Here is a 115,343-nt window from a genome sequence, read left to right on the forward strand (position 1 = left end):
GAAACAGACGAGTCGATCGACGAGACGTGAAAGCGTCCGGGCCGACCTCGTCCGCGGTAGCGGAGAGGATTTACCCAATGACCAGCATCACCTTCAAGCGCGCCCTCGGCGCAGTTGCAACCGCAGGCGCAGTCGTCGCGATCCCGCTCGCCATGAGCACCGGCACCGCTTCGGCAGCCGGCCACGACTGGTCCGGAGTCGCAAACTGCGAGTCCTCCGGTAACTGGGCCGCCAACACCGGAAACGGCTTCTACGGTGGTCTGCAGTTCACGCAGAGCACCTGGAACGCATTCGGTGGATCGGGCAACGCTGCCAACGCCAGCCAGGCCGAGCAGATCCGTGTCGCCGAGAACGTTCTCGCAGGCCAGGGCGTCGGCGCATGGCCCGTCTGCGGTCAGTACCTGACCACCGGCACCACCGCAGGCAACTACGAGGCCGCAGCCGCCCCCGTCACCGCTGAGGCTTCCGTCGAGTCGGCTCCGGCAGCAAGCACCGGAAGCGGCAACTACGTGGTCAAGGCAGGCGACACCCTGTCGAAGATCGCTGCTGCACACGGCATCTCGCTCGAGAACCTTGCCAGCCAGGTTCCGAACATCAACCTGATCTTCCCGGGACAGTCCCTCTCGGTCTAGTCTCGTGGCCGTTTAGGTCCTCAATGCGTCGAAATTGTCCGGAGCTGATGCAGCCCCGGACAATTTCGGCGTTTCTGCGTTCGCAATGAGCGTTGCCGCTTCCGTATGGATGGGGTCAAGATCCTGGCGCCACCCAAGAATGTGCAGCGCCGACCCGGCGATGACAGCGGCGTCGGGAATCGGGGTGCCTTCGAGCGCGTCGGCTCGCGCGCTGATCACGCTTTCTACCAGGCGAAACGGAAGCTCGGCCAGGTGCGTTGATGATGGATCGTCAATCGCGTCGAGCACATCCTGGGCGAGTGCCCGGTATTGCTCGCGAAGCCGATCGCGATCGGCTCGGAACGACATGAACCTGTCACTTCTCAGTTCCGGTAAGAGATAAAGGACGCCGAGGTTCCACCGTCCGGTGATCAGTTGGGCCGCGTCGATGTACGAAAGTGCGTACAGCTTGACCTCGGGTGCGGTGTCGAGTGGCCTGAGATTCTCCGCGAAGTCGAGCGCCGGCGTCACGGTGTCGGCGAGCAGTGCAACCAGGATGTCGTCCTTGGTGGCGAAATGGTTGTACAGCGACGCCTGACGCATTCCGACTGCTTCGGCAATGTGGCGTGTGGACGTCGCGGCGAAGCCTCGGGTGGTGAACAGTTCAGCGGCTGCATCCAAGATCTCCGCCCGGGCAGTGCCACCCGGGCGTCGGCGAGCGGTCAGGCGGGGTCGTCCGGGGCCGGCGTTGGTCACGCCTTCCATAGTGGCAGGCTGCGGCCTTACGTGCGGGATGGCCGCCGCTGTGAGCATTCGGTCACGTGCTCGAAACGTACTCAACGAGCCTGTTACAGAATCAGGCGAATCGTATACGCGGGCGTCACCTGCGGCGAGTGGATTTCGCGAAAACTATCAATCGACAGTTATTCGCCTCTGAATCGCTTCGCCGAAGGAGTACGCCGTTGAGTGCAACCACCCCGGCTGCGCAGCCCACCACCGCATCCGCACTCGCCTCTTCGCCTCACGACGACGGTGACCTCGCGGAGTTCGGCTACGAGCAGCAGCTGCATCGATCGCTGGGAAAGTTCGCGTCTTTCGCCGCGGGCTTCTCCTTCGTCTCCATCCTCACCACGATCTTCCAATTGTTCGGCCTCGGTTTCGGTTTCGCGGGTCCGGCATTCTTCTGGACGTGGCCGGTCGTCTTCATCGGTCAGTTCATGGTCGCTCTCAACTTCGCGGAACTTGCTGCCAGATATCCGATTTCGGGTGCCATCTACCAGTGGTCGCGGCGGATGGGTGGTGAAATCGTCGGCTGGTTCGCCGGTTGGTTCATGATTCTCGCTCAGATCGTCACTGCATCGGCCGCCGCGATCGCCTTGCAGGTCGTGCTCCCCAATGTGTGGAGCGGGTTCCAGATCATCGGCGAGGACAGCGCACTCACCTCATCGAGTGGTGCCGCCAACGCCGTGCTGCTCGGATCGGTACTTCTGGTTCTGACCACCTTTATCAACTGCATCGGCGTCAACTGGATGTCGCGTATCAACAACATTGGCGTGACCTGCGAAATCGTCGGTGTCATCGCAGTGATCGGGATGTTCTTCACCCACGCTCAGCGCGGACCGGACGTCGTCTTCGACACCGGCAGTGCCGGCGGTCAGCCCGGATACGCCTGGGCGTGGATCATGTCCGGACTGATGGCTGCTTACGTCATGGTCGGCTTCGGTTCGGCAGGCGAACTGGCCGAGGAGACCCGCAACCCCCGACGCGTCGCACCTCGTACGATCCGCCTTGCACTCTCCGCTTCCGCGCTCGGCGGCGGCTTGATGATTCTCGGCGCGTTGATGGCAGCGCCCTCACTGACCGACGGACGCCTGGCCACGGAAGGTTTGCCGTACGTACTGACCTCCATTCTGAGTTCGCCGTGGGGCACGGTCTTGTTGATCGACGTCTCGATCGCAGTGTTCGTGTGCACCTTGGCCATTCAGACTGCTGCTTCACGGCTGATGTTCTCCATGGCCCGCGACGGGCGCCTGCCTGCCTCGCAGATACTGGCAAAGGTCAACCCCCGAACCGGAACACCTATCGCGCCGTCCGTCCTCATCGGTCTGGTCTGCATTGCCGTCCTGGCCGTCAACGTAGGCAACTCGGCAATTTTTGCAACCCTGTCCAGCGTATGCATCATCTTGATCTACTTGGCCTACCTCATGGTGACTGTGCCGCTGCTGGTTCAGCGTCTCAAGGGATGGCCTCGCACGGCAGTCGGCCCCAAGTTTGACGCCGAAGGCAAAAAGCTTTTCTCCCTGGGCATCTGGGGAGTTCCGGTCAACATCGCCGCGGTTGTGTACGGCGCGCTGATGGTGATCAACCTGTCCTGGCCACGAGCCGAGATCTTCAACCCCACCGGGGAGTACCCCATTCTGCAGTGGGCCGCGCCCATCACGGTAGCGCTGGTCGTGGGGCTGGGAGTCGCTTGCTTCCCACGTGGCCGCGCCACCCCGAATCCCGTCACGATCGGAGCCTGACCACGAGTACTCAGACCACCGCCGGAGCGCGCGAGCATGCCCGGTCTCAAGCTGGAACGATCACCGATTCCATGCCCGTATTGCCGGCAACGCGTTGGCCGAACCCACCCGAAGACGTCGCTCCCGAACGTCTGACCTGGGCTGAGACAGTGCCGGGTGGGCGGTACACGACCAAGGTTCTCGCACGTGGAACCCGATTGCGACTTCGCGACATCGCTGGCAGCGCCTGCGCAAACATCTTGCTCTATCGCGCCGACGCCCCCTGGGAGCGTCTCAACGTCGCCGATACCGTCAAGGTGCCATGGCAGGCCTATCTCGGCGTCGGGCACCCGTTGCTCTCCGATCAGGGGCGAGTACTTGCGACCGTGGTCGCAGACACGTCGGGTCACCACGACGCGTTCTGCGGAACGACGTCACGCGCCACCAACGAGGCGAAGTACGGGCAGGGCTCGCTGCACAGTGCCTCACCCGCCGGGCGTGAACTGTTCACCGTCGCTGCCGCGAAGAACGGACTCGGGCCGCAGGACATTGCGCCTCCGTTGTCCTTCTTCCACGGTGTCCGCGTCGAGGCGGACGGCGCTCTCACCAGTACGGGGTCCGCCGGCTCAGGCGCAACGGTCGACCTTCTGATCCACCTGCCCGTCATCGTGATGATCGCCAACACCGCGCACCCACTCGATCCGGCGCCGCAGTTTGCCACCACGTCCCTCGAAGTGCTCGCGTGGAAGGCCGCCGACGAACTCGGCAGCCTTGACGATCTCGGTCCGGAATACCAACGCGCAGTGCTCAATACCGAAGATGCCTGGATGGCTTCGAACCTGGAGGCGACCGAATGACCACCACCTTGAATGTCCCCGCCCTCGTTCCCGGAACGGTGATCCTCGACGAGATTGCTGACGCGTTCGGGCCGTGGTCCGCTGTTGTCCGCGACGGCGACGTCCTGACCATCGTCGATCTACACGGAAATCAAGCCGTCGACACCCTCGTCTACGCCGGTGACGATCACAGCGTTCGGTACTCGGCAGCAGCGACGGTCACAGCCCAGAAGAACCTGTTTCTGTCCACAGGCTCCGTGCTCCGCAGTGACGACGGAACTCCACTCATGACCCTGGTCGCAGACGAGGTCGGAAACCACGACACCGTCGGCGGCGCGTGCTCACAGGAATCGAACACCCTGCGATACGGCCACCACACCAAGCATCAGCACGCGTGCGTCGAGAACTTCCTCGTCGAGGGCGCAAAATGGGGGCTCGGTAAGCGGGACCTGGTGTCCAACATCAACTTCTTCATGAACGTCCCGGTCGACCCCGACGGCACACTCGGAATCGTCGACGGACTGTCGGCACCAGGCAAGCGGCTCGCGTTGCGTGCCGAACGTGACGTGCTCGTCCTCGTGTCCAACTGCCCGCAGATCAACAACCCGTGCAACGGCTTCGATCCCACGGCCGTCCGCATGATCGTCACACGGCCGGGAGCAGACGAATGAACGCAAAACTGACCATCGTGCGTCCCGGAATGCTGACGACGGTTCAGGACTATCCAGGACGCGTCGGATACTGGCAGATCGGAGTCCCACCATCGGGCCCGATGGACGACCTGTCGTTTCGGTTGGGAAACACCGCACTCGGAAACCCCGAAGGCGCCCCCGGCATCGAATGCGCGATGGCCGGACCTGCCATGACGTTCGACGAAGACACCACGGTCTGCATCACAGGTGCCCCGGTGTCGGTGACCGTCGACGGCGTCGTACACGGTCAGTGGCGACCAGTTTTCGTCCCCGCTGGATCGGTGCTCGACGTCGGAACGGTCAGCGGCCCGGGACTGCGCATCTACGTACTCGTACAGGGCGGAATCGAGACCGACGACTATCTCGGCAGTGCGTCGACCTTCACCCTGGGCAGGTTCGGGGGACACGAAGGTAGGACTCTGCGGGCAGGAGACGTTCTCAAACTCGGACAGGCGACCGGGGTCGCGGGAGCTGTTCCCGCCGAGCATGTTCCGGCGATACACACGTGCTGGGAACTTGCGGTGACCGAGGGCCCGCACGGGGCGCCGGAGTTCTTCACCCGCTCCGACATCGACACGCTGTACGCGACCGAGTACGAGGTCCACTTCAACTCCGACCGCACCGGTGTCCGGTTGATAGGTCCGAAACCAGACTGGGCCAGAACCACCGGCGGCGAAGCCGGACTTCACCCTTCGAACATCCACGACAACGCGTATTCGATCGGTGCACTCGACTTCACCGGCGACACGCCCATCCTCCTCGGACCAGACGGACCGAGCCTCGGCGGCTTCGTCTGCCCGATCACAGTGGTGTCCGCTGATCGCTGGAAGCTCGGACAGTTGGCTCCCGGGAACAAGATTCGCTTCGTGCCGGTCCGCGCCGAACGGGCAGCCTCCCGGCGTGACCTCGGAGTATCGCGTCGAGCGTCCAATTCGGTTGTTCATTCCTCCGGTGGTGACGGCGACGACGGCGTCATAGCCCGCCGTGACGGCGACACCGCGGTCACGTACCGGCGCTCAGGCGACGACAACGTGTTGGTCGAATACGGCGACATGAATCTCGACCTGGCGTTACGTGCGCGTGCTCATGCACTGCATCAGCGACTCGACGCCGAGAAGCCGGCCGGACTACTCGATCTCACCCCGGGAATCCGCAGCCTGCAGGTCCGCGTCGACCCGGACGTGCTGCCCGTCCGCAAGCTGATGGGAATGCTCGCCGAGGCGGAGGACACCTTGCCGGCGGCCAACGAACTCGTTGTGCCCAGTCGCACTGTGCGGATGCCACTGTCGTGGGACGACCCGGCAACGCGCGAAGCGATCCAGCGGTACATGCACGGGGTTCGCGCCGACGCGCCGTGGTGCCCGTGGAACATCGAGTTCATCCGCCGGATGAACGGTCTCGAATCCGTGAACGACGTGTTCGACACCGTCTTCGGCGCCGACTACATGGTGCTCGGACTCGGTGACGTCTACCTCGGAGCGCCGGTCGCGACGCCGCTCGATCCGCGTCATCGTCTGGTCACGACCAAGTACAACCCTGCCCGCACCTGGACCCCGGAAAATGCCGTCGGGATCGGTGGGGCGTACCTCTGCATCTACGGCATGGAAGGCCCGGGCGGGTACCAGTTCGTCGGACGTACGACGCAGGTGTGGAATCACCGCCACCCCGCGAAGTCCGGGCCGTTCGAGGAGGGCACTCCGTGGTTGCTGCGATTCTTCGACCGGATCTCCTGGTACCCCGTCGAGCCGGAAGAGTTGATGGATCTGCGCGCGGACACCGCCGCCGGCCGCGGCGGGGGCGTCGAGATCGAGGACGGCAGCTTCTCGCTGGCCGAGCATCAGGAGTTCCTCGCGTCGAACTCGCGCTCGATCGAGGAGTTCCGCGCGATGCAGTCCGTCGCGTTCGGAGCCGAGCGTCAGCGCTGGTCCGACGCAGGGGAGTTCGCGCTGCCCGGTTGATGGTCGAGTGAGCACCCTTTTCCTCAAGTGAGCACCGCTTCCAGAGTGTCGGAAGCGGTGCTCACTCAGCAGTAACGGTGTTCAGTCCGCCTGGAACGGGCAGCAGATGTTTGCGTCAGCGAGTCAGCGCGCGATTGAACAGATCGATGAACGGGCGAGGCGACGGGGTTCCGGTGGGCCGGAAAGGCGCAGAATCCCTCGACGCGGATACCCACTCGGTTCTGCTCACCCGCGACAAGTCGAGCTGATACCGGGTGTCCGCGGCGAGTCGGTGCAGGAAGAGGGTTCCGGTTCGCCCGTTTCCTTCCCGAAACGGGTGGGCATGATTGAGCGTCGAGTACACCGATGCGAGCGCGAACGACGCAGCGCCGTGATCGAGTGCTACCCAATCGACGGCGGCGATGATCTCTTCGACCTCGGACAGGTAGTTCCGAATCGCCGAGACCGGAGCAAACGTTGCCGCACCTTTCCTGATGTCGACGGTTCTGATGTGTCCGGCCCACTGGTACAGATCTTGGAAAACGTGCTGGTGAAGTAGGAGAAGTTCGGCTGTGTCTCGCGTGTGCGGTACGAGGTCGCTGCCGAGATGCGCCTCACCCAGACGAAGCGCGGTCGCCGCGAACTCGAGTGATTGCAGTGCGGCGGGATCTCGTACGTCGAAATTGTTCGCGAGCACCGATGTACCGCGATAGACGTACGGCGCTGATCTTCGCCAGCGGATCCGCGGGGGAATCGCAGACGAGAGGCCGACGGCTCGCGCCAATTCCTGCTCGAAATACTCACGCCGAGAAAGCATCCCGATCATCACGGCCTCGAGTTCCGCGATCTGTTCATCGCTCGGATCCCAGCCTTCGAGGCGCTCCGCCGCCAGAACCTGTTCGAGCGCAGTGCGATTCACGGATCGATGTCGGGTAGCGCCGACGCGGACGCGGCATATTCGAGTCGTCGTTGCACACCTGCGACCTCGCGCACTGCATTGCTCAGCAAGCTCCGCGAGAGCGGAGTGAGTTCGGAGATCACGACTTCGTCGGTCGGTGGCCGACCTGCCGCGAACTGATCGGTCTGGTGGCGGACACGAATCTGCTGCAACACCTCGAAAGATTCGATCAGTACCTGGGCGTCGTCGTCGAGTAGGAAACCGCTTCCCGCTGCAGCCTTGAGGCGTTCGAGTGTCGAACTCGTGCGGGCGCCCACGGAAATCCCCGCCCAACGAGCGATGTTCACGATCGGTTGGACGGCGCTGGCTTTGAGGTCGACGGTTCCGGTCCGACGCGTCATCACGTCCTTGAACGAATGGAGCTTTGCCTTGTCTCCGACGGCTTCGCGAAGGAGCAGTCGCATGACGGCCGGGTGCAGTCGCAGTTGATCCAACGCCGCAGGGCGAGGATCCAACGCCGGATCGCCCGCGACGACACGGGCATCCGCCAGCATCGACAACATGACCAGGGCCTGGTCCTGGTACGGATTGGATACCCATTTCCGCAGCGCAGTGCGCCATTGTGGGAGCGTCCGAGCGAACCTGGCCTGGGTCGCGACGGCGTTCTTGGTGTCGCGAGGGAACCCGCAGAGATCGAGGATGTCGTGGATCGTCTTCGCGGCGTCGGCTCCCTCGTGATGAGATTCGCCGCCCCACACCAGCGCACTGTCGATATCCGAAGAGGGGAGCGCTTCACGTCTGGCGACGCTGCCGAGCGACAGCCACGCGAAATCCGGTCGCTCGTCTCCGTCCACCACCAATTCGATGGCGCGCCTGACCGTCACGTCGATCAGCACCGCCAGCGTCGCACCGATGTCGAGCGGTGAGACCCGTGACGCCACCAATTCCGTCACCAGAACAGGGACCGCGCGGGCTGTTTCGACGAGGTGGGCGTCATCCTGTGCTGTGGCGAGCGCTGCGCGCAGTTCGAAACCCTGATTGGTGGCCGAAGTCAGGAGGTCGCTGAGTTCGAGCACACCCATCAGTGCGCCTGCCTCGGTCACGACCGGGAGATGGCGCAATCCGTACTCGAGCATGTCGGTCACGGCGTCGGCGCCCAATCGATCCGGATCGACTGTCACTGCTGACGGCGTCATCACCGTTGATACCGGCTGATTGCTGTCGATACCACCGACTACCACACGAGCACGTAGGTCACCTTCGGTGAAGATTCCGAAACCGGTTGTCTCCGTCGGGATCACAACAGCGCGGCGGCCCGCGTCGGTCATCAACTTCGCGGCCTCGCGGATGGTTGCTCGGCCATCGCAGACAATTGCGGGCCCGCGCAACAGGTCTCGCACCCGGCGCATGGCGGGACTCTGCATGCCTTGCCCCGTCGAGTGCCCCGTCATGGGGTCATTGTCGCAGGTGTGTCCGGTTCAGGCAGCGGAGGGTGAGTTGTCACAGACCACCGAGTCGCGAGAGTACGTCGAGAGCGGAATCTGTAGTACGCCAGAGTGCGTCGATCTCCTGTTCTGCGCCCGGACGTGTCTGCGGATTCTGGAGGGCGAATCCGTTGGCCAGCGTGATGGTGTTGTATCCGCTGTCGGCGGCGCGGAGCAACAATTCCGAGGGCTGCGAGTTTCCGGCCAATCGGTCGAGTCCTTCGCCGACGAAGTAGAACCGCCAGAGCGGCCCCAGATCGGCGTCGTACTCGGCCTTGGTGAGGGTCACGATCGAACCACCCTTGACGGCAATGGAATCGACGATCTTGTAAAAATCGGGGACATCCTCCGCAGTGGTTCCGGACGTGGCGACGGCGTGAGCGAGGTCGACGGTGAGATGCGCGTTGTAGCCGGCCATGGCGACCCGTGCTGGACTGGCGTCGCACTGACGTGTCAGGGCGAAGTAGTTGCTCCACGCCGGATCGGTGGGAGTACCGGTGAACTCCGCATGGACGTTCACCAGGTACCTGCGCAGCAATTCGAAGCTGACGGAATGGGCCCACTCGTCATCGGCGAAGGCCGCAGGGTCTCGCTGCAGCGGCATCACCGCCTCGTGCTCGACAGCGTCGAGGCCGATGGAGAACAAGCCTCGCCAATCGTGGTGTGAGACGAGGATCGACGTGATCTCACGATGACGTTCGACAGCGGTCTCGAGCCGAGGCAGTCCGGCACCGTTCAGGGTCGTGACGTCGCTGAGTTCGGCAATCCGGCCCACCTCGGCATTGCTCAACTGGCTGCCGCAAGCCGTCGAAAGACTCTCGCCCGGATCTGCGAGTGCAGAACCGGGCGAGAGGAAAGCGGCGGTGATGCCGAGCGCGAGCGTCAACGGATACAGCCGCATCGGTTTCATCGGCTCAGACTAGGCGCCCATTTCACAAATGTCCGGATTGGCGATCAGCTGAGGACCGCGTCGGCCTCGATCTCGATGAGCAGAGCGGTGTCGATCAGCGAGCTGACCTCGAGGATCGTCGTGGCGGGACGAATCTCGCCGAACACTTCACCGTGCGCGAGAGCGGCCTGCTCCCACTGCGTCATGTCGCGCAGGTACATGCGAGTGCGGATGACGTCGTCGAGCGAGGCGCCGGCCTCGGCAAGTGCTGCCTTGATAGTTTCGAGCGCTGCGCGGGTCTGATCTGTGAGGGTCTCACCAGGAGCGGTGGTGCCGGAGACTGCGATCTGGTTACCGATGCGCACGGCACGGGAGTAACCGATCTTGGGTTCCCATTCGGAACCGGACGAAATATTGATTCTGTTCGACATGCACCGAATTCTGCCAACAACTTCCCGGCCGTGGTGAGGCACGGTCAGGTATTCGCTCCATCTTGACATACCTTAGAACAAGTGTTCGACTTGGGGCCATGAGGTGGTCGGGTCAGGCATTGGATGCAGATGACGGAGCGCTACCCGGACTCGAACGAGCCGGGTTGGTTCGCTCCGTGCAGACTCCCGAGTTCGAGGGAATCACGTTTCACGAGGTGCTCTGCAAGAGCGCGCTCAACAAGATGCCCGAAGAGTCGACGTTGCCGTTCAGCTTCACCGTCAACGCTTTTCGTGGTTGCTCGCACGCATGCCGATATTGTTTCGCGAGACCGAGTCACGAGTATCTCGACCTCGACGCCGGCGCGGATTTCGATTCCCAAGTGGTCGTGAAGACGAACATTGCCGCGGTGCTCCGCAAAGAGTTGGCGCGAAAGTCCTGGAAACGGGAGGCGGTGGCACTGGGTACCAACACCGATCCCTATCAGCGAGCCGAGGGCCGATACCGCTTGATGCCCGGCATTATTCGCGCGTTGACCGAATCCGGAACTCCCTTCTCGATCCTGACGAAGGGAACTCTGCTCCGACGGGACCTGCCGCTGTTGAAAATGGCGGCAGCGCAGGTCGACGTCGGAATCGGAGTGTCGTTGGCGATCAACGACGCTGCACTTCAGAAGCAGATCGAGCCTGGTACCCCGTCGCCGCGGGCGCGTCTCGAGATGATCCGCGCCATCACCGACGCGGGATTCTCGTGCAATGTCATGGTGGCGCCGGTCATTCCGTTCCTCACCGATTCCACCAGTCATCTCGACGGGCTGTTCGAGGCACTGTCCGAAGCCGGTGCGACGAGTGTGACGGTCTTCCCGATGCACCTGCGGGGGAGTACTCGGGGTTGGTTCATGAATTGGCTTGCTCAGGAACATCCGGCGCTCATCCGTCGCTACCGCGAGCTGTACGGGCGGGGCGCGTATGTCACTCCCGAATACAAGCGTTGGCTCGCAAGCCGTGTCGAGCCATTGGTCGAGCGCCATGGGTTGGGTGGTCGTTCGGAGCATCGAGACGTCAGTGCAGCTGGCAGCGAGCCGCGTGAGGCGCCCCGAGAACTGGTGGGTGCGGGAGCAGCTCTCACTTTGTTCTGACGGCCGCGGGCGCGTAAATCGGAGGCGCCCCGGACGTTTGCCGGGCTACATTCGCCTGGTGCTACTCACACTGACGTCCACCCCGACCCCGCAGACTCCTGATGCGACCGCGTTGAGCTACCTGCTGCACAAACATCCCGACCGCGTGCAAAGCTTCGACTTGGCGATCGGCACCGCCACGGTTCTGTACCCGGAGGCCTCAGCCGAAAAGACCACGGTGGCAGTGATTGTGGACGTCGACCCCATCGAACTTGTGCAGAGTAGGTATCGACGCGGCAAGAGTGGCGACAACTTTTCGCTGGGTGAGTATGTCAATGATCGGCCGTATGCGGCGTCGTCCATACTCTCGGTTGCTCTGTCGAAGCTGTTTCGCACCGCGTTGACGGGAACGTGCAAGTCGCACCCGGAACTCGTTGGAACCGAACTCGCGTTGACCGTCTCGATTCCGGTGGTTCCGTGTGGCGGCGATGCGGAATTGCCTCGTCGGTTGTTCGAGCCGCTGGGCTGGGATGTGACCGCGATACCGGTGCAGCTTGATCCGCACCTGCCGACGTGGGGAAACTCCGACTTCGTGTCGTTGACGCTCACCGGGGAACACACGGTGCAGAGTGCCCTTCGGCACCTCTACGTGCTGTTGCCGGTCCTCGACGACGTGAAGCACTACTGGGTGGGACCCGACGAGGCAGACAAGTTGATCCGCGTCGCTGGAGAGTGGTTGGCGTCGCATCCGGATTCCGCGCTGATCATGTCCCGCTACCTGGCGCGTCGACGCGACCTGGTCGAATCGGTGGTCGATCGACTGATTCCCGACCAAGCAGAGGCGCAGATCGAACTACCGCGACCGGATCCGCCGCTGGCACGGCTTCGCGTCGACGCAGTTTTGGCGACGCTTCAGCGACTGCACGTCAGAACGATTGTCGACATCGGTTGCGGCGAAGGCAAACTGATCGAGGCGCTGATGCCGCACGCTCAATTCGACAAACTTGTCGGCGTCGATGTGAGCGCGCGCGAACTGACACGGGCGCAACGCAGATTGAAGTTCACCGAAATGTCCGACGCCCAACGTGATCGTGTGTCTTTGATGCAGTCGTCCGCGACGTACCGCGACGCACGCTTGAAAGGCTTCGACGCAGCCGTGCTGATGGAGGTGGTCGAGCACGTCGACACGGCGCGCCTGCCGGCTCTGGTCAGATCGGTCTTCGTGGACGCAGCACCGCAGTATGTGCTGCTGACTACTCCGAATGCCGACTACAACGTGCTGTATCCGGCGTTGGCAGAGGGAGAGTTCAGGCACCCGGATCACCGGTTCGAGTTCTCACGGACCCAATTCCGCGACTGGGCAACCGAAACGGCCCGAGTCCACGGCTATTGCGTGGAGTTCGAATTTGTCGGAGCAATTGATCCGGTCCTTGGCGGACCGACACAGATGGCAATCTTCACGAAGGAGGCACGAACGTCATGACGGTGTACGAGATTCCAGATCTCGCCCTGGTAGTACTCATCGGCGTCAGTGGCTCGGGAAAGTCGACCTTCGCGGCGCGCCACTTCGGTGAGTTCGAAACTCTCTCGAGTGACACATTCAGAGGGTGGGTCAGTGATGATCCGAACTCACAGGAGTCGACGTCCGATGCTTTCGAAGTGCTGGAGTTCGTCGCGGCCAAGCGTTTGCGACGCGGACGCCTCACGGTGGTCGACGCGACCAACGTCCAGCCCGCCGCGCGCAAGCGACTCGTTGCGTTGGCTCGCGAGCACGACATACTGCCGGTGGCAGTCGTGCTCGATATTCCGGAATCGGTCTGTTCTGCGCGCAACGACGCACGCTCTGATCGGACGTTCGGACGCGACGTCATTCGCCGCCAGCACCAACAGCTGACTCGCTCGCTTCGCGGGTTGGGCAAGGAAGGTTTCCGTTCGGTTCACATACTCAGAGGTGAGGACGCGGTTTCCGAAGCCACATTCTTGCGCCACCCGCTCCGCAGCGATCTGCGTGTCGAGCGTGGTCCGTTCGACGTCATCGGTGACATCCACGGATGTCGAAGCGAGCTCGAGACGCTCCTCGTGAAACTCGGCTACACCATCGACTTCGGGACCGATGGCAGAGCTGTCGATGCGGTGCCGCCGGAAGGGCGAACTGCCGTCTTCCTCGGTGACTACGTGGATCGAGGACCGGATTCGGTCGGTGTGCTGCGTCTGGTCATGGGGATGGTCGCGGCGGGACACGCGATAGCGGTTCCGGGTAACCACGAGAACAAACTCGTCAAGGCGCTGCGCGGCAAGAAGGTCACGCCGAGTCACGGACTCGCCGAGACCCTCGAGCAGATGGCCACCGAGTCGGCGGAGTTCCGCGAAAGCGTCGTCGACTTCTGTGACGGCCTCGTCGCGCACCTCGTCCTGGACGACGGCAAACTCGTGGTTGCGCACGCGGGTCTCAAGGAGGACTACCACAACAGGGCATCCGGTCGAGTCCGGAGCTTTGCGCTCTACGGTGAAACTACCGGTGAGACGGACGAATTCGGCTTACCCGTTCGATACCCGTGGGCGCAGGACTACCGAGGATCAGCGATGGTCCTCTACGGTCACACGCCGGTGCACGAGGTGGAATGGATCAACAACACCGCGTGCCTCGACACCGGGTGCGTCTTCGGTGGATCCCTCACCGCCCTTCGATACCCGGAACGAGAGATCGTGTCGGTTCCGGCGGAGCAGGTTTGGTACGAGCCGGTGGTACCGCTGGCACCGCCGACTCGTGATCCGGATGTGCTCGATCTCGCCGACGTCCTCGAAACGACCGGCGTCGACACCGAACTGCGCGGTCGAGTGTCCGTTCGCACCGACAACGCTGCCGGCGCCTTGGAAGTGATGAGCCGATTCGCGGTCGCGCCGCAATGGCTGCGGTACCTACCGCCGACCATGGCGCCCTGCGCGAGCGCCCAATCCGATGACTATCTGGAACACCCGTCGACCGCGTTCGACGCATACCGGGCCGGCGGAATCGGAACAGTGATCTGCGAAGAGAAGCACATGGGTTCGCGGGCAGTGGTGCTCGTGTGCCGTGATCGATCGGTTGCTCAGTCCCGCTTCGACGCACCGGATGCGCTCACCGGGATGGTGCACACCCGCACCGGCCGCCAGTTCTTCGACGACGACCTGACTCAGCAGTTGATCGACGACATCGCCGCCGCAGTCACCTCCGCTGGGTTGTGGGAAGAGCTGGGCACCGACTGGCTGCTCCTCGACTGCGAACTGTTGCCGTGGAACGTCAAAGCGGAAGGTCTGCTGCGCTCGCAGTACGCGTCGGTCGCGGCGGCCGGGCGATCAGACCTCACAGCTCGCGAGGCCGTGCTGGCGCGGGCCGGGTCGCGGGGCCTGGACGTGGCGGAGATGTTCGAACAGACAACTGTTCGGGCCGCCAGTATCGAGCGCTTCGGCGAGGCGTACCGACGGTACGTGTGGCCGACGAACGGACTGGACGGCGTCACCATCGCGCCGTTCCAGATTCTGGCGGCCGAGGGCCAGTCGTACGGGGAACGGGATCACGAATGGCACCTCGGTATTTCGGACCGCCTGGCCGCGGCCGACCCGAGTCGATTTACCACTACACGTCGCCTGGTGGTCGATCTCGGTTCCGAGGACTCGGTGTTCGAAGCGACGAAGTGGTGGGAGTCGCTCACCGGCGACGGTGGTGAGGGGATGGTCGTCAAACCGCTGGCGAATCAGATTCACGGACCGCGGGGGTACAACGCGAAGGTTCAGCCGGGGATCAAGGTCCGCGGCCGGGAGTACCTGCGATTGATCTACGGTGCCGACTACCTCGAACCGTCGACGCTTGCGAGATTGCGTAACCGCAACCTCGGACACAAGCAGTCGATGGCGCTGCGCGAGTACGCGCTCGGCATGGAGGCGGTATCCAGGCTCGTCGACCGTGAACCTTTGTGGCGAGCGCACCAGGCCGTGTTCGCGGTGCTGGCTCTCGAATCGGAGCCGGTCGACCCGCGGTTGTGACGGCCGGTGCGCGGGCTCGGATTGATACCGTCGGGTATGGGTGTGATTGCTCGCTTGGACGGTTTCAATCGACGCCATCCGTGGAGTCACAACGATCACTACGGCCGGTGGGTTCTACGTAATCTGCGCGGGGTCAGGTCCGGTCGCGCTCTCGACGTGGGGAGCGGGACCGGCAATCTGATCGACCTCTTGCGTCGGCGGTTCGACGTGGTGGTCGGTGTGGAACCCGACCTGACAACCTCGGCCGCCGTGCGCGCAAGGTTTGTCGACGACGAGAACGTGATCATCGACGCGCAGCGGATCGAGGACTTTGCATCCGAGGCGAAGTACGACGCGATCACAGTCGTCGCAGCGTTGCATCATCTGCCACTCGAAGAATCGATGAAGCAGCTGAGTAGCCTGCTCGAACCGGGCGGGCGGCTCGTCGTGGTCGGGTGTTATCGATCGACCACAGCCACCGACGCACTCCTGTCGGTGTTGGCGACCGTGTGCAATCCCGTCGTCGGCGTCGTCAAGCATCGACGGGTTGCCTCCGAGCCACTGAAGGCGATGACAGCTCCCACCGCGGAACCGGGGGAGTCGATGGCTGACGTCCGGCGCGCGGCCGCGTTGTGTCTGCCAGGTAGCCGGATCAGGAGACGACTGTTCTGGCGATACACCCTGATCTACGACGAGAGTCCGGCCGGCGCGTCGGTGGGGGAGTGAGTAGACCGTTCCGGTTCCTGGGGAAACGCGCGTCGGCCGAACCCGACTATCGCCAACGAAGCGATCATCAGAGCGACCCCGATGCCCGCCAGATGTGAGAGCCCGTCACTGTCGACGACGGCCGCACCGAGCAGAGCGCCCGTTGCAATCGCGATCTGGAACACGACGACGTAGATGGCCGAGGCACGGTCGGTCCCGATCGGAACGGCGCGCAGAACCGAGGACTGGAGGCAGATCGGAACGGTGGTGAACGCCGCACCCCACAAGATCGTGGCGACAACTGCGAACGCTCCCATCGACGGCGCCAAGAGCCAGAACATGGCCAGCGCGCCTGCCACTGTCGCGATCGAGATGAGCGTGAAGAGACGCGGTCGGCGGTCGTAGTACTTGCCGGCGACCCACACTCCGACGGCGCCGGCGGCGCCGTAGACCAGAAGCATCGCGGTACGGATGCCACCGGACGAGCCGAGGCTTTCCTCCACCAGAAGTGTGAAGAACGTGTACGAAGCGAATTGCCCCAGGGCGGCAAACAGCGTTGCCGCGCAGATGACGGCGAGTGCCCGTTTCATCGCCGGTGTCGGCTTCGGTTTGTCTGGCTTACTCCGATGGTGTTGATCGACCGGCATTTCTGGCAACGCACGATGCAGTGAGAAAGCAATGCCCACTGCCACCACACCGATTGCCGCCGACGCGGTCCGCCAACCCCAGGACTGGCCGATCGCCGAAGACAGGGGACCTCCGAGAACAAATGCGAGAGACGTACCGGCATACACCATCGCGATTGCCTTGCCCTGTTGTCCGCGCGGAACCAGAGTGGCTGCGACCGGTGCAACGACAGCCCAGAACACTCCGTGCGTCGCAGCGCAGAGCAATCGTCCGATCACCAGCATCGGATAGTTGACGGCCAATGCTGCGACCAGTTGCGACACCGCGAGGGTGGCCACCGTCAGAACGACGACGCGTCGTCGCGGCCAGGTTTTGACCGCTCCGATCAGCGGAAGCGTCAAGACCGCGACACCGTATGCGTAGAAGGTCAGCAGTAGGCCGACACGCCCTTCGGTGACGTCGAGGTCCGTTGAGACTTCGCTGAGCAGTCCGACGGGGAGCATTTCGGCCGTCACGTAGGCGAAGGCTGCTCCGGCCAGTGTCATCAGCCGTAGCGTGGTTGCCTTCGGCAGTCGAGCACTCATGTTGTGTAACGATACATGTATCGATACACGCCTGCGCAATGGATATTTTTCACTCGCTATGCTGATGCTCATGGCCATACGTGCGCAGCGTTCGAGTCGTCCGACGATGGCCGACGTCGCCAAGGCCGCAGGCGTGTCGGTGATGTCGGTGTCGTACTCCTTCGCGCAGCCCGAGCGCGTGTCTGAATCAACGCGGGCCAAGGTGTTCGCCGCCGCCGAAGAGCTCGAGTACGCGGGCCCGAACCGGGCGGCGCAGTCCTTGCGGAGCGGGAAATTCAACAACATCGCGGTCGTCTTCAGCGAGAAGCTGACGTACGCCTTCGAAGACGCAGTAGCTCGGCGATTCCTCTCAGGAGTCGCCGAAGCGTGCCTTGATGCGAACGCCGGGCTGATGATGCTGCCGAACTCGGGGAAACCGGGAGACGTCGACAGAGTTCGCGAGGCGGCAGTAGACGGTTTTGTCGTCTGGACCACCGTCTTCGACGATCCCATCCTCGACGCGATTGTCGGCACCGGAAAACCCGCATGCATCCAGGGTGGTCCGTTGCACGAGGGTGTGGATCTCGTCGGGATGGACGATGTTGCCGGCGCCGTCGCGATCGCGGCAGTCGGGTTGTCGGGGGCGCAGCGGCCCGCGGTGATCAGCCTTCCGTGGGATCGTGAGCGTCGGTCCGAGATTCGGATGGACGTGGATCCAGGTGAAGCGTTCTTTCCGGTGTCCCGCCATCGGCTCGAGGGCTACGAGCGCGCCGTCCGCGACGCGGGCCTCGATTGGCCCTCGGTGCGGGTAGGGGTCGTCACTGTCAACGAGCGGAGCGAGGGTGCGCGGATGGCTCGGTCCCTGCTCGACGTTCCCGAGAGCCGAAGGCCCGATGTCATCTTGGCGATGAGTGACGAACTGGCTCTGGGGGTTCTGGACGCGATCCGTGAACTCGGCCTCGCGCTGCCCGACGATGTCGCAGTCGTCGGATGGGACGACACAACAGCCGCATCGGACGCCGGCCTGACGACGGTTCGCCAGTCCCTGTTCGATCAAGGGCGCAATGCAGCTCGCGTGGTTCTCGGGCTGGACGATGCGGTGGAGCCGGTCGAGTGGTCGGTGCGTCGGCGAACTTCGACGCGATGATCACGCCGGTAGTCATCGACGGTCTGCGTTTTCGGTGGTTTGTTCCTCCAGAGTTGGGGGAGACCGTCCGGTGGGGACTCTCCTGGAATGTCGACAACCCGCGCCGGTGGGCGGTTGCCGAAGTCGCGGGTGCATTGCACCTACTTGCCGGAACTCCTCGTGACGACCCAAACGCGCGTCAGGCGTGGATAGACTTCGGCGCAGATGCCGCCACGACCGGGGTAGTTCGGCGCCTGCGGCTCATGTCGATGGAGTCCGACATGCTGCCCGACCCGAAGTTTCCGCACGGCCCGAACTGGGGTTGGGCTACGAGGCAATTCGTGCCTGGCTCCGAGCGCTTCTACGAGTTGGCCCGTGCACCTCGCGCGTTGCGCTCATATCAGCTGACCGATCGTGAATACGGGCCGCGGCGCGAGGACTTCCTCCTGGTCGACCTCGAGACGGCTGCTTGATCGTTGGGACCTGACACCGTTTTCATTCAGTGGACACAGACTCCAGCTGACCGGAACCAGTGTCTGCTCGACGAAACCGGTGCCAGGTGCTTCGACTAGCGCGCTCTGCCGACCACGTGCAGTGCGTATTTACCGGGCGGCGCCCCGACATGCTTGACGAAGTGCCGCGACAGGTGGGATTGATCGTGGAATCCGACGTCGACGGCCACGTCCGCCAATTCGCGCCCGGCGAGGATTGCGCGTCGCGCCAGATCGATTCGACGTCCCGTTACGTACTTGTGAGGCGGAAGCCCGAAATGCTTCGCGAAGTTCTTGATCAGATACGTGGGGTTCCGCTGCAGGATGTTCGACGCTTCCCGCATCGTGATTCCCGTTGTGAGTCGCGCATCGAGCAGGTCCCGAAGTTGATCGGCAACGCGTTCGTCAACGGTCGGCGTGTGACGGGATCGACCTGTGGCCGGTGTGAGGATCTCGTTCAATCTTTCAGCGAGGAACCCCAGGCGACTTTCGGCTTCGAGTGATTCGCCGTGTGGGCCGAGTGCAGAGTGCAGTTGATCAATGCGGTGGCGCAGCAGAGGGTCTCGAATCTCGGGGCTGTCCACCGCCGGGCCTATGAGGACCTCACCGAGAACTGACGTGTCGAGGTAGAGGATTCGTTGACGAAATCCGGCCTCGGTGACCGGAACTCCGTCGTGTGCGATGCCTGGCGGCAACAGAGTCACGATCTCTGGTGCTGCGCCATGAGCGCGATGATCGAGGTCGTATGCAATCGTGCCGCGGTCGACGAGCATCAGGGACCACTGATCGTGCGTGTGTTTGGGATAGGCGTGTCCGACAAAATCGGCATGGAAGACCTCGGTGATTCCCGCGAGGCCCGGTGCCCACGCGGTGATCTGTGCGCCGCGGGGGTCCATGTCAGAAACGTACAAGACGCAGCTGCCTCGGGTGACGAAGAGTGGCGGGGTCGTCATCGCAGTGGTGGCGCGCCCGAGGGAGGAACAACATGAACAGTTCGGCAACAGCGGTATCGCTCCGCGAGAAGTTCGGTCAGTTCACCGAGCACTGGTCGCCCAAGAAGATTGCGGGCCTCAATGACTACGAGATCAAGATCGTCAAGATCAAAGGTGAATTCGTCTGGCACTCCCACACCGACACCGACGAAATGTTTCTGGTGACAAAGGGGCAGATCCGAATCCAACTGCGCGACGGAGATGTTTCGCTGGGGCCCGGTGAATTGTTCGTTGTGCCTCGCGGAGTCGAGCATTGTCCCATCGCCGAAGAGGAAGCGGAGGTGATGTTGATCGAACCCGTGGGCGTGGTGAATACCGGGAACGTCGGAGGATCACGAACCGCGGTGCTCGAGGACTGGACGTAGCTAGCGGCTCTTCCAATCCAGGGAATTGGTTCGGAGCGGCAGTGCCATGCCCGATCTCCAGAGCGTCGCCGCGCGAGAGTGCGGACGGAACTGGACCTCGCGCCTCATCGACTGCGTGAACTCGTCGGTGAACCCTGTTCGCGGGTACTCCGCGGTTGCTGCATCAACAGTTGCTCGCGGAATTTCGGGCGCACGCCGACCGGCAACGTCGAAATGCGCTGCGGCATGCAGTAGATAGGCGTCAGCGCCCTCGCCGCGGTCGACGGTCAGATCCATGTGCAGACGGATCGCTTCGCCGATTCGCTGTACCGACCTCTCCGAAGTTCCCACTCGGGTCGCGAGTTCTTCTGCGTCTGCGGCACTGATGTAGGTGAAACACCCGTGCTCGGCCGATCCTTCTGCGCCCAGTCCGACATCGTGAAGGGCGCACGCAGTGAAGAGATCTTCGGGGTCGTACTCGATCGCATCGATCTGCGCGAAGGCGTCGGCCCAGATCCAGCAGCGCAGGCTGTGGTTCAAGACCGCGGGGGAGAGGGTTCCTCTGGCGTGATCGAGCGCTTCGCTGCACAGCTTGGTGTCGGGGAGTGGGCGTTTGCGCAGCTCGGGTGTGCGAGTGGGGTAGCGGCCGAGCCGGAGTCGGAGCATCGACGGAGCACTCATGGCCTGCGCAGCAGCCGCGCGGGCCATGAGTTGTATCTGCTCGAGAGTGGTGAGCTCACCAGGGCGCATCGAATTCCTGTTCTGGGTGGGGACAGCTGGATACGAATCTAGTTGGCAGGGAAACTTCTTCACAGATGTCCAATATCTGTCAATGACGGAAACACGGAATTATCCGAATATTGGTTGAAAGCAAGTGCCATCCAACGGCAACCCCCAATCTGTAGCCTCACCTCTGCACATCGCAAGAACCATCAAGCAACGACGGTGGGGCTCGGGCTCAGATGACGCCGAACCCGACGATCCCCGGGACTTCCGACGGGACGATGCGATGGAGCATGACCTTGTTGTTCTCGTTGCCGCCGACGGTCGTCAGAGTGCCGGCGTCGTTGACCAGAACGACGTTGACGTGTTGGCCGAAGGGGCTCGAGTCGCCGTACAGGATCGTGTCGCCGACCTTGGGTTGGTAGTCCTGACCGTAGGGGACAAACGCGTCGACGGACTCGTAATACTCCTGCAGCGTGTACACCCCGGGGATGCGCCACGACCCTGAGTTGGGGTTCGAGAACGGCGTGCCGATCTGGTTCATCGACCAGCTCACGAAATCGGCACACCACGATTCTTCGACACCCTCGGCGTATTTGGTGCCGGGACTCCCTGACTCCCACTCCTGCTCGAGGACGCCCAGTAGCGCACTCTGCTGAGCGCTGAGAATGCTGTGGTCGACGGCCGGGAACGAATCGAGATTCTCGCCGGCAAGAGCGTCGTCGCCGCGCGCGAACCACCACAGTGCGCCGGCGACAACTACGACCACCACAACGCCGAATACGCCCAGAACAGCGAGAGTGCGTCTGGGCGTATTCGGTGCGTGCGACATCACGCCACGATAGTCAATTACTCGAGCGGGGGCGCCGAGCGATCGATCGTCGTCGCGAGGGGCTTCTCCTTGACGAAGAGCAACAACACGACCGCTGCGATGACCAAGGGGACGAGGTAGAGGAAGATCGGCGCGAGCGCGTCGTTGTACGCGCCGACGATGATCTCGCGAACCTGGCTCGGCAACTTCCAGAGGATTCCCGGGGTCAAGGAGTTCTCGTCACCACCGACCGCGCCGCCATTCGCCGGGAGTCGCTCGGCCAGGAGATTGGTCAGACGCGAGGCGAACAGGCTGCCCACGATCGCGCTGCCCAACGACGCACCGATCTGGCGGAAGAAGTTGTTCGACGCGGTGGCCGTTCCCACTTCGGCCGCGGGGAAGGTGTTCTGCACGATCAAGATCAAGATCTGCATGACGAGGCCGAGTCCGATACCCATGAGTGCGATGTAGCAACCGAAGACCAGCAGTGAGGTCGACGGCGTCAGACGTGAGAGCAGGACCAGAGCAACAGCGACGATGGATGTTCCGACGATGGGGAAGATCTTGTAGCGGCCGGTCTTGCTGACCAGCTGGCCGGACCCGATGGAGGCGACGAGCAGGCCCGCCATCATGGGAATCATCATCAATCCAGCTTCGGTGGCGTTCTTGCCGGTCACCATTTGGATGTAGGTCGGCAGGTAGGCGAGCGCACCGAACATGGCGATTCCGATGATCAGGCCGGCGACGGTGGTCAACACGAAGTTGCGCTGAGCGAACAGGTGCATCGGAATCACCGGTTCGTCGGCACGCTTTTCGACGAAGACAAAAGCCACTGCCGTCACGACGCAGCCGACGATCAACCCGATGATGACGGCCGATCCCCAGGCGTAGGTGTTTCCGCCCCAGGTCGTGAACAGGATCAGACACGTCGCTGCCGTCGCGACGAGAACCATGCCCAGATAGTCGATGCGAGGCTTGCCGAGGTTCGGCTTCCGCAGGTGCAGAAATGCCATCGCGCTCGCGATGGCGAGTAGGCCTAGGGGGATGTTGATCCAGAAGGCCCAACGCCAACCGATGCCCTCGGTGAACCAGCCGCCGAGTAGGGGACCGGCAACCGAAGCCAGTGCGAACACCCCGCCCATCACACCCATGTACCGGCCGCGTTGCCTGGCGGGGACGACGTCGGCGATGATCGCCTGGGACAGCAGGATCAATCCGCCGCCGCCGAGTCCCTGCACGGCTCGACCAGCGATGAGTGTGGTCATGTCGTGGGACAGACCGCCGATCACCGAACCGACGATGAAAATGCTGATGGCGCCGATGAAGAGGCCCTTGCGGCCGATCAGGTCACCGAGTTTTCCGTACACCGGCATCATGACGGTCGAGGCGAGGATGTATGCCGTCGTCACCCAGACCATGTGGTTGACGCCGTTCAATTCGCCCACGATGGTGGGCAAAGCGGTACTGAAGATCATCTGGTCGAGCGAAGCCAGAAGCATCGTGATCATCAGCCCGACAAAAACGAGGATGATCGACCGTTTGTCCGGCGAGGCCTCGGTGTCGGTATGCGTGCCGTCGGGCTCGACGGTCGCAGCTTCTCGAGTGGACATGTAGTTCCTTAGTTGAGTGACGGCGGGTGCGAGAGTGTGGATCAGCTCTCGGACCTCAGTATTCGAGCCATCAGGAGTAGTGCCGGATCGAGCAAATCTGTTCTGGGGCTTGCCCGTTCACTGTTCTGCCATTTTCGGAAGACGTAACGCATCGCGGCGCCTGCGGTGATGACCGTTGCTGTGGCTTCGTCGGCAGCGGCTGTGTCCGAGTGCAGGCGGCGATACTCGGTTCTGTTCGACAACTCCCGCGTGAGGATCCGGGTGAGCGTGTCTTCAAGATCGTGGAAGGTGGCCAGATGTTGTTGCAACAGCGTGGGATGACGCTCGAACAATTCGCGTCGATGCGCGAGCAGATCAGGTCGCTCGTCGACGATTTGCATCGCCGCCTCGAATACCGCGAGAGCGCCGCGCAGCGGATCGTCCGGGTGCTCGCCGATGAGCGTGAGCATGGTCGTCTCACTTGGCACGACGAGCATGAGCCCACCGATCGCTGCGTCCTTGGTGGGGAAGTAGTTGAAGAACGTGCGGGTCGACAGATTGCAGGCTTCGCAGATTTTCTCGACGGTCACTTCGTCATAGCCCAGGTCGAGAACGAGTTCGACGGCGGTGTGCTCGATCAGCTGCCTCGTCGCAATTCGTTTTCGTTCGCGCAATCCGAGAGTTTCGGTTCCCATTTCATCCATAATTGCACAGAGTGCAAAGTTTCATCGAATGCAATATTTCGCCCAAGAATGCCTCATGAAATGCAAAAATGGGGATCGGGTGCCTGGTGGATAGGATGAACCGCGTGGAAGACACCTTGCCCCCTTGCCCTGAATGCGCCGGCGAATACACCTACGAGATGGGCGCGTTGATGGTCTGCCCGTCCTGCGCGCACGAGTGGGCGCTGACCGATAGTGCCGGCGAGGACCTGGGTGTGGTGAAAGATGCCGTAGGCAACATTCTTGCGGACGGCGACACGGTGACGGTCGTCAAGACGCTCAAGGTGAAGGGCAGTCCGACCGGCATCAAGTCAGGTACGAAAGTTCGCAACATCCGCCTTGTTCAGGGTGTTGGTGACCACGACATCGACTGCAAGGTCGACGGCATCGGACCGATGCAATTGAAGTCGAGCGTCGTCAAGAAGGTGTGACCGGACAGCGATAGTTGTCGGCTCGAAATCCTGTTCAGTTTCGACGGTTCGATAGCCACAATCGAGGTGATTCTCGACCGCTCGAACGAATGGACCGAACTGTGCCGAACTCGATCTGCCTGGTGCCCGCACTCGATAACACCGCACTCGATACAGACGAGCAGTGGAGACGCATCTTCGATGCGCTGACGCGCAGGGGTTTCCTCGGCGCCGGGCTCGGTGTCGCGGCCGCGACATTGCTGGCAGCGTGCAGCAGCGACGAAAACGGCTCGGCGCCAAGTGGTCTCGTCACAGTGCAGGATGAGACGGGCAGTGTCGAGATTCCGTCGGATCCGCAGCGAATGGTCATCGCCCATGTCAGCGCCATGGCGACGGTGCTCGACCTCGGTGTGCCGCCGGAGAAGATCGTCGGCGGCTTCTTCGGTCTCGAGGGTGTGAGCGGTGACGCGGTGTTGCGTACGATGCCGGAGGCTGCGAACATCCCGAACCTCGGCACGGCGGGGACGTGGAACAAGGAAGCGATCATCGGCGCGTCGCCGGATCTGATCGTCATGCTCCTGACCGCCGGAAATGCTTATGCGGCAAAGTCCTACGACGAACTCTCCGCGACCGGTGTTCCAGTATTCGCCGGCTTCAACGGGTACCTCACGTGGGCCGAGATGAAGAAGTTGGTCACCTCGATGGGCGTCGCGGTCCGACGCGAAGACGCTGCTGCGGAATTGAACGCGAGAACGGAAGAGCGCCTCCTCACAATCAAGGATCGACTCTCCGCCCTCGGTTCGTTGCCGTCGGTGACCCTCCTCCGCACCGGCGAGAACGGTGTCGTCTACAACCAGGTCGACGCTCTTCTCGACGCCCTCGGTTTCCCCGGCGATCGAGCTACATCGGAGGAGTTCACGCGCACACTCACAGCGGAGCAACTCGATCAGGTGACCAGCGACGTGATCATCGTGGGCGCATTCCAGGACCAGCAGGACGTCCGCGCGCAGTTGGCGATGAACCCGCTCTGGGAGCGTCTTCCCGCTGTCCGCTCGGGGAACGTCCATTACGTCGACGACAGCCTGTGGGGCTCGGGCTATTCTCCCCGCGCGACCGAGCTGCGACTCGACGACATCGAGCGGATCTTCAGCTGACGCCGTCGTGTCACCTCGACTTATCGGTGCATTACCTCGAGAATCATGACCATGGACAAAATCAGGTTCTTCGAGCTGGTCACCGAATGGTTCGAGGTACTCGGTGTTGTCGCCATGGTTCTCGGGTTCGTGTTCGCATTCGTGATCGCGGGGCGCGCATGGAGTCGAACGCGGGACGGTAGTTCGGCGTTTCGTACTCTGCGCGAGACCATGGGCGCGGTCATCCTTCTCGGCCTCGAGATCCTTGTCGCCGCTGATCTGGTGAAGACGGTGACGTCGTCGCCGTCGCTGACAGACGCCGCAGTTCTGGGCATGATCGTTCTTATTAGGACCGTGCTGAGCCTGTCGATTCAGATTGAGATCGACGGGGTACTTCCGTGGCGCAAGGCGTTGGTGTCAAGTCCGGAACTCCTGGTACGCGCAGCGCGCGGATCAGGAGGCCGCACGACGCCCGACGCGTCGAGTTCGTAGCGATAGCCGTTGCGAGTGAAAGGTCGGGCAGATGACAGCAGTGCGTACCGAGCATCTCACGGTCGACGAAAGGCGGGCGCGCGGGCGCCAGGCGCGTAGAGATACGCCATTGGCCGCGCTCGCGGATCTGGCAGAGAGTGACCGTGATCCGATATCACTGCTCGAATTGCAGGCGAAGTCGCGGGTACAGGACCTGGTGCCCATCCGATACGGGCGGATGTCGGCATCGCGGTTCTCGTTCTTCCGCGGCGCTGCGCTGGTGATGGCCGACGATTTGTCACGCAGTCCGGATTCGGGTCTTGCCAGCCAACTCTGCGGCGACGCGCACCTGAGCAACTTCGGTATCTATGCGACGCCCGAGCGAAAGCTCGCGTTCGACATCAACGACTTCGACGAAACGTACCCGGGACCGTTCGAATGGGACGTCAAGCGTCTGGCCGCAAGTTTGGTGATCGCCGCAAAGGACAACGGATTTTCGGGCAAGGAGCGAAAGAAGATCGTTCGCGGATGCGCGGCCGAGTATCGGGAAACCATGATCACCCAGGCAGGATTGGGAAATCTTGCAGTCTGGTACTCGCACATCGCACCCGAGGACGGGCTCGAGGCTCTCCAGATCGACCTGAAGAAGCGCATGCTTGCTCGCACACAAGCGACGCTGGACAAGGCTCGTCGCCGCGACAGTGTGCAGGCGGCAGGCAAGTTCACCGAAATCGTCGACGGCCGGCGGCAATTCATCAGTGATCCGCCGCTGATCGTGCCCGCAAACGAGTTGTTCGCAGGGACCGATCTCACGCAGATCGAGGAGTTGCTACGTCAGCGCGTTCGGTCGTATCGGAGCACGCTGCAGTGGGACCGTCGGGTGTTGCTCGAAAGCTTCGAGATGACGCACATTGCGCGGAAGGTTGTCGGTGTCGGGAGCGTCGGAACACGCGCATGGATGATCCTCATGAAAGGCGTCGACGACGACGATCCGTTGATCCTGCAGGTCAAGGAAGCGCAACCCTCGGTATTGTCCGGCTACGTCGATGGTCCGACCTTCAAGAACGAAGGGGAACGCGTCGTCAACGGGCAACGCTTGATGCAAGCGACAAGCGACATCTTTCTCGGCTGGGAACGAGGGCCGGGGCTCGACGAGGGTGAGCACGATTTCTACATTCGTCAACTGCGTGACGGTAAAGGGTCGGCAGTCATCGAAGAGATGGTGCCGCAGGGGCTGGAACTCTACGGGCGCCTGTGCGCCAGGGTCCTTGCCTACGCACACGCTCGCTCGTCCGATCGGATAGCGATCGCCGAATATCTCGGTGACGGAACCGAATTCGATTTCGCGATCGGGGAGTTCGCGGCTGCCTACGCCAAGCGCAATGCTCGCGATCACGCCGCTCTGCTGACCGCGATCGACGACGGTCGCGTGTCAGCAGAGCGGGGAGTGTGACGACTCAGGCGAACGCGCCGTCGAGCCAGCCCTGCCACGCTGCCGTTGCTGATCCACCGTCAGCACCCTCTGCGAAGAGGTGATGGGCCGCGTCGACGGTGCCGCCGAAAGCATTTCGGCCGTAGAACCGCAGCAATGCGTCCTGGGTGCGCAAGCCGATGAACCAGTCGTTGATGTAGTCGACAATCGCGTCGACGGTTCCGATTCCGGGGACTTCCACCGACGCGGAGTCACCGACAGCGGCGCCCGAGGTGATTCCGAGGGCGCTGCGAAGCGTTCCCATCGCTTGCGGCGCGGAAGAGGATTCCGGGCCTTCAGCCGAGACATAGGTGGTGGGCCTGCCGGCGAAGTACCGCACGTACTGGCCGAGACTGTGCAGGTAGAAGTCCGTGTGCTTGCTCGCGCCGTCGTACTGGTTGTCCCAGTCCTCGGCAAACACTCCGGCGTGGACGTAGCGGACAACGGCGGTGCTCTCGTCGCGGGCCTCGACGACGTATTCGAGGTTGTTGAACCAGCCGTCGGGGCCTTGCATGTGGATGGCGAGTTCGCGGGGCGGCTCCCAGGTCGCGATGATCGGGCTGTCCGGGCGGCTGCCGTCGGCCGGGATCTCGAGAGGGGAGGGGAACATCCATCCGGCCGTTTCGGCCGAGATGGCGGCCCAGATCTGCTCGGGGGTTCCTGGGACGACCACCTCGCGGCGGATTTCGAATTTCTCGGACATTGCTACTTCTCCGTTTCGGGCGCGTCGATCGCTTGGGTTGTGATGGTTTGGGGTGTGGTGAGGCTGGGATGCAGGGCGACAACGAGGCGGTGTTTGCGTCCGCCTTCGGAATTGCCGTCGTGATACTTGGCGACGAGTGAGTTGATCGACTCGCCGAGTTCGCCGGCGAAGGCGGCACGGTCGGCCGCCGTGGCAAAGGTGATGTCGCTGTCGATGGCAAAGGACGCCAACGGTTTTCCGGCTGCAGTTGCTCCGGCGATCAGTTCGCCGACCTCTCGGACGATCCGCGCTGCGAGACTGACGAGCCAGCGCGCCGAGAGTTGATCGGGGAACCGGCCCGGGTCCGGGGCGAGCGCCGACATGGCGGCAGGGGATATGACGTACGACGCGGCACTGGCCTGCATGATTCGCTCGGTCATGTTGCCTCGCTTGCGTTCCTCGACGAGCTCGACAAGTCCGTGGTCTTCGAGAGTGCGCAGGTGGTAGTTCACCTTCTGGCGTGTCAGCCCGATCCGGGGCGCCAGCGAGGATGCCGATCCCGGCACCGCCAATTCGGCCAGAATCCGTTGCCGAATCGGATCGAGCGACGCCTCGGCAGCTCCGGGGCGATCGATGACTGCTACGTCCAACATGAGAAAACCATCCCACCGACAACTAAATCTGTCAAGACAGAAAAAATTGTCGGTGGGATGGTTTCGGAGATTCGCTATCGCTTGAGGTCGGGCGGGTTGTTCAGATCCCGCGCCGAGTACGTGTCACACGACGAAATCTGGCCGGTCTGGTATCCGGTCATGAACCACGCCTGACGCTGTGCGGAGGAGCCGTGTGTCCAACCTTCAGGGTTGACCCGACCGGTCGTGGACTTTTGGATACGGTCGTCGCCCACCGACGAGGCGGCGGACAACGCGTCGCGAATGTCGTCTTTTGACAAGGGCTTCAGGAACGGTTGACCGGTCGCCTGATCGGGAATCGTGTCCGCAAAATGTGCCCAGACGCCTGCGTAGCAATCGGCCTGGAGTTCGGTGCGAACCGCACCCGACTGCTCACCCTGCGGGTCGGCCTGCGCGCGGCCGATGTCGCCGAGCTGATTCTGGATGTGATGTCCGAACTCGTGCGCGACCACGTACTCCTGTGCGAGCGGTCCGGCGCTGGAACCGAAACGGTCGACGAGTAGTTGGAAGAAACTCGTGTCGAAGTACGCAGTCTGGTCGGCCGGGCAGTAGAACGGACCGACGTCACTAGACGCCTGGCCGCAACCGGTGTTGACCGAACCGCTGAACAGAATGACTTCGGGTCGCACGTACGCCGTGCCGGTCTGCTTGACCAACTGCTGTTCCCAAACGTCGTCGAGGCTTCCGACGGTCAGTGTGACGCGGCAGTTCACATCGGCGTTTGCCTGAGTGCCGGTGCACTCGTCGACCGACGACAGTCCGGTCGACGAACTCGAAGTCTCGGTAGACGTACCCAGGAGTGAGCCGGGGTCACCGCCGAACAACAGCGCCAGGATCAGAACGATAATGCCGCCCGCGCCACCGCCGATCGCGATTTTGCCGCCGCGGCCACCGCCACCCCCGCCGCCTTGAACCTGAACGCGTCCCGCTTCGCCGCGGGCCCCCTCGTTGAAGGTCATCTATGTCCGCTTTCTGCTGTCGTGAACAAGTGCTTGCCGTCACTTCTGGAGATAGCTTCGCATGCGATGCGGGTCCGCGTTTCCGCTCTGTGCAGTTCGCTCCGTAGGATCGCAGGCAAAGTAGTCGGTCGTCGGTTATTGGAAGTAGTTCGAAAGGAATCCCGTGCTGCGCACACATCTCGCCGGTTCATTGCGACCCGAGCAGGCAGAGCAGACCGTAACGCTCACCGGTTGGGTAGCCAGGCGTCGTGATCACGGCGGAGTGATCTTCATCGATCTCCGTGATGCATCCGGAGTTGCGCAGGTAGTTTTCCGGGCAGGTGACGTGGCCGAGCAGGCGCACCGTCTGCGCGCGGAATACTGCGTTCGCGTGACCGGAACGGTCGAGGTTCGCCCCGAGGGCAACCAGAACTTCGAGATCCCCACCGGAGCGATCGAGGTCAACGCCACAGAACTCGAGGTTCTCAACGAAAGCGCACCGCTGCCGTTCCAGCTCGACGATCAGGTCGGCGAAGAAGCGCGCCTCAAGTACCGCTACCTCGACCTGCGTCGTGAAGGCCCCGGCTCCGCAATTCGCTTGCGCTCCAAGGTAAGTGCTGCAGCGCGCGGCGTTCTCGCGCATCACGAGTTCGTCGAGGTCGAGACTCCGACGCTCACGCGCTCGACGCCCGAGGGTGCCCGTGACTTCCTGGTGCCGTCGCGCCTTCAGCCCGGTAGCTTCTACGCACTGCCGCAGAGCCCGCAGCTGTTCAAGCAGCTCCTCATGGTCGGCGGCATCGAGCGCTACTACCAGATCGCACGTTGCTACCGCGACGAGGATTTCCGCGCCGATCGCCAGCCCGAGTTCACTCAGCTCGACATCGAGATGGCTTTCGTCAACCAGGACGACATCATCCTGCTCGCCGAGGAAATCCTGACGGCGCTCTGGAAGCTCGTCGGCCACGAGATCAAGACGCCGATCGACCGCATGACCTACACCGAGGCAATGCGTCGTTACGGCAGCGACAAGCCGGACCTGCGTTTCGACATCGAACTCGTCGAGTGCATGGACTTCTTCAAGGACACGACGTTCCGCGTGTTCCAGGCGGAGTACGTCGGCGCCGTCGTGATGCCAGGCGGTGCAAGCCAGCCGCGCAAGCAACTCGACGCCTGGCAGGAATGGGCCAAGCAGCGTGGGGCCAAGGGTCTGGCGTACGTGTTGGTCGGTGAAGACGGCACTCTCGGTGGACCTGTTGCCAAGAACCTGACCGACGCCGAGCGTGAGGGCCTGGCCGCCCACGTCGGAGCTCAGCCGGGAGACTGCGTCTTCTTCGCAGCTGGTGCAACGAAGCCGATGCGCGCCCTCCTCGGCGCTGCCCGTGGTGAGATCGCCCGCAAGAAGGACCTCATCGATCCTGACGCGTGGGCCTTCGTGTGGATCGTCGACGCTCCGATGTTCGAGCCGACCGCCGACGCCACTGCATCCGGTGACGTCGCTCTCGGCCACTCCGCGTGGACCGCCGTGCACCACGCGTTCACGTCGCCGAAGCCGGAGTTCTTCGACACGTTCGACACCGATCCGGATTCCGCTCTCGCCTACGCGTACGACATCGTCTGCAACGGCAACGAGATCGGCGGCGGCAGTATTCGTATCCACCGCAAGGACATTCAGGAACGAGTGTTCAAGGTGATGGGTATCTCCGAGGACGAGGCTCAGGAACAGTTCGGCTTCCTCCTCGACGCCTTCGCCTTCGGTGCGCCGCCGCACGGCGGAATCGCATTCGGCTGGGACCGCATCACCGCGCTCCTCGCCGGCATGGATTCCATCCGTGAGGTCATCGCGTTCCCGAAGTCCGGCGGCGGCGTCGACCCGCTGACGGATGCTCCGGCACCGATCTCGGCTCAGCAGCGCAAGGAATCGGGTATCGACGCGAAGCCCGAGAAGAAGTCAGAGGACAAGAAGTCCGAAGGCGACACCGGCGAAGCCAAGTAGAGCCGACACCGGATCGCCATGCTGCATTTGCGGGTGATCTGCCCGACCGAGCGCACCGAGCAAGTTCTCGGTGCGCTCGCGTCGCAGCGGGGCGCGACACACATCGTCGTGATGCGCGACGTCGCGGTTCATCCTGCCGGCGACATGGTGGAGGCCGACGTCGCCCGTGAGGCGGCGAACGACGTCGTCGATGCCCTGAACGAACTCGGCGTCGCCGAGGACGGCGGAATGACGCTCGTACCGGTCGAGACGGTGTTGTCGGCGTCGGCGCGCAAAGCCGAGCGTGACGTGCCTGGTGATCCCGCGGATTCCGTCGTGTGGGAGGAATTGCTGTCCCGCACTCGCGAAGAGTCGACTCTCAACGGATTGTTCGTCGCGTTCCTGACCATTGCGTGTCTGCTGGCCGCGATCGGCGTCGTCACCGACTCTCAGATCACGATCGTCGGCGCCATGGTCGTCGGTCCGGAGTTCGGTCCGCTGGCTGCTTTGGCAGTCGCACTCGTACGGCGAGATCGACGGTTGCGTCGACGTTCGATTCTCGCGCTTGCCGTCGGATTCCCCATCGCGATGGGCGTGACGCTTGCCGCAACGTTCGTGGTGAAGTTCTTCGGATGGATGGACGTCGTCAGTCTCGAGTCACTCCACGAGGTCGATTTCGTATACAAGGTCGGGCCCATTTCGTTTGTCGTCGCGCTTCTTGCCGGTGCGGCTGGGATGCTGGCACTCGTCTCGTCGAAGTCCGCTGCCTTGGTCGGGGTGTTCATCTCTGTCACCACGGTTCCTGCCGCCGGTTTCGCGGTGGTTGCGGCAGCAAACGGAGAATGGCGGATCGCCGGGTTGTCGTCTCTGCAACTGGCTGTCAACCTGCTTGGGATCGTCACTGCCTGCGTGCTTGTTCTCTGGCTCAGAACCCGGGCCGACGAGGAATTCGAAGCAGCGTTGAAAGGCATTTCTCGATTTGTCGACGAGGACAAAACTCCATGACGTCGCCGGTTCGGAGTTCTGCTCACCGACAGCAAAATTCTCGAGAGAACTGTGTGCCGGTGTGGCGATTGGGGACTTTTGTCATCACCGCAGGTAGTCGGCAATTTCTGATGCTGTGAGGCCTTGAATTCTCCGCTGCGAGCGGACGAGCTGGGCATGATCGGAGTCACTAACGGGTAAGTTGGTCGGTGATGACCGCATTACTGGCAGACCCCGTTTCCGAAGTCGTCGCAGCTGCTGAGCAGTTGCTGACACGCCGCACAGGGGCACCCGTAACCCTGGTGGATCCCGTAGATCTCGGGGGGAGTGGCCGCACCGTCGTGCTGCGCGTTCGCGTCGCCGAGAACCCGTTCTCCCTGCCCCGAACTTTGGTGATCAAGCAGGTCCGCGACAACTTCCAGGGAGCTACCAAAACAGCGATTGCGCTCCCGGCCGCGTCCGAAGGTGACTTCGACGTCGAGACCGCATTCCTTCGTGAAGCGGTGTCTTATCAGTTCGCCAACGCGCTTGCCAAGGACGCGCGCCCCGGCGCCGAACTGTTGGCGTCCGACCTCGATGCTCGCCTCCTGATCCTGAGTGATCTCGGCGACGCCACCGCAATCAGCGTCCGCCTCGAAGACTCCGACCCGGACACCGTCACTCACACGTTGATGGCCATGGCGCAGGCAATGGGACGCATGCACGCCGCGACCGTCGGCCGTGAGGACGACTTCACCGCGCTTCTGCGTCGAGCCGAGGTTGCGCATTGTTCCGACGAAGTGGCGGATCAGGTGGGACGTGCCGTGGCCAGTGTTCCCGCGATGCTGGTGGAAAGTCTCGGCATCGATGTGAGTTCGGACATTCTCGAGCAGGTTCAGCATGCGCAGACACTGTTCAGCGGTGGCCGGTTCCGTGCCTTCAGTCCGTCGGACCTGTGCCCAGACAACATCATCGTCAACGACGACGGCGTGCAGTTCCTCGACTACGAGTGGGGTGGCTACCGCGATGCCCTCCTCGACATCACCTACGCGTTGGTGTCTTTCCCCGGTTGCCTGTGCAACATCGACCTGACCGAAGAGCGGGCGTCGGCGATGGTCGATGCCTGGCGGGCCGAGGTAGTGGGGATGTGGCCCGCCCTGGCCGACGAGGCCGAATTGGGCCGCCGGATCGTCGAGGCCCAACTCATCTGGGTCTGGCTCAGTACCTATCTGTACCTGCCCGAGGATCATTCGCGTATCGCCGTCGTCCGCGAACATTATCTCTCGATTCCACGCGCCGACGCACTGGTCGGACGCTGGGCCAGGCTCGCACGCTCGGCTCAGCTCGCCGGCAACGACGCCGTCGAGGCACACGCCCGCGACGTCGTGGCGGCTCTGCGCACCGAGTTCAGTTGAGTTTCTGACTGACCATATGCAGAAGGGCGCCCGTGCACGAAGCACGAGCGCCCTTTCTCGGTCGAGTCCGCTCAGTTGTCGGAGACCAGATCGTTCTCGGACAGGTCCGTCGCCGCGAGCGCTGTCGCCAGATCGGGATGCCGGAACGTCGACGTCACCTGGTCGGCCACGACTCGGAAAGCAGAGGCCAGGGTCGCGGACTTGTCCGGTTCGGCCGCCCACGTTGCGGTCTGTTCGACGACGACCACGCCGTGGTGGACGTACATCTTTCCGGGGACGAGCGTGATGCCGGCGTTGGTGGCCCACTCGCGCAGGGCAGCGAGTCCCTGGCTCGCGCCCTTGGGGCCGCCTACCTCGATGTCGTCACTCGACAACTGCAGCAGAGTGTCGACGTCTTGGGAGTTGAGTGCATCGTGCCACGCGAGGACGGTGGCGATCTCGGAGGTGCTCATGGCGACAACGCTATCCAATGCGGATTCACGACTGGGTGAGGGCTGGCGGAACAGCGGATTGTGTCGGGCGTCGGTGGTCTCTAGTAGCGTCGATTCGTGAGCGATTGGCAAGCGGAAGACAGTGTGGGGGCGAAAGACGGCGTGGTGGCGGAAGACGGCCTGTTCGAGGCAACTCCGGAGGAATCCGCGATCGTCGACGAACCAGATGTCGTGTCTGTAGCCGAGCGCGCCCTGTCCTCGGTGCCGCCCGGTGCTCCTCTGGCTGTCCGCATGCGTCCGCTCACTCTTGGTGAAGTTGTCGGTCAACAGCACTTACTCGGGCCCGGCGCGCCACTCCGCAGAATGGTCGAGGGGTCCGGCGCCGCATCGGTACTTCTGTACGGACCTCCCGGCACCGGCAAGACCACGCTCGCGTCGTTGATCTCGGGTGCTACCGGCCGCCGGTTCGAGGCTCTGTCGGCTCTGTCCGCCGGAGTCAAAGAAGTCCGCGGTGTCATCGAACTCGCGCGCCGCCGCCTGCTGAACGGCGAACAAACCGTCTTGTTCATCGACGAAGTTCATCGCTTCTCCAAGACCCAGCAGGACGCCTTGCTCGCCGCGGTCGAGAACCGCATCGTGCTCTTGGTCGGCGCGACCACCGAGAACCCGTCGTTCTCGGTCGTCTCCGCTCTGTTGTCGCGCTCGTTGGTCCTGCAACTGCAATCGCTCACCGCTGCGGATGTCCAGGAACTGCTCGAGCGCGCTGTCGCCGACGAACGCGGGTTCGGCGGAGCGATCACGATCGACGACGACGCGATGGAACACCTCGTTCGTCTGGCGGCCGGCGACGCCCGCCGAGCCCTGACGGCACTCGAGGCTGCCGCCGGGGCTGCACTGGACACCGCAGGTGACGCTTCGGGCCCGGTGGTGCTCGACCTCGCGACCGTCGAGGCCAGTGTCGACAAGGCCGCGGTTCGGTACGACCGTGCCGGAGATCAGCACTACGACGTCATCAGTGCATTCATCAAGAGCATTCGTGGATCAGACGTCGACGCCGCCCTGCACTACCTCGCACGGATGCTGACCGCGGGCGAAGACCCTCGCTTCATCGCACGGCGTCTGGTGGTTCACGCCAGCGAAGACATCGGCATGGCTGATCCGATGGCGCTGCAGACTGCCACCGCGGCGGCGCAGGCAGTGCAGCTGATCGGTATGCCGGAGGCTCGTCTGGCGCTGGCACAGGCCACCATTCATCTGGCGACGGCTCCCAAATCGGGTGCGGTCATCGCCGCACTCGGCGCGGCCATGGCCGACGTGGCCGCCGGAAAATCCGGACTGGTACCGCCGCACCTGCGTGACGGGCACTACAAGGGCGCCGAGCAATTGGGCAACGCAGTCGGATACAAGTACCCGCACGACACACGTGATGGTGTTCTGCGGCAACAGTATCCACCGGACGATCTGGTGGGTGTCGACTATTACCAGCCCACCGCGCACGGCAACGAGCGGGAGATCGCCGATCGGGTGAGCAAACTTCGCCGAATAGTTCGTGGCTGACGCCTGCCAGGTTCCACCGGCCGACGCGTTAGTCTGGACACCCATAGCTCGACGCTCTTGAAGGTAAGGACCGGTTAGTGCAAACCCACGAGATCCGCAGGCGATTCCTCGACCACTTCGTCAAGGCCGGCCACACCGAGGTGCCCAGCGCCTCGCTGATTCTCGACGACCCGAACCTTCTGTTCGTCAACGCGGGCATGGTTCCGTTCGTGCCGTTCTTCCTCGGGCAGCAGACGCCGTCCTACTCACGGGCGACGTCCGTGCAGAAGTGCGTCCGCACCCTGGACATCGAAGAGGTCGGCATCACCACCCGCCACAACACCTTCTTCCAGATGGCGGGCAACTTCTCCTTCGGTGACTACTTCAAGAAGGAAGCCATCTCCCACGCCTGGCAGTTGCTGACAGGTTCGGTCGAGGACGGCGGATACGGCATCGATCCCACGCGCCTGTGGGCCACCGTCTACCTCGACGACGACGAAGCATTCTCGATCTGGCGCGACGAGGTAGGAGTGCCCGAAGAGCGCATCCAGCGCCGCGGCATGAAGGACAACTACTGGTCCATGGGCATTCCCGGGCCGTGCGGTCCCTGCTCGGAGATCTTCTACGACCGCGGCGCCGAATACGGCGTCGAGGGTGGCCCCGAAGCCGACGAGGATCGCTACATCGAGATCTGGAACCTCGTGTTCATGCAGAACGAGCGCGGCGAGGGCACCAACAAGGGCGACTACCCGATCCTCGGACCGTTGCCGAAGAAGAACATCGACACCGGCATGGGCGTCGAGCGCGTTGCGTTCCTCCTGCAGGGCGTCGAAAACGTCTACGAGACAGATCTTCTCCGCCCCGTCATCGACAAGGCCGCCGAACTGACCGGCAGTGTCTACGGGACCGACCACACTTCAGACGTCCGTTTCCGCGTCATCGCCGACCACGCACGCACCGCAGCGATGTTGATCGCCGACGGTGTGAACCCCGGCAACTACGGCCGCGGCTACGTCCTGCGCCGGTTGCTGCGTCGCATCGTGCGTTCGGCCAAACTGCTCGGCAGCGAGCAGCCCACCATGCGCGAGTTCATGATCGTCGTCCGCGACACGATGGCGCCGTCGTACCCGGTTCTGGAAACCGACTTCACGCGCATCGAGAACGTTGCCGTCGGCGAGGAGACCGCGTTCCTCAAGACGCTGGCTTCGGGTTCTGCTCTGTTCGAGAATGCTGCCGAGACGGTCAAGTCGTCCGGAAAGTCGGTCATCGCCGGCGATCAGGCGTTTGCACTGCACGACACCTACGGCTTCCCGATCGACCTCACGCTCGAGATGGCGTCCGAGGCCGGTCTCACCGTGGACGAGGACGGCTTCCGCACGCTCATGGCCGAGCAGCGCAAGCGCGCCAAGGACGACGCTCAGGCTCGTAAGCACGCCCACGCCGACCTCACGGTCTACAAGGAACTGCTCGACCGAGGCGCCACCGAGTTCACCGGTTTCGACGAGCTGGTCTCCGAGGCTCACGTCCTCGCACTGATCGTCGACGGCGTCCGTGTCCCGGTCGCGAAGGCCGGTCAGGACGTCGAGGTCATCCTCGACCGCAGCCCGCTCTACGCAGAGTCCGGTGGACAGATCGCCGACATCGGTTCGCTCACCGCGCCGGGCCTCGAAGCCAAGGTCAACGACGTACAGAAGATCGCCAAGAAGGTCTGGACGCACAAGGTGACGGTGCAGAAGGGCGAGATCACCGAGGGCGACGTCGTGCTCGCGCACGTCGACGCCGAGTGGCGCAAGGGTGCAACCCAGGGGCACTCCGGTACCCACATGGTGCACGCGGCGCTGCGTCAGGTGCTCGGCCCCAACGCGGTGCAGGCGGGCTCGCTCAACAAGCCGGGTTACCTCCGCTTCGACTTCTCGTGGCAGGGCGCGCTGTCCGACTCCCAGAAGCAGGACATCGAGGCACTCACCAACGAAGCCGTGGCGTCGAACTACGCGGTCAACACATTTGTCACGGATCTCGACAAGGCCAAGGCGATGGGTGCGATGGCACTCTTCGGTGAGAACTACGGCGACGAGGTTCGCGTCGTCGAAATCGGCGGCCCGTTCTCGATGGAACTGTGCGGTGGCACTCATGTCGGAAGCTCCGCACAGATCGGTCAGGTAACGCTGCTCGGTGAGCAGTCGGTCGGCTCCGGAATCCGACGCGTCGAGGCGTACGTCGGTTTGGACTCCTACCGCTACCTCGCCAAGGAACGCGCGCTCCTGGCCGGACTCTCCTCCTCGCTGAAGGTTCCTTCGGAAGAGGTGCCCGCCCGCGTCGAGGCGCTCGTCGAGCGACTCAAGGTGGCCGAGAAGGAACTCGAGCAGACCAAGGCCAAGGCTGTGCTGGCGTCGGCAGGCGAGTACGTCGCCAAGGCCAAGCGCATCGGCAGTGTCCTCGTCATCGCCGAGCCTGCTCCCGCCGGAGTCGGCGGAAACGACCTGCGCAGCCTCGTCACGGACATCAAGGGTCGCCTTGGCTCCGAACCTGCCGTCGTAGCTCTGCTCGGTGACGTCGACGGCAAGGTTCCGTTCGTGGTCGCCTCGAGCAAGGCAGCTCAAGGTCTCGGTGTGAAGGCCGGCGAGCTGGTCGCGTCGTTCGGTCCCAAGATCGGCGGCCGCGGCGGCGGAAAACCCGACATGGCCCAGGGTTCGGGTTCGGACTCCGCCGGAATCCCGGCGGCGCTCGATGCGATCCGGGACAGAGTCGGAGAGCTGGCGGGCGGCAGCTGACGGTGGTGGCTACGCAACAGGGTCCCGATCGCCCCGGCATCGACGACCCTGGTCGCGGGCGGCGCATCGCCATCGACGTGGGCAGTGTTCGCATCGGCGTCGCGTCCAGCGACCCCGACGGCATCCTCGCGACACCGGTGGAAACGGTTCCACGCTCGAAGGAGCGTGGGCCCGACGCGCCGGATATCCGGCGCATTATCGCCATCGTGTCCGAATACGAGGCCGTTGAGGTTATCGTCGGACTGCCACAGACGCTGCGCGGTGAGCAAGGTAAAGCCGCCGGTATCGCGACTGCATTCGCCAAACGACTGCAGCGGGCCGTCGAACCGATCCCGGTGAGACTGTCCGACGAACGACTGACGACCGTCACGGCTGCGCGCAATCTCCGCGAAAGTGGAGTCAAGGCACGCGGCCAGCGACCGATGATCGATCAGGCTGCGGCGGTGGAAATCCTGCAAGGCTGGCTGGACGAGCGGAGTAGAGCTGTGAAACCAGGGGAGTCGTCGAAGGACGCTGCACTGGAGGGCGATCTGTGAACGCGCGGTGGGATGAGGGCGGCGGAAGCCGGCCCACCAGTTCGTTCGACTTCGACAACGACGAGACCATGGTCATGCGTGCACTGCCGCAGAACATCGATCCGCCGCATATGTCGCGAGCCGAGGCACGCAAGCAACGCGAAGCGCGCAACAAGCGCGCCAAGCGTGGCAAGAAGGTCGGCGTTCTCGCCCTGCTGGTGTTGGTGATCGCAGTCCTCGGTGTCGGTGCATACGGCGCTCTCTGGTACATGGATCGCAACAAGACCGCGGAGGATTTTGCCGGCCCCGGCGGCGCACCCGTGGTCATCCAGATCAACAGTGGAGAAACTGCATCGGAGATCGGTGCGACGCTCGAGGCGAAGAACGTCGTCGCGAGTTCCGCTGCTTTCTACAACGCGGCGATCGCCAATCCGTCTGAGATCCAGAAGGTGCAACCCGGCTTCTACCAGGTGCCGGTGCAGAGTAGCGCCGCGAGCGCACTCGACACCTTGGTTGCCCCGGACTCCCGAGTCGGCAGTGTTGTCATCGCCGAAGGGCGTCAGCTGCACGACAGTTCGGACGCGCAGACCGGCTCGCTCAAGAAGGGCATCTACAACCTCATTTCCGAGGCGAGTTGTGTCGGCCCGGTTTCCGCTCAGAAATGTGTCTCGACAGACGAATTGAACACTGCGGGAGCATCTTCCGATCTGGCTTCGCTCGGCGTGCCCGAATGGGCGATGTCGTCGGTCAAGAGCGTGCCGGACAAGGACCGTCAGCTCGAAGGCCTGATCGCCGCCAGCAGTTGGGATTTCGATCCCACTGCGACGCCCACCGAGATCCTGCGGTCGTTGGTCGAGGGTAGCGCCGCCAAGTACGAGGCCACGGGAATTCTTACAGCCGGCAGCGGGGTCGGAATGTCTCCGTACCAGTTGTTGGTGGCAGCGTCGCTGGTCGAGCGTGAGGCGTTGCCCGCTGACATGGCCAAGGTCGCGCGGGTGATCGTCAACCGACTCGCAGTCGATCAGCCTCTGCAGTTCGACTCCACGGTCAACTACTCACTCGACACCACCGAGGTCGCAACCACGGATGCCGACCGTGAGCGCGTCACGCCGTGGAACACGTACGCAATGCCGGGTCTGCCTGCAACGCCCATCGCTTCGCCGAGCATCGACGCGCTGAAGGCCGTGGAATCGCCGGCGGCCGGTGACTGGTTGTACTTCGTCACGATCAACAAGGAAGGCCAGACGCTCTTCACCAAGAGCTACGAGGAGCATTTGGCCAACATCGAACTGGCACAGCAAAGTGGGATTCTCGACAGTGGACGGTAGTACCGCGACTTCGCTCGCGACGCCCCGTAAGGCGGCAGTTCTCGGAAGCCCGATCGCTCACTCGAAGTCCCCGTTGCTGCATCTTGCGGCGTACGCGGCTTTGGGGCTGAGCGATTGGACCTACGAGCGGATCGAATGCACCGGCGAGCAGTTGCCTGCCCTCGTCGACTCACTCGGCCCCGAATGGATCGGCCTCTCGGTGACGATGCCGGGCAAGATCGCAGCACTCGAATATGCCACCGAACGCACACCGCGAGCGGTGACCATCGGCTCGGCCAACACCCTGGTTCGCATCGACGGCGGTTGGCGTGCCGACTGCACGGACGTCGACGGAGTCAGCGGTGCGTTGATCGCCGGCGGTGTCGGCGATCTCAGCGGCACTTCGGCGGTAGTTGTCGGCGCGGGCGGCACCGCGCGGCCGGCATTGGTCGCGTTGGCCGACATGGGAGTTCGGACAGTCACCGTGGTCGCGCGTGATCCGGGGCGCGCATCCGGTGCCATCGAATGCGGCGGTGCTGTCGGGTTGGACATTGATCTGGTCGCCTTCGACGACGCACGGCTAGGCGGGATCTGCGCCGAATCCTCGGTCTTGGTCAGTACCGTTCCCGCGGAAGCGGCAGCGCCCTTTGCCCAGCAATTGGGGAAGGCGCGATTTGTCCTCGACGCGATCTACAACCCCTGGCCGACGCCACTTGCTTCGGTTGTCGAGGCGGCCGATGGCACGGTGATCGGTGGCCTCGAGATGTTGCTCAATCAGGCCTTCGGGCAGGTAGAGCAGTTCACGGGCAAGCCCGCTCCGCGAGAGGCGATGGCAGCCGCTATCGCTTAGGTCTGTTCACAGTGTCGAGGTAGTCCACAAGACGATTCGTAGTCTGCCGCTGGCGAACGGCAGACGCCAAGCTCGAAACCATGTGGACGTTGATGGTCTTGGCAGGCTCGGGGGTAGTCGCTGGCTTCGGAGCTCGGGCGATCGTCGACAATTGGTTGCGGCGACACGGTTATCGACCAGTCGTGACTTTCTGTTGTGTGCCGCAGTGCGCCGTCGCAACAGGCTGGGTTGTCGTCGGTGCGCTGAATACCTCGGTGGTGCAGTTATTTTCCGGTCTCGCCGTGGTGTGGTGGTGCGTCGCGATCTCGACTGTCGACCTGGCTGTGCGTCGGCTGCCCAACAGTTTCACGCTGCCGGGCTACGCCGTCGTGATGGTCTACGCGACGGTGTCGGGAACGGTGTGGGTGGCGGTGGTGGGGTCGGCACTGCTCGCCGGAATCCACCTCCTGGCGCACGTGATGTCGCCTGGTTCCATGGGCGTCGGCGATGTGAAGCTCTCGCTTCCTCTGGGCGCCGTGACCGGATTGGTGGGAGCGGACGCCTGGCTGTGGTCGTTGGTGTCTGCCTCGGTGCTCACCGCAACGCTGGGCACCGCGCTGGAACTGCGAAGACGAGGGCCGGTAGCCCACAATTCGCCCATTGCGCACGGACCCTCGATGTGCCTGGCAGCCTGCGGTTCGATTGCGTTTGCCTGGCTGACGTGACGAGTGCAACATCCGCGAGAAGTCTGGCGTTATTGACCGTTCAACGACGGACGGTGAACTGCAGGAAAGACGTAACCGTCGGTTTCATAAATGCGGGTATTGCCAGCGCGCGGTCCCAGTATGCGGCGAGTCGGACTTGCCGAATGTCCACACCCTGACGTTCACTGAGGTTTCGGAAATGGGACAAAACGAATCTCGTTTCGCACTCGATTATCGGGGGAACCTATGCGCACAAGGCTTTTCGTCGCTGCGGCAGCCTGTTTGGCGGCTGTGGCTGCAGGAGCGGGCGTCGCCGGCGCCGCGCCTGCACCTTCATCGGTGGCACTGGGCGGGGGCTCAGGAATCCTGCTGCCGGACGTGGATCACTCCGATCCTGACCGAGTTGCAGCATGCACGTTGACCGCGGTCGGCTACGACAACGCCGGTTCTCTCGTGGCACTCACCGCCGGACACTGCGGAGTTGTCGGGGACCGGGTGTTCGCCGAGTACCTGCCCGAGGCCGGACCCATCGGTCGGTTCTCTTACTCGAGTCCGGTCTCGGACATCGCCGTGATCGATCTCGACGACGCCAAGGTAGCTCCGCTGCGTACCGTCGGCGGCACGACGATCAACGGAATCGGCGCCCCGCCGGCCCCGGGCACGATCGTGTGCAAGGAAGGCCGTTCGACCGGCAACACGTGCGGTATCACCTGGGGTTACGACTCCGTCTACGGTGAGATCGTCGAGCACACGTGCTCGATTCCCGGTGATTCCGGTGGACCGCTCGTCGTCGGTGACCGCCTGGTGGGCTTGATCAGCAACGGCTACCCGCCGTACTGCTTCGAGCCGCTTCCGCCGCCGTTCCACGCTCCCGACAACTCGGCGGACATCAACATCGGTTTGGCTGACATCAACGCAAACGGTGGAGGATTCCGCCTGTTCTAGACCCACAGGTACCTCTGAGATGGCCCACACGCCTCGTGCGTGTGGGCCATCTGTGTTCACCGGGAGGACCACTGTGACAACTGAGGTCTGCGACGTGGAAAGATGGTCGGCGTGCTGCGTTGGATAACTGCCGGAGAATCCCATGGTCCCGCCCTCGTCGCGATGCTCGAGGGCATGGTCGCGGGGGTCGAAGTGACCTCTGAGGCCATCTCGTCCGAACTTGCCCGTCGTCGACTCGGTTACGGCCGTGGCGCACGGATGAAGTTCGAGGCCGACAAGGTCACCATCATCGGCGGTGTCCGCCACGGATTTACGCTCGGTGGCCCCGTGGCCATCGAGGTCGGCAACACCGAGTGGCCCAAGTGGGAAACCATCATGTCCGCCGACCCGGTCGACCCGGACCTGCTCGCCGATCAGGCTCGCAATGCCCCGTTGACGCGCCCGCGTCCCGGACACGCCGATTACAGCGGCATGCTCAAGTACGGCTTCAACGACGCGCGTCCCGTCCTCGAGCGCGCCAGCGCTCGCGAGACCGCAGCCCGCGTGGCCGCTGGAACCGTCGCACGGTCCTTCCTGCGTCAGGTATTCGGTGCCGAGGTCGTTTCACACGTTATTTCCATCGGTGCTTCCGAGCCGTACGTCGGACCCGTGCCGGAGGGCAAGGATCTCGACGCGATCGACGCGAGCCCGGTCCGCGCATTCGACAAGGCTGCAGAAGAGTCGATGATCGCCGAAATCGAATCGGCGAAGAAGGACGGCGACACCCTCGGTGGCGTCGTGGAGGTCGTCATCCACGGCCTGCCGGTCGGACTCGGCACTTTCGTCAGCGGCGCCGAGCGTCTCGATTCACGACTTGCTGCTGCTCTCATGGGAATTCAGGCCATCAAGGGTGTCGAGGTCGGCGACGGCTTCGAGACCGCGCGCCGTCGTGGCAGCGAAGCTCACGACGAGATCCGTCCGGGCCCGGACGGCATCGTGCGCTCCACGAACCGCGCAGGCGGTATCGAAGGTGGCATGACCAATGGTGAGGCTCTTCGAGTTCGCGCCGCGATGAAGCCGATCTCGACGGTTCCGCGCGCTCTGGCGACGGTCGACATGGAGAGCGGCGAGGAAGCGGTTGCCATCCACCAGCGCAGCGACGTGTGCGCGGTTCCGGCTGCCGGCGTCGTCGCCGAGTCGATGGTTGCGCTCGTCGTGGCTCAGGCCGCACTCGAAAAGTTCGGTGGTGATTCCATTGCTGAAACCACTGCCAACTACCGTCGTTACGCCGAGGGCATCGCAGCCCGACCGCCTCGATAGGACTCACGTATCGATGAAGCCGAAGGCTGTACTCATCGGTCCGCCCGGTGCCGGCAAATCGACCATCGGTCGACGTCTCGCGCAGGCACTCGAACTCGAGTTGGTCGATACCGACGCCGAGATCGAACGGACCACGGGTAGGACGATCCCGGAGATCTTCACCCATGACGGAGAGCCTCGGTTTCGTGAGATCGAGGAATCGGTGGTTCGCGAAGCGTTGCAGGCCACTGACGGAATCGTCTCGCTCGGCGGTGGTGCGATCCTCTCCGATCGCACGCGCGAACTGCTCCAGGGGCACACGGTCATCTACCTCGAGATCAGTGTCGCCGAAGGGCTTCGCCGCACGGGGGCGAACAATCATCGCCCGCTGCTGGCCGGCGGAGATCCCAAGGTCAAGTACCAGGAGTTGATGAGGCGTCGTCGTCCGCTGTACCGGCGTTCGGCCACGATTCGGATTCGGACCGACGGCCGAAGTCCGGCGCGTGTCGTCGGGCAACTGGTGTCGAAACTTCAAGACAAATGAACAACCGGAGCGGAGTAGTGGAGCAGTGACCGAACCCGTACGTGTAGAGGTGAAGACCGCAAGTCCTTACCCGGTCGTGATCGGCCGCGGCCTGCTCGGTGATCTCGTTGCCGAGTTCGACGGCGCGCGCACTGTCGCGATCTTCCATCAGCCGCCGCTGGCAGAGACCGCGGAGGCCGTACGGGCTGCGTTGGCGGAGAAGGGAATCGACGCCCACCGTATCGAGATCCCCGATGCCGAGGACGGCAAGGATCTTGCTGTCGCGGGTTTCTGCTGGGACGTGCTCGGCCGGATCGGCCTGACTCGCAGCGACGCGATCATGAGCTTGGGCGGGGGAGCGGCGACCGACCTCACCGGCTTCGTCGCGGCTACGTGGATGCGCGGTGTCAAGGTAGTTCACGTCCCCACCACCTTGCTCGCGATGGTCGACGCAGCAGTGGGTGGCAAGACCGGTATCAACACCGAAGCGGGCAAGAACCTCGTCGGTTCGTTCCACGAGCCGGGAGCGGTGTTCATCGATCTCGCGACGCTCGAGACTGTGCCGCACAACGAGATCGTTGCCGGCATGGCCGAGGTCATCAAGACCGGATTCATCGCCGACCCGGTGATCCTGGATCTCATCGAAGCCGATCCCAAGGCAGCTCTCGATCCGTCGGGAACTGTTCTGCCCGAGTTGATTCGGCGCTCCGTAGAGGTCAAGGCCAAGGTCGTGGCCGCGGATCTGCGCGAGTCGGATCTGCGCGAAATCCTCAACTACGGCCACACCCTCGGCCACGCGATCGAACGTCGTGAGCGCTACAAGTGGCGCCACGGTGCCGCTGTCTCCGTCGGCCTGGTCTTCGCTGCCGAACTCGGACGGCTCGCGGGCCGACTCGACGACGCCACCGCGGATCGTCACAAGTCGATCCTCGATCTCGTCGGGCTGCCGACGTCGTACGACGGTGATGCGTTCGGCGATCTGATGAAGGGAATGCAGACCGACAAGAAGAACCGTGCCGGGCTGCTGCGTTTCGTGGTCCTCGACGGACTGGCCAAGCCGGGTCGCCTCGAGGGGCCGGATCCGAGTCTGCTGGTTGCGGCGTACTCCGCGATTGCCCGCGATGCGCGGCCGGCCGGCGGAACGGTCCTGTTGTGAGGATCAACGTCGTCAACGGACCCAATCTGGGGCGTCTGGGTAAGCGTCAGCCCGAGGTCTACGGCGCGACCACACACGACGATCTGATCGAATTGTGCGTCGCGGCAGGCAAGGAGCTCGGCGTCGAGGTGATCGTCCGTCAGAGCGATCACGAAGGCGATCTGCTCGGTTGGGTCCACGACGCGGCGGACGCGGGGGAACCGGTGATCCTCAATGCCGGTGGCTTGACGCACACGTCGGTGGTCCTGCGAGATGCATGCGCCGAACTGACCGCAGGTCTCGTCGAGGTACACATCTCGAATGTTCATGCGCGAGAAGAGTTTCGGCACCACTCCTACCTGAGTCCGATTGCGACCGGAGTGATCGTCGGACTCGGCGTCGCCGCGTATCCGCTGGCGATCAGGTTCCTCGCCGAGCGAGGCTGAACGAGGGAAGTCGAAAAAACAGCCACACGAATGCGGCCCCGAGGAAAATATCCTCGGGGCCGCATTCGGTTGTGTGGACGGTGGGCGTTACTGCTCGCGCTTGCCCAGATCGATCGCCGGGAAGACCGCGGTATCGGCGTCGGATTCCTCGACGGACATCGCGGCTCCGCTGTATGCGTGCTGCTCGGTGGGGGAGTCGTAGCCCTCGCTGACGGGCACCGGTTCGTGGTGACGCTCGTGGGACGGGGTCTGCGGAGCTGTTCCGTTCTTGCGCTGTTCACGGCTGACGAAGAAGCGTCCGACGGTGATGGCGATCATGGCGGGGACGAAGATGAGAAGGATCGTGAACGCCGCACCGGAGGTCACCTCGAAAAACAAGCCCTGCTGGGTGAGTTCGAGGGAGGGGACCAGGCTGAGTGCCCAGCTGGCAGCGCCGGCGACGAACCCGCCGACCAATGCGGCCTTGAGCCACAGCATGGTCAGATCGGCGCCGTCCTCGGGTTCGGGGAAATTCCGGCGGTCACGAATGCCGTCGATACCACCCCAGATCGCGGCGAAGACGATGACGATCAACAGGGACAGCCAGCGCAGGGTGGACCCCTGAAGTGGCCACTGTGCGATCGCTGCACCGAGCAACGCACGAAACACAACATGTATCAGGGCCATGCCGAGGCCACGTACCAACCACGCATTCATGGGTACAGCCTAACTAGAACCCATTACACCTTGTGGCCTAACCCACACTTATTGCTGTAACCGCGAGTTTCGAGTTGATCGGCAGGTCTGCGCGGGCGGTAGGTTCGAGGGATGCCGGTCGACTTCAGAACACGCCGTGAATCCCTCAGACGCCTCCTCTCGGAGCGCGAACTCGACGCGATTCTCGTCACAGATCTCCTCAACATCAGATACCTCACCGGTTTCACCGGTTCCAATGCGGCGCTCGTCGTCAGTGCATCGGATTCAGCGTCCGACGAGCGTGAGACGGTGATTTGCACCGACGGCCGCTACGTGACGCAGGTGTCAGAGCAGGTGCCGGACCTTCGGGCCGAAATCGCCCGTTCGAGTGCTGCGCACTTGATCGAGAAGTCCACGGCGCCCGTTCTCGCGTTCGAGTCACATGTGGCGACGTTCGCCGAACATCGGGCTTGGACCGAAGCAGCGCCGAAGATCCGGTTCGAACCGGTGAGCGGACTCGTCGAACAATTGCGCATGGTCAAGGACGAGTACGAGGTGGAGTTGTTGCGAGCCGCGTGCACCGCAGCCGATGTCGCGTTGGCGCAGTTGATCGCTCGCGGCGGTCTGCGACCTGGCCGAACGGAACGAGAGGTCGGCCGCGAGCTGGAAAATCTGATGCTCGACAACGGGGCGGACGGTATTTCCTTCGAGACGATCGTGGCGGCCGGCGCCAACTCGGCGATTCCGCATCACCGACCGACCGATGCGATCCTGGCGTCGGGTGACTTCGTGAAACTCGACTTCGGAGCCCAGGTCGGTGGGTACCACTCGGACATGACACGGACCTACGTGCTCGAGTCCGTTTCCGATTGGCAACGGGAGATCTACGAGCTCGTCGCGCGTTCGCAAGCTGCCGGTTGCGACGCGCTCGCGCCGGGTGTCGAATGTGCGGCAGTCGACGCCGTCGCCCGTGCGGTGATCGACGATGCAGGCTACGGCGAGTTGTTCCTGCACGGCCTCGGCCACGGTGTGGGGCTCGAAATCCACGAAGCACCGGGGATCGGCAAGCTCGGCACCGGTACACTTCTTTCCGGCGCGGCGGTGACCGTCGAGCCGGGCGTGTACTTCTCCGGGCGCGGAGGTGTACGGATCGAGGACACGCTCGTTGTTCGTGAGCAGGGGCCAGAGCTGCTCACACTGACCGCAAAAGACCTTACCGTCGTCTGAGACGGTTTCCCGACCCCTAGGAGACGCGAAGCAAGTGGCTTCCACCAGTGATTTCAAGAATGGTCTGGTTCTGCAGATCGAAGGCCAGCTGTGGACGATCATCGAGTTCCAGCACGTCAAGCCCGGCAAGGGCCCTGCCTTCGTGCGCACCAAGCTCAAGAACGTGCTCTCGGGCAAGGTAGTGGACAAGACGTTCAACGCCGGTGTGAAGGTCGAGACCGCCACGGTCGACCGTCGTGACATGACGTACCTGTACCACGACGGCAGCGACTACATCTTCATGGACGGCGACACCTACGACCAGGTGTCGATCAGCGAGTCCACCGTCGGCGACCAGTCGCGTTTCCTGCTCGAGAACATGGCAGTCCAGGTCGCGACCCACGAAGACGTTCCCCTCTTCGTCGAGCTTCCGGTCACCGTCGAGCTCGTCGTCAAGCACACCGATCCGGGCCTGCAGGGCGACCGCTCCACCGGCGGCACCAAGCCTGCGACCCTCGAGACCGGTGCCGAGATCAACGTCCCGCTCTTCATCAACACCGGTGACAAGCTCAAGGTCGATTCTCGTGACGGCAACTACCTCGGGCGTGTGAATTCCTGAGTGTCCGGCACACATAAGAAACTCGGTGCACGCCACAAGGCGCGCAAGCGTGCCGTCGACTTCCTCTTCGAAGCCGAGGCACGTGACCTCGATCCGGTCGCACTGGCGTCGGAGCGTTCCGATCTGTCCGTCAAGGACGACGCGGTAGCACCCGTCGCGGCCTACACCGTCACGTTGGTGTCCGGCGTTGCGGAGAATCTGGACCGGATCGATCAGGTCATCTCCTCGCATCTGCAGGACTGGACGCTCGAGCGTCTGCCCGCCGTCGACCGTGCGATTCTGCGTATCGCCGTGTGGGAGCTCTTCCACGCGACGGACGTTCCCCCGGTTGTCGCCGTGGACGAGGCCGTCGAACTCGCGAAGCAGCTCTCGACGGACGACTCTCCGGGATTCGTCAACGGAATCCTCGGCCAGGTCGTTCTCGTTGCGCCGCAGGTTCGATCGGCTGCGGCCGCGACCTCCCAGCGCGCGCAGGAATCGGATTCGGGTACCGAGTAGCAAGTTTTGTTCCACCACCGCCGTGCGAGTGTCACCGAGCGCGTTGTGTGTCTGCACACAACCGGTCGGAGTCGCTGCTCGCACGGCGGGATCAGGTCTGTCGGCTGATAGGGTGGGGACCGTCAGACATCCTTTAACGATCCGTCCAGTGAGGCGGAGAAGGAGGTCGCTGCATGAGCGTGCCCGAAGGGTCTCGCCCATCCGATCTTGCAGGTCCAGGTAACTCGAAGGCGCCGGTCGGTGCCGAGGCAGGTAGCGAAACCCGCGAATTGTTGTCCGCCCAGGATGTGGGCCGGACCATCGCGCGGATCGCTCACGAGATCATCGAGAAGACCGCACTCGACGGACCCGAGGGAACTGCCCCTCGTGTGGTCCTGATCGGGATCCCGACGCGTGGTACCACCCTCGCCACGCGACTGCGCGCCAAGATCGAAGAATTCTCCGGTGTGCGTCTTCCCATCGGATCTCTCGACATCACCCTCTACCGCGACGATCTCCGGAACAAGCCGCACCGCCCGCTCGAGCGCACGTCCGTCCCCGAGGGTGGCGTCGACAATGCGCTGGTCGTTCTCGTGGACGACGTCCTCTTCTCCGGTCGCACCGTGCGCTCGGCACTTGACGCGTTGCGCGATCTGGGCCGCCCCCGCGCGGTCCAACTCGCAGTGCTCGTGGATCGTGGTCACCGCGAACTCCCGCTGCGCGCCGACTACGTCGGCAAGAACGTCCCGACCGCGAGGTCCGAGGACGTCAAGGTTCTCCTCCAGGAGCACGACGGCAGGGAAGCGGTAGTCATCTCCGGGGGTAAGAGCGCGTGAAGCACCTACTTTCCATCGCGGACCTCGATCGTGAGTCCGCGGTAGAACTTCTCGACGAGGCAGAACGGTTCGAGCAGGCACTTCTGGGACGAGAGGTACGCAAGCTCCCGACGCTGCGCGGACGCACGGTCATGACGGTGTTCTTCGAGAACTCGACGCGCACCCGGGTGTCTTTCGAGGTGGCAGGCAAATGGATGAGTGCCGACGTCATCAATGTCAGCGCATCCAGTTCCTCGGTGTCCAAAGGTGAATCCCTGCGCGATACCGCGATGACCCTGCGCGCGGCCGGTGCCGACGCACTCATCGTGCGCCACCCGGCTTCGGGCGCCGCCCACCAGATCGCAAAGTGGACCGGAGCGGCCGACGACGGTGGCCCGGCAGTCATCAACGCAGGTGACGGCACGCACGAGCACCCCACTCAGGCGCTTCTCGACGCTTTGACCCTTCGCCAGCGTCTCGGCGACATCGAGGGCAAGCGGATCGCCATCGTCGGCGACATCCTGCACAGCCGTGTCGCCCGCTCCAACGCACTGCTGCTCTCGATGCTCGGTGCCGAGGTTGTTCTTGTTGCGCCGCCGACACTGCTGCCGGTCGGTGCGCACACGTGGCCGGTCACGGTCTCGCATTCGCTCGACGCGGAACTGCCCGGACTCGACGCGGTGCTGATGCTGCGGGTTCAGGCCGAACGCATGAACGGTGGCTTCTTCCCGTCGCAGCGCGAGTACTCGATCAACTACGGCCTGTCCGAGAAGCGGCTGGCGATGCTGGCCGATCACGCGGTGGTCCTGCACCCCGGCCCGATGCTGCGCGGCATGGAGATTGCATCCGCCGTTGCCGATTCCTCCAAAACTGCTGTACTGCAACAGGTTACTAACGGCGTACACATGCGCATGGCTGTCTTGTTCCGACTGCTGGTCGGGTCGGAGGACGGTGCGCTGTGACCAGAAACGAGAACGGAGAATCACCCGTGAGTGTCCTGCTCCGCGGAGTCCTGATCTACGGAGAAGGTGAGCCCACCGACGTACTCGTCGGCGACGGCACGATCCTCGAGATCGGCGTGGACCTCGATCCGGCCACGGCATCCGAGGTGATCGATGCCGGCGGGCAGATCCTGCTTCCCGGCTTCGTGGACCTGCACACACATCTGCGTGAGCCCGGCCGCGAAGACACCGAGACCATCGAAACCGGAAGCTCGGCAGCGGCTCTGGGTGGATACACCGCGGTCTTCGCGATGGCCAACACGAGTCCCGTCGCCGATTCGGTGGTCATCACCGATCACGTCTGGCGACGCGGGCAGGAAGTCGGCCTCGTCGACGTCCACCCCGTCGGCGCAGTCACAGCAGGCCTGGAAGGCAAGCAACTCGCCGAGATGGCGACCATGGCCGCAGGCGTCGGCAAGGTCAAGATGTTCTCCGACGACGGCCACTGCGTCTACGACCCACTGATCATGCGTCGCGCGCTCGAATACTCCAGCTCACTGGGCGTCCTGATCGCCCAGCACGCGGAAGAGCCGCGCTTGACCGTCGGTGCGGTCGCCCACGAGGGCCCCACGGCCGCGCGTCTCGGCCTGGCCGGATGGCCGCGCGCAGCCGAAGAATCGATCGTGGCCCGCGACGCACTGCTCGCGCGTGACGCCGGCGCCCGCGTTCACATCTGCCACGCCTCCACCGCCGGAACCGTCGAACTCGTGAAGTGGGCTCGCAGCCAAGGGATTTCGATCACCGCCGAGGTCACCCCGCATCACCTGCTCCTCGACGATTCACGGCTCGAGACGTACGACGCGATCAACAAGGTCAACCCGCCCTTGCGTGAGGCCAGTGATGTTGCCGCGCTGCGCAAGGGTCTGGCCGAGGGAATCATCGACTGCGTCGCGACCGACCATGCTCCGCACGCCGAGCAGGACAAGTGCTGCGAGTTCGCAGCCGCTCGCCCTGGAATGCTCGGCCTCGAGACCGCACTCTCGATCATCGTGCAGACGATGGTCCAGCCCGGCCTGTTGGACTGGCGCGGTGTTGCCCGGGTCATGAGCGAGCGCCCCGCGGCAATCGTGGGCCTCGACGATCAGGGCCGTCCCATCGAGGTGGGGGAGCCCGCGAACCTGACATTGGTCGATCCGTCGGCCGAGTGGACGGTCCACGGTCCCGACCTGGCGAGTGTCGCGCATAACACTCCGTACGAGTCGATGACATTGCCCGCTCGGGTCACGACCACACTGTTACGTGGCCGCATCACCGCACACGACGGGAATGTGCGGCTGCGGAGTAGCGAGGAGTAGCGCGTCATGGACAGAGCACTGTGGATCATCGGTCTGGCGATCTTCTGGGTCGCGATGATCGGCCTGATGTACGTCGGCTGGCGTGGACGCGCTCGACGCCAGAAAGACAAGATCGGCGAACTGCCGACGGTACCGGCAACCCTGGGTGAACTGCTCGTCCTGCCGACCACCGGCCTGTACGTCGGCAGCACCATCGCACCCAGTTGGCAGGACCGTATCGCCGTCGGCGACCTCGGTTTCCGCGCCACCTGCGAGATCAGCCGCTACAGCGGCGGAATTCTGGTCGAGCGTGACGGCGCGTCGGCGATCTGGATTCCGGAGAAGTCGATCCGCGCGATCCGCACGGAGAACGGTCTTGCCGGCAAGGTCATGAGCAAGGACGGCGTCCTGGTGATTCGCTGGGAATTGCCGAGCGGAACCGAGATCGACACGGGCGTGCGCGGTGACGACAAGACGGTTTATCCGGACTGGGTCAAGCCGGTGACTGCTTCGAACAAGACCGCTTCGAACAAGACGAATGACAACGAAGACGCAAGCTCTGGCGACATCGAGCAGAACGGAAAGAACGCATGAGCGGCTTTGACAACAGCCCCGCAGTACTGGTCCTCGAAGACGGACGGGTGTTCCGCGGAACCACCTTCGGTGCGGTTGGACAGACCCTGGGCGAAGCGGTGTTCAGCACCGGAATGACCGGCTACCAGGAAACGCTCACCGATCCCAGCTACCACCGCCAGATCGTCGTCTCCACCGCACCGCAGATCGGCAACACCGGCTGGAACGACGAAGACGACGAGTCGGTCGGACCGACCGGCGAGCGTGCCGGCGCCAAGATCTGGGTTGCCGGGTACGTCGTTCGTGACCCCTCGCGCGTCACCTCGAGCTGGCGTGCAACTGGTTCGCTGCAGGCCAAGCTCGAAGAACAGGGCATCGTCGGAATCGCCGGGATCGACACCCGCGCCCTGGTTCGCCACCTGCGTACTCGCGGTTCGATGAAGGCCGGAATTTTTTCCGGTGAAGCCATCGCCGCCGATGACGAACTGGTCCGACGGGTTCAGGATCAGCCGACCATGCTCGGCGCCGATCTTGCCGGTGAGGTCAGCACCACCAGCGGCTACGTCGTCGAGCCGAAGGGCGGGGAGGCGCTGTACACGGTTGCCGCCATCGACCTCGGTATCAAGACCAACACCCCGCGCATGTTCGCCGAGCGCGGTATTCGCGTCCACGTGTTGCCGTCCAACGCGAGTCTCGAACAGATCCTCGACCTGAAGGCCGACGGAGTGTTCCTCTCCAACGGTCCCGGTGACCCAGCCACCGCCGACGGCGCAGTCCACCTCACGAAAGAGATCATCGGACAGGGCTTGCCGCTGTTCGGTATCTGCTTCGGCAACCAGATCCTGGGCCGCGCCCTGGGCCTGAGCACCTACAAGATGAAGTTCGGCCACCGCGGAATCAACATCCCGGTGATCGAGCATCAGACCGGTCGCATCGCGATCACCGCTCAGAACCACGGCTTCGCGCTCGAAGGCGAAGCCGGTCAGGAATTCGACACCCCGTTCGGCCGCGCGGTGGTCAGCCACACCTGCGCCAACGACGGAGCCGTCGAAGGTGTTCGCCTGCTGGACGATTCGGCCTTCTCGGTGCAGTACCACCCCGAGGCGGCAGCCGGCCCGCACGACGCCGCGTACCTCTTCGACCGCTTCACCAGCCTGCTCTCCGCACGGAAAGAAACCGGAGTCAAGAACTAATGCCACGCCGTACAGATCTCAAGCACATCCTGGTAATCGGCTCCGGTCCGATCGTCATCGGTCAGGCCTGCGAGTTCGACTACTCGGGCACCCAGGCCTGCCGCGTCCTCCAGGAGGAGGGCCTGCGCGTCAGCCTGGTCAACTCCAACCCGGCCACCATCATGACGGACCCCGAGTTCGCCGACGCCACGTACGTCGAGCCGATCACGGCCGAGTTCCTCGAGAAGGTCATCGCCAAGGAAGCCTTGCAGGGCAACAAGATCGACGCCGTCCTCGCGACGCTCGGCGGTCAGACTGCGCTCAACGCCGCAGTGGCGCTGCATGAGCAGGGCATCCTCGAGAAGTACGACGTCGAACTGATCGGCGCCGACTTCGACGCCATCCAGCGCGGCGAGGATCGCCAGAAGTTCAAGGACATCGTCGCCAAGGTCGGTGGCGAATCCGCGAAGTCCGCAGTTTGCTACACGATGGACGAAGTACACGCCACGGTCGCCGAACTCGGTTACCCGGTTGTCGTGCGTCCGTCCTTCACCATGGGCGGCCTCGGTTCCGGCATGGCGTACGACGTCGACGATCTCAACCGCATCGCCGGTGGCGGTCTGGCCGCGTCGCCGACGGCGAACGTCCTGATCGAGGAATCCATCCTCGGTTGGAAGGAATACGAACTCGAGCTCATGCGTGACAGTCGCGACAACGTCGTGATCGTCTGCTCCATCGAGAACGTCGACCCGGTCGGTGTCCACACCGGAGACTCGGTCACCGTCGCCCCGGCGATGACGCTGACCGACCGCGAGTACCAGGCGATGCGCGACCTTTCCATCGACATTCTGCGTGAGGTGGGCGTCGACACCGGCGGCTGCAACATCCAGTTCGCGATGGACCCGAAGGACGGCCGCCTGGTCGTCATCGAGATGAACCCGCGTGTCTCCCGCTCGTCGGCTCTGGCGTCGAAGGCGACCGGTTACCCGATCGCGAAGATGGCGGCCAAGCTTGCCATCGGCTACACGCTCGACGAGATCGTCAACGACATCACCAAGGAAACCCCGGCTTGCTTCGAGCCGACGCTCGACTACGTCGTCGTCAAGGCTCCGCGGTTCGCTTTCGAGAAGTTCCCCGGTGCCGACGGAACTCTGACCACCACGATGAAGTCGGTGGGCGAGGCCATGAGCATCGGCCGCAACTTCACCGAGGCTTTCGGCAAGGTCATGCGTTCGCTCGAGACCAAGCGTGCGGGTTACTGGACCGGCGCCGACATCGAGACGGAGAGCCTGGATGCACTGCTCGCCGATCTGAGCGTTCCGCAGGACGGCCGCATGTACGGCATCGAGAAGGCATTCGCGCTCGGCGCAACTGTCGAGCAGCTCTTCGACGCCACCAAGATCGATCCGTGGTTCCTCGACCAGTTCCAGCAGATTCACGAGCTCGGTGAAAAGCTGCGCGCTGCAGAGTCTTTCGACGAGGCTTCCCTGCGTCAGGCCAAGTACCACGGCATCTCGGACCGCCAGATCGCGGCTCTGCGCCCCGAGCTCGGTGGTGACACGCACGCAGGTGAGGACGCCGTTCGCGCTCTGCGTGATCAGCTGGGCGTGCGCCCCGTCTACAAGACCGTCGACACCTGCGCCGCAGAGTTCGAGGCCAAGACGCCGTACCACTACTCGACCTACGAGCTCGATCCCGAGGCCGAGTCCGAAGTTGCTCCGCAGACCGAGCGACCCAAGGTTCTGATCCTCGGATCCGGCCCCAACCGCATCGGTCAGGGCATCGAGTTCGACTACTCGTGTGTCCACGCGGCGCAGACGCTGTCCGAGGCCGGGTACGAGACCGTCATGGTCAACTGCAACCCCGAGACCGTCTCCACGGACTACGACACCGCTGATCGCCTGTACTTCGAGCCGCTGACGTTCGAGGACGTCTTCGAGGTCTACCGCGCGGAGGCGCAGTCGGGCACCGTTGCCGGCGTCATCGTCCAGCTCGGCGGCCAGACCCCGCTCGGACTGGCGAAGCGTCTCGAAGCTGCCGGCGTCCCCATCGTGGGAACCAGCCCCGCAGCCATCGACCTGGCGGAGGACCGCGGCGAATTCGGCCGCGTGCTCACCGAAGCCGGTCTGCCCGCACCGAAGTTCGGTACCGCCACCACGTTCGACGGCGCCCGCGAGATCGCAGCAGGCATCGGCTACCCGGTGCTGGTGCGTCCGTCGTACGTGCTCGGTGGCCGCGGCATGGAGATCGTCTACGACGAGGCTTCCCTCGCCGACTACATCTCGCGCGCCACGGAGATCTCCGACGATCGTCCGGTCCTGGTCGACCGCTTCCTCGAAGACGCAGTCGAGATCGACGTCGACGCTCTGTGCGACGGCACCGAGGTGTACCTCGGCGGCGTCATGGAGCACATCGAGGAAGCCGGCATTCACTCCGGTGACTCGGCGTGTGCGCTCCCGCCCATCACTCTGGGCCGGGCGGATCTCGAGAACGTCCGCCGCTCCACCGAGGCTCTCGCAAAGGGCATCGGCGTCAAGGGCCTGCTCAACGTCCAGTACGCCCTCAAGGACGACATCCTCTACGTGCTGGAAGCAAATCCCCGCGCCAGCCGCACGGTTCCGTTCGTGTCCAAGGCGACGGCCGTCCAGCTGGCCAAGGCATGCGCCCGCGTCATGCTCGGCGAATCCATCGCGGAACTGCGTGCGAGCGGCATTCTGCCGGCGAAGGGCGACGGCGGAAACACCCCGGCCGGTGCACCGATCGCGGTCAAGGAAGCTGTGTTGCCGTTCAACCGCTTCCGCCGCGCCGACGGTACCGGCGTGGATACCTTGCTCAGCCCGGAAATGAAGTCCACCGGTGAAGTCATGGGAATCGACTTCGACTTCGGTACGGCTTTTGCCAAGTCGCAGACTGCCGCCTACGGTTCGTTGCCCACCACGGGCGCGGTGTTCGTCTCGGTCGCCAACAAGGACAAGCGTTCGCTGATCTTCCCGGTCAAGCGCCTGGCAGACCTCGGATTCACCATTCTTGCCACCGAAGGAACCGCAGATGTTTTGCGGCGCAACGGTATCGAGTGCAAGCAGGTGTACAAGCAGTCGGGTGAAGATGTTCCGGCCGGTGCCGAGACCATCGTCGACCAGATCCGCAGCGGCGAGGTCGCCATGGTCATCAACACGCCGTACGGCAACAACGGCCCGCGTGTCGACGGCTACGAGATCCGAAGCGCAGCGGTTGCGTCGAACATCCCGTGCATCACGACGGTGCAGGGCGCCTCGGCTGCCGTGCAGGGCATCGAAGCAGCCATTCGCGGCGACATCGGAGTTCACTCCCTGCAGGAATTGCACGCAGGTCTTCGTCAGCCGGCACAGCAGTCGTGAGTCACAGTTGGGGGCATCGTCTCCGGTCCGCGATCGCGGACCGGGGGCGGCTGTGCGTCGGTATCGACCCGCATCCCGCGCTTCTCGACGCGTGGGGACTGCCGCGTACGGCCGAAGGTCTCGAGACTTTCGCCGAGATCTGCGTCGAGGCGTTCACCGGTGAGGTCGGACTGGTCAAACCGCAGGTTGCGTTCTTCGAGGCTTACGGCAGCGCCGGCTTCGCCGTGTTGGAGCGAACCATCTCGGTTCTTCGCGATGCGGGAACGCTGGTCGTCGCGGATGCCAAGCGCGGTGACATCGGTTCGACGATGGACGCGTACGCGCAAGCCTGGTTGGGTGATTCGCCGTTGGCCTCCGACTCGGTCACCGTTTCGCCGTACCTGGGATTCGGGGCGCTGACTCCGACACTCGAACTGGCAAGGCAGAACGCACGCGGGATCTTCGTCCTGGCACGAACCTCCAATCCGGAAGGCGGCGTACTTCAACAGTCGTCGGCTGACGGTGTGAGCGTGGCTCAGTCGATCGTCGACGCTGCGGTCGATGCGAACGGCGACGGCCGTGACACCGTCGGACTGGTGGTCGGTGCAACTCGGGACCACGGTCTGGACCTGTCGCAGTTCAACGGCCCGATTCTCGCTCCGGGACTCGGCGCGCAGGGTGCGACGGCAGCGGATCTCGCAGACATCTTCGCGGGATCGACCGAGCTCCTGCTGCCGAACACTTCCCGTGGGGTGCTCAAGCATGGTCCTTCGGTATCGGCACTTCGGGAGGCAGCAATGCGTGACCGAGACGAGATCGAAGCCGCATTGGCGAACTGATCCGTGAGTGACCTCGAGGCTCGTTCGAGCGGTGGAACCCGGTGGTACCGTCCGTCGGTGAATCGTTGGTGGCAGATCGGACTTCTCGTCGCGGCGTGCGCGCTGCTGGCCACCGGGTTCCAATCCGTCACCGGCGTACACGGCGACGATCTCGCCGTGTACCGGACGGCGGGTCAGGCCGTCCTCGACGGCTCGAACCTGTACGACGAGTCGTTCAACGCGAGACTGCCGTTCACGTATCCGCCCTTCGCTGCGCTCGTCGCCGTTCCAGTCGCCCTGGGTTCCTGGGGTGCGGTCCAGTGGGGATGGAGTTTCGTCAGCCTCCTGATGCTGGCCGCGATCATCGTGCTCAGCTATCGCGAAGTCCCGTTCACACGTAAGCGGCCAGTCGTCGTCTACGTGGGTTTCCTGGTCGTGTGGACGGCGGCATCGCCGATCTCCGATCACCTCGGGTACGGCCAGGTCGGGTTGCTTCTGACTCTCCTGTGCTTGATCGACGTGCTGGCTCGACCACGGTGGATTCCCGAGGGTGTGCTGGTGGGGATCGCCGGCGCGGTCAAACTGGTGCCACTCGTCTACATCGGTTACTACGTGATCACCGGGCGCTGGAAAGCAGTTGCGGGCGGCCTCGCCGGCTTCCTCGGCGCCACGGCTCTGGGCTTTGCGGTTCTCCCGCGCCAGACGATCGACTACTTCGGCGACATCGCCTCACTCTCGGGGCGCGTCGCCGTCGGTGACCCGTCCGTGTTCGGTAACCAGTCCGTGCGTGGAATGGCCTTGCGGCTACTTCCCGAGGGCCTGGTGGGTCCGGCATGGCTCGTCGCCTGTGCGGTGTTGGGTGTCCTCGGAATTGTCGCGACGCGGCGCGCTCAGCGCCTGCGGGGCGATCTCGCCGGTTTCACGGTGGTGGCTCTGCTGGCGGCAATCGTGACTCCCATTGCCTGGACGCACCACTTCGTGTGGTTGGTGCCGGCGGTGGGTGTACTCCTCGTTCCGATCAAGTCGGGCGTGGGGGAGGGCACTCGATCGGTCCCTGTGTGGTCCTGGATCGCGATCGGTCTCACCGCTGTCGTAGTGCTGTTTCGGCTTCCTCGAGTCGGCGCGGACATGGATATCCCGGTAGTCGGCTTCGTGCTGGAGAATTCATTGCTCTGGGCGAGCCTCGCGGTAGTGCTCGCTCTGGCCGCCCCCGGCGTGAGTCGCATCGAACCCGAGACGGTCGACGCCGGCGATCCGAAATCGTCGCTGCAGACCTGAAAACGGGCCGCGACACGCGCATAGGCGTCGAAAATGCTCGAAAATTTTGGATGTGTCGGCGACCACGTTCATTCCCGCAGGTAACGATTTCGCACACTCGCACGGGGGTGTCGCACGCTATGGGTCGAAATACATTGTGTTACAGTCTATTTCGGTACTGTACGCACGTTCGTGTGGCGTCGAATTCGTCTCGATCCAGCCGAAAACGGTGACGATCCGTGACATCGATTCGACGCGCATAACCCACCGCGATCTGCATCGGACCGCGGGGGGTGGGTTAGCAATTCGCGCCAGGCGTGAGTACGGTCGCTATCGCTGCTGGTTATCAGCGGAATAGACAAAATTTGCACACGACGAGACGGAGGAACCGTGGCCCTTCCCCAGTTGACTGATGAGCAGCGCGCTGCTGCTTTGGAGAAGGCAGCTGCTGCCCGCAAGGCCAGGGCTGAGCTCAAGGAGCGCCTGAAGCGTGGCGGCACCGACCTCAAGCAGGTCCTCAAGGACGCCGAAGACAACGAAATCTTGGGCAAGATGAAGGTTTCGGCACTGCTCGAGGCGCTGCCCAAGGTGGGCAAGGTCAAGGCTCAGGAGATCATGACCGAGCTGGAGATTGCACCGACCCGTCGCCTTCGTGGCCTCGGTGATCGGCAGCGCAAGGCTCTGCTCACCAAGTTTGACTTCGAGGCCTGAGCCGACAAGTGATGATTGCTGACGCGGCAGTGTCTGATGATTGCTGACGCAACAGTGTCAGAGAGCAAGACCGCAGTGCGGAGGGGTCGGCTGGTTGTACTGGCCGGCCCTTCGGCTGTCGGTAAGTCCAGCGTCGTTCGCGAGCTGAGAACTCGGTTGCCTGAACTCGTTTTCAGTGTTTCGGCGACCACTCGCGATCCCCGTCCAGGTGAAGTGGACGGCAAGGACTACCGATTCACCTCCCGTGAAGAATTTCAACGGATGATCGACTCCGGTGAACTTCTCGAATGGGCGGAAATCCACGGCGGCCTGCAGCGCTCCGGCACCCCCGCAGCTCCGGTCGAAGAAGCGCTCGAAGCTGGAAAGCCCGTTCTCGTCGAGGTCGATCTCGCCGGAGCACGAGCTGTCCGCAAGGCGATGCCCGAGGCTCTGTTGGTGTTCATGGCTCCACCGAGCTGGGACGTTCTGGTGCAACGGCTGACCGGACGTGGAACCGAAACGGAAGACGTCGTGGCGCGCCGACTCGAGACGGCCCGAGTGGAATTGGCCGCACAGGACGAGTTCGACACGGTCATCGTGAACGAGGATGTAAGCCGTGCTTGCGATGAGTTGGTATCCTTGTTGGTTGGGAACTGATTCCGCACCCTTCGGGAACCGATTTCCACCCCGTTTCTCAGATATCCGGATCGATAAAACTAGTTCTTCAATGAAGATCTAATTCAGGAGACACAAGAGTGAGCAGCACTTCAGCCGCGTCCGCAGCAGGTCAGGGCGCTCTGCCTGCCTACGACACCCCGCTCGGCATCACCAACCCGCCGATCGACGAGTTGCTCGAACGCACCTCTTCCAAGTACGCCCTGGTCATCTACTCAGCCAAGCGCGCGCGCCAGATCAACGACTACTACAACCAGCTCGGTGACGGCATCCTCGAATACGTCGGACCTCTGGTCGAGCCCGGTCTGCAGGAAAAGCCGCTGTCCATCGCGTTGCGTGAAATCCACGCTGATCTCCTCGAGCACACCGAAGGCGAGTGAGCACCACATCTGCCGCACCCGAACCTCGTTCGGGTGTCGGGGGAGTGTCCGACGCGCCCACATCGATACGTAAGCGCATTGTCGTCGGTGTCGGTGGGGGTATCGCCGCGTACAAGGCGTGCTCGATCATCCGCAGCTTCACCGAGAGCGGTCATCACGTCCGCGTGATTCCGACCGAATCCGCTCTGGAGTTCGTCGGGCGCGCGACGTTCGAAGCACTCTCCGGCAACCCGGTTCACACCGGCGTCTTCAACGACGTCCCGCAGGTTCCGCATGTCCGTCTCGGACAGGAAGCCGATCTGGTCGTCATCGCGCCGGCAACCGCTGATCTGATGGCGCGAGCGGTCATGGGTCGCGCAGACGACCTGTTGACGGCCACTTTGTTGACCGCGCGCTGTCCGGTTGTCTTCGCCCCAGCAATGCACACCGAGATGTGGGAGCACCCCGCAACGGTCTCGAACGTGGCGACACTGCGTTCGCGCGGCGTCCACGTGATCGAACCTGCCTCCGGGCGTTTGACAGGGAAAGACACCGGAGCCGGTCGACTTCCCGAACCCGACGAGATCGTCGGGTTGGCATCGTTGCTCCTCGAGCGCTCGGACGCGTTGCCGCGCGACCTGGAGGGTCGCCGCATTCTGGTCACCGCCGGCGGTACTCGCGAGCCGCTCGATCCCGTGCGCTTTCTCGGTAATCGCAGCTCGGGCAAGCAGGGCTACGCGCTCGCCCGTCTTGCCGCGCAACGCGGCGCGCACGTGACACTGATCGCCGGGTACACGGCTGATCTCGCCGACCCCGCCGCTGTCGACGTCGTGCACATCAAGACGGCCGAAGATCTCCGGTTGGCAGTGGAAAAGCACGCACCGGGACACGACGGAGTCGTCATGGCTGCGGCTGTCGCGGACTTCCGCCCCACCACCGTCGAAGGCAGCAAGATCAAGAAGGGCGCAAACGAACCCGACTCGATCAGCCTCACCAGAAATGCCGACATCCTCGCCGGTCTCGTCGAAGCGCGTCGTGACGGCGACTTGGATGCTCGAACGGTGATCGTCGGATTCGCCGCTGAGACCGGTGACGCCCATGGTGACGTTCTCACCTATGCCCGCTCCAAGCTTGCCCGCAAAGGTTGCGATCTCCTCGTGGTCAATGCGGTCGGCGAGGGCAAGGCGTTCGAGGTCGATCACAACGACGGTTGGTTGCTCGGTTCCGACGGCTCGGAGTCCGCTCTCGAACACGGATCCAAGGCTTTGATGGCCAGTCGAGTACTCGACGCCCTGGTCAAGCTCTTTCCCGAGTAGCGACACGCGCCCGGTGGTGAGAGTTACCCCACGATAATCGGGTGAGTACAAGGGTGTTGCGCAGGCGGTCCAACCGTTATCGTCGGCTCAGCCCCCAGCTAACAAAGCATGACAAAACGGTCACCGAACGGTGATTCGGATACTTCAATAAGCTGTAGTCAAGAACTCAGTCGTCGAGAGGGAGATCTGTGAGCAAGTCCGGCAGTCGGCTATTCACCAGCGAGTCCGTCACCGAGGGGCACCCGGACAAGATCTGTGACGCGATCAGCGACTCGATCCTCGACGCGCTGCTCACCCAGGACCCGCGCGCCCGCGTGGCCGTCGAGACACTGGTCACCACCGGCCAGGTTCACGTAGCCGGTGAGGTCACGACCACTGCGTACGCGGACATTCCGAAGATCGTGCGCGACACAGTCCTCGAAATCGGCTACGACAGCTCCGCAAAGGGCTTCGACGGAAATTCGTGCGGCGTCAACGTCGCGATCGGCGCCCAGTCGCCCGAGATCGCGCAGGGTGTCGATCACTCGCACGAGGCTCGCGTCGACGGAATCAGCGACGACGAGATCGACCGTCAGGGTGCGGGCGACCAGGGCCTGATGTTCGGCTACGCCACCACCGACACGCCGGAACTGATGCCGCTGCCCATCGCGCTGGCTCATCGTCTCTCTCGCCGGTTGACCGAGGTCCGTAAGTCCGGCGTGCTGCCGTACCTGCGCCCGGACGGCAAGACCCAGGTCACCATCGAGTACGACGGTGACAAGGCTGTCCGTCTCGACACCGTGGTCATCTCCACCCAGCATGCCGCTGACATCGACCTCGACAACCTGTTGACGCCCGATCTTCGTGAGAAGGTGCTTCACTCGGTGCTGACCGACGTCAACCTCACCGATCTCGACACCTCCGATGTTCGTCTGCTGGTGAACCCGACGGGCAAGTTCGTCCTCGGTGGCCCGATGGGTGACGCCGGTTTGACCGGGCGCAAGATCATCGTCGACACCTACGGCGGAATGGCTCGCCACGGTGGCGGCGCGTTCTCCGGCAAGGACCCGTCAAAGGTCGACCGCAGCGCTGCCTACGCCATGCGCTGGGTGGCCAAGAACGCTGTTGCCGCAGGTCTGGCCGACCGCATCGAGGTTCAGGTCGCCTACGCCATCGGCAAGGCAGCTCCGGTCGGACTCTTCGTCGAAACCTTCGGCACCGAGAAGACCGATCCGGCACGGATCCAGAAGGCGATCACCGAGATCTTCGACCTGCGTCCGGGAGCGATCATCCGCGACCTCGACCTGCTGCGCCCGATCTACGCGCAGACGGCGGCATACGGTCACTTCGGTCGCACCGATATCGACCTCCCGTGGGAGAGCACCGATCGCGCCGACAAGCTGCGTAGCGCAGCTGGTCTCTGATCACTGACGTACAGACGGGGCGCGGGTGGGCGCGGAAAGAGTAGCGGCAGAAGTCGATCCGGTCGCCCGGGTGCTGCCGATGCTCCCGCTCGCTCACCTCGACCGTGAATTCGACTACCTCGTTCCTCGTGAACTCGAAGCGGATGCGCAGCCCGGAGTCCGGGTGCGCATCCGCTTCGCTGGTCGTCTGGTGGACGGTTTCATCGTCTCGCGCGAGGCGACCAGTGACCATCAGGGGAAGTTCGGCTGGCTCGAACGCGTCATCTCGTCCGAGCGGGTCCTGACGGCCGAAATCGCGCAAGTCGTCGATCGTGTGGCGGAGCGTTATGCCGGAACCCGTGCCGATGTTCTCCGTTTGGCGGTACCGCCGCGGCACGCGAAGGTCGAGGCGGAACCGTGGGGGCCCGCCGAGCCGCCGTCCGCTCCTGAACCGATCGAAAATGGTTGGCATCTCTACAGATTCGGTGACGCCTTCCTGTCCGCCATTCGCGAGTCGAAAAGCCCACGTGCGGTCTGGCAGGCGTTGCCTGGTGAAAACTGGCCACTGCGCCTGGCCGAACTGGCCGGGGCCGTAGCGGCAAGTGGTAAATCCGCGATCCTGGTTGTGCCCGATCAACGCGACCTGGACCGCGTCGTCGCCGCTTGTACCGAACTCTCCGGAGCGGATGCGGTGGTAGGTCTGTCCGCGGGCCTGGGGCCGGCCATGCGATACCGAAGGTGGCTCGCTGCACTGCGCGGGACCGCCCGGATCGTCGTCGGCACGCGGAGTGCTGTTTTTGCGCCGACGGCCGAGACCGGTCTTGTCGTCGTCTGGGACGACGGCGACGACAACTTGTCCGAGCCGCGGTCGCCGTATCCACATGCCCGCGAAGTTGCCGTCCTGCGTGGCTACGTCGCCGGGTGCGCCGTCGTGATCGGTGGGTTCTCCCGTACGGCAGAAGCGCAGGTACTCGTCGACTCGGGATGGGCGCACGATCTGGTCGCTACGCGGGACGTCGTTCGTGCCCACGCACCCAAGATCACCGCGCTCGCCGACAGCGATCAAGCCTTGGCCCGCGATCCGGGAGCCAGAGCGGCTCGTTTGCCCGCTATTGCATTCGCGGCCGCCCGGCGCGCTCTGGGTGAGGGCAACGGAGTCCTGGTGCAGGTGCCTCGGCGGGGGTACGTACCGACCCTGGCCTGCGGAAAGTGCCGTGCCCCGGCACGGTGCCGTCGGTGCAACGGCCCACTGGCTCTTCCCGCTGCGGCAGGTCCCGACGGCGCCGGGACACCGGCGTGCCGCTGGTGCGGGGTTGCCGATGCCGCCTACCGATGTCACGCGTGCGGGGCGAAAGCGTTGCGCGCGGTGGTGGTCGGTGCCGGCCGGACCGCCGAAGAACTCGGGCGGGCGTTTCCCGGTGTGAAAGTTGTTCTGTCCGGGGGCAGTGATGTGGTCAAGGAACTGCCACACGGGCCCGCGTTGGTGGTCTCGACAGTGGGTGCGGAGCCGGTGATGACCGGCGGCTACGGCGCCGCGCTCTTGCTCGACGGTTGGGCACTGCTCGGCCGGCCCGATCTTCGCGCCGCCGAGGAAACGCTCAGACGCTGGATGTCGGCTGCTGCCATGGTGATTCCGCTGTCCGAAGGCGGTGAAGTTGTGGTTGTCGCAGACTCGGGTATCCCGACGGTGCAGGCGTTGGTCCGATGGGATCCAGTGGGGCACGCACAGTCTCAATTCGAGGAACGGGACGAGGTCGGCTTTCCTCCGGCCGTTCACATGGCTGCGATCGACGGTGGATCCGCAGCAATTGCGGAGTTGGTGGACTCGGCTGATCTGCCGGCAAGTGCTGTACTGCTCGGACCAGTGGAACTGCCTGCGGGGGAGAGGCTTCCGTATTCCGGTGAGGACGAGAGCGGTGTCGCGCCGGAGCGAATGCTGGTCCGCGTTCCACGCAAGGACGGTCGCGGCCTTGCGGACGCTCTGGCACATGCGAGGGCCGCGCGCAGTGCGCGGAAGTCTTCGGGTCCGGTCCGCATTCAGATCGACCCACGCCGCATCGGCTAAGTTTCGAGTTGTCGGAGGAATCCTTGCGCTACCCGATATGACGATATATCGTCGAACTATCAACGATAGTGATGGAGGTTCGACGATGGATGCAAGTTTCCCGAACGAGGGGATGTTCGGCCGGCGCGGTTTCTTCGGCGGTTTCGGCCGTGAGCAACGGCCACCATTTGTGATGTGGGTGCCGACGGACGACGGCGCGTCGGGCGATGGTCCCGGCGATCGAGACGGTGGACGACGCGGTCGACCGCACGAGCGGCCGGGCTTCGGTGACATGCCACGCAGAGGCCATCGGCGGGGGCGTTTCGGTCCAGACGGCGGACCCGGCCCCGGCTTCGGTCCGGGCGCTCAGTTCGGTCGCGGGCGAGGACGTGGCGGACGAGGTCGTCGAGGAGATGTGCGCGCTGCGATTCTGCTGTTGATCGCGGAAGAGCCGATGCACGGCTACGAATTGATTCAGCAGATCGTCGAGCGCAGCGGCGGCGTCTGGAAGCCGAGTCCGGGCTCCATTTATCCCGCGCTGTCCCAACTCGAGGACGAAGGACTGGTGATCATCGAAAAGGTTGCCGGCCGCAAAACCGCCAAGCTGACAGAAGGAGGCGTCGCGTACGTCGAGGAACATCGCGCCGATCTCGGGGCGCCGTGGGATGACGTTCGTCTCAGCGTAGGGGAGCCGGAGCAGGACCTTCGAGAACTGATCGGCCAGCTGATGGGCGCGGCCGGTCAAGTGGCTGCTGTAGGCACACCAGCGCAGGTCAAGGCCGCAGCCGACGTGCTTGTCGAGGCGCGCAAATCGCTCTACCGAGTGCTTGCCGGTGATGACTCCGATGAAGGCGGCAATTGAGACGTCGGATACCTACTGTTCGGTAGGGTATGCGCCTCGAAGTTTCTGGTGTTACGGTCAGCTCCCTCGTAGGATCAGAGCAGGAGCAGGAACAATGTCTGGCGTCAAACGGTCTGTGGGACTGACATTTTCGGTAGCAGTGGCGCTGCTGATCGGAGCACCGCCGGCGATATCGGCTGCAGCACCGACGCTCCCGTCTGCGAGTGCCGACGCGATGGATGTTCCCCTCGTCATCGGCCCAGGCCAGGTGTCGCGTTCGGTAGCCACCGCATTCGCTCATGCTCATCCAGGATCCGCACCTGCCGGATCGAACGATTTCGGCTGTGAGCCTTCCGCCACGCATCCCCGACCGGTTGTACTCGCCCACGGAACCGACACCGAGGCGTACGCGGATTGGGCGGCCATGTCGCCGGCACTGGCAGCTGACGGCTACTGCGTCTTCGCCCTCAATTACGGCGGTGCGATCAAAGAAGAAGACGGGGACGTCGCACACGAGACCTACGGCGTCGGCGACATAGTCGGTAGTGCCACCGCGTTCGGTTCTTTCGTCGATCAGGTGCTGACCGCGACCGGCGCGGACAAGGTCGACGTCATCGGCTATTCGCAAGGCGCGACGGTGACGCGGTACTACGTCAACAAGATGGGCGGCGACGCCTACGTCGATCATTGGGTCGGTTTGGCTTCGCCGACCTACGGCGGGGTGATGTTCGGGTTGGTTCCCATTGTGCGTGCGATCCCCGGCGGAGAAGACTTTGTCGAAGACGTCTTTTCTCGAGCTGTCCGTGAGCAGATGCAGGGGTCGGATATGTTGAACGCCCTCAACGCCGGCGGTGACACCGTACCCGGAGTGCGCTACACGACCATCGGGTCCACTGTCGACGAGATGATCCAGCCGTCCTCGAACATCGCGCTCCGCGGTGCCGGTGCAGAAAACATCGTCCTCCAGGATCTGTGCCCGTCTAACCTGACCGGCCACTTCCGCATGCCGTACGACCCCTACGTGATCGACGTCATCCGGACGGTCCTCGACCCCGATGCCGAGCGGCACGCTTCGTGCAGCGTGGTGCCGCTCGGCACGGATATTCCGCAAGTGGTCATCGACGCAAATTCGTGAGCTGCAAATTCGTGAGCTGCTAACTCGTGAGCACCGAGATCACGTGGGTCGGGATGTTTACTCGGCGAGCTTGGCAGTGGCCTGCGCCCACAGGAAGAACTTGTTCGTTCCGAGGTCGCGGACGGTCTTGATGTTGAACGCTGCCTTCAAATGTTCTGCGTCCGAATCGCTTACGCCGTTGAGTGCCGCGACCGGGGCGTCCGCCAATTCTTCGACGGACTTTCCTGCGTAGGCCTTGTCGAACTTACTGTCGATGCCTGCCATCTAAGTTCCTCCGTGTGATTGGTGTATCCCGTATCAGCCTCCGCCGAGTGGCGACGACGACAGAAACAGTCAATACCGAGGACCGGTGAATGTGCAGGGTTCTGATCAAAGAAATTGCTGAGAAAGTGGTTCGGTGTGGCGCGAGGTAGGTCGTAGCTCTCGCAGTCCTTAGACTGACAGTTCCACCCACCGACACATCCGGGAGCATTTTCGTGAGTTGCAGTCCACCGCGTTCGACAGGCCGATCGGCTGATCAGAGTCCGAAGAGCCCAACGAAACGGGAGAGCTGACATGCGCGTCGTGTTCGCCGGAACACCCGAACCCGCGGTTCCTTCACTGCGTCGGCTCATCGAATCCGCCAACCACGAAGTGGTAGCCGTCGTCACGCGTCCGGACGCTGTGGCGGGCCGCGGTCGAAAAGTCACCCGATCGCCGGTCGGTCTGCTTGCCGACGAGCACGGCATCCCGGTGCTGACGCCGGCCAAGGCGTCCGATCCCGACTTCGCGGCCGAACTCGCCCGCCTCGAACCGGACTGTGCACCCGTCGTCGCCTACGGAAACCTGTTGCCGCAGAACGTCCTCGACATTCCGAAATACGGTTGGGTCAATCTGCATTTCTCGTTGCTTCCCGCGTGGCGCGGCGCCGCGCCGGTGCAGGCCGCGATCAGTGCCGGCGACGAGGTGACGGGCGCCAGCGCGTTCCGTTTGGAAGCCGGCATGGATACCGGCCCCGTGTACGGAGTGATGACCGAGCGGATTCGCGACACCGATACGGCGGGCGACCTGCTCGGACGTCTCGCGGAAAACGGCGCTGCCCTCCTCGAATCGGTACTCGACGGACTCGAGGCCGGCGAGATCAACGCGGTTCCGCAGTCTGCCGACGGCGTCTCGTATGCCCCCAAGGTGACGGTGGACGCGGCCCGCGTGCGGTGGGAACTGCCCGCTCGCACAGTGGACCGGCATATCCGAGCCGTCACACCCGCACCCGGGGCATGGACGATGATCGGTGATCTTCGAGTCAAGGTCGGCCCGATCACCGTCACGGACGAGACCCTGGCAGTCGGTGAGATCTCGGTACGCAAGGATGGTCTGTACATCGGTACCGCGACCACCGCGGTGCGACTCGGGCAGATTCAGCCCCCGGGCAAGAAATTGATGTCGGCAGGGGACTGGGCACGCGGTGCCCGACTCGACGCGGAGGTACGAGCACAGTGACCGAATCACGACGACCGGCACGACGGGCACAGGGTCCCGGAGCCAAGAACGGCGGGGGCGGCAAGAACACCAAGCCGAAGCAGGCCAAGCGGCCTGATCCGGCAACCGCCGGGCTCGATCAACCGCGTCTGGCAGCGCGTGACGTCCTGCGCGCGGTCCGCGAGCGTGACGCATACGCGAACCTGGTTCTGCCAGGGCTCCTGCGTGACCGCAAACTCGACGCACGCGATGCGGCGCTGGCAACCGAACTGGCGTATGGCGCGGCACGTGCTCAGGGACTGCTGGATGCGGTGATCGCGCATGCAGCGGGTCGGCCGATCGAAGAGATCGACGGAACGCTGCTCGATGTTCTCCGACTCGGCTCGTACCAATTGCTGCGCACTCGTGTCGCACCGCACGCTGCCGTCGCAACTTCGGTCGATCTGGTCCGCGCCGAAAACGGCCAGGGCCGAGCAGGATTCGCCAATGCGGTCCTGCGCCGTGTTTCCGAACGCACCCAGGAGGAGTGGGTCGAGCTGCTGGCCCCGAAGGACCCGGTCGGCCGGCTCGCCTTCGAGCACGCTCACCCCCTGTGGATCGCGCAGGTATTTGCCGACTCGCTCGGCGCTGCTGCCGGTGAACTCGAAGACGTCCTGATCGCCGACGACGCCCGCCCTGCAGTACACCTCGTCGCCCGCCCCGGCGAGATCTCCGCCGAGGAGCTTGCACTGGTGACCGGCGGCGAGATCGGGCCGTACTCGCCGTACGCCGTGCATCTCGACGGCGGTGACCCCGGACAGCTCGAGGCGGTCCGCCAAGGCTTGGCGGGCGTGCAGGACGAGGGCAGTCAGCTGGTGGCCCGCGCCCTCAGCATTGCTCCTCTCGAAGGTGAAGACTCCGGACGCTGGCTCGACCTCTGTGCAGGTCCAGGAGGAAAAGCGGCACTTCTCGGTGCTCTTGCCGGCATTGAAGGTGGTCGACTCGACGCCGTCGAGCCCGTCGAACATCGCGCCGAACTGATCCGCAAGACCACTCGCGAACTTCCCGTCGACGTACACGTGGCGGACGGCCGCGAATCCGGGCTCGAACCCGGATACGACCGCATCCTCGTCGACGCTCCCTGCACCGGGTTGGGTGCGCTGCGTCGGCGCCCGGAGGCACGTTGGCGTCGCCAGCCGTCCGATGTGGCTCCGCTCGTGAAGTTACAGCGTGAATTGCTCGCTGCCGCAATCGAACTGGTTCGCCCCGGCGGAGTGGTGCTGTACTCCACGTGCTCGCCGCACTTGTCGGAAACGCTGGCAGTGGTCGCCGATGCAGTGCGACGTCACGGCGTCGTGGAACTCGACACCAAGGAATTGGTGCCAGGTGTCCCAGACGTCGGCGACGGATCGTCGGTTCAGTTGTGGCCGCACCGACACGGGACCGATGCGATGTTCATGGCCGCTTTGCGCAAGCCGCTGGCCTGATCGGATGACTTCTGGGCATCGGTAGTCGTATGGTGCCTACATGGTTACGTGGGAACAGGTTGTAGTACTGGGTTCGGCTCTTCCCTCCGTGGAAGAGTCGACCTCGTACAACACCCCGGCACTCAAGGTGGCAGGTAAGACTTTTGCGCGGCTCCGCACCGAAGCGGAGGGCGCTTTGGTCGTGATGTGCGGTCTGGACGAGAAGGAGGCGCTACTCGCCAGTGGCGAGGCGGCTTTCTTCACCACCGATCACTATCACGGGCACGGCTCGATCCTCGTGCACCTCGAACTGATCGACGAGGTGCAGTTGGGTGAGATGCTCGAAGACGCGTGGCGGATCAAGGCACCGGCCAAGGTGCGAAAGCTCCACACCGTCGTCAAGAACTGATCTGATTGCACCGGCTCCGATGTGCATGCACGGTCGGCAATGAGACACAGCTAAACTCGGCGTCGTGGCTTCCCCGATGATTGCACCGTCCATTCTGTCCGCAGATTTTGCTCGACTCGCTGATGAAGCGACTGCCGTGTCCGGCTCCGACTGGCTTCACGTCGACGTGATGGACGCGCATTTCGTTCCCAATCTCACGCTGGGTCTGCCGGTGGTCGAGAGTCTGCTGAAGGCGACGGATATTCCGCTCGACTGCCATCTCATGATCGAGAATCCGGAGCGCTGGGCGCCGCCGTACGCCGAGGCCGGTGCGTACAACGTCACGTTTCACGCCGAGGCCACCGACGATCCGCGTTCGGTTGCCCGCGATATTCGTGCAGCTGGTGCCAAGGCGGGGCTGAGCATCAAGCCTGGAACCCCGATCGACGACTACCTGGAAATCCTCAAGGACTTCGACACCCTCTTGATCATGAGCGTCGAACCCGGATTCGGTGGTCAGTCCTTCATGCCTCAGGTGCTCGACAAGGCACGCGCAGTTCGAAAGCTCGTCGACTCGGGTGAGCTGACGCTCCTTGTCGAAATCGACGGCGGCATCAACGCTTCCACGATCGAGCAGGCCGCTGAAGCAGGGATCGACTGCTTCGTCGCCGGTTCGGCGGTGTACGGAGCGAGTGATCCCGGTGAGGCGGTGCGCAAGCTGCGCGCGCAGGCCGCCTCGGCGTCGCCGCACCTGACGCTGTCGGTCTGAGCCGCTCGATGGCAAAGGGTGGACAGGCGTCGACGGCTGATCTCGACGCCGCGATGCAGATCGCGCTGGCCGCAGCTGATTCCGCGCGCGGATTCACCAGCCCCAACCCACCGGTCGGCGCGGTCATCCTCGCTGCCGACGGAACCATCGCGGGCGTCGGTATGACGCAACCGCCCGGTGGACCGCACGCGGAGGTCGTGGCTCTCGACGAGGCCGGCGATGCAGCGCGTGGCGGTACGGCAGTGGTGACACTGGAACCGTGCAATCACCAGGGGCGAACCGGCCCTTGCTCACAGGCATTGATCGATGCCGGAGTCTCGGCGGTTGTCTACGCCGTCGGTGATCCCAATCCCGAGGCTTCCGGCGGCGCAGCGACGCTCATGCGCGCTGGAATCAGCGTCACGGCCGGACTGAGAGCACCCGAGGTGGAAGCTGGTCCACTGCGGGCCTGGCTGCACAAACAGCGCACCGGTCGCCCGCACATCACGTGGAAGTACGCGGCCAGTCTGGACGGACGCAGCGCCGCCGAGGACGGAACGAGTCAGTGGATCACCGGTCCGCAGGCGAGGGCGCGCGTGCATGCGCAGCGAGCGCAGATCGATGCGATCGTGGTCGGTACCGGCACCGTGTTCGCCGACGATCCGTGGCTGACCGCACGTCAGCCCACCGGTGAGCTCGCGGCGCACCAGCCCGTTCGCGTCGTCGTCGGAAAGCGCGAAATACCCTCGACGGCAAGCATTCTCGACGACACCGCACCGACTCTGGTGCTCAACACCGACAACATCGACGAAGTAGTCGAGGCGTTGGGGGAGTACACGGACGTACTTCTCGAGGGTGGGCCCCGTCTGGCCGGAGCATTCCTTGCCGCCGGATATGTCGACGTCATAGAGGCATACATCGCTCCGATCCTGCTCGGCGCGGGCGCCTCCGCACTCGTCGATGCCGGAGTGCACACCATCACCGACGCCCACCGATTCCGTTTGGAGTCCGCGGTAACGATCGGCCCCGATATTTTGTTGAGTCTGGTTCCGGAGAGTTCTGCTCCGGGGAACGAGGAGTAGGGCGCGTGTTCACAGGAATTGTGGAAGAACTCGGCGAAATTGTCGCCAAGGAAGAACTGGTCGATGCTGCACGTTTCACGGTGCGCGGGCCACTGGTCACCTCCGACGCCGGTCACGGTGATTCGATCGCGGTCAACGGAGTGTGCCTGACGGTGGTCGACGTGCTTGCCGACGGTTCGTTCACCGCAGATGTCATGCAGGAAACCCTGAACCGCTCGAGCCTGGCGAAATTGGATGTCGGCTCTCGCGTCAACCTCGAGCGTGCCGCGGCGCTGAACAGCCGACTCGGCGGCCACCTGGTTCAAGGGCATGTCGATGGAACAGGCCACGTCATTTCCCGCTCGCCGTCCGAGAACTGGGAGGTAGTGCGGATCGCACTGCCCGACTCCATTTCCCGTTACGTCGTGGAGAAGGGTTCGATCACCGTCGACGGAGTCTCGCTGACGGTCTCCGCGCTGGGCGGAGACCGCGGGTTCGAGTACTTCGAGATCTCGCTGATCCCGACAACGCTCGAGTTGACGACGCTCGGAACCGCTGTGGTCGGTACGCCGGTCAACCTCGAGGTGGACGTGATCGCCAAGTACGTCGAGCGGCTTCACTCTGCCGGTCGGTAGGACCAGGCTGATCGGACCCGTCCGATTGGTCGTAGGGTTGTCAGTGCATCCGTCGGATGCACTTGTTGTATTCGATGATGTGAAAAGTCAAGACTTTGGAGTGCGAGCACGTGACCAGGTTCGACAGTATCGAGCGCGCAGTAGCAGATATCGCTGCAGGTAAAGCTGTTGTCGTCGTGGACGACGAGGATCGCGAGAACGAGGGCGACCTCATCTTCGCCGCCGAGAAGGCCACCCCGGAACTGGTGGCGTTCATGGTCCGGTACACCTCCGGCTACCTGTGCGTGCCGCTCGACGGTGACGATTGCGATCGGCTGGGCCTGCCCCCGATGTACGCCACCAACCAGGACAAGCACGGCACGGCGTACACCGTCACCGTCGACGCCCGTGAGGGAATCGGTACCGGCATCTCGGCGTCGGACCGCGCTGCGACGATGCGTCTGCTCGCCAACCCCGAATCCGGTGCCAACGATTTCACTCGCCCCGGTCACGTCGTTCCGCTCCGCGCGAAGGAAGGCGGAGTACTGCGTCGTCCTGGCCACACGGAAGCTGCAGTCGACCTCGCCCGCATGGCGGACCTGCGTCCCGCCGGCGTCATCTGCGAAATCGTCAGCCAGAAGGACGAAGGCGCGATGGCTCAGACCGACGAGCTGCGAGTATTTGCCGACGAACACAACCTTGCTCTGATCTCGATCGCGGACCTCATCGCGTGGCGTCGCAAGCACGAGAAGCACGTGCTGCGTATCGCCGAGGCCCGCATCCCCACCCGCCACGGTGAGTTCACCGCTGTCGGCTACACCAGCATCTACGACGAGGTCGAGCACGTTGCGCTGGTGCGCGGCGACATCGCAGGCCCCGACGGCGACGGTAGCGACGTACTCGTCCGCGTTCACTCCGAGTGCCTCACCGGCGACGTCTTCGGTTCGCTGCGGTGCGATTGCGGCCCGCAGCTCGACGCCGCACTGGACATGGTCGCCCAGGAAGGCCGCGGCGTTGTTCTGTACATGCGCGGGCACGAGGGTCGTGGCATCGGTCTCATGCACAAGCTGCAGGCCTACCAGCTCCAGGACGCCGGTTCCGACACCGTCGACGCCAATCTCGAACTCGGCCTGCCGGCGGACGCCCGTGACTACGGCATCGGTGCCCAGATCCTCGTCGATCTGGGGATCTCGTCGATGCGTCTGCTGACCAACAACCCGGCCAAGCGTGTGGGTCTGGACGGCTACGGCCTGCAGATCACCGATCGTGTTCCGATGCCGCTGCGCGCGAATGCGGAGAACCTCACCTACCTGCGCACCAAGCGCGATCGGATGGGCCACGATCTGATCGGACTGGACGAGTACGAGGCGAACCAGAACACCGCACAGCCGGGAACCGCACTGTGAGCGGCGAAGGTCAGCCGCAGCTCGCGATCGCCGAGGCCAAGGATCTGAAGCTGGCGATCGTTGCCGGGCAGTGGCACGCGACGATCTCCGAGGCCCTGATCGCCGGCGCGCAGCGCGTCGCGCAGGAAGCACAGATCAAGGACGTGACACTGGTCCGTGTCGCCGGCGCGATCGAACTGCCGGTCGTTGCGCAGGCATTGGCGCGCACGCACGACGCCGTCGTCGCTCTCGGTGTTGTCATCCGCGGTGGCACGCCGCACTTCGAGTACGTGTGCGACGCGGTCACCGCGGGCCTCACACGCGTCTCGCTCGACGAAAGCACCCCCGTGGGGAACGGTGTCCTGACCACCGACACCGAGCAGCAGGCTCTTGACCGTTCGGGTCTGCCGGGTAGCGTCGAGGACAAGGGCGCACAGGCCTGCGCCGCCGCACTGGACACCGCAGTGACCCTGCGCCATCTCCGAGCACCATGGACCGAGGATTCGTTTCGATGAGTACACCCGGCGACAACGAGAACTGGGAACTGATTGCGTCACCGCGTAAGTCGACGCGATACGCGATCGGAGTTGCCGTCCTCCTGGTGATCGTTCACGTCACACTGGCACTCCTGCTTCGCCAGGGGTCCACCGGCGTGTACTTCCGTGCCGCGGACCAGATCGCGATGGCAGGCATCGGCACCATTCTGGCTCTCGGTGTGCTGATGTTGACGCGGCCCCGGGTCAAGGTGGGCAAGCAGGGTATTGCCGTACGAAACATCCTGGGCGAGAAGATCGTCGACTGGGATCTGTTCGAGGGACTCTCGTTCCCCGACGGTGCCGCCTGGGCACGCATCGAATTGCCCGACGACGAGTACATGGCAGTGATGGCGATCCAGTCCAACGACCGCGAGTACGCCGTCGACACGGTCGGTAAGTTCCGCGAACTGGCCGACCGCTACGCACCGGTCGCTCACAAGAGCAACTGACGTCTTCCGACCGGTTCGGTGCCCGCATCCTGCGCGTTTCCGAGTCGGTCGGTGGCGGCGACTAACCTGAAACCGTGCCGGATCCCTCGACTTACCGCCCCGCTACCGGAACCATTCCGGCTGCGCCGGGCGTCTACAAATTTCGCGATCCGCATGGTCGGGTCATTTACGTCGGAAAGGCGAAAAGCCTCCGTTCACGTTTGAACTCGTACTTCGCGGACGTCACGACACTGCATCCCCGTACTCGGCAGATGGTGACCACCGCCGGCAGCGTCGAGTGGACCGTCGTCAGTACCGAAGTCGAAGCGCTTCAGCTCGAGTACAACTGGATCAAGGAATTCGATCCGCGGTTCAATGTTCGGTACCGCGACGACAAGACGTATCCGGTTCTCGCGGTGACGCTCAACGAAGAGTTCCCGCGCTTGTTCGTCTACCGCGGTCCGCGGCGCAAGGGTGTCCGGTACTTCGGTCCCTACTCCCATGCCTGGGCCATCCGCGAAACACTCGATCTGCTGCTACGAGTCTTTCCCGCACGAACGTGCTCGTCCGGAGTCTTCAAACGACACAACCAGATCGGCCGGCCGTGTCTGCTCGGCTACATCGACAAGTGCTCGGCGCCCTGCGTCGGGCGAGTCAGCGCCGAGGAGCATCGTCAGATCGTCGAAGATTTCTGCGACTTCCTCGCCGGCCGCACGGACAAGTTGGTCAAAGATCTCGAAAAGCGCATGCAGCAGGCTTCCGAGGACCTCGACTTCGAGACCGCAGCCCGTCTGCGTGACGATATCGGGGCTTTGCGCAAGGCGCTCGAGAAGCAGGCCGTCGTACTCGGTGACGGCACCGACGCCGATCTCGTCGCCTTTGCCACCGATGATCTCGAAGCCGCCGTTCAGGTGTTCCACGTGCGGGGCGGACGCGTGCGGGGTCAGCGTGGATGGGTCGTGGAGAAGGCAGGCGACGCCATCGACTGGGCCGCACTCGACGCCGAGTCCGACCTGCCGATCCTGGTCGAGCAGTTCCTCACCCAGTTCTACGGGGAGCAGGCGGCCCTCGACCCGGGAGCGGGTTCCGAGGCCGGGATCAGCGCAGTTCCCAAGGAAGTTCTGGTGCCGGTTCTGCCGGCAAACGCGACCGAGATCCAGGCGTGGCTGAGCAAGCTTCGGGGATCGCAAGTGCAACTGCGGGTTCCGCAACGCGGCGACAAGAAAGACCTCGCCGAAACAGTCCAGCGAAACGCGAAAGAGGCTCTGGCGCAGCACAAGCTCAAGCGCGCCGGCGATTTCACTTCGCGTTCCGCGGCGCTGCAGGGCATCCAGGAAGCACTGGACCTGGACTCGGCTCCGCTACGAATCGAATGCATCGACATCAGTCACGTCCAGGGAACCGACGTCGTGGCGTCACTGGTCGTGTTCGAGGACGGGCTCCCGCGTAAGTCGGACTACCGCCATTACGCGATCAAGGAAGCTGCCGGCGACGGTCATTCCGACGACGTCGCGAGTATCGCGGAGATCACGCGTCGGCGGTTCCTGCGCCACAACCGCGACCTGGGCGTCCTCGCGGCGTCGGCGTCGACCATGGACTCGGACGGTGGGGATCTGGCTCCCGAAGCGGCGATCGACCCGGCGACGGGCCGGCCTCGGCGGTTCGCCTATCCGCCCAATCTGTTCGTCGTGGACGGCGGCGCCCCTCAGGTCACGGCGGCAGCGGCGGTCCTCGACGAGCTGGGGGTCACTGACGTCGCGGTAGTCGGGTTGGCCAAAAGACTCGAAGAGGTATGGGTACCGGGGGAAGAAGATCCGGTCATCCTCCCTCGGACGAGCGAGTCGTTGTACCTACTGCAGCGCATCCGAGACGAAGCCCACCGCTTCGCGATCACGTTCCATCGCAGCAAACGCTCGAGGCGGATGACGGCTTCGGCTCTGGATTCGGTCAAGGGGCTCGGTGAAACTCGTCGAACCGCTCTGGTGGCTCACTTCGGTTCCGTGGCGAAGCTGAAAACGGCAACGGTCGAGGAGATCATGCAGGTCCCCGGTATCGGTGAGACCACCGCCACAGCAGTTCTGGCCGCACTCGGCACGGATTCGGCTGCAGCCGACGCGGGCGCTGAAGCTCGAGCGCTGCCAGCCGCGGTAGGGGATGATGAGCTGGACACGGAATCCGAATCGTCTGTTACGTCTGCTGACGCGCCCAGCGCCGAATCCGGTAGCGGTGACGAGGGCTCCGAGTCGCGAGAATTGTCCATGCCGACGACGGGGCCGAGTGCACAGTGACTACCGACAGCGCCAAAGACAGTCGAACGATGGATTTCCTGCTGGTGACGGGATTGTCCGGAGCAGGTTTGAGTACCGCTGCCAAGGTGCTCGAAGACCTCGGCTGGTATGTCGCGGACAATTTGCCACCTGAGCTCATTTCCCGAATGGTCGGTCTGAGCCTGACCTCCGATCCGCCGGTCGATCGTCTGGCCGTCGTGATCGACGTGCGGAGTCGACTCTTCACCGGCGATCTCGGGTGGGTGCTCACCGAACTCGAGGCGGAACCGATCCATACTCGGGTGCTGTACCTCGAAGCGTCGGACGACGTGTTGATCCGACGGTTCGAACAGGTGCGCCGCAGTCATCCGTTGCAGAACGACGGCATCGACGGCACGTTGTCCGAAGGGATCGCAGCCGAGCGTCGGCAGTTGGCTGTGGTGAAGGCGGCCGCCGATCTGGTCATCGACACGTCGGCACTGAAGGCGCATCAGCTGCGTCAGAAGATCGAAACGGCGTTCGGAAACGATGCCAACCGCACGATGAAGGTGACGGTCCAGTCGTTCGGATTCAAGTACGGCCTGCCGATGGACGCCGATCTCGTCTGTGACGTTCGTTTCCTGCCCAATCCCCACTGGATCCCTGAACTTCGCCCGCACACCGGTCAGGATGCCGACGTCCGCGACTACGTGTTGTCCCGCGAGGGCGCGGAAGACTATCTCGACACCTACCGACATCTGGTGGATTTGACGATCGCCGGATATCGACGAGAAGGAAAGCGCTACATGACAATTGCGGTCGGATGCACCGGCGGTAAGCACCGAAGCGTAGCCATGTCCGAAGCTCTCGCGAGGCGTTTGGGTTCCGAGGACGACATCTCGGTCAGCATCGTGCACCGGGATCTGGGGCGCGAATGAGTGAACCGACACATCGCTCGCGGGAGACACCCGAAGGGCCGGCCATCGTTGCGCTCGGCGGCGGGCACGGATTGTTCGCCACGCTCCAGGCCGTCAGACGCTTGACGGTCGACGTCACCGCCGTGGTCACGGTCGCCGACGACGGTGGTTCGTCGGGCCGGCTGCGCGCCGAACTCGGCGTCATCCCGCCTGGAGACCTCCGGATGGCGCTGGCTGCTCTCGCGTCGGACGAACCCGAGATAGTCGACTGGACTCGGACCATTCAGCATCGCTTCGGCGGTGTCGGCGCACTTGCCGGGCATTCGGTGGGCAATCTCATCCTGGCCGGACTGACCGAGGTGCTCGGCGATCCGGTCGCCGCGCTCGACGAGATGGCGCGACTGCTGCGAATCCGTGGTCGTGTGCTGCCGATGTCGCCGATCGCGCTCGAGATCGAAGCCGACGTTCAGGGACTCGAGGAGGACCCCCGCGTCAGCCGCTGCATTCGTGGACAGGTTGCCGTCGCGACGACCCCGGGCAAGGTTCGGCGTGTGAGACTGCTCCCGTCCAATCCGCCCGCGTGCCCCGATGCCGTGACTGCGATCGATCGTGCCGATCTCGTGGTTCTCGGCCCGGGATCGTGGTTCTCGAGCGTGATCCCACACGTCCTGGTACCCGAACTCGTCGAATCACTGTCGTCGACGAAGGCTCGAAAGGTACTGGTGCTCAATCTCGCACCCGAGCCGGGGGAGACCGCCGGATTCTCCGCAGAGCGTCACCTGCACGTACTCTCCCAACACGTGCCCGATTTCCGGGTCGACTACGTGGTGGTCGACTCGGCGTCGGTACCGGCCGGGCGTGAACGTGAACATCTGCAGCGTGCGGCGGATCAATTTTCAGCCGAAGTCAGGTACGCGGATGTCGCGGACACCTCACCGGGCGCAGCGCATGTACACGATCCGGCAAAACTGGCCGATGTACTGGCTGAACTGTCGAGCAGTGCGGCAGTAGGGGATTCGACACAGTCTTCCCTGCAAGAACAGCAATCCGAAGAACAGAGGGAGAACGCTTCGTGGCAATGACAGCGGAGGTCAAGGACGAACTGAGCCGGTTAGTGGTGACTCAGGTCAGCTGCCGCAAGGCAGAGGTCTCCGCGTTGCTGCGCTTTGCCGGTGGGCTCCACATCGTCGGCGGCCGGGTGGTCGTCGAAGCAGAGGTGGATCTGGGCTCCACGGCGCGACGTCTGCGCCGGGAGATATTCGACCTGTTCACCTACAGTGCCGATGTGCACGTACTCAGTGCGGGCGGGCTTCGAAAGTCCGCTCGCTACATCGTGCGTGTAGCGAAGGAGGGTGAGGCCCTCGCGCGCCAGACGGGACTGCTCGATCTTCGCGGGCGCCCGGTTCGCGGCTTGCCTGCGCAGGTCGTCGGCGGAAGTGTCGGCGACGCCGAAGCAGCGTGGCGCGGTGCGTTCCTCGCGCACGGTTCCCTGACCGAACCCGGCCGTTCGTCGGCGCTCGAAGTGAGCTGCCCCGGCCCGGAAGCTGCACTTGCTCTGGTTGGAGCTGCGCGGCGTCTGGGGATCTCGGCGAAGGCACGTGAGGTTCGCGGAACGGATCGTGTGGTGATCCGCGACGGTGAGGCCATCGGCGATCTCCTGACCCGAATGGGAGCCCAGGACACACGTCTGGTGTGGGAGGAGAGGCGGATGCGACGCGAGGTCCGCGCCACCGCCAATCGTCTCGCCAATTTCGACGACGCAAACCTGCGACGCTCTGCTCGCGCTGCCGTTGCGGCTGCTGCGCGCGTCGAGCGTGCGTTGGAGATCCTCGGTGAGGACGTGCCCGATCACCTCGCGGCGGCGGGTGCTCTGCGCGTCGAGCATCGGCAGGCGTCCCTCGAAGAACTCGGCCAGTTGGCCGACCCGCCGATGACCAAGGACGCCGTTGCCGGACGTATCCGTCGCCTGCTGTCCATGGCTGATCGCAAGGCCAAGGAAACGGGCATACCCGACACCGAATCCGCAGTGAATGTGGAGCTACTCGAAGAGGGGTGACCTGCCCTCCGTCAGGGTGGGCTGCGCACGTTCGGGCCACGCGCATTAGGGTATGAGTCACATCGACCGATGAACCCCACGTCCGCGTCGTGCACACACGGATTCGGAGTATGCGTGGGTCAAGTTGCACACCAGAATCATGGTCAAAGGAGCGAATTGTGACTGTCCGGGTTGGCGTAAACGGTTTCGGCCGTATCGGACGTAACTTCTTCAGGGCGGTGGATGCGCAGAAGGCGCTCGGAACCACCGATATCGAGATCGTGGCAGTCAACGACCTGACTGACAACGCGACGCTCGCTCACCTGCTGAAGTACGACTCCATCCTCGGCCGTTTGCCGTACGACGTGTCGCTCGACGGTGACGACACGATCGTCGTCGGCGATCAGCGCATCAAGGCCCTCGCACACCGTGGCCCGTTGAACGAACTTCCCTGGGGCGAGCTGGGCGTCGACGTCGTCGTCGAGTCCACCGGCATCTTCACCGACGCCGCAAAGGCCAAGGGACACCTCGAAGCCGGCGCCAAGAAGGTCATCATCTCGGCTCCGGCCAAGGGTGAAGACATCACCATCGTGATGGGCGTCAACGACGACAAGTACGACGGCAGCCAGAACATCATCTCCAACGCGTCGTGCACCACCAACTGCCTCGGCCCCATCGCCAAGGTTCTCGACGACGAGTTCGGCATCGTCAAGGGTCTGATGACCACGATCCACGCGTACACCCAGGATCAGAACCTGCAGGACGCTCCGCACGCAGACCTCCGTCGCGCCCGCGCAGCTGCCCTCAACATCGTTCCCACCGGTACCGGTGCAGCCAAGGCAATCGGCCTGGTTCTTCCGCAGCTGCTCGGCAAGCTCGACGGCTACGCACTGCGCGTGCCGATCCCCACGGGCTCGGTCACCGACCTCACCGCGAACCTGAAGAAGTCGGCCACCGCCGACGAGATCAACGCTGCGATGAAGGCTGCTGCCGAAGGACCCCTCAAGGGCATCCTGAAGTACACCGACGCACCGATCGTCTCCTCGGACATCGTCACCGACCCGCACTCGTCGATCTTCGACTCGGGTCTGACGAAGGTCATCGACGACCAGGTCAAGATCGTCTCCTGGTACGACAACGAGTGGGGCTACTCCAACCGCCTCGCCGACCTCATCGGCCTCGTCGCCAAGTCTCTCTGAGCGGAGTTTCGATAACAGTGGCAGTTCAGACGCTGAAGGATCTGCTGGACGCTGGGGTCGAGGGGCGCACCGTACTGGTGCGTTCCGACCTCAACGTCCCGTTGGATGGCGGAGAAATCACGGACCCGGGTCGCATCGTCGCGTCCGCTCCCACCCTGCGGGCACTCGCCGAGGGTGGAGCGAAGGTCATCGTGACCGCGCACCTCGGGCGCCCCGACGGTCAGCCCGATCCCAAGTTCTCCCTCGCACCGGTTGCCGCGAAGTTGGCCGAAATCCTCGGTCGTAACGTGCAACTCGCCGGTGACGTCGTGGGACAGGACGCGCTGGCTCGTTCCGAAGGACTCACCGACGGTGACGTCCTGATGCTCGAGAACATCCGTTTCGACCCTCGCGAGACCAGCAAGGACGAAGCCGAGCGGGTCAAGCTCGCCAAGGCTCTCGTCGAGCTGGTCGGTGACGACGGCGCATTCGTCTCCGACGGATTCGGTGTTGTTCACCGTAAGCAGGCGTCGGTCTTCGACGTCGCGAAGCTGCTCCCGCATTACGCCGGATACCTGGTCGGCGCCGAGGTCGAGGTGCTCGCCAAGCTCACGCAGGACGCGGCGCGTCCGTACGCGGTGGTGCTCGGTGGCTCCAAGGTCTCGGACAAGCTGGCCGTCATCGAGGCACTGGCGCCGAAGGTCGACACTCTGGTGATCGGCGGCGGAATGTTCTACACGTTCCTCGCGGCTCAGGGTGTGTCCGTGGGCAATTCGCTGTGTGAAGAGTCCATGATCGAGACCTGCAAGGATCTCCTCGACCGGTACGCCGACGTCATCCACATCCCTCAGGATGTTGTCGTCGCGGACTCCTTCTCGGCCGATGCCGAGTCGAAGATCGTTCCGTTCGACAAGATTCCCGACGGCTGGATGGGTCTGGACATCGGACCGGAGTCGGTCAAGCGCTTTGCCGCGATCCTGACCGGCGCCAAGACGGTGTTCTGGAACGGCCCGATGGGCGTGTTCGAGTTCCCGAAGTTCGAGGCAGGCACCCGCGGTGTCGCCGAGGCAATCGTGGAGGCAACCGAGAAGGGCGCCTTCAGCGTCGTCGGCGGCGGCGACTCCGCAGCAGCCGTTCGTCAGCTCGGTATCCCGGACGAGGGCTTCTCGCACATTTCCACCGGTGGTGGCGCTTCCCTCGAGTACCTCGAGGGCAAAGAGCTGCCTGGCATCGCAGTACTGGAAGGCTGATCCGACATGGCACGTAAGCCGTTGATCGCCGGCAACTGGAAGATGAATCTGAACCACCTCGAGGCTATCGCCCTGGTGCAGAAGATCGCTTTCTCTTTGCCTGCGAAGTACTTCGACAAAGTGGACGTCACGGTCATCCCGCCGTTCACCGACATCCGAAGCGTCCAGACGCTGATCGAGGGCGACAAGCTCCTCCTCACGTACGGCGCGCAAGATGTCTCGGCTCATGACTCGGGTGCGTTCACGGGCGAGATCAGCGGCTCCATGCTGGCCAAGCTCGGTTGCACCTTCGTCGTGGTCGGTCACTCCGAGCGTCGCACCCTTCACGGTGAGACCAACGAGACCGTCCTCGCGAAGACGAAGGCCGCTCTCAAGAACGGCCTCACGCCGATCGTGTGCATCGGCGAAGGCCTCGAGATCCGCGAAGCGGGCGAGCATGTCGCCTACAACGTCGAACAGCTCAAGGGTTCGTTGGCGGGCCTGAGCGCGGAGGAGATCTCCAAGATCGTCATTGCGTACGAACCTGTCTGGGCCATCGGCACCGGCCGTGTCGCTTCTGCCGCCGATGCACAGGAAGTGTGTGCTGCGGTACGAGCAACAGTGGCCGAACTTGCCGACGCCGAGGTCGCGGCCGGCGTTCGCGTTCTGTACGGCGGTAGCGTCAGCTCGAAGAACGTCGGAGAGATCGTCGGCCAGACCGACGTCGACGGCGCTCTTGTCGGCGGCGCGTCACTCAAGGCTGACGAGTTCGCGACACTGTCTGCGATCGCTGCAGGCGGTCCACTCCCGTGATGATCGGGTAGTGAGCTGAAACTGCTCGAGACTAAGACTGCGGGTGTGTGACCGAGTAGGCCACACACCCGCAGTTTTTTGTTCGCGAGTCAGCTCACCAGTTTGGTTTCCAGAGCGCCGACGAGTTCGGGAGCAAGCTCCAACCCGGCGGTCAGATAGTTCTCGACGGTCCCGTAGTGGTGCTCGACCTGCTCGAAGGCAGCGCCCAGGTAACTCGCGTCGACGGAAAGCAGCAACCGGATCACCTCGCCCTTGTCTGCATCTGTGGCAGCGGCGATCTTCGCGACTGTTGCATCGATGTACTCGGCCGAGTACGTGTTCGTGAGCAGGTAGTCCGCCGTGATCGTTTCGCGCGGTACACCAGCGAGTGTCTGCAGTAGTGCTGCCGCCCAACCTGTTCGGTCCTTGCCCGCCGTGCAGTGGAAGAGTTGCGGCCCCTCGGTGGTCGCCAGGGCGGCGAACAACTGCGAAAATCCGTTCCGAGTGACGGGGTCTGCGACAAAGCTGCGATTGATGTTCTGCATGAAAGCTGTTGCAGCGTCCGCTGTTCGGAGAGCCATCGCTTCGGCGTGGATGTTTCCGGACAGGATGGGAATGTGGGCGTACATCGCCGGCGCCGGCACGATGTCGGGAGTTTCGTTCGCCTCGGTTTCGGAGCGCACGTCATAGACGGCGGTCAGCCCCAGCGATTCCACGATTGCAAGATCCTCGGGCGAGGGCGTCAGTACGTTTGCACGGTAGAAGACTCCGCGGCTCATCGCCTGTCCGCTGGTCGTGACGTACCCGGGGCCGGCCACGTCGCGGAAGTTGTGAATCGAAGCCAGACGCGGTGTGTCAGGCAGGGGTGTGTCGGGCAGGGCAGTGTTGGGCAGGGCAGTGTCGGAAAGCATGGAGCCGGCCTTTCGGAGGTAGAGTCGCGTCAACTGAAAAACTACTGAATCGGTATCTCGACAGTGTGATCGATGCCACTGACCAAGAGTCGTGCCTGGCCGGGTGCAAAGTCATGTGCGAGGCGGGTATGTGGTCAGGCTATCTGCGCGCGCCTGTATGGTGTTATCGGTTGTAGTTGTCCCTATTGGATTGGTGGACGTAGACAGACATGAAACTGTTCCTGGATATCCTGCTGGTCATCACCAGCTTGCTCCTCATCGCCTTGGTGCTCCTGCATCGCGGTAAGGGCGGCGGTTTGTCGAGTCTGTTCGGTGGCGGTGTCCAGTCCAGCCTGTCCGGATCGACTGTTGTCGAGAAGAACCTCGATCGGTTGACGGTCTTCACCGCGTTGATCTGGCTCATTTCGATCGTCGGCATCGGCCTGGAGATCAAGTTCGCCTGATTCTCGGCTCATGACTTACAGCCGGTAGTTTTTCACACACGAATTTCAGACACGGAACCCCGCCTATCGAGCGGGGTTCTTTGTTTCGGTCGATAATTGTGTGATGACTGAAACCGCGTCGCATCGAGAAACACCGCGAGAGGCCACCGAGCCGCTGCGCGAAGACATCCGGCTTCTCGGCGGAATACTCGGACAAATAGTGCGAGAGCAAGCCGGCGACAATGTGTTCGATCTGGTCGAGCGAGCCCGTGTCGAGTCGTTCCGAGTCCGTCGTTCGGAGATCGATCGCGCCGAACTGGTGTCGCTGTTCGCCGAAATCAGTACGGACGACGCCATTCCCGTCATCCGGGCGTTCAGTCACTTCGCACTGCTCGCCAACCTGGCCGAGGACATCCATCGCGAGCGTCGACGGGCCATCCACGTCAATGCGGGGGAACCGCCCCGCGACAGCACTCTCGCGGCCACGTACACCAAACTTGATGCAGCCGATATCGATTCGGCCACCGTCGAAGAAGCGCTTCGGGGCGCCCTGGTCTCACCCGTCATCACCGCTCACCCGACGGAGACTCGACGCCGTACGGTGTTCGAGACGCAGAGTCGGATCACCGAGTTGATGCGATACCGCGAGCGCACGGCGCTGAGCGTCGCAGAAACCGCTGATGTAGATCTGCAATTGCGCCGTCAGATCCTGACCCTGTGGCAGACGGCTCTGATCCGGCTCAGCCGCCTCCGCATCCAGGATGAAATCGAGGTAGGCCTGCGCTACTACGACGCAGCGTTGTTCGAGGTGATTCCGAAGATCAATGCGGAGGTTCGCAAAGCTCTGCGCGCGCGTTGGCCGGAAGCTGGCCTGCTGCCGGAACCGATCCTGAGGCCGGGTTCGTGGATCGGCGGTGACCGAGACGGCAATCCGTACGTGACCGGCGAAATCGTCCAGCGCGCCACGTCGCGCGCTGCGGCGACTGCTCTCGAGCATCACCTCGAGGAACTCGAACATCTCGAGCGTGAACTGTCGATGTCGGCGCGGCTGGTTTCCGTCACGCCCGAACTCGATCTGCTGGCGTCTACCTCCGGCGACGACTCTGCCTTCCGGGCCGACGAGCCGTACCGTCGCGCGATTCGCGGTATCCGCGGGCGCTTGAGCGCCACAGCACTGACGGTACTGGGGGAGTTGCCCGCCCACGGCTCCGACGACGGACTCGAGGCGTACACCGACCCGGCACAGTTGCAGCGGGATCTCGGAATCATCGACACCTCGTTGCGTCGTTTCGGTGACGAGACCATCGCCGACGATCGACTCGATCGGCTCCGAGAAGCGGTGGAGGTGTTCGGCTTTCACCTGTCCGGTCTGGATATGCGGCAGAACTCCGAGGTACACGAAAGCGTCGTCGCAGAACTTCTGGCGTGGGCCGGAGTTCACCCGGACTATGCGTCCTTGCCGGAAGCCGATCGAGTCGAATTGCTGTCGGCCGAGTTGACGACGCGGCGACCACTGACTTCGCCGGACGCCGAGTTCAGCGAATTGACCACCAAGGAACTGGCCATCATGGCGGCCGGTGCCAAGGCAGTGCGGGTTCTCGGAGCGGGTGCGGTACCCAACTACATCATCAGCATGTGTACCTCGGTCAGTGACATGCTCGAGGCCGCAGTGCTGCTCAAAGAGGTCGGGGTGCTCGATCCGGGCGTCGGTAGCGAGCCCTCGTGCCCGATCGGCATCGTGCCGTTGTTCGAGACGATCGAGGATCTGCAGGGCGGCGCCGACACATTGCTGGCGACGCTCGACATCCCGATCTATCGTGCGATCGTCCGTTCCCGTGGTGACAGTCAAGAAGTGATGCTCGGGTACTCCGACTCGAACAAGGACGGCGGGTACCTGGCAGCCAACTGGGCGCTGTACCGTGCCGAACTCGACCTCGTCGATGCCGCGCGTAAGAGCGGAATCAGGTTGAGGCTCTTCCACGGCCGCGGCGGAACCGTCGGACGTGGCGGCGGACCGAGTTACGAAGCGATTCTGGCTCAGCCTCCCGGTGCAGTCGCTGGTTCTCTGCGAATCACCGAGCAGGGTGAGGTGATTGCGGCCAAGTACGCCGAACCGCGTCTGGCACATCGCAACCTCGAAACACTCATCGCCGCGACTATCGAGTCGACGTTGCTCGACGTCGAAGGACTCGGCAGCGATGCCGACGCTGCCTACGCGGTACTGGACGAGCTCGCGGCCCTCGCCCGCACCGCGTACAGCGAATTGGTGCACGACACACCAGGATTCGTGCAGTACTTCGAAGCGTCGACACCGGTCGCCGAGATCGGGGCACTCAACATCGGCTCTCGTCCGGCCTCTCGCAAGCAGACCAAGGCGATCTCCGACCTGCGAGCGATTCCCTGGGTGCTCTCGTGGAGTCAGTCTCGCGTGATGCTTCCGGGTTGGTACGGAACCGGCGCCGCGTTCGAACGATGGATCGACGGAGACGACACTCGGCTTGCCACGTTGACGGCCCTGTACGAGAAGTGGCCGTTCTTCCGAACCGTGCTCTCGAACATGGCCATGGTGATGTCGAAGTCGGATCTCGGTTTGGCGGCCCGGTACGCGGACCTCGTGCCCGACGCCGAACTGCGCGATCGAGTCTTCGGAATGATCACCGACGAGCACGAACGCACAATTCGCATGTACAAGGCAATCACGGGCAACGAGAACCTCTTTGCCGACAACTCGGGCCTCGAGCGTTCGGTCCACAACCGGTTCCCGTACCTCGAACCTCTCAACCATCTACAGGTCGAGCTGATCCGTCGGTACCGTTCCGGCGACGAGAGCGATCAGGTGCGTCGGGGTATCCAGCTGACGATGAACGGCCTTGCCACTGCGCTTCGTAACAGTGGCTAGGTAACAGCGGCTGGTTCTGCAGGTTTACCAGGGTGTGCGTGCGGCGACTCTAGAGCTGTCGCACGCACACCCAACGCTGCGCACCGGACCGAACGGGGACCGCAGTGGATCTGCAATTGGACGGACGAACTGCCGTCGTTACCGGCGCGGGAAAAGGTATCGGGTTGGCGATCACTCGGGCCCTGGTGGCCGAGGGAGTCCACGTCGTCGCGGGCTCGCGGACGCTCTCGCCGGAACTCGAATCGCTGCAGTCCGGCGGCGCCGTCACCTTTGTCGGCGTCGACCTCGCGAGTGTCGAAGGATCAACCCGACTGCTCGAGGTTGCAGCAGCGAGGGGCGGCGTCGACATCCTGGTCAACAACGTCGGCGCCGTCACCCCGAGAACGAGCGGTTTCGCGGCCATCACAGACGAAGAGTGGGCGGCGTCGTTCAATCTGACGTTCTTGTCGGCTGTACGCACTGTTCGCGCTGCGCTGCCGGAGTTGATCCGCCGAGGTGGCGGGAGCATCGTGACGATCAGTTCGGTCAACGCATTCTTACCTGACCCCACGGTGATCGACTACAGCGCCGCCAAAGCGGCGTTGACCAACTTCTCGAAGTCGTTGTCGAAAGAACTGGGCGGGCAGGGGATCCGCGTCAATACCGTCAGCCCTGGCCCGGTGCAAACGGAGTTGTGGCTCGGCAAGCACGGAGTGGCCTCGACGCTGGCGAAAGCGAGTGGATCAGCCGCCGACGACATCGTCGAAAGCGCCGCGGCCGGAGCCGAGACTGGGCGGTTCACCTTCCCCGAAGAGGTTGCCGACCTGGTGTTGTTCCTCGCCAGCGATCGTGCGGGGAACGTGACAGGCGCGGATTTCGTGATCGACGGCGGTCTGATCAAGACCTTGTGATCATTGCTGCCTGAAACCTGATCATGTGCGCGACGGTCGACGACGTGATGCACAGGATCACTGCGGACGCGATGACCACCCACAGTCCCCACCCGATGGACGGTCCGGCAGTGTGCCCTGCGAACTCGGTACTACGTCGCACGATGGACGCGGCGTTTCCGACGGCAACGATCAAGACCGCGATTCCGACCAAAGGGCCGGTGCAGTGATTCTTGATCTCGGGCGTGACGTCTCGAACCATGAGGGTGATCAGCGCGGTCACCGCGCAGAGAGCGAGGACGAGAGTGATCACTCCGCATTCGTCGATACCACTGTGGTCCAGTGCGGAGGATGACGTCCACGGGCCGAGGCTTCCGGCGACGATCCCGGCGCACGCCCAGAGCGATCCGATGAGGCTAGGTCCGAAACGGTCGGGCATGAGGGAGGGAATTGCGCGGGTCGACGGCAGCTGAAACCCGAAGGCGCGTTGGTGATCCGGCTGATTGGGTGTGAACGTCACGGGACGGACCACCTTTCCTCCGCGGCGTCGAGCCGCCCAATCCAATGCTTTTCCGGAGTCTAAGGGCCGCCCAGTTCACTTTTGCCGAATCGAGCGAAATTGATCGAACCCGCGGTAGGCGGAACTGGAACGCGATCTACAAGAATTTCAACCGGTGGTCCAGGAGGGCCGTGTGGCCCTGGCCGCTGGAAACTCCGCGGCCAGTCGATCGAGTTCGATGATGGGCAGCGCCCGCATCATCGAGGCGCTTACCTTACGAAACTGCCAATTTGTGCGCGTCGCCGATTCGTAGACGGGACAAAGCGAAGAACTTCCGCAATGAAGGCCGAAGGCCGGTTCGTCTGGGACGCGAGGAGGCCCGGTTGTCGCAAGTGGCCCATAGCCGCCAAGGGGCGGCCGCAGAGCGATGGCATTAGTTGGGGGAGTCATGGCGTAATTAGTCACTTTGAAACCAACCGGTGCGTCCACTTTGTCTGGCGTGTCCGATACTGTCCTGTTGCCAGGAACACAACAAGGGAGTTCGGAGATCTCGATGGTTGAACCGCTCAGGATGGACAAGGCCAAACAGGGCTTTGACAAAGCTGTTGGCAGCTTCGGAAAGTTCGCGCGGAATAGCTCAAAGCAGCTGATCGAGCAGACCAGCGACCTCGAGGACGTCGCCGTAGGCAACGGCGGGAAGCTGACCACGAAGAAGCCAGACCCCTACGAGGAGGCCATAGCCCAGTACAACGGCGCGTTCACTTCGATGAACGACAAGGGCCTTTCTCTCCTACGCCAGCGCGAACGCTCGACGGATCTGATCGAGCTCGTCGAGCTGCTGGTGAACAGCGTCGCTCACACCCCCAAGACGTTCGAGACCGACTTCGACGAGATCCACGTCCACAAGACCGACTTCCTGGAGGCGGAGGAGTTCGCACGCAAGGACCTCGAAGCCGCGCGCAAGTCGGCTGCCGGAGCAGGCGCTGGGTTCACCGCGGGCGCCGCGGTCGCGAGCATGGCTCCGACAGCTGCATTGTGGGTCGCCACCACCTTCGGTACCGCATCGACCGGCACCGCGATCTCCACTCTCTCCGGAGCCGTCGCGACCAAGGCTGCTCTGGCCTGGCTCGGAGGAGGAGCCATCGCGGCCGGAGGCGGAGGCACTGCGGCAGGTGGCGCCTTGCTCGCTCTGGCCGGCCCCGTCGGCTGGACAGTCGCGGGGGCCACCCTCCTCGCATCAATCGGGCTGTTCGCGAAGAACAAGTTCGAGAACCGCGCGGCGAAACAGGAGGCGCTGACCGCGGTGAAGCAGAACACCGTGCTCGTCAAGGGCATGGACGCTCAGATCGACGACCTCCTCCGGCGCACCACCTCCCTTCGTGAGCTGCTCCTGCAGAGCTACGGCGACGCGCTGGGATACTTCGGCGCCGACTTCCGCGCGCTGCCTGCGCCGCAGCAGTCCCAGCTCGCCGCGCTGGTGAACAACACAAAGGCAGGCGCGGCCCTGCTGGGCAAGCGAATCGAGCAGGACCCCGATGACGAGTGACGCGGCAACACTGACGAGTGACGCTGCAACACTAGGCAAGAGCAACCAGGAACAGGCTGTCGCTGCCTGGGTGAACTACCTCAACCAGCTCCGACTGGAAAACCTGCTGAGCGCCCTCAACCGGCAGGACGTGAACCTCCTGGACGCGCTCGCCAGCCTCCACGACGCGATGCGGAGAATCGACCTCGAGGTGGTTGCCGCTAATCGCGGCGGAGTCAAGGGCATGCACGGCTTCATCGCCGAGGTCGCAGAGGTGGGCCTCGGCAACGCTCGCAGCCAGATCCTCGGTAACGGCCCTGTCTATCAGTGGGTCAATGACAACGGCCCCGTGGACCTGATGCGCGGCGGCGTGGAGATTCAGCAGAAGTTCGTCGCGGCCGGCGGCCGCTTCGGCCTCGGCGCGATCGCCGAACACCTCGAGAAGTATCCCGACTTCGTCGAAAACGGTGGAAAATACCAGATCCCCCGCGACCACTTCGAGGTGATCCGGAAGCTGCACGCCATGCCACGCGAGGATGCTGGCAAGCTCCTGACACTCGGCGGCGACGGCCCCTCGCTCAAGGACTGGAACCGGATCCACGCATTCTTCGACGAAGGCTCTGTCGGCATCGAGTCCCTCGAACCCTCGCACCTGGAGTACTCCGAGGTGCAGAAGGGCGCTTACAGTGCAACGCTGGAGACAGAGGAGGGTTCCCTCCGCTCCACCGACCAGTCCCTGCGCGGCGATGCCTACCAGGAAAGCCGCCCGACCCTGCGCGAGGGCACGAAGGCCACCCTTGCGGCCGCCGCGATCGAGGGCGGGACCGCCGTGGTGCTGGCCTTGGTCGAGAGACGGCGTGCGGGGAAGCATCTCAGAGATTTCACTGGTGGGGACTGGGCCGACATCGCGGGCGAAGGCGGTTTCGGCGTCGCCAAAGGCGGTGTCCGAGGGTTCAGCATCTACTGGCTTACGAACTTCACCGCCACCTCCGCCGCTGTCGCCAGCTCGATCGTCACCGCGGCCTTCGGCGTCGCGGAGCAGGCGAACAAGCTTCGTCGTGGCGAGATCGACGAGCTCGAGTTCATCGAGAACGCGGAGCTCGTCTGCCTCGAGACCGCCGTCAGCGCCCTGTCCTCCTGCGTCGGGCAGGCTCTCATCCCAGTGCCCGTCCTCGGCGCCGTGATCGGCAACACCGTCGGCATCATCATGTACAAGACCGTCTCGTCCTCCCTCTCCCAGCGGGAGGCTTCGCTGATCGCGCAATACGTCGGCGAACAGCGGGCGCTCGACGAGCAACTCGCCGCTGAGTACGGGGAGCTCATCGAGAAGCTCGATGCGAGAATGTCCGACTACCTCGGGTTGCTCGAACGGGCCTTCTCACCTGACCTGGAGGTCGCCCTCCTCGGATCCGTAGAGCTCGCACTCGATCTCGGGGTGGCATCGGAAGAGGTCTTGGATTCCGACGAGAAGGTCCTCGCCTACTTTCTCGACTAGTGAGTACCCTGTGGTTCCCCAGGAAAGACACAGGAATAAGCGAACATCTGGCGGACCCAAGTATGTCTGGGTGCACGCTCGATGTGGCCAGTTCAGCTGATGGGGAGTCGTCGCGCTGCACCATCCCACCAGGGTTCGACCTCACGAAGATTCGCGTGATCGAAGACCCTGCGGAGGGCCCCTGGAGCTCCAAGGGGAGCTTCGATCTATTGCGGTTCAGCCCGGGCAGTGTGTCATCGGTCCTATTGTTCTCTGCTTGCCGACCCTGTCGGGAAAGACCTCGTCCATCGTGGCGGCTATGGTTTCCCGCTGCGGCCGTCTTGACATAGACCATCTCGAGCTAGCGCTACGGGACACCGGTTCATTCATCGCTTCCGTGCCCGCGCAAGACTGGGCAGATCTTTGCGCGAGGACCGTCGAGCGCCTACTCGTACGAGCCGCTCTCCGGTCCAACTCTTCGAGTGTTCGGGACCCAATTCCTTGTTCTGCTACTGCATTCCTTGTTCTGCTACTGCGCAGAATGCGCGAAACAGCAAGGGATCTGGTTCGATCGTGGGCTACTCGACTATTTTGGGTAGGCGAATCCCGGGGGCACCTGGTGGCGACCCATCCACAAGTCACTCGCGGTCCCACCGGTGGCCGGTTGATTCTAGACATCAGTAAACCAGCGAGATCGGCTCTGCGCGTAGATAATTTCGTGTCACGTTCCCGCACTACCGCGGGAGTTACACGTGCCCCTCATCTTCCTTTTGGCGGCGGTCGTCGCCATCCTATGAGCAGTCATTGCGCTGCTGCTTATCCCCGTTGTGTGCACGGCACTGTGGGGCTGCCCGCAGCGCAGTGCAACAGCGCGGTCTGTACTTCGCGACCGGCTAGGTGCACTCAATATCGCGAACCGTCGATCTCTGTGCCCTCCGGAGATGGCGCGGATCGCTGCGACACTGCGCGAGCAGGGTCTCAGCAGCCACCTTTAGCATCGCGCGCTAGCTGTCAGTGAACGAAGTCCAGAGCTTCCTTGATCCACGCGTTGAATTCGACGTTCGAACTCGTCCCGGTTCGGTCGACGACGATCCATCCCTTGCTCATCGGCTTACCCCGCATCTCGGGCCAACTTGCACCCTTGTGCGTCAGAAGCTCGTCGACTCGATCGGGGTCACACCGAACCATGATGTTGCCGTGTGAGTTCGCACTGGCGGCCAGCTTCCCGTTCACCATGAAGCTCAGCCCACCGAACATCTTTACTTCCTCGACGTCGTCCTCGCCCGAGAGCGCATCGCGGATACGCTCAGCCAGCGCTTTGTCGTATGCCATGGAGGCCTCCTGGGGTGGAGTTCCAGGTTAGATCAGATGGCGCAGGTACGTGTGCGGGTCGTGAAGGAACCGCTGCCAGTTCGACACCAGATCGAGGTCCTCCCAGCTCGAGGCTCGGATTCCCCATTCTCCGATCTCGAGCAGGTTGGCGTTCGGCAGCGCCGCGATGATCGGCGAGTGCGTCGCGATCACCGCCTGCGCGCCGGATTCCACCAGCTCGCCGAGCAGCGCCGCCAGTGTCAGGGTTCCTTGGAAGGAGAGTGCGGCATCGGGTTCGTCGATGAGATAGAAGCCGCCGTCGGAGGTCCTCGACGACAGGATCTCGAGCAGCGCCTCACCGTGGGAGAGGTGATGGTAAAGCGGTTCAGGTCGCTTGGGATTGGGGTTGTCCTCCAAGTACGTGTACAAACCGTGCAGGGTTTCGTCTCGGAGGTAGTACGCCCACTTCGATGCGCCGGGACTCCGCTCGACCACAAGGTCGAGGCCGCCCGGTTCACTCGATCGAGTCTGATGCCGCGTATTGGTCGACCCGCCTTCGGCATTGAGACCGAGAACGGCGGCAAGAATTTCGATGACGGTCGACTTTCCCGCTCCGTTTTCGCCGACCAGAATGGTGACACCCGGTGGAAGTTCGAGACCGTCCTGAACGATCTGCGCAACAGCGGGTACCGTCATCGGCCAGCTGCCTACGTCGGCGCCCGACGATGGCCCAGCCTTGATGCGGCGGATGGGTTGTCTCTGCACGGCCATACGTTCTCACAAGGCTCCGACGAGAACGGATGTTAGTGGCGCTGCGCGAGCAATTCGACGATCCGAGCCACGAGATCGAGAGGGATCGGTTTGTTCAGCGGGAACTTCACCGTTGATTTCGCAGCCCGGTAAGGGTCGACGGACTTCTCGAACTCGGCGTCACCCGCCGGGAGCGGATACATCGAGATGTGGTTTTTCCAGCCTGCGAAGTGAATCAGGTTCTTTCCGTTCACCGTCATGGTCGGCATCTGATAGCTGATGGTCTCATCGAGGCCTGGAACCGTGTTGTGAATCGTCTCGCGGATACTCTCGAGGGCTGGTTGCACGTCGGTGGGAAACGAAGCGATGTATTCGTCGATCGTCGTGAATTCGGCCATGCGCGGATCATAATCGCAGCCGGATTCATTTGGTCCGCCAGAAATCGGGGCGGCTGCCGTCCGCGTCGGTGAACCCGTATTCCGTTCCGAGTTCGCCTGAACTGACCGATCGCTGATTCCATCGCTGTCGATTCGGATCGGCAGCGATGGCCGCGATCGCACGTCCGATGAATCTTGGTGACTCGGAGCGTGCGAAATCCGCGGGCGCAGTCGGACCATCCCGCTCCGGCAACAGAGCGTCACGCCAATTCGATTCGCCGACACCAAAATTGTCCAGCATCATCTCCGATCGCAGGAACCCGGGAGTGATGGCGACGGCAGTACATCCGAACGGGGCAAGTTCGTGGCCTTGCGAAAATGCGAGCCTGTTCACGGACACCTTGGCCAAGTCGTAGAACACCGAGATACGATAGTTCGATGCGTTGTATTCGGTAGTGCCATCGGTTATTTCGGCGACCAGTCCGCCTAGCCTATCGGTCATGAGCGGCAGGAGGTGGTGCGACGTGGTGATGTGGGTGTCGATTGCCAGGCGCAGAATGTGAAAGCCCTTGTCCAGATCGTGTTCCCATACTGGCGTGTTCCACTCCGCCGGCCCACCCTTGAGTAATTCCGCGCCCCAGATGTCGTTGACCAAGATGTCGATATGGTGATAGTCGATTCGCAAGCGTTCGGCGAGATCAGCCACTTGTTTGCTCTTGAGATGATCGACGGCAATCGGTACGCCGACGCCGCCCAGCTCGGTGACCAGCTCTGCCGTCTCTTCGATGGTCTCTCCGCGCGGATAGTCCGACTGAAGAATTCCGGCAGATGTGCTCCGACCAGTGCAGATGACGGTTGCACCGGCCTCGCCCAAGGCCGCGGCGATTCCGCGTCCGGCGCCCCTCGTCGCCCCGGCAACTACAGCCACTCGCCCGCGAAGTGCGTCCGGATTCGGTGTCCACGACATTGTTCGATTGTTCTCGCCTGGATTGCTTCGTTCAAGAGTGAACGCGATCTGCGGAACCGAACCTTACTTCGCGGCGTCCAAGGTAGTAATCACTCGGATGAAGGAGGCAGGGGGAGAGATGGATCGTTGTGTGGGGCGCAGTGCTGGTTGGAGAAACGGGATCTCGGGATTGAGTTCCGTTCCGTCAAAAGGAAATTCGCATCGGATCCGGACTCGGCGGGTAGTCGAAAGTCGCCACGGTGAGGAAGTCGTCGACGTACCACCAAGCCGGGAATCGCCGGAAGACGATTCCCGACCTGTGTGAATCAGATCTGTGAAATCAGATCAGGGAAGCTGTGAGGCAGCGTCCGTATCGAGGAACCAACGTGTCGCAACCAAACCGGTGGCGCCGGCGGACGGCCAGTCCTCGGCCGAAGCACCTCCGATGGCTTTGTCAACAGCCTCGGCCTTTGCAGCACCCGAGACGAGCAGCCAGACCTCTTTGGCTCGCCGAACAGCAGGCAACGTGAGGGTGATCCGCACCGGTGGCGGCTTGGGGGAGTCCGTCACCGCGACTACGAAACGCGCTTCTTCGCGAACAGCGTCGGTGTGCGGGAACAACGAGTTGACGTGTCCTTCGCCGCCCATGCCGAGCAGGTGCACGTCGAACGTCGGAACCTGATTCCCGTGTGCCTGAGCGCCCAGCAGTTGTTCGTACGCCGTCGCCGCCCCGTGGGGATCACCGTCGTAGATACCGTCGGATGCGGCCATCGCATGTACCCTGTCGGGATCGACCGGCACATGATCGAGAAGCGCCTCACGAGCCTGGACTTCGTTCCGCTCGGGATCGCCGGACGGCAGGAACCGTTCGTCGCCCCAGTACAGATCGATCTGCGACCAGTCGATGTCGCCGGGAGCTTCACGCAACTTCTCCAGAAGTGCGATGCCGGTTCCACCGCCAGTCAGCACGATGGACGCAAACCCGCGAGCCTTCTGGGCATCGACGATGGTCGTGACCAGGCGTGCGGCGGCAGCGTCGACAAGTTGGCCGGCGTCGGAAAACTTCTCTACGACAACATCACTCATAGGTCACCTTCTCCAATCCGGCCAGAGCTTCCTCGTAGATCTCGTCCGGATCGAGCCGACGCAATTCCTCGGCGAGGCAATCGCGTGTCTCTCGACGACCCAGAGAAACCAGCGCGTCAGGCTGACCGGTGCGGATCAACGTAGCGGTCGTGCCCTCCTGAGGACGACTGATGGAGATGCTGCGAGTCTCGAGCTTCAACTCGACCGTCAGCTCACCCGTACGCCGAATGACCGGACCGTCGATCTTGGCCGCCAACCAACCGGCGAGAATATCCAGTGCCGGTTCGGTTTTGAGACCGGAGACCACCGCTGAGGTGATCTTCTCGTGCGGCGGCTGATCGAGAGCCGACGCGAGGAGCGCGCGCCAGTAGGTGACGCGACTCCAGGCGAGATCGGTATCGCCGGCGGTGTACGACGCGAGTCGCCCCTTGATAGTGGCGGTCGGATCGGGGGCGCCGGTGGCATCGGTGATGCGCCGTATCGCGAGCTTCCCGACGGGGTCCTTCGCCGGAATCTCGGGTGCCTCGAGGGGCCACCACGCGACTACCGGGGTGTCGGGGAGCAGGAACGGGATGACGACGCTGCTCTCGTGGTCCGCAAGCGGACCGTAGAGACGCAACACGACAACCTCCGAGGCGCCGGCGTCCCCGCCGACACGGATCTGAGCATCGAGCCTGGGCTCACTCTGCTCGTCGCCACGCAGAAGCACGATGACGCGGCAAGGGTGCTCGCGGCTTGCTTCGTTGGCGGCCTCGATGGCTTCCTCGGCATTCCCGGTGTCCCTGGTGCAGACGACGAGCGTCAACACTCGTCCCAAGGTGACAGCGCCGCCGGTCTTACGTACCTCGACCAGTTTCTTGCTGACCTGGACCGTGGTGGTGGACGGCAAATCGAGAATCACTAGGGTCGCCTCCATTCGCGTCCGGTGCGTTGCATCATTTCGTCCGCAGACGGTGGTCCCCACGTTCCGGCCTCGTAGGGTTCCGGCTTACCGCCGGCAGCCCAGTGCTCGAGGACGGGATCGAGGATCTCCCAAGACAATTCAACTTCGGCATTCACCGGGAACAGAGACGGCTCGCCGAGCAACACGTCGAGAATGAGCCGCTCGTACGCCTCCGGAGACGACTCGGTGAAAGCCTGGCCGTACGAGAAGTCCATGTTGACGTCACGGACTTCCATGCTCGATCCGGGAACCTTCGAGCCGAACCGCATGGTGACGCCCTCGTCGGGCTGCACGCGGATGACCAGAGCGTTCTGGCCGAGGTCTTCGGTCATCGTCTTGTCGAACGGTAGGTGCGGTGCACGTTTGAACACCACCGCGATCTCGGTGACACGGCGTCCGAGTCGTTTGCCCGTGCGCAGGTAGAACGGCACACCCGCCCAGCGGCGGGTGTCGACCTCGAGGGTGATGGCGGCAAAGGTCTCCGTGATGGAGTCCGCTGCGAAGCCGTCTTCTTCGAGGAGCCCGACCACCGGCAGCCCACCCTGCCAGCCGCCCGCGTACTGGCCGCGGGCGGTGGTCTCGTCGAGGGGCTCGGCAAGGCGAGTAGCCGAGAGGACCTTGATCTTCTCCGCCTGCAGATTGAGCGGCTCGAAGCTGATGGGTTCTTCCATCGCCGTGAACGCGAGCAACTGCAGCAGGTGGTTCTGGATCACGTCACGGGCCGCGCCGATGCCGTCGTAGTACCCCGCGCGTCCACCGAGGCCGATGTCCTCGGCCATCGTGATCTGAACGTGGTCGACGTAGTGCGCGTTCCAGATCGGATCGAACAACTGGTTCGCGAAGCGCAGAGCCAGAATGTTCTGGACGGTTTCCTTACCGAGGTAGTGGTCGATACGGAAGACCGTGTCCTCGGGGAACACCTTGTTGACGACGGCGTTCAGTTCGCGAGCGCTCTCGAGGTCGTGGCCGAACGGCTTCTCGATGACGACTCGTCGCCACTGACCGTCCTCGGCCTGCGCGAGGCCCGACGCCGACAGTTGCTCGAGCACCTGAGGAAACGCGTTGGGCGGAATCGCAAGGTAGAAACCGTGATTGCCGCCGATACCACGTTCGTTGTCGAGCGTGGCCAACGTGTCGGACAGGTTCTGGAAGGCCTCGGCCTCGTCGAAACTGCCCTCCACGAACCGGATACCTTCGGCGAGCCTCTCCCAGACGTCCTGACGGAACTTGGTGCGAGCGCCGTCCTTGACTGCTTCGAGGACGACGTTCGTGAAGTCCTCGTCCGTCCAGTCACGCCGGGCGAACCCGACCAGAGCGAATCCGGGCGGCAACAGTCCACGGTTGGCGAGGTCGTAGATGGCGGGCATGAGCTTGCGCCTGGCAAGGTCGCCGGTAACACCGAAAATCACCAGGGCGCAGGGCCCCGCAATGTGCGGAAGCCGTTTGTCGGTGCTGTCCCGAAGGGGATTCACCCAATCTGATGCCGCCGCGGAATCGCTCACAGGCTCAGCTCTTCTGGGTTGCTGCGCGGAGCTGCTCGGCGGTTGCGTCGAGCAACTCGTTCCAGGACACCTCGAACTTGTCGACGCCCTCTGTCTCGAGGACCTTGAACACGTCCGCAAGATCGATGCCGACTGCAGCGAGCTGATCGAAGACCGCCTGTGACTCCTGAGCGGTGCCCGAGATCGTGTCGCCGGTGATCTCGCCGTGGTCGGCGAGAGCGTCGAGCGTCTTCTCCGGCATGGTGTTGACCGTGTTCGGCGCAACCAACTCGGTGACGTAGAGAGTGTCGGGGTAATCCGGGTTCTTCACGCCGGTCGACGCCCACAGCGGACGCTGAGCCTTGGCGCCGTCGGACAGAAGAGCCTGGAAGCGCGGCTGCACCTCGAAGATCTGCTGGTACGCGTTGTACGCCAGACGCGCGTTTGCGAGTGCAGCCTTGCCACGAAGCTCGAGGGCTTCCGGCGTGCCGATTGCCGTGAGGCGGTTGTCGATCTCGGAATCCACGCGGGAGACGAAGAACGAGGCGACCGACTCGATGGACGAGATGTCGCGGCCGGCAGCCTTGGCGGTGTCCAGACCTTCCAGGTATGCGCCCATGACTGCCTCGTAGCGCTCGACCGAGAAGATCAAGGTGACGTTGACGCTGATGCCCTCACCGATCACCTTGGCGATGGCGGGAATGCCTGCCAGCGTCGCGGGGATCTTGATCAGGACGTTCGGACGATCGACGATCTTGTGCAGCTCGATCGCCTGCGCGACGGTGGCGTCGGTGTCGTGTGCCAGGCGAGGATCGACTTCGATGGACACGCGGCCGTCGACGCCGTTCGACGCCTCGAACTGCGGAGCCAGGATGTCGCACGCAGCACGCACGTCGTCGGTGGTCACCGCGGTGATGGTGGCGTCGACATCGGCGCCGCGCTGTGCGAGCTCACGGACCTGAGCGTCGTACGCCGATCCCTTGGACAGTGCCGCCTGGAAGATCGACGGGTTGGTCGTGACACCCACGATCGACTTCGTGTCGATGAGGTTCTGCAGGTTGCCGGACTGGATGCGATCCCGCGAGAGGTCGTCGAGCCAGATGGAAACGCCTGCAGCGGAGAGCTTTTCGGTATTCACGTTCTGTGTCATCGAGATCATCCCTTCACAGCTGCGAGGGAGCGCTGCGCGGCTTCGACAGTCGCGTCGGCAGTGATGCCGAACTCCCGGAACAAGGTCTTGTAATCGGCGGAAGCGCCGTAGTGCTCGAGCGAGACGGCCTGACCGGCGTCGCCGAGGATGCGCCACCACGGCATCGCGATGCCGGCTTCGACGGACACACGCGCGCGCACGGCGGGCGGAATGACCTCGTCGCGGTACGCCTGATCCTGCTCGAGGAACCAATCGAGGCACGGCACGGAAACGACGCGGGTTGCGACGCCCTGAGCTTCGAGGGTTTCGCGAGCCTCGGTGGCCAGATGCAGTTCGGAACCGGTCGCCAGCAAGATGACCTCGGGCGAACCGTTGGCTGCGTCGACGAGGACGTAAGCGCCGCGCTTGACACCCTCGGCAGCCTTCTCCTTGGTGCCTTCGAGAACCGGGATGTCCTGGCGAGTGAGTGCCAGAGCCGTCGGGCCCGTCTTGTTCTCGAGTGCTGCCTGCCATGCGAACGAGGTCTCGTTGGCGTCACCCGGGCGGACGACGGCGAGGTTCGGGATCGCACGAAGAGCAGCGAGGTGCTCGACCGGCTGGTGGGTCGGGCCGTCTTCGCCGAGACCGATGGAGTCGTGGGTCCAGACGTAGGTGACGGCAGTCTTCATCAGTGCGGCCAGGCGAACCGCCGGACGCATGTAGTCGGAGAAGACCATGAAGGTTCCGCCGTACGGGCGGGTGGGTCCGTGAAGCGCGATGCCGTTGAGGATCGAGCCCATCGCGTGCTCGCGGATGCCGAAGTGGAGCGTGCGGCCGTAAGGCTGCGCATTCCAGTCGTTGGTGGAGATGGAGAACGGGCCGAACGAATCTGCGCCCTTGATGGTGGTGTTGTTGCTGCCGGCGAGGTCGGCGGAGCCGCCCCACAGCTCGGGCAGGATCGGTCCGAGCGCGTTGAGTGCCGAACCGGAGGCCTTGCGAGTCGCAACGCCCTTGGCGTCGGCCTCGTAGGTCGGGAGAGCGTCGGCCCAGCCGGCGGGGAACTCACCGGCGAACAGGCGGTCGAAGAGTTCCTTGCGCTCGGTCTCACGTGCAGCCCACGCGTCGAACTCGACCTGCCATGCCTTGCGTGCGTCGGCGCCGCGGGAGACGACCTCACGGGCGTGAGCCAGAGCGTCGGCGTCGACGTCGAAGGACTTGGCCGGATCGAAGCCGAGGGCTTCCTTGACCGCTGCAACTTCGTCGGCACCGAGAGCGGAGCCGTGGACGTCGCCGGTGTTCATCTTCTTCGGAGCCGGGAAACCGATGATGGTGCGGAGCAAGATGATGGACGGACGATCGACGACGGCCTTGGCCGCGGCAACCGCGTCGAGGATGCCGGAGACGTTCTCGCCACCTTCGACGTGCTGAACGTGCCAGCCGTACGCCTCGTATCGCTTTCCGACGTCTTCGCCGAGAGCGATGGTGGTGTCGTGCTCGATGGAGATCTTGTTGTCGTCGTAGAAGACGATGAGGTTGCCCAGTTCCTGGACACCGGCGAGGGACGAGGCCTCGGACGTGACGCCTTCTTCGATGTCACCGTCGGACGCGATCACGTAGATGTGATGGTCGAAGGGGGAGGAGCCGACCGGGGTCTCCGGATCGAACAGCCCACGCTCACGACGCGCGGCCATCGCCATACCGACTGCGGACGCAAGGCCCTGGCCCAGCGGACCGGTGGTCATCTCGACGCCGACGGTGTGGCCGACCTCGGGGTGGCCGGGGGTCAGTGCGCCCCACGTCCGGAGAGCTTCGAGGTCAGCGAGCTCGAGGCCGTAGCCCGACAGGTAGAGCTGGGTGTACAGCGTCAAGGATGAATGGCCACAGGAGAGAACGAAGCGGTCACGGCCGACCCATTCTGCATCCGAAGGATCGTGGCGCATGACGCGCTGGAAGAGGGTGTATGCCAACGGCGCCAAGCTCATTGCAGTTCCGGGATGGCCGTTGCCGACCTTCTGAACCGCGTCGGCGGCGAGCACGCGGGCGGTATCGACAGCCTTGGTGTCCAGGTCGGTCCAGTCCGAGGGGTGGACGGGTTGCGTGAGGACGTGGATCTCGTCTGTGATCGACACTGGCAGATGTCTCCTGACATGGTGTACGTGGATTGCGAGGGTGGGGTGTCCCTCCACTGCGTAACCCAGCCTAATGGTCCTGGCTGTCCGGGTCGATTCGGTTCCTCAATGGCTGCGGTCTACCATCGTTCGTAGTAGAGAACAGTGTCAGCAGTGTGTCGTGAAGAGTTAGTGCGGTAACGCGTGGTGCAAGGAGAGAACGTGCGGACAGGGCAACAGCCGAGCGGACATGGCTTCGGCAGCCCAGGTGCCGCCCCGCGGGCGACCAATACCGATACGGTGTGGGGTCGCGCAACGGGCAAGGTTCTGGCTTATATCGCGCTCACGAAGCCGCGAGTGATCGAATTGCTGTTGGTGGCAACCATTCCGGCAATGCTGCTGGCCGATCGCGGAACAGTCGACATCGTTCTGATCCTCAGCACCCTCTTCGGTGGCTGGATGGGCGCGGCGAGTGCGAACTCGCTCAACTGCGTCGTCGACGCCGACATCGACAAGGTCATGAAGCGCACGGCGAAGCGTCCGCTGGCCCGCGAGGCGGTGCCGACGCGCAACGCGCTCGTCTTCGGGCTCCTTCTCGGACTCGCGTCGTTCCTGTGGCTGTGGTGGCGAGCCAACCTCTTGGCCGGCATCCTCGTCGTGATCACGATCGCGTTCTACGTCCTCATCTACACGATGGTTCTCAAGCGTCGTACCTGGCAGAACGTCATCTGGGGTGGCGCAGCCGGATGTATGCCCGTCCTCGTGGGCTGGGCCGCTGTCACCGGTTCGCTGAGCTGGCAGCCCGTCGTGCTGTTCCTGATCATCTTCTTCTGGACGCCGCCGCACACCTGGGCGCTGGCGATGCGATACAAAGAGGACTACAAAGCTGCCGGTGTTCCCATGCTTCCGGTGATCGCCACCGAAGAGCACGTCACCAAGCAGATTCTGTTCTACAGCTGGGCAATGGTCGTCACGACGCTTGTCCTCGTGCCCGCATCGGGAGTCATCTACGCCGCCATCACCATCGTTGCCGGTGCGTGGTTCCTGCTCATGGCACATCAGCTGTACCGCAGCGTTCGCGGTGGTGCTCAGGTCAAGCCGCTGCGCCTGTTCCTGCAGTCCAACAACTATCTTGCGATCGTCTTCGTCGGCCTCGCTGTCGACTCGGTGCTCGGACTCCAGACGATCAGCGACATGCTCAGCTGATTCTGCTGTGCGCCTTTACTAACCGCGGGCGGTTAATAAAGGCGCACAGCACTTCGCTAGGGGATCAGAACGATCGACCCGGTCGTTGCTCTACCTTCCAGATCCCGATGGGCTGTTGCCGCGTCGGCGAGGGGATAATCGGCGCCGACACGAATATCGAGCTTCCCGGCCGCAATGGCGTCGAAGACATCGCCGGCACGCCAGGTCAGTTCCTCTCGAGTGCGAATGTGATGCGCGAGCGTCGGACGCGTCAGGAACAGCGAACCCGACGAATTGAGCCGCTGCGGATCGACAGGCGGAACCGGTCCACTGGCCGCACCGAACAAAGCGACCGTGCCGCGGATGCGCACGGAAGCCAAGCTCGAATCAAAAGTTGTCGCGCCGACGCCGTCGTATGCCGCCGCTACTCCTTCGCCGCCGGTCAACTCCCGGACTCGCGCTGCGATGTCCTCGTCGTACCGCAGAACCTCCGAGGCACCGGCGCCGCGCGAGAGTCCTTCCTTTGCATCCGATGACACAGTCGTGATGACCTTCGCCCCGAGGCTGACGGCCATCTGCGTCAGGATCAACCCGACGCCGCCCGCGCCTGCGTGCACGAGCACGGTGTCGCCGCTCTGGATCGGATACGTCGACTTCGCGAGGTAGTGCGCTGTCATCCCCTGCAGGAGCGCCGACGCTGCGGCCGATGCCGGGACACCGTCAGGCACTTTCACTGCGACTGCGGCGGGAACAGCCACCTTCTCGGCATAGCTGCCAGTGGCAGCGGCCCACGCGACCCGGTCGCCCACGGAGAATTCGTTGACCTCGGAGCCGACAGCTTCGACGACACCGCTGCCCTCGTCGCCGGGAATGTAGGGGAGCGGACGCTTGTACTGGCCCATTCGGAAGTACGTGTCGATGAAATTGATGCCGATCGCTTCGGTCTTGACGAGTAGATCGCCTGGGCCGGGTGTCGGTTCGGGTTGTTCGGTCAGAGTCAGAACCTCTGGTCCGCCGGTCTCGGTCACGTAGATGGCTCGCATGGTTTCTGTTCTACACCCGAGGCGGCCGACGCTCAGTCCATGCCTGGTGTCGCTTCCGGGCTACCGACCAGTATTGTCGAGTCATGAGCACCGATACCGAGAAGTCGGACGCCACCCCGTCCGCGCCGGAACTGCCGAAGTCCACGGTGAACGCCATCACCAAGTTCGTCGCCGAGCACGGCGGCTCCGCCAGCGCCGTCATCCAGCCGGTCGGCCTGGCCGGCGTTCGCATCACCCTCGTAGGTGCCGACGGCATCCTCGGTGATCAGGTCGTCGAGGACCTCGCCACGGCCAATGCCGTCGTTGCGTCCTTCGACAACGTCACCGTTGCCGAGTGGGAGCGCGAACTGACGAGCATCGTCACCCCGCAGGAAGGTCATTTCAAGAAGATGGCCGGTTGGGTCGCCAACCAGACTCGGTTCCCGAAAGCTCGCAACGAATCCTGAAATGACGTGTGGGGCGTAGGAACACCTTTTGGTGTTCCTACGCCCCACACGTGTCTTGAAGCGTCAGACAGCTGGTATCGGCGAATTGGTCGGCGTGTACTGGCGGGTCTTACCCGCAGCCCAAACTGCTGCGGTCGCAGCCGTGCACAGTCCTGCACCGGCGACGTGCATGATCACCAGAACTTCCGGCACATCGGTGAAGTACTGCACGACACCGATGAGCGACTGCGCGAGGATCAGTCCCAGCAGGACCTTCAGACGGATCTTCACGGCTGCGGATGTCCCGACCGCATACAGGCCGAAGGTCAGACCCACGACCAGCGCGAGATATCCGACCAGAAGCTGTGAGTGCAGATGGACGAGCGTCACGATCTCGATCTCCAGGCGAGGCACCGTCCGGTCCAGTCCCTTGTCGCCGGCGTGCGGGCCTGCGCCCGTTACGAGAGTTCCAGCGACCAAAACGCCGGCGAGCGCGACACCTGACAGCGCGGTAAGCCAGCGCAACGGCTTCGGCATCACGACCAGAGTTGTTGCTTCGTCGGGTTCCGCGATCTTCGCGTACATCACCGTGGCAACCCAGACCATCAGCATCGACGCAACCAGGTGAATGGCGACCGTCCACCACAGCAAGCCTGTGAGGACGGTGATACCGCCGATCACTGCCTGAACGACAGTGCCGAGCGGCATCATCCAGGCGTAGACAAGCACCTCTTTGCGTCGGCGAGCGCGAGTCACCGCAAGCACGATCGCAGCGGCGACGATGACGACCAGGAAGGTCAGCAGGCGGTTGCCGAACTCGACGGCTTGGTGAATCACCGCGACCTGTCCGTGGCCGACCGGGACGAAGCTACCGGGGAAGCACTGCGGCCACGTCGGGCAACCGAGTCCCGAGTCCGTCACGCGCACCACCGCGCCGGTGACAGCGATGCCGCCCTGCGTCAGGATCACGATGAACGCGATGATTTTCTGCGTTTTCAGCGAGGGGAGAGGTAGTCGATCCACCAAGCGTAAAAATCCGGCATACACACGATTCACCACGCCAACGATCGTAGTTCCCCATCAACTACACAGTGTCGTTGGGGCCAGCTCGCTCCGCGCCTGCCCCGCGTCGTTGGGGCCAGCTCGCTCCGCGCCTGCCCCGCGTCGTTGGGCCCCCTCGCTCCGCGCCTGCCCCGACTCGACGAGACCAGAACTGCGCAGCCGTGGGGCCAGCTCGCGTCAGTTCGCGCGAACTCGCACGATTCCCGAGATCGTTCCCTGGAAGTACTCGCCCGACTCGGTGATGAGTGCAGACATCTGAAGGGTGTCGTTGAGGATCGTCGACGGCAGCGGAGTCGAACCGATCTGCGACCCGTCCTTCGAGTCGATCACCGCGAAGGAGTAACCGTCCAGCGGAGAGGTGTTCGGAGCACCGTCTCGTGTCACGGTGTAGATCGAGCCGTCAGCCGTCGAGAGGTGGGGTACCGCGGAGCTGCGAATCGTGTTGTCCCACACGACATGGCAACCGACCGGATCGATGTCGACGCGGGTCATTCCGCCGTTGAAGGGTGCCGTGGCGGGGACCGCTGGACCGGCACCTTCAGGAGTCGTGGGGTACGGGTATCCGTAAGTGCCGGCGACGTAGACGGAATGACCGATGCCGACGGGGGAGTTCTCGCTGCCGCTCGGTGAGCCGTCCTGGCTGGCAGCGGACAACACCGGCTGCGTGCACACCTCGGCGCCCGTGTCAGCGCGATAGACATGCAAGCTCACTGTCGGGTGGGCGTTGTCGACGATGGTCAAGAAATCGCTGCCCGTCGACGGGCCGAAGTATGTCGGCGTCGATCCGGTTCCCCAGCTGAGCTGACCCGAATTACGGGCCGGCCCGCGGTCGTACGGCTGACGCCAGTCGATGACGACCTCGTCGCCATTTCGCTTCAGTTGGTAGAGCGCGTGGGTCGTTGCGACGGCAGTGCCCGTCGGGGAGGTGGAGATGCTGTTCTGCACCTGTTCACCTTCGGGGAGCGCAATGCTGTGCGCGATTCGATCCGCGCCGACATACCCGACGGTGCCGTGCCCGGTGGCGAACCAGACATTGCCTTCCCAGTCCGGAGCGAGGCCGGTGACGTTGTCGTCGGCGGCTACCGCACCACTGAGATCGACTACATCCGCGAGTTCCAGCCGCCAACTGCCGTCCGGATTCTGCGCATGGGAAATGCGGACCAGTTGACGGTTTCCGTCGACGGCTACGAGACGGTTCTCGTTGTCGAGGTAGGCGTAGACGCCGCCGAGCAGACTGCCCTTCGCGAGCGGCAGTTGTGCTACGGATCTACCCAACGGCATGGCGTCGGCCTTCGGATCGATCAAATGGATGGTCGGGATCTGGCCGATCATCGTCGTGCAGAGCGAGACGACCATGCCGTCGGAACCCTGGAGGACCGTCGGGCAGGCGGCCATCATCGGGAAAGCAGTCACCTCGTGGGGGCCGGTTCCTGGACCGGGCAGCGGAGTGACGTCGGACGAGCCCGCGTCACCGTGCATGGTGGAAGTACCGACGGGACCGAGGTACGGATTTGCAGGTGCGAGTGGACCGGACACCGAAGGGGTCGCCGTTGCGGGTCCGGCACACAACATGACTGTTGCGGCCACACAGCCGACGATCTGAGCTGTCCGTCGTGTACTCACGTGAACTTGAACCACCTTGCTGCGCAGACTCCGGCCACTGCGGCCCAGATGAGTAGTACGAGAATCGAAAACCAGTCCATCGAGGTGTCGAGGGCCGCTTCGAGTGCGTGTGCGAGAGCGCCGGACGGAACAATGCGGACCAGCGTGTGAACAGCGGTCGGAAGTTCGCCGCTGGCGAAGACCACACTGCCGATGCCCACCATGATGAACCACAGGATGTTGGCGAGCGCGAGAACGATCTCTGCTCGCAAAGTACCGCCGAGCAGTAGGCCAAGCGCTGCAAATGTGACAGTACCGATGGCAATGACCACTGCACCGAGTACAAGTTCGACGAACGACGGACGCCATCCCAACGCCAAACCGATAGCGCCGAGCAAGAGTGACTGCAGAGCCACGACGATGATGACGGCAGCGCTCTTGCCTGCGATGATTCCCCACCGCGGTAGCGGCGTTGCACCGAGTCGCTTGAGCGCGCCGTATCGGCGGTCGAATCCGACGGCGATGGCCTGTCCGGTGAACGCCGTCGACATCACGGCAACCATCATGACACCAGGGAGCACGGTATCGACCCGAGAATCGCCCAAATCGCCGATCGGGAGTAGACACAGTCCGATGAGCAGGGTGATCGGGATGAACATGGTGAGCAGCAATTGCTCACCGTTGCGGAGCAGAAGAGTCAGCTCCAGTTTGGTCTGCGCCGCCAGCATCTTGGCCGCCGAATTGGGGCGGGGATCCGGCGAGAAGGTGCGTGGCTCGAAGCGGTTCTCGGCGAGCCGTCGGTCTCTGGCAACGCTGATGGGACTGCTCTGGCCGTTCGACGCTGTTTCGTTCATGACCTTGATCTCCGTCATCCCCTCAGTTCCCGGCCCGTCAATTCGAGGAAGACGTCTTCCAGACTCCGTTGATCGACGCGAATGTCGTTGATCAGCACGTCCTGATCGGCACACCACGTTGCGACAGTCGCCACGGTTGCCGGATCGATTGCACCTTCGACGACATAGGTGCCGGGGTTGGATTCCTCGATGCGGAACCCGGCGAGTGAACCGGCCAGCGAATCGAGGCTCAAACCGGGAACCGTCGTCAGACGGAGTTGTCCTTCGGCGCCCTTGCTGGTGACCTCCGCCGGCGTTCCCGACGCGACGATCTTGCCGTGGTCGATGATGACCAGTTCGTCGGCGAGCGCTTCGGCCTCGTCCATGAGGTGTGTGGTGAGCAGGACGCTCACGCCGTCGCGTCGCAGAGCATCGATGAGTTCCCACACGAGCAGGCGCGCCTGAGCGTCGAGGCCGGCGGTGGGTTCGTCCAGAAATACCAACTCGGGACGCCCGACCAGCGCGCACGCCAGGGACAGTCGTTGCTGCTGGCCTCCGGAGAGGCGGCGGTACGGGGTCTTGCGCGCATCGGTGAGGCCGAGTTTGGAAAGGAGCCAGGCGGGATCGAGCGGGTCGGCCGAGTATGCGGCCACGAGGTCGAGCATTTCCCCGGCCTTGGACCCGGGGTACGCGCCGCCGCCCTGCAGCATGACGCCGATTCGCGAGCGGACTTCACCGGAGTCGGCGATGGGGTCGAGACCGAGCACTCGAACCGTGCCGGCATCGGGGGTGACAAACCCTTCGCACATCTCGACGGTGGTTGTCTTGCCGGCTCCGTTGGGGCCGAGCAGGGCAACGACCTGGGCCGTCTCGACAGTGAGATCGATACCGTCGACGGCTCGAACACCGTCGAAGGACTTGACGACACCCTGGATCTGTACCGCCGGCGTCGACGATCTGGAGGCTCTCGAGGTCACGGGGAATCAGCGTAAGCCCCCGCCGAGTTGTCTTCGTCTACCGGTCCGCCTTTCGTGATCTCCGCTACTGGCTTGTCGCTACGCCAGGGGAGTGAATTGCGGGTGAAGACGATGAGCGTTCCGGCGGTGAGGATGGTCGCGATGACGGCCTGCACGATCATGAACGGAAGGTATTCGGCGCCGTTGGACATCAACATGACGCTGACGATCGAGGTGAAGACGACGGCAGGGATGCGGAAAATCGGCGCGGTGGCCCACGCCGCCAACGGAAGGATCGCCCACAGCAGGTACCACGGCTGAACGACGGGGAACAGGAGAACGATCGCGCCGAGCGCGATGCCGAGTCCGCCGACCGGATGGATGCGGCCCATGTAGACCGAGATCATCATCCGTGCGGTGACGAGCATGGCGACGAGAGTTGCGATGGGCCGCGTGATCGTGAGGATCGCCGTCGTGTGATCGCCGAGTCCGAGCAGTACGCCTGCCAATCCCGTGCCGACGCCCAGGAGCGTCGGGATGGACATCCAACTCCGGACTGCCGTGGCGGTGTCGAGGGTGTTGATCCAACCCATACCGAGCCCACTGGCCACGCTGATGACAAACGTGACGACAGCGGCAACGATGCCCAGGAGAATCGCGGCTCCCGCCAGGGCTTTCCAGGTTCCACCCCAACGCCGGGCCAAGGCCATGCCGACAAATCCCAGTGCAAGCAAGGACGGAATTTTGACGGTCGACGACAATGCGATCAAACCTGATCCCGCAACGAGATAGAACAGCGCTCGCCCACGGATGGGCCCGGACCCTTCGACTGCGCGAAGAGCGATCTCGATTCCGGCGAGCATCAACCCGAGCATGAGTGCTTCGTTGTGGATGCCGGCCACCAAGTGGAAGAGCAACAGCGGGTTCGCGGCACCGAGCCAGAGCGAACTGACGGCAGAGACACCGCATCGCTTGGCCAGTCGCGGTATCGCCCACACGATGAGCGCGACGCCGGCCAATGCGAGCAAGCGGTGCAAGAAGATTCCGGCCACGATGTTGTCGCCGGTCAGTGAGCTGATCCCGCGTCCCAGCCACAGGAAGAACGGACCGTACGGAGCCGGGGTGTCGCGCCAGATCGTCGGAACCGTGCGGGTGAGAACGTGGTCGACGCCCAGTGCCGCCTTGGGGCCGATGGCGTACGGATCGAGTCCACGGGCCGCGATTTCGCTTTGAGCCAGATACGAGTAGACGTCGCGGCTGAACATCGGCGGTGCGACCGAGAGCGGCAGGATCCACAGCAGGAGTGTGCGGTCCAACTGGGAACGGGTCATGCGCCGCGGTGCGCCGGAACGGCTGCGTATGTCCCCGACTGCAAATCGGCCCATCATCAGCCAGGCCAGAACGACGAGCACGGTTCCGGTCATCGTCATGGTGAGTGAGACCGTCGGCATACGTCCGGGAAGGCTGAGGACTCGAAGTCCTGCGGTCGGATTCTGCAGGACGGGTTGTGCGCCGGCGCCGAGCGCTCCGACTGCCATCAAGACCGCGCCGGTTGCGCCGAATCGGCGAATCCCTCGCAGTTGTGCGGTTTCCTTCGCGTTCAGGCCCGGGCGCTCGTCCTCGTCGCCGTGCAGCACCGCGGCCATACTCTGCCGGGGAGCGGATCCGAAAGGTCGAACGCCGATTGTGGAAAGCGCGAGTGCCTTGGGTTTTTCCAGCAGGATCGCGCGCGCCGATCGGGCGGTCGTCGTCTTCTCGGGGGTCTGCGGCACACCAGGCAGCGTAGCGGCTCCATCCAGCCGGACAGACAAGCACAAACAACGTACGTTGTCCGGATATTCCCGAATGTAATGCAGGTTGCCCTTAGTAGACCTGCGAAAAGAATTCCGTCACACTTGTGTTGTGAAAAGAAATGCGTCAGACCCACGAAGCAAGGAAGTTGCAGGTCAGCCCACTGTAGCGGCCTCGCCGAGTGCTGCCGCAAATCCGGTGACAGTGAGCGTCGAAGGTCAGACGCGGGCGGCAGTGGTCAAGCTGCTACTCGAAGAAGGCCCCATTACCGCCTCCGAAATCGGCACGCGCCTCGGTTTGAGTGCCGCAGGTGTCCGACGTCACTTGGATGCGTTGATCGAGTCCGGCGAAGCCCGTACCGCTTCGGCGGCGTCGCTGCGTCAGCGCGGACGAGGTCGTCCCGCCAAGCAGTTCCAGATCACCGCGACCGGCCGCGGCCGCCTCGGCCACACCTACGACGATCTGGCGGGAGCCGCGATGCGGCAACTCCGTGAAATCGGCGGAGACGCGGCAATCGAGGAGTTCGCCAAGCGTCGGGTTCAGGCGATCGTCGGCGACGTCGAACCGGCTGATCCGACAGATGTCGACAACGTCGAGGCGACAGCGGACGCAATCGCCGAAGCCTTCAACGCGGTGGGGTTCGCAGCGTCGACCCGGCCGGTCGGCAACGGCGTGCAGATCTGCCAACACCATTGCCCGGTTTCCCATGTGGCAGAAGAGTTTCCGGAACTGTGCGAGGCAGAGCAGCAAGCATTCCGGCAATTGCTCGGGACTCATGTTCAGCGTCTGGCGACCATCGCCAACGGTGACTGCGCCTGCACGACGCACGTGCCCCTCGTGTCCACCGGGAGTAGATGACCGGACCAGAGTGTTCTACAGAGCGTTGCCACCGTGCAGCGTTCGAATAGAGATTTTTCAGCTAGTTCTTCAAAGTCAGAACTGCTCGACCACAGCGACCAGCCCTCGCTGAACCCGAGCAGCCGTCAAGAAACAAGACTCCGGAAGGAGCTCGCATGACCGTCACATCAGACCAGGCGACTACCACTGCGGCAGCAGGCACCGAGCCGCTCACGCAGGAAGAGACCATCGCGTCCCTCGGTCATTACGGCTACGGCTGGTCCGATTCCGACGAAGCCGGAGCCAGCGCGCAGCGCGGGTTGTCCGAGGCTGTCGTGCGGGACATCTCCGCCAAGAAGAGCGAGCCCGAGTGGATGCTCGACATCCGCCTCAAGGCGCTGCGCACCTTCGACAAGAAGCCGATGCCGAACTGGGGCAGCGACCTCGAAGGTATTCACTTCGACAACATCAAGTACTTCGTCCGGTCCAGCGAGAAGCAGGCCGAGTCGTGGGAAGACCTGCCCGAGGACATCAAGAACACGTACGACAAGCTCGGCATCCCCGAGGCGGAGAAGCAGCGCCTCGTTGCCGGCGTCGCAGCTCAGTACGAGTCCGAGGTCGTCTACCACTCGATCCGTGAGGACCTCGAGGAGCAGGGCGTCATCTTCCTCGACACGGACACCGGTCTCAAGCAGCACCCGGAGCTGTTCAAGGAGTACTTCGGATCGGTCATCCCGGCCGGCGACAACAAGTTCTCCGCGCTGAACACCGCCGTGTGGTCCGGTGGCTCGTTCATCTACGTTCCGCCGGGAGTCCACGTGGACATCCCGTTGCAGGCGTACTTCCGCATCAACACCGAGAACATGGGTCAGTTCGAGCGCACCCTGATCATCGTCGACGAAGATGCCTCCGTGCACTATGTCGAGGGTTGCACCGCGCCGATCTACAAGTCCGATTCACTGCACTCGGCCGTCGTCGAGATCATCGTGAAGAAGGGCGGCCACTGCCGCTACACGACCATCCAGAACTGGTCCAACAACGTCTACAACCTGGTGACCAAGCGCACCAAGGTCGAGGCCGGCGGATCCATGGAGTGGGTCGACGGCAACATCGGCTCCAAGGTCACCATGAAGTACCCGGCCGTGTGGCTGATGGGCGAGTACGCCCGCGGTGAGGTTCTCTCCGTTGCGTTCTCCGGCGAGGGCCAGCACCAGGACACCGGCGCCAAGATGCTCCACCTCGCGCCGCACACGTCCTCGACCATCATCAGCAAGTCTGTCGCCCGTGGTGGTGGACGTGCGTCGTACCGCGGTCTGGTGCAGGTCAACAAGGGTGCCCACGGCTCCAAGTCGACCGTCAAGTGTGACGCTCTGCTGGTCGACCAGATCAGCCGAAGCGACACCTACCCGTACGTCGACATCCGCGAGGACGACGTCACCATGGGTCACGAGGCCACCGTTTCGAAGGTCAGTGACGATCAGCTCTTCTACCTGATGAGCCGCGGACTGACCGAGGACGAGGCGATGGCCACCATCGTGCGTGGATTCGTCGAGCCCATCGCGAAGGAACTCCCGATGGAGTACGCGCTCGAGCTCAACCGCCTTATCGAACTTCAGATGGAAGGGGCTGTGGGTTAGTGACCACGCCAGAGACCGGAGTCATCGGAGCTGTTGCCGGGGAGAACCCGACCGCTCCTGTAAAGGGTGCAGCCACAGGCTCACCCATCACGAACAAGGGTGAGCAGTTCTCCTCGTTCGACGTCAATGCTTTCGAGGTTCCCGGCGGACGTGACGAGATCTGGCGGTTCACCCCGCTGCGTCGCCTCCGGGGATTGCACGACGGCAGCGCCGTCGCCAACGGACAGGTCACCGTCGAGGTCGACGGCGGAAGCGACATCACCGTCGAGACCGTCGGGCGTGACGACGCACGTCTGGGCAAAGCCGGCGTTCCCGCTGATCGCATTGCAGCGCAGGCGTATTCGAGCTTCGAGACGGCAACGGTCATCTCGGTTGGTGCCGAGGTCGAGGTCGAGAAGCCCGTTGTGGTCACCATGACCGGCCCCGGAGTCGACAACGTCG

At 63.5% G+C, this 115,343-nt stretch carries 108 protein-coding genes and 2 pseudogenes (1 of these 110 running past the window's edge); 76 read left to right on the plus strand and 34 right to left on the minus strand.

The window, feature by feature from the left end; all coding sequences use genetic code 11:
* Positions 1 to 77: 77 nt before the first annotated feature.
* A complete protein-coding gene (locus tag ACVZUB_RS14230) occupies positions 78 to 632 on the plus strand; it encodes a LysM peptidoglycan-binding domain-containing protein (RefSeq protein WP_003944949.1) in 555 nt (184 codons plus the stop codon).
* Positions 633 to 644: 12 nt separating this feature from the next.
* Here the strand turns inward: ACVZUB_RS14230 and ACVZUB_RS14235 are convergent, their stop codons facing one another.
* Complete coding sequence (locus tag ACVZUB_RS14235; protein WP_003944898.1) at positions 645 to 1,376, minus strand: TetR/AcrR family transcriptional regulator; 732 nt, start codon at positions 1,374 to 1,376, stop codon at positions 645 to 647.
* Between the two features lie 197 nt (positions 1,377 to 1,573).
* Here ACVZUB_RS14235 and ACVZUB_RS14240 point away from each other — a divergent pair, with 197 nt between their 5' ends.
* From ACVZUB_RS14240 to ACVZUB_RS14255, 4 genes are all read left to right on the plus strand, one after another.
* The gene (locus tag ACVZUB_RS14240) at positions 1,574 to 3,133 is read left to right on the plus strand and encodes an amino acid permease (protein WP_030536447.1); all 1,560 of its coding nucleotides are present in this window, start codon (positions 1,574 to 1,576) and stop codon (positions 3,131 to 3,133) included.
* A 71-nt stretch (positions 3,134 to 3,204) separates the two neighbouring features.
* Positions 3,205 to 3,969, plus strand: a complete 765-nt coding sequence (locus tag ACVZUB_RS14245; RefSeq protein ID WP_482628503.1) for an urea amidolyase associated protein UAAP1 — start codon at positions 3,205 to 3,207, stop codon at positions 3,967 to 3,969.
* On the plus strand, positions 3,966 to 4,619 hold the full coding sequence (locus tag ACVZUB_RS14250) for an urea amidolyase associated protein UAAP2 (RefSeq protein WP_042448713.1): 654 nt from the start codon (positions 3,966 to 3,968) through the stop codon (positions 4,617 to 4,619). Before ACVZUB_RS14245 ends, ACVZUB_RS14250 begins: the two co-directional genes overlap by 4 nt.
* Complete coding sequence (locus tag ACVZUB_RS14255) at positions 4,616 to 6,598, plus strand: 5-oxoprolinase/urea amidolyase family protein (RefSeq protein WP_482628504.1); 1,983 nt, start codon at positions 4,616 to 4,618, stop codon at positions 6,596 to 6,598. Before ACVZUB_RS14250 ends, ACVZUB_RS14255 begins: the two co-directional genes overlap by 4 nt.
* A gap of 115 nt (positions 6,599 to 6,713) precedes the next feature.
* On the opposite strand, the gene ACVZUB_RS14260 is transcribed toward ACVZUB_RS14255, so the two are convergent.
* From ACVZUB_RS14260 to ACVZUB_RS14275, 4 genes are read right to left on the minus strand one after another with little or no spacing between them, the layout of a single operon-like run.
* The gene (locus tag ACVZUB_RS14260; protein ID WP_075833101.1) at positions 6,714 to 7,496 is read right to left on the minus strand and encodes a Fic/DOC family protein; all 783 of its coding nucleotides are present in this window, start codon (positions 7,494 to 7,496) and stop codon (positions 6,714 to 6,716) included.
* Positions 7,493 to 8,926: a putative nucleotidyltransferase substrate binding domain-containing protein gene (locus ACVZUB_RS14265; RefSeq protein WP_231915016.1), complete on the minus strand. Its 1,434-nt coding sequence runs from the start codon at positions 8,924 to 8,926 to the stop codon at positions 7,493 to 7,495. The genes ACVZUB_RS14260 and ACVZUB_RS14265 overlap by 4 nt, the downstream gene beginning before the upstream one ends.
* A 49-nt stretch (positions 8,927 to 8,975) precedes the next feature.
* The gene (locus ACVZUB_RS14270) at positions 8,976 to 9,860 is read right to left on the minus strand and encodes a DUF5995 family protein (RefSeq protein ID WP_378397881.1); all 885 of its coding nucleotides are present in this window, start codon (positions 9,858 to 9,860) and stop codon (positions 8,976 to 8,978) included.
* Positions 9,861 to 9,913: 53 nt separating this feature from the next.
* Positions 9,914 to 10,279 (minus strand): RidA family protein, encoded by a 366-nt coding sequence (locus ACVZUB_RS14275; RefSeq protein WP_058038743.1) that lies wholly within the window; start codon positions 10,277 to 10,279, stop codon positions 9,914 to 9,916.
* Positions 10,280 to 10,377: 98 nt separating this feature from the next.
* On the opposite strand from ACVZUB_RS14275, the gene ACVZUB_RS14280 reads away from it, so the two are divergent.
* Genes ACVZUB_RS14280 through ACVZUB_RS14295 form a run of 4 tightly spaced genes read left to right on the plus strand, consistent with a single transcriptional unit; the run spans position 10,378 to position 16,122 of the window.
* On the plus strand, positions 10,378 to 11,415 hold the full coding sequence (locus ACVZUB_RS14280; RefSeq protein ID WP_003944842.1) for an Rv2578c family radical SAM protein: 1,038 nt from the start codon (positions 10,378 to 10,380) through the stop codon (positions 11,413 to 11,415).
* A 37-nt stretch (positions 11,416 to 11,452) separates the two neighbouring features.
* On the plus strand, positions 11,453 to 12,877 hold the full coding sequence (locus tag ACVZUB_RS14285; RefSeq protein WP_007728080.1) for a 3' terminal RNA ribose 2'-O-methyltransferase Hen1: 1,425 nt from the start codon (positions 11,453 to 11,455) through the stop codon (positions 12,875 to 12,877).
* Positions 12,874 to 15,417, plus strand: coding sequence for a polynucleotide kinase-phosphatase (locus ACVZUB_RS14290; RefSeq protein ID WP_482628505.1), 2,544 nt, complete (start codon positions 12,874 to 12,876; stop codon positions 15,415 to 15,417). Before ACVZUB_RS14285 ends, ACVZUB_RS14290 begins: the two co-directional genes overlap by 4 nt.
* A 36-nt stretch (positions 15,418 to 15,453) precedes the next feature.
* A complete protein-coding gene (locus ACVZUB_RS14295; protein WP_037131821.1) occupies positions 15,454 to 16,122 on the plus strand; it encodes a class I SAM-dependent methyltransferase in 669 nt (222 codons plus the stop codon).
* On the opposite strand, the gene ACVZUB_RS14300 is transcribed toward ACVZUB_RS14295, so the two are convergent.
* Positions 16,083 to 17,312 carry an MFS transporter gene (locus ACVZUB_RS14300; RefSeq protein ID WP_482628506.1) on the minus strand — a complete coding sequence of 410 codons (1,230 nt, stop codon included), beginning with the start codon at positions 17,310 to 17,312 and terminating at the stop codon, positions 16,083 to 16,085. The genes ACVZUB_RS14295 and ACVZUB_RS14300 overlap by 40 nt on opposite strands.
* A 70-nt stretch (positions 17,313 to 17,382) precedes the next feature.
* On the opposite strand from ACVZUB_RS14300, the gene ACVZUB_RS14305 reads away from it, so the two are divergent.
* On the plus strand, positions 17,383 to 18,438 hold the full coding sequence (locus ACVZUB_RS14305) for a LacI family DNA-binding transcriptional regulator (RefSeq protein WP_238592723.1): 1,056 nt from the start codon (positions 17,383 to 17,385) through the stop codon (positions 18,436 to 18,438).
* Complete coding sequence (locus ACVZUB_RS14310; RefSeq protein ID WP_414203257.1) at positions 18,405 to 18,890, plus strand: hypothetical protein; 486 nt, start codon at positions 18,405 to 18,407, stop codon at positions 18,888 to 18,890. The genes ACVZUB_RS14305 and ACVZUB_RS14310 overlap by 34 nt, the downstream gene beginning before the upstream one ends.
* 95 nt (positions 18,891 to 18,985) lie before the next feature.
* Here the strand turns inward: ACVZUB_RS14310 and ACVZUB_RS14315 are convergent, their stop codons facing one another.
* Complete coding sequence (locus ACVZUB_RS14315) at positions 18,986 to 19,804, minus strand: helix-turn-helix domain-containing protein (protein ID WP_482628507.1); 819 nt, start codon at positions 19,802 to 19,804, stop codon at positions 18,986 to 18,988.
* An 89-nt stretch (positions 19,805 to 19,893) separates the two neighbouring features.
* On the opposite strand from ACVZUB_RS14315, the gene ACVZUB_RS14320 reads away from it, so the two are divergent.
* A complete protein-coding gene (locus ACVZUB_RS14320; protein WP_054781205.1) occupies positions 19,894 to 20,265 on the plus strand; it encodes a cupin domain-containing protein in 372 nt (123 codons plus the stop codon).
* On the opposite strand, the gene ACVZUB_RS14325 is transcribed toward ACVZUB_RS14320, so the two are convergent.
* The 3 genes from ACVZUB_RS14325 to ACVZUB_RS14335 all read right to left on the minus strand — a co-directional run bounded on the left by ACVZUB_RS14325 (position 20,266) and on the right by ACVZUB_RS14335 (position 23,388).
* On the minus strand, positions 20,266 to 20,994 hold the full coding sequence (locus ACVZUB_RS14325) for an HD domain-containing protein (protein WP_217018813.1): 729 nt from the start codon (positions 20,992 to 20,994) through the stop codon (positions 20,266 to 20,268).
* 208 nt (positions 20,995 to 21,202) lie between these two features.
* A complete protein-coding gene (locus ACVZUB_RS14330; RefSeq protein ID WP_176742021.1) occupies positions 21,203 to 21,799 on the minus strand; it encodes a CHAP domain-containing protein in 597 nt (198 codons plus the stop codon).
* 17 nt (positions 21,800 to 21,816) lie between these two features.
* A complete protein-coding gene (locus tag ACVZUB_RS14335; RefSeq protein WP_482628508.1) occupies positions 21,817 to 23,388 on the minus strand; it encodes an MDR family MFS transporter in 1,572 nt (523 codons plus the stop codon).
* A 341-nt stretch (positions 23,389 to 23,729) separates the two neighbouring features.
* Between ACVZUB_RS14335 and ACVZUB_RS14340 the strand changes: the two are divergent.
* Positions 23,730 to 23,819, plus strand: a pseudogene (locus ACVZUB_RS14340) (hypothetical protein); the annotation flags it as partial.
* Between the two features lie 72 nt (positions 23,820 to 23,891).
* Here the strand turns inward: ACVZUB_RS14340 and ACVZUB_RS14345 are convergent.
* Positions 23,892 to 24,071, minus strand: a pseudogene (locus ACVZUB_RS14345) (TetR family transcriptional regulator); the annotation flags it as partial.
* A 104-nt stretch (positions 24,072 to 24,175) separates the two neighbouring features.
* Between ACVZUB_RS14345 and ACVZUB_RS14350 the strand changes: the two are divergent.
* The 4 genes from ACVZUB_RS14350 to ACVZUB_RS14365 all read left to right on the plus strand — a co-directional run bounded on the left by ACVZUB_RS14350 (position 24,176) and on the right by ACVZUB_RS14365 (position 27,556).
* Positions 24,176 to 24,520 (plus strand): zinc ribbon domain-containing protein YjdM, encoded by a 345-nt coding sequence (locus ACVZUB_RS14350; RefSeq protein ID WP_083057510.1) that lies wholly within the window; start codon positions 24,176 to 24,178, stop codon positions 24,518 to 24,520.
* A gap of 101 nt (positions 24,521 to 24,621) precedes the next feature.
* The gene (locus ACVZUB_RS14355; protein ID WP_257233623.1) at positions 24,622 to 25,653 is read left to right on the plus strand and encodes an ABC transporter substrate-binding protein; all 1,032 of its coding nucleotides are present in this window, start codon (positions 24,622 to 24,624) and stop codon (positions 25,651 to 25,653) included.
* 51 nt (positions 25,654 to 25,704) lie between these two features.
* Positions 25,705 to 26,124, plus strand: a complete 420-nt coding sequence (locus ACVZUB_RS14360) for a DUF1622 domain-containing protein (protein ID WP_007728052.1) — start codon at positions 25,705 to 25,707, stop codon at positions 26,122 to 26,124.
* Positions 26,125 to 26,155: 31 nt separating this feature from the next.
* Positions 26,156 to 27,556 (plus strand): DUF2252 domain-containing protein, encoded by a 1,401-nt coding sequence (locus ACVZUB_RS14365; protein ID WP_007728051.1) that lies wholly within the window; start codon positions 26,156 to 26,158, stop codon positions 27,554 to 27,556.
* A gap of 4 nt (positions 27,557 to 27,560) precedes the next feature.
* On the opposite strand, the gene ACVZUB_RS14370 is transcribed toward ACVZUB_RS14365, so the two are convergent.
* From ACVZUB_RS14370 to ypfJ, 3 genes are all read right to left on the minus strand, one after another.
* Positions 27,561 to 28,277, minus strand: coding sequence for an SRPBCC family protein (locus ACVZUB_RS14370; RefSeq protein WP_058226759.1), 717 nt, complete (start codon positions 28,275 to 28,277; stop codon positions 27,561 to 27,563).
* Between the two features lie 2 nt (positions 28,278 to 28,279).
* Positions 28,280 to 28,909 (minus strand): ArsR/SmtB family transcription factor, encoded by a 630-nt coding sequence (locus tag ACVZUB_RS14375; RefSeq protein ID WP_007728048.1) that lies wholly within the window; start codon positions 28,907 to 28,909, stop codon positions 28,280 to 28,282.
* 74 nt (positions 28,910 to 28,983) lie between these two features.
* On the minus strand, positions 28,984 to 29,907 hold the full coding sequence (gene ypfJ, locus ACVZUB_RS14380; protein ID WP_482628509.1) for a KPN_02809 family neutral zinc metallopeptidase: 924 nt from the start codon (positions 29,905 to 29,907) through the stop codon (positions 28,984 to 28,986).
* 163 nt (positions 29,908 to 30,070) lie between these two features.
* Here ypfJ and aspS point away from each other — a divergent pair, with 163 nt between their 5' ends.
* From aspS to ACVZUB_RS14395, 3 genes are all read left to right on the plus strand, one after another.
* Positions 30,071 to 31,879, plus strand: a complete 1,809-nt coding sequence (gene aspS, locus ACVZUB_RS14385) for an aspartate--tRNA ligase (RefSeq protein WP_050656336.1) — start codon at positions 30,071 to 30,073, stop codon at positions 31,877 to 31,879.
* Positions 31,880 to 31,897: 18 nt separating this feature from the next.
* On the plus strand, positions 31,898 to 32,863 hold the full coding sequence (locus ACVZUB_RS14390; protein WP_042448764.1) for a DUF389 domain-containing protein: 966 nt from the start codon (positions 31,898 to 31,900) through the stop codon (positions 32,861 to 32,863).
* 191 nt (positions 32,864 to 33,054) lie between these two features.
* Positions 33,055 to 34,236, plus strand: coding sequence for a kinase (locus ACVZUB_RS14395; protein ID WP_482628510.1), 1,182 nt, complete (start codon positions 33,055 to 33,057; stop codon positions 34,234 to 34,236).
* Positions 34,237 to 34,307: 71 nt separating this feature from the next.
* Here the strand turns inward: ACVZUB_RS14395 and ACVZUB_RS14400 are convergent, their stop codons facing one another.
* Positions 34,308 to 34,688: a nuclear transport factor 2 family protein gene (locus tag ACVZUB_RS14400; protein ID WP_003944973.1), complete on the minus strand. Its 381-nt coding sequence runs from the start codon at positions 34,686 to 34,688 to the stop codon at positions 34,308 to 34,310.
* Positions 34,689 to 34,811: 123 nt separating this feature from the next.
* Between ACVZUB_RS14400 and ACVZUB_RS14405 the strand changes: the two genes are divergently transcribed.
* The 11 genes from ACVZUB_RS14405 (at position 34,812) to aroQ (ending at position 46,656) form a co-directional block, all read left to right on the plus strand.
* Positions 34,812 to 36,224 carry a replication-associated recombination protein A gene (locus tag ACVZUB_RS14405; RefSeq protein WP_003944982.1) on the plus strand — a complete coding sequence of 471 codons (1,413 nt, stop codon included), beginning with the start codon at positions 34,812 to 34,814 and terminating at the stop codon, positions 36,222 to 36,224.
* Between the two features lie 77 nt (positions 36,225 to 36,301).
* Positions 36,302 to 38,974, plus strand: coding sequence for an alanine--tRNA ligase (gene alaS / locus ACVZUB_RS14410; protein WP_019748361.1), 2,673 nt, complete (start codon positions 36,302 to 36,304; stop codon positions 38,972 to 38,974).
* 2 nt (positions 38,975 to 38,976) lie between these two features.
* Positions 38,977 to 39,510 carry a Holliday junction resolvase RuvX gene (ruvX, locus tag ACVZUB_RS14415; protein ID WP_003944838.1) on the plus strand — a complete coding sequence of 178 codons (534 nt, stop codon included), beginning with the start codon at positions 38,977 to 38,979 and terminating at the stop codon, positions 39,508 to 39,510.
* Positions 39,507 to 40,817, plus strand: a complete 1,311-nt coding sequence (gene mltG, locus ACVZUB_RS14420) for an endolytic transglycosylase MltG (protein ID WP_042445689.1) — start codon at positions 39,507 to 39,509, stop codon at positions 40,815 to 40,817. Before ruvX ends, mltG begins: the two co-directional genes overlap by 4 nt.
* Positions 40,807 to 41,646 carry a shikimate dehydrogenase gene (locus tag ACVZUB_RS14425; RefSeq protein WP_003944839.1) on the plus strand — a complete coding sequence of 280 codons (840 nt, stop codon included), beginning with the start codon at positions 40,807 to 40,809 and terminating at the stop codon, positions 41,644 to 41,646. The genes mltG and ACVZUB_RS14425 overlap by 11 nt, the downstream gene beginning before the upstream one ends.
* Before the next feature lie 182 nt (positions 41,647 to 41,828).
* The gene (locus ACVZUB_RS14430) at positions 41,829 to 42,350 is read left to right on the plus strand and encodes a prepilin peptidase (RefSeq protein ID WP_231916201.1); all 522 of its coding nucleotides are present in this window, start codon (positions 41,829 to 41,831) and stop codon (positions 42,348 to 42,350) included.
* A 225-nt stretch (positions 42,351 to 42,575) separates the two neighbouring features.
* Positions 42,576 to 43,274, plus strand: coding sequence for a S1 family peptidase (locus ACVZUB_RS14435; RefSeq protein WP_007728030.1), 699 nt, complete (start codon positions 42,576 to 42,578; stop codon positions 43,272 to 43,274).
* 111 nt (positions 43,275 to 43,385) lie between these two features.
* Positions 43,386 to 44,573, plus strand: coding sequence for a chorismate synthase (gene aroC, locus ACVZUB_RS14440; RefSeq protein WP_081558810.1), 1,188 nt, complete (start codon positions 43,386 to 43,388; stop codon positions 44,571 to 44,573).
* A gap of 13 nt (positions 44,574 to 44,586) precedes the next feature.
* On the plus strand, positions 44,587 to 45,096 hold the full coding sequence (locus tag ACVZUB_RS14445) for a shikimate kinase (RefSeq protein WP_030536425.1): 510 nt from the start codon (positions 44,587 to 44,589) through the stop codon (positions 45,094 to 45,096).
* A 25-nt stretch (positions 45,097 to 45,121) separates the two neighbouring features.
* A complete protein-coding gene (gene aroB, locus ACVZUB_RS14450; RefSeq protein WP_003944873.1) occupies positions 45,122 to 46,231 on the plus strand; it encodes a 3-dehydroquinate synthase in 1,110 nt (369 codons plus the stop codon).
* On the plus strand, positions 46,228 to 46,656 hold the full coding sequence (gene aroQ, locus ACVZUB_RS14455) for a type II 3-dehydroquinate dehydratase (protein ID WP_209448669.1): 429 nt from the start codon (positions 46,228 to 46,230) through the stop codon (positions 46,654 to 46,656). The genes aroB and aroQ overlap by 4 nt, the downstream gene beginning before the upstream one ends.
* An 87-nt stretch (positions 46,657 to 46,743) precedes the next feature.
* Here the strand turns inward: aroQ and ACVZUB_RS14460 are convergent, their stop codons facing one another.
* The gene (locus tag ACVZUB_RS14460) at positions 46,744 to 47,352 is read right to left on the minus strand and encodes a B-4DMT family transporter (protein WP_019748369.1); all 609 of its coding nucleotides are present in this window, start codon (positions 47,350 to 47,352) and stop codon (positions 46,744 to 46,746) included.
* Positions 47,353 to 47,463: 111 nt separating this feature from the next.
* Between ACVZUB_RS14460 and ACVZUB_RS14465 the strand changes: the two genes are divergently transcribed.
* The 19 genes from ACVZUB_RS14465 (at position 47,464) to ACVZUB_RS14555 (ending at position 68,341) form a co-directional block, all read left to right on the plus strand.
* Complete coding sequence (locus tag ACVZUB_RS14465) at positions 47,464 to 48,558, plus strand: M24 family metallopeptidase (RefSeq protein ID WP_003944812.1); 1,095 nt, start codon at positions 47,464 to 47,466, stop codon at positions 48,556 to 48,558.
* Between the two features lie 34 nt (positions 48,559 to 48,592).
* On the plus strand, positions 48,593 to 49,156 hold the full coding sequence (gene efp, locus ACVZUB_RS14470; protein WP_003944958.1) for an elongation factor P: 564 nt from the start codon (positions 48,593 to 48,595) through the stop codon (positions 49,154 to 49,156).
* Entirely contained in the window at positions 49,157 to 49,654 is a 498-nt protein-coding gene (gene nusB, locus ACVZUB_RS14475; RefSeq protein WP_007728014.1) for a transcription antitermination factor NusB, read from the plus strand.
* 173 nt (positions 49,655 to 49,827) lie between these two features.
* The gene (gene pyrR / locus ACVZUB_RS14480; protein WP_003944977.1) at positions 49,828 to 50,469 is read left to right on the plus strand and encodes a bifunctional pyr operon transcriptional regulator/uracil phosphoribosyltransferase PyrR; all 642 of its coding nucleotides are present in this window, start codon (positions 49,828 to 49,830) and stop codon (positions 50,467 to 50,469) included.
* Positions 50,466 to 51,410, plus strand: coding sequence for an aspartate carbamoyltransferase catalytic subunit (locus ACVZUB_RS14485; protein ID WP_003944883.1), 945 nt, complete (start codon positions 50,466 to 50,468; stop codon positions 51,408 to 51,410). The genes pyrR and ACVZUB_RS14485 overlap by 4 nt, the downstream gene beginning before the upstream one ends.
* A gap of 26 nt (positions 51,411 to 51,436) precedes the next feature.
* The gene (locus ACVZUB_RS14490; RefSeq protein WP_003944990.1) at positions 51,437 to 52,744 is read left to right on the plus strand and encodes a dihydroorotase; all 1,308 of its coding nucleotides are present in this window, start codon (positions 51,437 to 51,439) and stop codon (positions 52,742 to 52,744) included.
* A gap of 6 nt (positions 52,745 to 52,750) precedes the next feature.
* Positions 52,751 to 53,317 carry a PH-like domain-containing protein gene (locus tag ACVZUB_RS14495; protein WP_003944773.1) on the plus strand — a complete coding sequence of 189 codons (567 nt, stop codon included), beginning with the start codon at positions 52,751 to 52,753 and terminating at the stop codon, positions 53,315 to 53,317.
* On the plus strand, positions 53,314 to 54,489 hold the full coding sequence (carA, locus tag ACVZUB_RS14500; protein WP_482628511.1) for a glutamine-hydrolyzing carbamoyl-phosphate synthase small subunit: 1,176 nt from the start codon (positions 53,314 to 53,316) through the stop codon (positions 54,487 to 54,489). Before ACVZUB_RS14495 ends, carA begins: the two co-directional genes overlap by 4 nt.
* On the plus strand, positions 54,489 to 57,845 hold the full coding sequence (carB, locus tag ACVZUB_RS14505) for a carbamoyl-phosphate synthase large subunit (RefSeq protein WP_003945010.1): 3,357 nt from the start codon (positions 54,489 to 54,491) through the stop codon (positions 57,843 to 57,845). The genes carA and carB overlap by 1 nt, the downstream gene beginning before the upstream one ends.
* Entirely contained in the window at positions 57,842 to 58,663 is an 822-nt protein-coding gene (gene pyrF / locus ACVZUB_RS14510; protein WP_208689539.1) for an orotidine-5'-phosphate decarboxylase, read from the plus strand. Before carB ends, pyrF begins: the two co-directional genes overlap by 4 nt.
* 57 nt (positions 58,664 to 58,720) lie before the next feature.
* Complete coding sequence (locus tag ACVZUB_RS14515; protein ID WP_482628512.1) at positions 58,721 to 59,920, plus strand: glycosyltransferase 87 family protein; 1,200 nt, start codon at positions 58,721 to 58,723, stop codon at positions 59,918 to 59,920.
* Between the two features lie 369 nt (positions 59,921 to 60,289).
* Positions 60,290 to 60,610 carry an integration host factor, actinobacterial type gene (gene mihF, locus ACVZUB_RS14520; RefSeq protein ID WP_003944825.1) on the plus strand — a complete coding sequence of 107 codons (321 nt, stop codon included), beginning with the start codon at positions 60,290 to 60,292 and terminating at the stop codon, positions 60,608 to 60,610.
* 36 nt (positions 60,611 to 60,646) lie between these two features.
* On the plus strand, positions 60,647 to 61,246 hold the full coding sequence (gene gmk / locus ACVZUB_RS14525) for a guanylate kinase (RefSeq protein ID WP_003944801.1): 600 nt from the start codon (positions 60,647 to 60,649) through the stop codon (positions 61,244 to 61,246).
* Between the two features lie 98 nt (positions 61,247 to 61,344).
* The gene (gene rpoZ, locus ACVZUB_RS14530; RefSeq protein WP_003944996.1) at positions 61,345 to 61,644 is read left to right on the plus strand and encodes a DNA-directed RNA polymerase subunit omega; all 300 of its coding nucleotides are present in this window, start codon (positions 61,345 to 61,347) and stop codon (positions 61,642 to 61,644) included.
* Positions 61,641 to 62,939, plus strand: coding sequence for a bifunctional phosphopantothenoylcysteine decarboxylase/phosphopantothenate--cysteine ligase CoaBC (gene coaBC, locus ACVZUB_RS14535; RefSeq protein ID WP_003944888.1), 1,299 nt, complete (start codon positions 61,641 to 61,643; stop codon positions 62,937 to 62,939). Before rpoZ ends, coaBC begins: the two co-directional genes overlap by 4 nt.
* 188 nt (positions 62,940 to 63,127) lie before the next feature.
* Positions 63,128 to 64,342 carry a methionine adenosyltransferase gene (metK, locus tag ACVZUB_RS14540; RefSeq protein ID WP_003944827.1) on the plus strand — a complete coding sequence of 405 codons (1,215 nt, stop codon included), beginning with the start codon at positions 63,128 to 63,130 and terminating at the stop codon, positions 64,340 to 64,342.
* A gap of 25 nt (positions 64,343 to 64,367) precedes the next feature.
* Entirely contained in the window at positions 64,368 to 66,386 is a 2,019-nt protein-coding gene (locus ACVZUB_RS14545) for a primosomal protein N' (protein WP_082239108.1), read from the plus strand.
* A 172-nt stretch (positions 66,387 to 66,558) separates the two neighbouring features.
* On the plus strand, positions 66,559 to 67,227 hold the full coding sequence (locus ACVZUB_RS14550) for a PadR family transcriptional regulator (RefSeq protein ID WP_482628533.1): 669 nt from the start codon (positions 66,559 to 66,561) through the stop codon (positions 67,225 to 67,227).
* A gap of 94 nt (positions 67,228 to 67,321) precedes the next feature.
* Complete coding sequence (locus ACVZUB_RS14555; protein WP_050656340.1) at positions 67,322 to 68,341, plus strand: esterase/lipase family protein; 1,020 nt, start codon at positions 67,322 to 67,324, stop codon at positions 68,339 to 68,341.
* A 57-nt stretch (positions 68,342 to 68,398) separates the two neighbouring features.
* Here the strand turns inward: ACVZUB_RS14555 and ACVZUB_RS14560 are convergent, their stop codons facing one another.
* Complete coding sequence (locus ACVZUB_RS14560) at positions 68,399 to 68,605, minus strand: hypothetical protein (protein WP_003944900.1); 207 nt, start codon at positions 68,603 to 68,605, stop codon at positions 68,399 to 68,401.
* Positions 68,606 to 68,896: 291 nt separating this feature from the next.
* Here ACVZUB_RS14560 and fmt point away from each other — a divergent pair, with 291 nt between their 5' ends.
* The 16 genes from fmt to tpiA all read left to right on the plus strand — a co-directional run bounded on the left by fmt (position 68,897) and on the right by tpiA (position 84,822).
* Positions 68,897 to 69,820, plus strand: a complete 924-nt coding sequence (gene fmt / locus ACVZUB_RS14565; protein ID WP_482628513.1) for a methionyl-tRNA formyltransferase — start codon at positions 68,897 to 68,899, stop codon at positions 69,818 to 69,820.
* Entirely contained in the window at positions 69,817 to 71,265 is a 1,449-nt protein-coding gene (locus ACVZUB_RS14570) for an RsmB/NOP family class I SAM-dependent RNA methyltransferase (RefSeq protein WP_482628514.1), read from the plus strand. Before fmt ends, ACVZUB_RS14570 begins: the two co-directional genes overlap by 4 nt.
* 40 nt (positions 71,266 to 71,305) lie before the next feature.
* Positions 71,306 to 71,653 carry an MmcQ/YjbR family DNA-binding protein gene (locus tag ACVZUB_RS14575; RefSeq protein ID WP_003944924.1) on the plus strand — a complete coding sequence of 116 codons (348 nt, stop codon included), beginning with the start codon at positions 71,306 to 71,308 and terminating at the stop codon, positions 71,651 to 71,653.
* 64 nt (positions 71,654 to 71,717) lie between these two features.
* Positions 71,718 to 72,401, plus strand: coding sequence for a ribulose-phosphate 3-epimerase (gene rpe / locus ACVZUB_RS14580; protein WP_019748384.1), 684 nt, complete (start codon positions 71,718 to 71,720; stop codon positions 72,399 to 72,401).
* An 8-nt stretch (positions 72,402 to 72,409) separates the two neighbouring features.
* A complete protein-coding gene (gene ribD / locus ACVZUB_RS14585; RefSeq protein WP_030536416.1) occupies positions 72,410 to 73,462 on the plus strand; it encodes a bifunctional diaminohydroxyphosphoribosylaminopyrimidine deaminase/5-amino-6-(5-phosphoribosylamino)uracil reductase RibD in 1,053 nt (350 codons plus the stop codon).
* A gap of 5 nt (positions 73,463 to 73,467) precedes the next feature.
* Positions 73,468 to 74,076, plus strand: a complete 609-nt coding sequence (locus tag ACVZUB_RS14590; RefSeq protein ID WP_003944892.1) for a riboflavin synthase — start codon at positions 73,468 to 73,470, stop codon at positions 74,074 to 74,076.
* A gap of 110 nt (positions 74,077 to 74,186) precedes the next feature.
* Positions 74,187 to 75,461 (plus strand): bifunctional 3,4-dihydroxy-2-butanone-4-phosphate synthase/GTP cyclohydrolase II, encoded by a 1,275-nt coding sequence (locus ACVZUB_RS14595; protein WP_003944833.1) that lies wholly within the window; start codon positions 74,187 to 74,189, stop codon positions 75,459 to 75,461.
* The gene (gene ribH, locus ACVZUB_RS14600) at positions 75,458 to 75,955 is read left to right on the plus strand and encodes a 6,7-dimethyl-8-ribityllumazine synthase (protein WP_003944999.1); all 498 of its coding nucleotides are present in this window, start codon (positions 75,458 to 75,460) and stop codon (positions 75,953 to 75,955) included. Before ACVZUB_RS14595 ends, ribH begins: the two co-directional genes overlap by 4 nt.
* Entirely contained in the window at positions 75,952 to 76,425 is a 474-nt protein-coding gene (locus ACVZUB_RS14605) for a PH domain-containing protein (RefSeq protein WP_003944987.1), read from the plus strand. The genes ribH and ACVZUB_RS14605 overlap by 4 nt, the downstream gene beginning before the upstream one ends.
* A 74-nt stretch (positions 76,426 to 76,499) precedes the next feature.
* Positions 76,500 to 78,692, plus strand: coding sequence for an excinuclease ABC subunit UvrC (uvrC, locus tag ACVZUB_RS14610; protein ID WP_003944805.1), 2,193 nt, complete (start codon positions 76,500 to 76,502; stop codon positions 78,690 to 78,692).
* Positions 78,689 to 79,588, plus strand: a complete 900-nt coding sequence (rapZ, locus tag ACVZUB_RS14615) for an RNase adapter RapZ (RefSeq protein ID WP_003944872.1) — start codon at positions 78,689 to 78,691, stop codon at positions 79,586 to 79,588. The genes uvrC and rapZ overlap by 4 nt, the downstream gene beginning before the upstream one ends.
* A complete protein-coding gene (locus tag ACVZUB_RS14620) occupies positions 79,585 to 80,649 on the plus strand; it encodes a gluconeogenesis factor YvcK family protein (RefSeq protein WP_054188215.1) in 1,065 nt (354 codons plus the stop codon). Before rapZ ends, ACVZUB_RS14620 begins: the two co-directional genes overlap by 4 nt.
* Positions 80,646 to 81,623 (plus strand): DNA-binding protein WhiA, encoded by a 978-nt coding sequence (whiA, locus tag ACVZUB_RS14625; protein WP_021344225.1) that lies wholly within the window; start codon positions 80,646 to 80,648, stop codon positions 81,621 to 81,623. The genes ACVZUB_RS14620 and whiA overlap by 4 nt, the downstream gene beginning before the upstream one ends.
* A 158-nt stretch (positions 81,624 to 81,781) precedes the next feature.
* A complete protein-coding gene (gap, locus tag ACVZUB_RS14630; protein WP_003944851.1) occupies positions 81,782 to 82,801 on the plus strand; it encodes a type I glyceraldehyde-3-phosphate dehydrogenase in 1,020 nt (339 codons plus the stop codon).
* Positions 82,802 to 82,818: 17 nt separating this feature from the next.
* Entirely contained in the window at positions 82,819 to 84,030 is a 1,212-nt protein-coding gene (locus ACVZUB_RS14635) for a phosphoglycerate kinase (RefSeq protein ID WP_003944901.1), read from the plus strand.
* Positions 84,031 to 84,036: 6 nt separating this feature from the next.
* Complete coding sequence (tpiA, locus tag ACVZUB_RS14640; protein ID WP_042919821.1) at positions 84,037 to 84,822, plus strand: triose-phosphate isomerase; 786 nt, start codon at positions 84,037 to 84,039, stop codon at positions 84,820 to 84,822.
* Positions 84,823 to 84,911: 89 nt separating this feature from the next.
* Here tpiA and ACVZUB_RS14645 read toward each other — a convergent pair whose 3' ends face one another.
* Positions 84,912 to 85,712, minus strand: coding sequence for a tyrosine-protein phosphatase (locus ACVZUB_RS14645; protein ID WP_039972891.1), 801 nt, complete (start codon positions 85,710 to 85,712; stop codon positions 84,912 to 84,914).
* Between the two features lie 209 nt (positions 85,713 to 85,921).
* On the opposite strand from ACVZUB_RS14645, the gene secG reads away from it, so the two are divergent.
* The 3 genes from secG to ACVZUB_RS14660 all read left to right on the plus strand — a co-directional run bounded on the left by secG (position 85,922) and on the right by ACVZUB_RS14660 (position 89,923).
* Entirely contained in the window at positions 85,922 to 86,155 is a 234-nt protein-coding gene (secG, locus tag ACVZUB_RS14650) for a preprotein translocase subunit SecG (RefSeq protein ID WP_003944946.1), read from the plus strand.
* Positions 86,156 to 86,258: 103 nt separating this feature from the next.
* Entirely contained in the window at positions 86,259 to 89,033 is a 2,775-nt protein-coding gene (gene ppc / locus ACVZUB_RS14655; protein ID WP_050656345.1) for a phosphoenolpyruvate carboxylase, read from the plus strand.
* Between the two features lie 104 nt (positions 89,034 to 89,137).
* A complete protein-coding gene (locus ACVZUB_RS14660; protein WP_042919818.1) occupies positions 89,138 to 89,923 on the plus strand; it encodes an oxidoreductase in 786 nt (261 codons plus the stop codon).
* Here ACVZUB_RS14660 and ACVZUB_RS14665 read toward each other — a convergent pair.
* Complete coding sequence (locus ACVZUB_RS14665; RefSeq protein WP_007727952.1) at positions 89,910 to 90,422, minus strand: hypothetical protein; 513 nt, start codon at positions 90,420 to 90,422, stop codon at positions 89,910 to 89,912. The two genes, ACVZUB_RS14660 and ACVZUB_RS14665, sit on opposite strands and share 14 nt — an antisense overlap.
* Positions 90,423 to 90,954: 532 nt before the next feature.
* On the opposite strand from ACVZUB_RS14665, the gene ACVZUB_RS14670 reads away from it, so the two are divergent.
* Positions 90,955 to 91,947, plus strand: a complete 993-nt coding sequence (locus tag ACVZUB_RS14670; RefSeq protein WP_193595306.1) for a hypothetical protein — start codon at positions 90,955 to 90,957, stop codon at positions 91,945 to 91,947.
* The gene (locus ACVZUB_RS14675; RefSeq protein ID WP_210378405.1) at positions 91,937 to 93,421 is read left to right on the plus strand and encodes a hypothetical protein; all 1,485 of its coding nucleotides are present in this window, start codon (positions 91,937 to 91,939) and stop codon (positions 93,419 to 93,421) included. Before ACVZUB_RS14670 ends, ACVZUB_RS14675 begins: the two co-directional genes overlap by 11 nt.
* 990 nt (positions 93,422 to 94,411) lie before the next feature.
* Here the strand turns inward: ACVZUB_RS14675 and ACVZUB_RS14680 are convergent.
* The 9 genes from ACVZUB_RS14680 to tkt all read right to left on the minus strand — a co-directional run bounded on the left by ACVZUB_RS14680 (position 94,412) and on the right by tkt (position 103,552).
* Positions 94,412 to 94,732, minus strand: a complete 321-nt coding sequence (locus ACVZUB_RS14680; protein ID WP_003944891.1) for a TfoX/Sxy family protein — start codon at positions 94,730 to 94,732, stop codon at positions 94,412 to 94,414.
* 27 nt (positions 94,733 to 94,759) lie between these two features.
* Positions 94,760 to 95,482 (minus strand): AAA family ATPase, encoded by a 723-nt coding sequence (locus ACVZUB_RS14685; protein WP_064444586.1) that lies wholly within the window; start codon positions 95,480 to 95,482, stop codon positions 94,760 to 94,762.
* A 32-nt stretch (positions 95,483 to 95,514) separates the two neighbouring features.
* Entirely contained in the window at positions 95,515 to 95,859 is a 345-nt protein-coding gene (locus ACVZUB_RS14690; RefSeq protein WP_482628515.1) for an iron chaperone, read from the minus strand.
* Positions 95,860 to 95,884: 25 nt separating this feature from the next.
* Entirely contained in the window at positions 95,885 to 96,805 is a 921-nt protein-coding gene (locus ACVZUB_RS14695; RefSeq protein WP_482628516.1) for an SDR family oxidoreductase, read from the minus strand.
* A gap of 324 nt (positions 96,806 to 97,129) precedes the next feature.
* Positions 97,130 to 97,870, minus strand: coding sequence for a 6-phosphogluconolactonase (pgl, locus tag ACVZUB_RS14700; RefSeq protein ID WP_372027806.1), 741 nt, complete (start codon positions 97,868 to 97,870; stop codon positions 97,130 to 97,132).
* Positions 97,863 to 98,771 carry a glucose-6-phosphate dehydrogenase assembly protein OpcA gene (gene opcA, locus ACVZUB_RS14705; RefSeq protein WP_003944921.1) on the minus strand — a complete coding sequence of 303 codons (909 nt, stop codon included), beginning with the start codon at positions 98,769 to 98,771 and terminating at the stop codon, positions 97,863 to 97,865. The genes pgl and opcA overlap by 8 nt, the downstream gene beginning before the upstream one ends.
* Positions 98,771 to 100,315, minus strand: a complete 1,545-nt coding sequence (gene zwf, locus ACVZUB_RS14710) for a glucose-6-phosphate dehydrogenase (RefSeq protein WP_030536404.1) — start codon at positions 100,313 to 100,315, stop codon at positions 98,771 to 98,773. Before zwf ends, opcA begins: the two co-directional genes overlap by 1 nt.
* A 4-nt stretch (positions 100,316 to 100,319) precedes the next feature.
* A complete protein-coding gene (gene tal / locus ACVZUB_RS14715) occupies positions 100,320 to 101,444 on the minus strand; it encodes a transaldolase (protein WP_064114350.1) in 1,125 nt (374 codons plus the stop codon).
* A 5-nt stretch (positions 101,445 to 101,449) separates the two neighbouring features.
* Entirely contained in the window at positions 101,450 to 103,552 is a 2,103-nt protein-coding gene (gene tkt / locus ACVZUB_RS14720) for a transketolase (RefSeq protein WP_003944976.1), read from the minus strand.
* Positions 103,553 to 103,753: 201 nt separating this feature from the next.
* Here tkt and ACVZUB_RS14725 point away from each other — a divergent pair, with 201 nt between their 5' ends.
* Complete coding sequence (locus ACVZUB_RS14725) at positions 103,754 to 104,737, plus strand: heme o synthase (RefSeq protein WP_003944994.1); 984 nt, start codon at positions 103,754 to 103,756, stop codon at positions 104,735 to 104,737.
* A gap of 56 nt (positions 104,738 to 104,793) precedes the next feature.
* Here ACVZUB_RS14725 and ACVZUB_RS14730 read toward each other — a convergent pair whose 3' ends face one another.
* Complete coding sequence (locus tag ACVZUB_RS14730) at positions 104,794 to 105,759, minus strand: quinone oxidoreductase family protein (RefSeq protein WP_007727939.1); 966 nt, start codon at positions 105,757 to 105,759, stop codon at positions 104,794 to 104,796.
* Positions 105,760 to 105,842: 83 nt separating this feature from the next.
* Between ACVZUB_RS14730 and ACVZUB_RS14735 the strand changes: the two genes are divergently transcribed.
* On the plus strand, positions 105,843 to 106,205 hold the full coding sequence (locus ACVZUB_RS14735; RefSeq protein ID WP_003945032.1) for a hypothetical protein: 363 nt from the start codon (positions 105,843 to 105,845) through the stop codon (positions 106,203 to 106,205).
* Between the two features lie 63 nt (positions 106,206 to 106,268).
* Here the strand turns inward: ACVZUB_RS14735 and ACVZUB_RS14740 are convergent, their stop codons facing one another.
* From ACVZUB_RS14740 to mptB, 5 genes are all read right to left on the minus strand, one after another.
* Complete coding sequence (locus ACVZUB_RS14740; protein ID WP_021332987.1) at positions 106,269 to 107,243, minus strand: COX15/CtaA family protein; 975 nt, start codon at positions 107,241 to 107,243, stop codon at positions 106,269 to 106,271.
* A 180-nt stretch (positions 107,244 to 107,423) separates the two neighbouring features.
* Complete coding sequence (locus ACVZUB_RS14745; RefSeq protein WP_482628534.1) at positions 107,424 to 108,818, minus strand: hypothetical protein; 1,395 nt, start codon at positions 108,816 to 108,818, stop codon at positions 107,424 to 107,426.
* Between the two features lie 47 nt (positions 108,819 to 108,865).
* Complete coding sequence (locus ACVZUB_RS14750) at positions 108,866 to 109,702, minus strand: ABC transporter permease (protein WP_370852751.1); 837 nt, start codon at positions 109,700 to 109,702, stop codon at positions 108,866 to 108,868.
* 14 nt (positions 109,703 to 109,716) lie between these two features.
* Positions 109,717 to 110,658 carry an ABC transporter ATP-binding protein gene (locus tag ACVZUB_RS14755; RefSeq protein WP_007727917.1) on the minus strand — a complete coding sequence of 314 codons (942 nt, stop codon included), beginning with the start codon at positions 110,656 to 110,658 and terminating at the stop codon, positions 109,717 to 109,719.
* A complete protein-coding gene (mptB, locus tag ACVZUB_RS14760) occupies positions 110,655 to 112,409 on the minus strand; it encodes a polyprenol phosphomannose-dependent alpha 1,6 mannosyltransferase MptB (RefSeq protein WP_003944776.1) in 1,755 nt (584 codons plus the stop codon). The genes ACVZUB_RS14755 and mptB overlap by 4 nt, the downstream gene beginning before the upstream one ends.
* Positions 112,410 to 112,539: 130 nt before the next feature.
* On the opposite strand from mptB, the gene ACVZUB_RS14765 reads away from it, so the two are divergent.
* The 3 genes from ACVZUB_RS14765 to sufD form a co-directional block, all read left to right on the plus strand.
* On the plus strand, positions 112,540 to 113,286 hold the full coding sequence (locus ACVZUB_RS14765; RefSeq protein ID WP_275231662.1) for a helix-turn-helix transcriptional regulator: 747 nt from the start codon (positions 112,540 to 112,542) through the stop codon (positions 113,284 to 113,286).
* A 155-nt stretch (positions 113,287 to 113,441) separates the two neighbouring features.
* Positions 113,442 to 114,902 (plus strand): Fe-S cluster assembly protein SufB, encoded by a 1,461-nt coding sequence (sufB, locus tag ACVZUB_RS14770; RefSeq protein ID WP_003944799.1) that lies wholly within the window; start codon positions 113,442 to 113,444, stop codon positions 114,900 to 114,902.
* Positions 114,902 to 115,343 carry the beginning of a Fe-S cluster assembly protein SufD gene (gene sufD, locus ACVZUB_RS14775; protein ID WP_003945011.1) on the plus strand. It continues 779 nt past the right edge of the window, so 442 of the gene's 1,221 nt are visible here — the first part of the coding sequence; the start codon lies at positions 114,902 to 114,904; its stop codon lies beyond the right edge, outside the window. Before sufB ends, sufD begins: the two co-directional genes overlap by 1 nt.

The sequence above is a fragment of the Rhodococcus sp. OS5 genome (genome assembly GCF_056837585.1).

What these genes read in the sequence shown, in the direction of transcription:
- ACVZUB_RS14230 (WP_003944949.1), top strand. Translation starts at nt 78, where the DNA reads ATGACCAGCATCACCTTCAAGCGCGCCCTCGGCGCAGTTGCAACCGCA.
- ACVZUB_RS14235 (WP_003944898.1), bottom strand. Translation starts at nt 1,376, where the DNA reads ATGGAAGGCGTGACCAACGCCGGCCCCGGACGACCCCGCCTGACCGCT.
- ACVZUB_RS14245 (WP_482628503.1), top strand. Translation starts at nt 3,205, where the DNA reads ATGCCCGTATTGCCGGCAACGCGTTGGCCGAACCCACCCGAAGACGTC.
- ACVZUB_RS14250 (WP_042448713.1), top strand. Translation starts at nt 3,966, where the DNA reads ATGACCACCACCTTGAATGTCCCCGCCCTCGTTCCCGGAACGGTGATC.
- ACVZUB_RS14255 (WP_482628504.1), top strand. Translation starts at nt 4,616, where the DNA reads ATGAACGCAAAACTGACCATCGTGCGTCCCGGAATGCTGACGACGGTT.
- ACVZUB_RS14265 (WP_231915016.1), bottom strand. Translation starts at nt 8,926, where the DNA reads ATGACGGGGCACTCGACGGGGCAAGGCATGCAGAGTCCCGCCATGCGC.
- ACVZUB_RS14270 (WP_378397881.1), bottom strand. Translation starts at nt 9,860, where the DNA reads ATGCGGCTGTATCCGTTGACGCTCGCGCTCGGCATCACCGCCGCTTTC.
- ACVZUB_RS14275 (WP_058038743.1), bottom strand. Translation starts at nt 10,279, where the DNA reads ATGTCGAACAGAATCAATATTTCGTCCGGTTCCGAATGGGAACCCAAG.
- ACVZUB_RS14280 (WP_003944842.1), top strand. Translation starts at nt 10,378, where the DNA reads ATGAGGTGGTCGGGTCAGGCATTGGATGCAGATGACGGAGCGCTACCC.
- ACVZUB_RS14290 (WP_482628505.1), top strand. Translation starts at nt 12,874, where the DNA reads ATGACGGTGTACGAGATTCCAGATCTCGCCCTGGTAGTACTCATCGGC.
- ACVZUB_RS14295 (WP_037131821.1), top strand. Translation starts at nt 15,454, where the DNA reads ATGGGTGTGATTGCTCGCTTGGACGGTTTCAATCGACGCCATCCGTGG.
- ACVZUB_RS14300 (WP_482628506.1), bottom strand. Translation starts at nt 17,312, where the DNA reads ATGAGTGCTCGACTGCCGAAGGCAACCACGCTACGGCTGATGACACTG.
- ACVZUB_RS14305 (WP_238592723.1), top strand. Translation starts at nt 17,383, where the DNA reads ATGGCCATACGTGCGCAGCGTTCGAGTCGTCCGACGATGGCCGACGTC.
- ACVZUB_RS14315 (WP_482628507.1), bottom strand. Translation starts at nt 19,804, where the DNA reads ATGGACCCCCGCGGCGCACAGATCACCGCGTGGGCACCGGGCCTCGCG.
- ACVZUB_RS14320 (WP_054781205.1), top strand. Translation starts at nt 19,894, where the DNA reads ATGAACAGTTCGGCAACAGCGGTATCGCTCCGCGAGAAGTTCGGTCAG.
- ACVZUB_RS14325 (WP_217018813.1), bottom strand. Translation starts at nt 20,994, where the DNA reads ATGCGCCCTGGTGAGCTCACCACTCTCGAGCAGATACAACTCATGGCC.
- ACVZUB_RS14330 (WP_176742021.1), bottom strand. Translation starts at nt 21,799, where the DNA reads ATGTCGCACGCACCGAATACGCCCAGACGCACTCTCGCTGTTCTGGGC.
- ACVZUB_RS14335 (WP_482628508.1), bottom strand. Translation starts at nt 23,388, where the DNA reads ATGTCCACTCGAGAAGCTGCGACCGTCGAGCCCGACGGCACGCATACC.
- ACVZUB_RS14360 (WP_007728052.1), top strand. Translation starts at nt 25,705, where the DNA reads ATGGACAAAATCAGGTTCTTCGAGCTGGTCACCGAATGGTTCGAGGTA.
- ACVZUB_RS14365 (WP_007728051.1), top strand. Translation starts at nt 26,156, where the DNA reads ATGACAGCAGTGCGTACCGAGCATCTCACGGTCGACGAAAGGCGGGCG.
- ACVZUB_RS14370 (WP_058226759.1), bottom strand. Translation starts at nt 28,277, where the DNA reads ATGTCCGAGAAATTCGAAATCCGCCGCGAGGTGGTCGTCCCAGGAACC.
- ACVZUB_RS14375 (WP_007728048.1), bottom strand. Translation starts at nt 28,909, where the DNA reads ATGTTGGACGTAGCAGTCATCGATCGCCCCGGAGCTGCCGAGGCGTCG.
- ypfJ (WP_482628509.1), bottom strand. Translation starts at nt 29,907, where the DNA reads ATGACCTTCAACGAGGGGGCCCGCGGCGAAGCGGGACGCGTTCAGGTT.
- ACVZUB_RS14390 (WP_042448764.1), top strand. Translation starts at nt 31,898, where the DNA reads ATGCTGCATTTGCGGGTGATCTGCCCGACCGAGCGCACCGAGCAAGTT.
- ACVZUB_RS14395 (WP_482628510.1), top strand. Translation starts at nt 33,055, where the DNA reads ATGACCGCATTACTGGCAGACCCCGTTTCCGAAGTCGTCGCAGCTGCT.
- ACVZUB_RS14400 (WP_003944973.1), bottom strand. Translation starts at nt 34,688, where the DNA reads ATGAGCACCTCCGAGATCGCCACCGTCCTCGCGTGGCACGATGCACTC.
- ACVZUB_RS14435 (WP_007728030.1), top strand. Translation starts at nt 42,576, where the DNA reads ATGCGCACAAGGCTTTTCGTCGCTGCGGCAGCCTGTTTGGCGGCTGTG.
- ACVZUB_RS14445 (WP_030536425.1), top strand. Translation starts at nt 44,587, where the DNA reads ATGAAGCCGAAGGCTGTACTCATCGGTCCGCCCGGTGCCGGCAAATCG.
- ACVZUB_RS14460 (WP_019748369.1), bottom strand. Translation starts at nt 47,352, where the DNA reads ATGAATGCGTGGTTGGTACGTGGCCTCGGCATGGCCCTGATACATGTT.
- ACVZUB_RS14465 (WP_003944812.1), top strand. Translation starts at nt 47,464, where the DNA reads ATGCCGGTCGACTTCAGAACACGCCGTGAATCCCTCAGACGCCTCCTC.
- pyrR (WP_003944977.1), top strand. Translation starts at nt 49,828, where the DNA reads ATGAGCGTGCCCGAAGGGTCTCGCCCATCCGATCTTGCAGGTCCAGGT.
- ACVZUB_RS14495 (WP_003944773.1), top strand. Translation starts at nt 52,751, where the DNA reads ATGGACAGAGCACTGTGGATCATCGGTCTGGCGATCTTCTGGGTCGCG.
- carA (WP_482628511.1), top strand. Translation starts at nt 53,314, where the DNA reads ATGAGCGGCTTTGACAACAGCCCCGCAGTACTGGTCCTCGAAGACGGA.
- carB (WP_003945010.1), top strand. Translation starts at nt 54,489, where the DNA reads ATGCCACGCCGTACAGATCTCAAGCACATCCTGGTAATCGGCTCCGGT.
- gmk (WP_003944801.1), top strand. Translation starts at nt 60,647, where the DNA reads ATGATTGCTGACGCAACAGTGTCAGAGAGCAAGACCGCAGTGCGGAGG.
- ACVZUB_RS14550 (WP_482628533.1), top strand. Translation starts at nt 66,559, where the DNA reads ATGTGGGTGCCGACGGACGACGGCGCGTCGGGCGATGGTCCCGGCGAT.
- ACVZUB_RS14555 (WP_050656340.1), top strand. Translation starts at nt 67,322, where the DNA reads ATGTCTGGCGTCAAACGGTCTGTGGGACTGACATTTTCGGTAGCAGTG.
- ACVZUB_RS14560 (WP_003944900.1), bottom strand. Translation starts at nt 68,605, where the DNA reads ATGGCAGGCATCGACAGTAAGTTCGACAAGGCCTACGCAGGAAAGTCC.
- fmt (WP_482628513.1), top strand. Translation starts at nt 68,897, where the DNA reads ATGCGCGTCGTGTTCGCCGGAACACCCGAACCCGCGGTTCCTTCACTG.
- ACVZUB_RS14575 (WP_003944924.1), top strand. Translation starts at nt 71,306, where the DNA reads ATGGTTACGTGGGAACAGGTTGTAGTACTGGGTTCGGCTCTTCCCTCC.
- ribD (WP_030536416.1), top strand. Translation starts at nt 72,410, where the DNA reads ATGGCAAAGGGTGGACAGGCGTCGACGGCTGATCTCGACGCCGCGATG.
- ACVZUB_RS14605 (WP_003944987.1), top strand. Translation starts at nt 75,952, where the DNA reads ATGAGTACACCCGGCGACAACGAGAACTGGGAACTGATTGCGTCACCG.
- ACVZUB_RS14620 (WP_054188215.1), top strand. Translation starts at nt 79,585, where the DNA reads ATGAGTGAACCGACACATCGCTCGCGGGAGACACCCGAAGGGCCGGCC.
- whiA (WP_021344225.1), top strand. Translation starts at nt 80,646, where the DNA reads ATGACAGCGGAGGTCAAGGACGAACTGAGCCGGTTAGTGGTGACTCAG.
- tpiA (WP_042919821.1), top strand. Translation starts at nt 84,037, where the DNA reads ATGGCACGTAAGCCGTTGATCGCCGGCAACTGGAAGATGAATCTGAAC.
- ACVZUB_RS14645 (WP_039972891.1), bottom strand. Translation starts at nt 85,712, where the DNA reads ATGCTTTCCGACACTGCCCTGCCCAACACTGCCCTGCCCGACACACCC.
- secG (WP_003944946.1), top strand. Translation starts at nt 85,922, where the DNA reads ATGAAACTGTTCCTGGATATCCTGCTGGTCATCACCAGCTTGCTCCTC.
- ppc (WP_050656345.1), top strand. Translation starts at nt 86,259, where the DNA reads ATGACTGAAACCGCGTCGCATCGAGAAACACCGCGAGAGGCCACCGAG.
- ACVZUB_RS14670 (WP_193595306.1), top strand. Translation starts at nt 90,955, where the DNA reads ATGGTTGAACCGCTCAGGATGGACAAGGCCAAACAGGGCTTTGACAAA.
- ACVZUB_RS14675 (WP_210378405.1), top strand. Translation starts at nt 91,937, where the DNA reads ATGACGAGTGACGCGGCAACACTGACGAGTGACGCTGCAACACTAGGC.
- ACVZUB_RS14680 (WP_003944891.1), bottom strand. Translation starts at nt 94,732, where the DNA reads ATGGCATACGACAAAGCGCTGGCTGAGCGTATCCGCGATGCGCTCTCG.
- ACVZUB_RS14685 (WP_064444586.1), bottom strand. Translation starts at nt 95,482, where the DNA reads ATGGCCGTGCAGAGACAACCCATCCGCCGCATCAAGGCTGGGCCATCG.
- ACVZUB_RS14690 (WP_482628515.1), bottom strand. Translation starts at nt 95,859, where the DNA reads ATGGCCGAATTCACGACGATCGACGAATACATCGCTTCGTTTCCCACC.
- ACVZUB_RS14695 (WP_482628516.1), bottom strand. Translation starts at nt 96,805, where the DNA reads ATGTCGTGGACACCGAATCCGGACGCACTTCGCGGGCGAGTGGCTGTA.
- pgl (WP_372027806.1), bottom strand. Translation starts at nt 97,870, where the DNA reads ATGAGTGATGTTGTCGTAGAGAAGTTTTCCGACGCCGGCCAACTTGTC.
- tal (WP_064114350.1), bottom strand. Translation starts at nt 101,444, where the DNA reads ATGACACAGAACGTGAATACCGAAAAGCTCTCCGCTGCAGGCGTTTCC.
- ACVZUB_RS14730 (WP_007727939.1), bottom strand. Translation starts at nt 105,759, where the DNA reads ATGCGAGCCATCTACGTGACCGAGACCGGCGGACCAGAGGTTCTGACT.
- ACVZUB_RS14735 (WP_003945032.1), top strand. Translation starts at nt 105,843, where the DNA reads ATGAGCACCGATACCGAGAAGTCGGACGCCACCCCGTCCGCGCCGGAA.
- ACVZUB_RS14745 (WP_482628534.1), bottom strand. Translation starts at nt 108,818, where the DNA reads ATGTTGTGTGCCGGACCCGCAACGGCGACCCCTTCGGTGTCCGGTCCA.
- ACVZUB_RS14750 (WP_370852751.1), bottom strand. Translation starts at nt 109,702, where the DNA reads ATGAACGAAACAGCGTCGAACGGCCAGAGCAGTCCCATCAGCGTTGCC.
- sufB (WP_003944799.1), top strand. Translation starts at nt 113,442, where the DNA reads ATGACCGTCACATCAGACCAGGCGACTACCACTGCGGCAGCAGGCACC.